This is a genomic window from Sphingomonas hylomeconis, assembly GCF_025370105.1.
Lineage (GTDB): Bacteria > Pseudomonadota > Alphaproteobacteria > Sphingomonadales > Sphingomonadaceae > Sphingomonas > Sphingomonas hylomeconis.
In genome coordinates this window covers 1-92,334 of the sequence record NZ_JANQBK010000019.1, presented here as the reverse complement: position 1 = coordinate 92,334, position 92,334 = coordinate 1, and the positions used below count along the sequence as shown (strand labels likewise).

At 66.8% G+C, this 92,334-nt stretch carries 101 protein-coding genes and 2 tRNA genes; 57 read left to right on the top strand and 46 right to left on the bottom strand.

Annotation, left to right across the window (positions count from 1 at the left end):
* Nucleotides 1-128 precede the first annotated feature (128 nt).
* Nucleotides 129-665 carry a 16S rRNA (guanine(966)-N(2))-methyltransferase RsmD gene (gene rsmD, locus NV401_RS17935; protein ID WP_261295825.1) on the top strand — a complete coding sequence of 179 codons (537 nt, stop codon included), beginning with the start codon at nucleotides 129-131 and terminating at the stop codon, nucleotides 663-665.
* A gap of 172 nt (nucleotides 666-837) precedes the next feature.
* Here rsmD and NV401_RS17930 read toward each other — a convergent pair whose 3' ends face one another.
* The 5 genes from NV401_RS17930 to NV401_RS17910 all read right to left on the bottom strand — a co-directional run bounded on the left by NV401_RS17930 (nucleotide 838) and on the right by NV401_RS17910 (nucleotide 6,422).
* Nucleotides 838-2,124: an MFS transporter gene (locus NV401_RS17930; protein ID WP_261295824.1), complete on the bottom strand. Its 1,287-nt coding sequence runs from the start codon at nucleotides 2,122-2,124 to the stop codon at nucleotides 838-840.
* 182 nt (nucleotides 2,125-2,306) lie between these two features.
* The gene (locus tag NV401_RS17925) at nucleotides 2,307-3,956 is read right to left on the bottom strand and encodes an inorganic phosphate transporter (protein ID WP_261295823.1); all 1,650 of its coding nucleotides are present in this window, start codon (nucleotides 3,954-3,956) and stop codon (nucleotides 2,307-2,309) included.
* 81 nt (nucleotides 3,957-4,037) lie between these two features.
* Entirely contained in the window at nucleotides 4,038-4,661 is a 624-nt protein-coding gene (locus NV401_RS17920) for a class I SAM-dependent methyltransferase (protein WP_261295830.1), read from the bottom strand.
* 25 nt (nucleotides 4,662-4,686) lie between these two features.
* Nucleotides 4,687-5,922 carry a DUF3419 family protein gene (locus tag NV401_RS17915; RefSeq protein WP_261295822.1) on the bottom strand — a complete coding sequence of 412 codons (1,236 nt, stop codon included), beginning with the start codon at nucleotides 5,920-5,922 and terminating at the stop codon, nucleotides 4,687-4,689.
* A gap of 101 nt (nucleotides 5,923-6,023) precedes the next feature.
* On the bottom strand, nucleotides 6,024-6,422 hold the full coding sequence (locus NV401_RS17910; protein ID WP_261295821.1) for a GFA family protein: 399 nt from the start codon (nucleotides 6,420-6,422) through the stop codon (nucleotides 6,024-6,026).
* Between the two features lie 182 nt (nucleotides 6,423-6,604).
* Between NV401_RS17910 and NV401_RS17905 the strand changes: the two genes are divergently transcribed.
* The 3 genes from NV401_RS17905 to NV401_RS17895 all read left to right on the top strand — a co-directional run bounded on the left by NV401_RS17905 (nucleotide 6,605) and on the right by NV401_RS17895 (nucleotide 9,837).
* On the top strand, nucleotides 6,605-8,932 hold the full coding sequence (locus tag NV401_RS17905; protein ID WP_261295820.1) for an ATP-dependent helicase: 2,328 nt from the start codon (nucleotides 6,605-6,607) through the stop codon (nucleotides 8,930-8,932).
* Nucleotides 8,933-9,081: 149 nt separating this feature from the next.
* The gene (locus NV401_RS17900; protein WP_261295819.1) at nucleotides 9,082-9,411 is read left to right on the top strand and encodes a hypothetical protein; all 330 of its coding nucleotides are present in this window, start codon (nucleotides 9,082-9,084) and stop codon (nucleotides 9,409-9,411) included.
* Nucleotides 9,412-9,486: 75 nt separating this feature from the next.
* A complete protein-coding gene (locus tag NV401_RS17895) occupies nucleotides 9,487-9,837 on the top strand; it encodes a DUF3147 family protein (RefSeq protein WP_261295818.1) in 351 nt (116 codons plus the stop codon).
* Nucleotides 9,838-9,902: 65 nt separating this feature from the next.
* Here NV401_RS17895 and NV401_RS17890 read toward each other — a convergent pair whose 3' ends face one another.
* Entirely contained in the window at nucleotides 9,903-10,250 is a 348-nt protein-coding gene (locus NV401_RS17890) for a hypothetical protein (RefSeq protein WP_261295817.1), read from the bottom strand.
* A gap of 91 nt (nucleotides 10,251-10,341) precedes the next feature.
* Between NV401_RS17890 and NV401_RS17885 the strand changes: the two genes are divergently transcribed.
* The 3 genes from NV401_RS17885 to NV401_RS17875 all read left to right on the top strand — a co-directional run bounded on the left by NV401_RS17885 (nucleotide 10,342) and on the right by NV401_RS17875 (nucleotide 13,122).
* Nucleotides 10,342-10,755 carry a cupin domain-containing protein gene (locus NV401_RS17885; RefSeq protein ID WP_380816512.1) on the top strand — a complete coding sequence of 138 codons (414 nt, stop codon included), beginning with the start codon at nucleotides 10,342-10,344 and terminating at the stop codon, nucleotides 10,753-10,755.
* A 36-nt stretch (nucleotides 10,756-10,791) separates the two neighbouring features.
* Entirely contained in the window at nucleotides 10,792-12,183 is a 1,392-nt protein-coding gene (locus NV401_RS17880; RefSeq protein ID WP_261295815.1) for an MFS transporter, read from the top strand.
* A gap of 69 nt (nucleotides 12,184-12,252) precedes the next feature.
* Nucleotides 12,253-13,122, top strand: a complete 870-nt coding sequence (locus NV401_RS17875; protein WP_261295814.1) for an alpha/beta fold hydrolase — start codon at nucleotides 12,253-12,255, stop codon at nucleotides 13,120-13,122.
* 206 nt (nucleotides 13,123-13,328) lie between these two features.
* Here the strand turns inward: NV401_RS17875 and NV401_RS17870 are convergent, their stop codons facing one another.
* Together NV401_RS17870 and eno are read right to left on the bottom strand one after the other, a co-directional pair.
* Nucleotides 13,329-13,640 (bottom strand): FtsB family cell division protein, encoded by a 312-nt coding sequence (locus NV401_RS17870; RefSeq protein WP_261295813.1) that lies wholly within the window; start codon nucleotides 13,638-13,640, stop codon nucleotides 13,329-13,331.
* Nucleotides 13,641-13,702: 62 nt separating this feature from the next.
* Nucleotides 13,703-14,977: a phosphopyruvate hydratase gene (gene eno, locus NV401_RS17865; protein ID WP_261295812.1), complete on the bottom strand. Its 1,275-nt coding sequence runs from the start codon at nucleotides 14,975-14,977 to the stop codon at nucleotides 13,703-13,705.
* A gap of 138 nt (nucleotides 14,978-15,115) precedes the next feature.
* Between eno and NV401_RS17860 the strand changes: the two genes are divergently transcribed.
* From NV401_RS17860 to NV401_RS17835, 6 genes are all read left to right on the top strand, one after another.
* A complete protein-coding gene (locus NV401_RS17860; protein WP_261295811.1) occupies nucleotides 15,116-15,661 on the top strand; it encodes a hypothetical protein in 546 nt (181 codons plus the stop codon).
* A gap of 25 nt (nucleotides 15,662-15,686) precedes the next feature.
* Nucleotides 15,687-16,022, top strand: coding sequence for a phage holin family protein (locus NV401_RS17855; protein WP_261295810.1), 336 nt, complete (start codon nucleotides 15,687-15,689; stop codon nucleotides 16,020-16,022).
* Nucleotides 16,019-16,354 (top strand): DUF3618 domain-containing protein, encoded by a 336-nt coding sequence (locus NV401_RS17850; RefSeq protein WP_261295809.1) that lies wholly within the window; start codon nucleotides 16,019-16,021, stop codon nucleotides 16,352-16,354. Before NV401_RS17855 ends, NV401_RS17850 begins: the two co-directional genes overlap by 4 nt.
* Nucleotides 16,351-16,821 (top strand): hypothetical protein, encoded by a 471-nt coding sequence (locus tag NV401_RS17845; RefSeq protein WP_261295808.1) that lies wholly within the window; start codon nucleotides 16,351-16,353, stop codon nucleotides 16,819-16,821. The genes NV401_RS17850 and NV401_RS17845 overlap by 4 nt, the downstream gene beginning before the upstream one ends.
* Before the next feature lie 58 nt (nucleotides 16,822-16,879).
* Nucleotides 16,880-17,110: a DUF4170 domain-containing protein gene (locus tag NV401_RS17840; RefSeq protein ID WP_261295807.1), complete on the top strand. Its 231-nt coding sequence runs from the start codon at nucleotides 16,880-16,882 to the stop codon at nucleotides 17,108-17,110.
* 197 nt (nucleotides 17,111-17,307) lie between these two features.
* Nucleotides 17,308-17,700 carry a DUF983 domain-containing protein gene (locus NV401_RS17835; RefSeq protein ID WP_261295829.1) on the top strand — a complete coding sequence of 131 codons (393 nt, stop codon included), beginning with the start codon at nucleotides 17,308-17,310 and terminating at the stop codon, nucleotides 17,698-17,700.
* A gap of 26 nt (nucleotides 17,701-17,726) precedes the next feature.
* On the opposite strand, the gene NV401_RS17830 is transcribed toward NV401_RS17835, so the two are convergent.
* The 7 genes from NV401_RS17830 to NV401_RS17800 all read right to left on the bottom strand — a co-directional run bounded on the left by NV401_RS17830 (nucleotide 17,727) and on the right by NV401_RS17800 (nucleotide 24,560).
* A complete protein-coding gene (locus NV401_RS17830) occupies nucleotides 17,727-19,130 on the bottom strand; it encodes an NAD(P)H-dependent flavin oxidoreductase (protein WP_261295806.1) in 1,404 nt (467 codons plus the stop codon).
* Between the two features lie 61 nt (nucleotides 19,131-19,191).
* Complete coding sequence (locus NV401_RS17825; RefSeq protein ID WP_261295805.1) at nucleotides 19,192-20,328, bottom strand: glycosyltransferase family 4 protein; 1,137 nt, start codon at nucleotides 20,326-20,328, stop codon at nucleotides 19,192-19,194.
* 75 nt (nucleotides 20,329-20,403) lie between these two features.
* Nucleotides 20,404-21,096 (bottom strand): class I SAM-dependent methyltransferase, encoded by a 693-nt coding sequence (locus NV401_RS17820; RefSeq protein ID WP_261295804.1) that lies wholly within the window; start codon nucleotides 21,094-21,096, stop codon nucleotides 20,404-20,406.
* 136 nt (nucleotides 21,097-21,232) lie between these two features.
* Nucleotides 21,233-21,412, bottom strand: coding sequence for a CsbD family protein (locus tag NV401_RS17815; RefSeq protein WP_261295803.1), 180 nt, complete (start codon nucleotides 21,410-21,412; stop codon nucleotides 21,233-21,235).
* Nucleotides 21,413-21,461: 49 nt separating this feature from the next.
* Nucleotides 21,462-22,601 (bottom strand): glycoside hydrolase family 130 protein, encoded by a 1,140-nt coding sequence (locus tag NV401_RS17810; RefSeq protein ID WP_261295802.1) that lies wholly within the window; start codon nucleotides 22,599-22,601, stop codon nucleotides 21,462-21,464.
* Between the two features lie 157 nt (nucleotides 22,602-22,758).
* Complete coding sequence (locus NV401_RS17805) at nucleotides 22,759-23,517, bottom strand: SDR family oxidoreductase (RefSeq protein WP_261295801.1); 759 nt, start codon at nucleotides 23,515-23,517, stop codon at nucleotides 22,759-22,761.
* Between the two features lie 179 nt (nucleotides 23,518-23,696).
* On the bottom strand, nucleotides 23,697-24,560 hold the full coding sequence (locus NV401_RS17800; protein ID WP_261295800.1) for an alpha/beta fold hydrolase: 864 nt from the start codon (nucleotides 24,558-24,560) through the stop codon (nucleotides 23,697-23,699).
* Between the two features lie 37 nt (nucleotides 24,561-24,597).
* Here NV401_RS17800 and NV401_RS17795 point away from each other — a divergent pair, with 37 nt between their 5' ends.
* From NV401_RS17795 to NV401_RS17785, 3 genes are all read left to right on the top strand, one after another.
* Nucleotides 24,598-25,962: a protein adenylyltransferase SelO gene (locus tag NV401_RS17795; RefSeq protein ID WP_261295799.1), complete on the top strand. Its 1,365-nt coding sequence runs from the start codon at nucleotides 24,598-24,600 to the stop codon at nucleotides 25,960-25,962.
* A gap of 72 nt (nucleotides 25,963-26,034) precedes the next feature.
* On the top strand, nucleotides 26,035-27,447 hold the full coding sequence (gene astD, locus NV401_RS17790; RefSeq protein ID WP_261295798.1) for a succinylglutamate-semialdehyde dehydrogenase: 1,413 nt from the start codon (nucleotides 26,035-26,037) through the stop codon (nucleotides 27,445-27,447).
* Between the two features lie 54 nt (nucleotides 27,448-27,501).
* On the top strand, nucleotides 27,502-28,134 hold the full coding sequence (locus NV401_RS17785; protein WP_261295797.1) for a peptidylprolyl isomerase: 633 nt from the start codon (nucleotides 27,502-27,504) through the stop codon (nucleotides 28,132-28,134).
* Here the strand turns inward: NV401_RS17785 and NV401_RS17780 are convergent.
* On the bottom strand, nucleotides 28,124-28,342 hold the full coding sequence (locus NV401_RS17780; protein WP_261295796.1) for a hypothetical protein: 219 nt from the start codon (nucleotides 28,340-28,342) through the stop codon (nucleotides 28,124-28,126). The genes NV401_RS17785 and NV401_RS17780 overlap by 11 nt on opposite strands.
* An 84-nt stretch (nucleotides 28,343-28,426) precedes the next feature.
* Between NV401_RS17780 and NV401_RS17775 the strand changes: the two genes are divergently transcribed.
* From NV401_RS17775 to NV401_RS17750, 6 genes are all read left to right on the top strand, one after another.
* Nucleotides 28,427-29,035, top strand: a complete 609-nt coding sequence (locus NV401_RS17775) for an opacity protein (protein ID WP_261295795.1) — start codon at nucleotides 28,427-28,429, stop codon at nucleotides 29,033-29,035.
* 162 nt (nucleotides 29,036-29,197) lie between these two features.
* Complete coding sequence (gene cobA / locus NV401_RS17770; RefSeq protein ID WP_261295794.1) at nucleotides 29,198-29,986, top strand: uroporphyrinogen-III C-methyltransferase; 789 nt, start codon at nucleotides 29,198-29,200, stop codon at nucleotides 29,984-29,986.
* Complete coding sequence (locus NV401_RS17765) at nucleotides 29,983-30,279, top strand: DUF2849 domain-containing protein (RefSeq protein WP_261295793.1); 297 nt, start codon at nucleotides 29,983-29,985, stop codon at nucleotides 30,277-30,279. Before cobA ends, NV401_RS17765 begins: the two co-directional genes overlap by 4 nt.
* Before the next feature lie 234 nt (nucleotides 30,280-30,513).
* Complete coding sequence (locus NV401_RS17760; RefSeq protein ID WP_261295792.1) at nucleotides 30,514-32,145, top strand: nitrite/sulfite reductase; 1,632 nt, start codon at nucleotides 30,514-30,516, stop codon at nucleotides 32,143-32,145.
* Between the two features lie 4 nt (nucleotides 32,146-32,149).
* A complete protein-coding gene (locus tag NV401_RS17755) occupies nucleotides 32,150-32,593 on the top strand; it encodes a DUF934 domain-containing protein (RefSeq protein ID WP_380816572.1) in 444 nt (147 codons plus the stop codon).
* Nucleotides 32,586-33,341, top strand: a complete 756-nt coding sequence (locus tag NV401_RS17750) for a phosphoadenylyl-sulfate reductase (RefSeq protein ID WP_261295790.1) — start codon at nucleotides 32,586-32,588, stop codon at nucleotides 33,339-33,341. The genes NV401_RS17755 and NV401_RS17750 overlap by 8 nt, the downstream gene beginning before the upstream one ends.
* 213 nt (nucleotides 33,342-33,554) lie before the next feature.
* Here NV401_RS17750 and NV401_RS17745 read toward each other — a convergent pair whose 3' ends face one another.
* Together NV401_RS17745 and NV401_RS17740 are read right to left on the bottom strand one after the other, a co-directional pair.
* On the bottom strand, nucleotides 33,555-35,048 hold the full coding sequence (locus NV401_RS17745; RefSeq protein ID WP_380816525.1) for a replicative DNA helicase: 1,494 nt from the start codon (nucleotides 35,046-35,048) through the stop codon (nucleotides 33,555-33,557).
* A gap of 132 nt (nucleotides 35,049-35,180) precedes the next feature.
* Nucleotides 35,181-36,410, bottom strand: coding sequence for a hypothetical protein (locus tag NV401_RS17740; RefSeq protein ID WP_261295789.1), 1,230 nt, complete (start codon nucleotides 36,408-36,410; stop codon nucleotides 35,181-35,183).
* A gap of 74 nt (nucleotides 36,411-36,484) precedes the next feature.
* Here NV401_RS17740 and NV401_RS17735 point away from each other — a divergent pair, with 74 nt between their 5' ends.
* The 7 genes from NV401_RS17735 to dcd all read left to right on the top strand — a co-directional run bounded on the left by NV401_RS17735 (nucleotide 36,485) and on the right by dcd (nucleotide 40,810).
* Entirely contained in the window at nucleotides 36,485-36,748 is a 264-nt protein-coding gene (locus tag NV401_RS17735) for a hypothetical protein (protein ID WP_261295788.1), read from the top strand.
* A 10-nt stretch (nucleotides 36,749-36,758) separates the two neighbouring features.
* Complete coding sequence (locus NV401_RS17730; RefSeq protein ID WP_261295787.1) at nucleotides 36,759-37,241, top strand: UPF0262 family protein; 483 nt, start codon at nucleotides 36,759-36,761, stop codon at nucleotides 37,239-37,241.
* Nucleotides 37,242-37,246: 5 nt separating this feature from the next.
* Nucleotides 37,247-37,939: a GH25 family lysozyme gene (locus tag NV401_RS17725; protein WP_261295786.1), complete on the top strand. Its 693-nt coding sequence runs from the start codon at nucleotides 37,247-37,249 to the stop codon at nucleotides 37,937-37,939.
* Nucleotides 37,936-38,394, top strand: coding sequence for a cytidine deaminase (locus tag NV401_RS17720; protein ID WP_261295785.1), 459 nt, complete (start codon nucleotides 37,936-37,938; stop codon nucleotides 38,392-38,394). Before NV401_RS17725 ends, NV401_RS17720 begins: the two co-directional genes overlap by 4 nt.
* A 121-nt stretch (nucleotides 38,395-38,515) precedes the next feature.
* Nucleotides 38,516-39,193, top strand: a complete 678-nt coding sequence (locus tag NV401_RS17715; RefSeq protein WP_261295784.1) for a hypothetical protein — start codon at nucleotides 38,516-38,518, stop codon at nucleotides 39,191-39,193.
* A gap of 98 nt (nucleotides 39,194-39,291) precedes the next feature.
* The gene (locus NV401_RS17710; RefSeq protein ID WP_261295783.1) at nucleotides 39,292-40,152 is read left to right on the top strand and encodes a hypothetical protein; all 861 of its coding nucleotides are present in this window, start codon (nucleotides 39,292-39,294) and stop codon (nucleotides 40,150-40,152) included.
* A 103-nt stretch (nucleotides 40,153-40,255) separates the two neighbouring features.
* The gene (gene dcd / locus NV401_RS17705; protein ID WP_261295782.1) at nucleotides 40,256-40,810 is read left to right on the top strand and encodes a dCTP deaminase; all 555 of its coding nucleotides are present in this window, start codon (nucleotides 40,256-40,258) and stop codon (nucleotides 40,808-40,810) included.
* A 151-nt stretch (nucleotides 40,811-40,961) separates the two neighbouring features.
* On the opposite strand, the gene NV401_RS17700 is transcribed toward dcd, so the two are convergent.
* The 5 genes from NV401_RS17700 to NV401_RS17680 all read right to left on the bottom strand — a co-directional run bounded on the left by NV401_RS17700 (nucleotide 40,962) and on the right by NV401_RS17680 (nucleotide 44,111).
* Entirely contained in the window at nucleotides 40,962-41,312 is a 351-nt protein-coding gene (locus tag NV401_RS17700) for a tetratricopeptide repeat protein (RefSeq protein ID WP_261295781.1), read from the bottom strand.
* Between the two features lie 237 nt (nucleotides 41,313-41,549).
* Nucleotides 41,550-41,978 carry an ExbD/TolR family protein gene (locus tag NV401_RS17695; protein ID WP_261295780.1) on the bottom strand — a complete coding sequence of 143 codons (429 nt, stop codon included), beginning with the start codon at nucleotides 41,976-41,978 and terminating at the stop codon, nucleotides 41,550-41,552.
* A 20-nt stretch (nucleotides 41,979-41,998) separates the two neighbouring features.
* The gene (locus NV401_RS17690) at nucleotides 41,999-42,478 is read right to left on the bottom strand and encodes an ExbD/TolR family protein (protein ID WP_261295779.1); all 480 of its coding nucleotides are present in this window, start codon (nucleotides 42,476-42,478) and stop codon (nucleotides 41,999-42,001) included.
* Nucleotides 42,479-42,570: 92 nt separating this feature from the next.
* Complete coding sequence (locus NV401_RS17685) at nucleotides 42,571-43,371, bottom strand: MotA/TolQ/ExbB proton channel family protein (protein WP_261295778.1); 801 nt, start codon at nucleotides 43,369-43,371, stop codon at nucleotides 42,571-42,573.
* Between the two features lie 68 nt (nucleotides 43,372-43,439).
* Nucleotides 43,440-44,111 carry an energy transducer TonB gene (locus tag NV401_RS17680; protein ID WP_261295777.1) on the bottom strand — a complete coding sequence of 224 codons (672 nt, stop codon included), beginning with the start codon at nucleotides 44,109-44,111 and terminating at the stop codon, nucleotides 43,440-43,442.
* A 215-nt stretch (nucleotides 44,112-44,326) separates the two neighbouring features.
* Between NV401_RS17680 and NV401_RS17675 the strand changes: the two genes are divergently transcribed.
* Entirely contained in the window at nucleotides 44,327-45,169 is an 843-nt protein-coding gene (locus NV401_RS17675; RefSeq protein ID WP_261295776.1) for a hypothetical protein, read from the top strand.
* A gap of 16 nt (nucleotides 45,170-45,185) precedes the next feature.
* Here NV401_RS17675 and NV401_RS17670 read toward each other — a convergent pair whose 3' ends face one another.
* Entirely contained in the window at nucleotides 45,186-45,500 is a 315-nt protein-coding gene (locus tag NV401_RS17670) for a Rossmann fold domain-containing protein (RefSeq protein WP_261295775.1), read from the bottom strand.
* A gap of 4 nt (nucleotides 45,501-45,504) precedes the next feature.
* Complete coding sequence (locus tag NV401_RS17665; RefSeq protein WP_261295774.1) at nucleotides 45,505-45,876, bottom strand: dihydroneopterin aldolase; 372 nt, start codon at nucleotides 45,874-45,876, stop codon at nucleotides 45,505-45,507.
* 336 nt (nucleotides 45,877-46,212) lie between these two features.
* Here NV401_RS17665 and NV401_RS17660 point away from each other — a divergent pair, with 336 nt between their 5' ends.
* The 4 genes from NV401_RS17660 to NV401_RS17645 are packed head-to-tail and all read left to right on the top strand — an operon-like array spanning nucleotide 46,213 to nucleotide 49,114.
* Nucleotides 46,213-46,722 carry a GNAT family N-acetyltransferase gene (locus tag NV401_RS17660; RefSeq protein WP_261295773.1) on the top strand — a complete coding sequence of 170 codons (510 nt, stop codon included), beginning with the start codon at nucleotides 46,213-46,215 and terminating at the stop codon, nucleotides 46,720-46,722.
* A gap of 36 nt (nucleotides 46,723-46,758) precedes the next feature.
* Nucleotides 46,759-47,322 carry a DUF1285 domain-containing protein gene (locus NV401_RS17655; RefSeq protein ID WP_261295772.1) on the top strand — a complete coding sequence of 188 codons (564 nt, stop codon included), beginning with the start codon at nucleotides 46,759-46,761 and terminating at the stop codon, nucleotides 47,320-47,322.
* Nucleotides 47,319-47,918 (top strand): CoA pyrophosphatase, encoded by a 600-nt coding sequence (locus tag NV401_RS17650; RefSeq protein WP_261295771.1) that lies wholly within the window; start codon nucleotides 47,319-47,321, stop codon nucleotides 47,916-47,918. The genes NV401_RS17655 and NV401_RS17650 overlap by 4 nt, the downstream gene beginning before the upstream one ends.
* Nucleotides 47,906-49,114 (top strand): CCA tRNA nucleotidyltransferase, encoded by a 1,209-nt coding sequence (locus NV401_RS17645; protein ID WP_261295770.1) that lies wholly within the window; start codon nucleotides 47,906-47,908, stop codon nucleotides 49,112-49,114. Before NV401_RS17650 ends, NV401_RS17645 begins: the two co-directional genes overlap by 13 nt.
* Here the strand turns inward: NV401_RS17645 and NV401_RS17640 are convergent.
* Nucleotides 49,087-50,718 (bottom strand): putative bifunctional diguanylate cyclase/phosphodiesterase, encoded by a 1,632-nt coding sequence (locus NV401_RS17640; protein WP_380816574.1) that lies wholly within the window; start codon nucleotides 50,716-50,718, stop codon nucleotides 49,087-49,089. The genes NV401_RS17645 and NV401_RS17640 overlap by 28 nt on opposite strands.
* A gap of 247 nt (nucleotides 50,719-50,965) precedes the next feature.
* Nucleotides 50,966-53,221: a DNA topoisomerase IV subunit A gene (parC, locus tag NV401_RS17635; RefSeq protein WP_261295769.1), complete on the bottom strand. Its 2,256-nt coding sequence runs from the start codon at nucleotides 53,219-53,221 to the stop codon at nucleotides 50,966-50,968.
* Nucleotides 53,222-53,424: 203 nt separating this feature from the next.
* Between parC and NV401_RS17630 the strand changes: the two genes are divergently transcribed.
* Nucleotides 53,425-53,898, top strand: coding sequence for a DUF5063 domain-containing protein (locus NV401_RS17630; RefSeq protein WP_261295768.1), 474 nt, complete (start codon nucleotides 53,425-53,427; stop codon nucleotides 53,896-53,898).
* Between the two features lie 353 nt (nucleotides 53,899-54,251).
* Here NV401_RS17630 and NV401_RS17625 read toward each other — a convergent pair whose 3' ends face one another.
* Entirely contained in the window at nucleotides 54,252-54,638 is a 387-nt protein-coding gene (locus tag NV401_RS17625; protein WP_261295767.1) for a VOC family protein, read from the bottom strand.
* A gap of 183 nt (nucleotides 54,639-54,821) precedes the next feature.
* Here NV401_RS17625 and NV401_RS17620 point away from each other — a divergent pair, with 183 nt between their 5' ends.
* The 6 genes from NV401_RS17620 to purQ all read left to right on the top strand — a co-directional run bounded on the left by NV401_RS17620 (nucleotide 54,822) and on the right by purQ (nucleotide 59,660).
* Nucleotides 54,822-55,265 carry a hypothetical protein gene (locus NV401_RS17620; protein ID WP_261295766.1) on the top strand — a complete coding sequence of 148 codons (444 nt, stop codon included), beginning with the start codon at nucleotides 54,822-54,824 and terminating at the stop codon, nucleotides 55,263-55,265.
* Nucleotides 55,266-55,762: 497 nt separating this feature from the next.
* Nucleotides 55,763-56,668, top strand: coding sequence for an alpha/beta hydrolase family protein (locus tag NV401_RS17615; RefSeq protein ID WP_261295765.1), 906 nt, complete (start codon nucleotides 55,763-55,765; stop codon nucleotides 56,666-56,668).
* A 287-nt stretch (nucleotides 56,669-56,955) separates the two neighbouring features.
* Nucleotides 56,956-57,867 carry an HlyD family secretion protein gene (locus NV401_RS17610; RefSeq protein WP_261295764.1) on the top strand — a complete coding sequence of 304 codons (912 nt, stop codon included), beginning with the start codon at nucleotides 56,956-56,958 and terminating at the stop codon, nucleotides 57,865-57,867.
* Between the two features lie 98 nt (nucleotides 57,868-57,965).
* Nucleotides 57,966-58,745, top strand: coding sequence for a phosphoribosylaminoimidazolesuccinocarboxamide synthase (gene purC / locus NV401_RS17605; RefSeq protein ID WP_261295763.1), 780 nt, complete (start codon nucleotides 57,966-57,968; stop codon nucleotides 58,743-58,745).
* Nucleotides 58,746-58,764: 19 nt separating this feature from the next.
* Nucleotides 58,765-58,995, top strand: coding sequence for a phosphoribosylformylglycinamidine synthase subunit PurS (gene purS / locus NV401_RS17600; protein ID WP_261295762.1), 231 nt, complete (start codon nucleotides 58,765-58,767; stop codon nucleotides 58,993-58,995).
* Nucleotides 58,992-59,660 carry a phosphoribosylformylglycinamidine synthase subunit PurQ gene (purQ, locus tag NV401_RS17595; RefSeq protein WP_261295761.1) on the top strand — a complete coding sequence of 223 codons (669 nt, stop codon included), beginning with the start codon at nucleotides 58,992-58,994 and terminating at the stop codon, nucleotides 59,658-59,660. The genes purS and purQ overlap by 4 nt, the downstream gene beginning before the upstream one ends.
* Here purQ and NV401_RS17590 read toward each other — a convergent pair.
* Complete coding sequence (locus NV401_RS17590; RefSeq protein WP_261295760.1) at nucleotides 59,657-59,971, bottom strand: hypothetical protein; 315 nt, start codon at nucleotides 59,969-59,971, stop codon at nucleotides 59,657-59,659. The genes purQ and NV401_RS17590 overlap by 4 nt on opposite strands.
* Complete coding sequence (locus NV401_RS17585) at nucleotides 59,968-60,726, bottom strand: queuosine precursor transporter (RefSeq protein WP_261295759.1); 759 nt, start codon at nucleotides 60,724-60,726, stop codon at nucleotides 59,968-59,970. Before NV401_RS17585 ends, NV401_RS17590 begins: the two co-directional genes overlap by 4 nt.
* A gap of 59 nt (nucleotides 60,727-60,785) precedes the next feature.
* On the opposite strand from NV401_RS17585, the gene NV401_RS17580 reads away from it, so the two are divergent.
* The 6 genes from NV401_RS17580 to NV401_RS17555 all read left to right on the top strand — a co-directional run bounded on the left by NV401_RS17580 (nucleotide 60,786) and on the right by NV401_RS17555 (nucleotide 66,478).
* Nucleotides 60,786-60,862: transfer RNA gene (locus NV401_RS17580), tRNA-Arg, on the top strand.
* A 20-nt stretch (nucleotides 60,863-60,882) separates the two neighbouring features.
* Nucleotides 60,883-62,181 (top strand): M20/M25/M40 family metallo-hydrolase, encoded by a 1,299-nt coding sequence (locus tag NV401_RS17575; RefSeq protein ID WP_261295758.1) that lies wholly within the window; start codon nucleotides 60,883-60,885, stop codon nucleotides 62,179-62,181.
* A gap of 60 nt (nucleotides 62,182-62,241) precedes the next feature.
* On the top strand, nucleotides 62,242-62,778 hold the full coding sequence (locus tag NV401_RS17570) for a hypothetical protein (protein ID WP_261295757.1): 537 nt from the start codon (nucleotides 62,242-62,244) through the stop codon (nucleotides 62,776-62,778).
* Nucleotides 62,778-63,263, top strand: a complete 486-nt coding sequence (locus tag NV401_RS17565; protein WP_261295756.1) for a DUF421 domain-containing protein — start codon at nucleotides 62,778-62,780, stop codon at nucleotides 63,261-63,263. Before NV401_RS17570 ends, NV401_RS17565 begins: the two co-directional genes overlap by 1 nt.
* Nucleotides 63,264-63,302: 39 nt before the next feature.
* Nucleotides 63,303-65,366, top strand: coding sequence for an NAD(+) synthase (locus NV401_RS17560; RefSeq protein ID WP_261295755.1), 2,064 nt, complete (start codon nucleotides 63,303-63,305; stop codon nucleotides 65,364-65,366).
* An 80-nt stretch (nucleotides 65,367-65,446) separates the two neighbouring features.
* A complete protein-coding gene (locus tag NV401_RS17555) occupies nucleotides 65,447-66,478 on the top strand; it encodes a hypothetical protein (RefSeq protein ID WP_261295754.1) in 1,032 nt (343 codons plus the stop codon).
* Nucleotides 66,479-66,508: 30 nt separating this feature from the next.
* Here the strand turns inward: NV401_RS17555 and NV401_RS17550 are convergent, their stop codons facing one another.
* Both NV401_RS17550 and epsC read right to left on the bottom strand, forming a co-directional pair.
* On the bottom strand, nucleotides 66,509-66,853 hold the full coding sequence (locus NV401_RS17550) for a DUF2794 domain-containing protein (protein WP_261295753.1): 345 nt from the start codon (nucleotides 66,851-66,853) through the stop codon (nucleotides 66,509-66,511).
* 1 nt (nucleotide 66,854) lies between these two features.
* The gene (gene epsC, locus NV401_RS17545; protein ID WP_261295826.1) at nucleotides 66,855-67,529 is read right to left on the bottom strand and encodes a serine O-acetyltransferase EpsC; all 675 of its coding nucleotides are present in this window, start codon (nucleotides 67,527-67,529) and stop codon (nucleotides 66,855-66,857) included.
* Nucleotides 67,530-67,690: 161 nt separating this feature from the next.
* Here epsC and NV401_RS17540 point away from each other — a divergent pair, with 161 nt between their 5' ends.
* Nucleotides 67,691-68,458, top strand: a complete 768-nt coding sequence (locus NV401_RS17540) for a sulfite exporter TauE/SafE family protein (protein ID WP_261295752.1) — start codon at nucleotides 67,691-67,693, stop codon at nucleotides 68,456-68,458.
* Between the two features lie 153 nt (nucleotides 68,459-68,611).
* Here the strand turns inward: NV401_RS17540 and NV401_RS17535 are convergent, their stop codons facing one another.
* Both NV401_RS17535 and NV401_RS17530 read right to left on the bottom strand, forming a co-directional pair.
* Nucleotides 68,612-69,133, bottom strand: coding sequence for a carboxymuconolactone decarboxylase family protein (locus tag NV401_RS17535; RefSeq protein ID WP_261295751.1), 522 nt, complete (start codon nucleotides 69,131-69,133; stop codon nucleotides 68,612-68,614).
* Nucleotides 69,134-69,318: 185 nt separating this feature from the next.
* On the bottom strand, nucleotides 69,319-69,861 hold the full coding sequence (locus tag NV401_RS17530; RefSeq protein ID WP_010164470.1) for a peroxiredoxin: 543 nt from the start codon (nucleotides 69,859-69,861) through the stop codon (nucleotides 69,319-69,321).
* Nucleotides 69,862-70,013: 152 nt separating this feature from the next.
* On the opposite strand from NV401_RS17530, the gene NV401_RS17525 reads away from it, so the two are divergent.
* Together NV401_RS17525 and NV401_RS17520 are read left to right on the top strand one after the other, a co-directional pair.
* A complete protein-coding gene (locus NV401_RS17525; RefSeq protein ID WP_261295750.1) occupies nucleotides 70,014-70,913 on the top strand; it encodes a hydrogen peroxide-inducible genes activator in 900 nt (299 codons plus the stop codon).
* An 86-nt stretch (nucleotides 70,914-70,999) separates the two neighbouring features.
* Entirely contained in the window at nucleotides 71,000-71,662 is a 663-nt protein-coding gene (locus tag NV401_RS17520) for a fasciclin domain-containing protein (protein WP_261295749.1), read from the top strand.
* On the opposite strand, the gene NV401_RS17515 is transcribed toward NV401_RS17520, so the two are convergent.
* The 3 genes from NV401_RS17515 to pgsA are packed head-to-tail and all read right to left on the bottom strand — an operon-like array spanning nucleotide 71,659 to nucleotide 72,922.
* Nucleotides 71,659-72,099: a molybdenum cofactor biosynthesis protein MoaE gene (locus NV401_RS17515; RefSeq protein WP_261295748.1), complete on the bottom strand. Its 441-nt coding sequence runs from the start codon at nucleotides 72,097-72,099 to the stop codon at nucleotides 71,659-71,661. The genes NV401_RS17520 and NV401_RS17515 overlap by 4 nt on opposite strands.
* Nucleotides 72,096-72,353, bottom strand: coding sequence for a molybdopterin converting factor subunit 1 (moaD, locus tag NV401_RS17510; RefSeq protein ID WP_261295747.1), 258 nt, complete (start codon nucleotides 72,351-72,353; stop codon nucleotides 72,096-72,098). Before moaD ends, NV401_RS17515 begins: the two co-directional genes overlap by 4 nt.
* 2 nt (nucleotides 72,354-72,355) lie before the next feature.
* Entirely contained in the window at nucleotides 72,356-72,922 is a 567-nt protein-coding gene (pgsA, locus tag NV401_RS17505) for a CDP-diacylglycerol--glycerol-3-phosphate 3-phosphatidyltransferase (protein WP_261295746.1), read from the bottom strand.
* A gap of 135 nt (nucleotides 72,923-73,057) precedes the next feature.
* Between pgsA and NV401_RS17500 the strand changes: the two genes are divergently transcribed.
* Nucleotides 73,058-74,347, top strand: coding sequence for an MFS transporter (locus tag NV401_RS17500; protein ID WP_261295745.1), 1,290 nt, complete (start codon nucleotides 73,058-73,060; stop codon nucleotides 74,345-74,347).
* Nucleotides 74,348-74,529: 182 nt separating this feature from the next.
* Here the strand turns inward: NV401_RS17500 and NV401_RS17495 are convergent, their stop codons facing one another.
* Nucleotides 74,530-74,694 carry a hypothetical protein gene (locus NV401_RS17495; protein WP_261295744.1) on the bottom strand — a complete coding sequence of 55 codons (165 nt, stop codon included), beginning with the start codon at nucleotides 74,692-74,694 and terminating at the stop codon, nucleotides 74,530-74,532.
* Nucleotides 74,695-74,859: 165 nt separating this feature from the next.
* On the opposite strand from NV401_RS17495, the gene NV401_RS17490 reads away from it, so the two are divergent.
* The 3 genes from NV401_RS17490 to NV401_RS17480 all read left to right on the top strand — a co-directional run bounded on the left by NV401_RS17490 (nucleotide 74,860) and on the right by NV401_RS17480 (nucleotide 79,991).
* Nucleotides 74,860-76,317, top strand: a complete 1,458-nt coding sequence (locus tag NV401_RS17490; RefSeq protein WP_261295743.1) for an ATP-binding protein — start codon at nucleotides 74,860-74,862, stop codon at nucleotides 76,315-76,317.
* Between the two features lie 159 nt (nucleotides 76,318-76,476).
* Nucleotides 76,477-79,008 (top strand): glycoside hydrolase family 9 protein, encoded by a 2,532-nt coding sequence (locus NV401_RS17485; RefSeq protein ID WP_261295742.1) that lies wholly within the window; start codon nucleotides 76,477-76,479, stop codon nucleotides 79,006-79,008.
* A 23-nt stretch (nucleotides 79,009-79,031) separates the two neighbouring features.
* On the top strand, nucleotides 79,032-79,991 hold the full coding sequence (locus NV401_RS17480; protein WP_261295741.1) for an alpha/beta hydrolase: 960 nt from the start codon (nucleotides 79,032-79,034) through the stop codon (nucleotides 79,989-79,991).
* Nucleotides 79,992-80,039: 48 nt separating this feature from the next.
* Here NV401_RS17480 and NV401_RS17475 read toward each other — a convergent pair whose 3' ends face one another.
* From NV401_RS17475 to NV401_RS17440, 8 genes are all read right to left on the bottom strand, one after another.
* The gene (locus NV401_RS17475) at nucleotides 80,040-81,014 is read right to left on the bottom strand and encodes a DUF2891 domain-containing protein (protein WP_261295740.1); all 975 of its coding nucleotides are present in this window, start codon (nucleotides 81,012-81,014) and stop codon (nucleotides 80,040-80,042) included.
* Nucleotides 81,014-81,955 (bottom strand): DUF979 domain-containing protein, encoded by a 942-nt coding sequence (locus NV401_RS17470; protein WP_261295739.1) that lies wholly within the window; start codon nucleotides 81,953-81,955, stop codon nucleotides 81,014-81,016. The genes NV401_RS17475 and NV401_RS17470 overlap by 1 nt, the downstream gene beginning before the upstream one ends.
* Complete coding sequence (locus tag NV401_RS17465; protein WP_261295738.1) at nucleotides 81,952-82,605, bottom strand: DUF969 domain-containing protein; 654 nt, start codon at nucleotides 82,603-82,605, stop codon at nucleotides 81,952-81,954. Before NV401_RS17465 ends, NV401_RS17470 begins: the two co-directional genes overlap by 4 nt.
* Nucleotides 82,605-86,144, bottom strand: a complete 3,540-nt coding sequence (locus NV401_RS17460; protein WP_261295737.1) for a hydantoinase B/oxoprolinase family protein — start codon at nucleotides 86,142-86,144, stop codon at nucleotides 82,605-82,607. Before NV401_RS17460 ends, NV401_RS17465 begins: the two co-directional genes overlap by 1 nt.
* 77 nt (nucleotides 86,145-86,221) lie before the next feature.
* On the bottom strand, nucleotides 86,222-88,051 hold the full coding sequence (locus NV401_RS17455; protein WP_261295736.1) for a DUF885 domain-containing protein: 1,830 nt from the start codon (nucleotides 88,049-88,051) through the stop codon (nucleotides 86,222-86,224).
* Between the two features lie 156 nt (nucleotides 88,052-88,207).
* Nucleotides 88,208-88,453: a hypothetical protein gene (locus tag NV401_RS17450; RefSeq protein WP_261295735.1), complete on the bottom strand. Its 246-nt coding sequence runs from the start codon at nucleotides 88,451-88,453 to the stop codon at nucleotides 88,208-88,210.
* 260 nt (nucleotides 88,454-88,713) lie between these two features.
* Nucleotides 88,714-88,789 (bottom strand) — tRNA-Ala (locus tag NV401_RS17445).
* A 92-nt stretch (nucleotides 88,790-88,881) separates the two neighbouring features.
* Nucleotides 88,882-89,199: an FYDLN acid domain-containing protein gene (locus tag NV401_RS17440; RefSeq protein WP_261295734.1), complete on the bottom strand. Its 318-nt coding sequence runs from the start codon at nucleotides 89,197-89,199 to the stop codon at nucleotides 88,882-88,884.
* A 103-nt stretch (nucleotides 89,200-89,302) separates the two neighbouring features.
* Between NV401_RS17440 and aroA the strand changes: the two genes are divergently transcribed.
* The 3 genes from aroA to NV401_RS17425 all read left to right on the top strand — a co-directional run bounded on the left by aroA (nucleotide 89,303) and on the right by NV401_RS17425 (nucleotide 92,221).
* A complete protein-coding gene (aroA, locus tag NV401_RS17435) occupies nucleotides 89,303-90,646 on the top strand; it encodes a 3-phosphoshikimate 1-carboxyvinyltransferase (RefSeq protein ID WP_261295733.1) in 1,344 nt (447 codons plus the stop codon).
* A complete protein-coding gene (gene cmk / locus NV401_RS17430; protein ID WP_261295732.1) occupies nucleotides 90,643-91,296 on the top strand; it encodes a (d)CMP kinase in 654 nt (217 codons plus the stop codon). Before aroA ends, cmk begins: the two co-directional genes overlap by 4 nt.
* Before the next feature lie 706 nt (nucleotides 91,297-92,002).
* Entirely contained in the window at nucleotides 92,003-92,221 is a 219-nt protein-coding gene (locus NV401_RS17425) for a hypothetical protein (RefSeq protein WP_261295731.1), read from the top strand.
* The last annotated feature ends 113 nt before the right edge of the window (nucleotides 92,222-92,334 follow it).

Below are 92,334 nucleotides of genomic sequence, written 5' to 3'. Positions count from 1 at the left end.
CGCCGCGCGCCGCGGGCGATGCCGCGCGCCCGGCGCGCACCTCCTCGCGCCCCACGCCGAAAAGCGGCCCCCGCCCGACCGGCGGTGGCGCGCCGCGTGGCGCCCCTCCTCGTAATCGGAAATAAGTCATGCGGATCATTTCAGGCCAGTGGCGCGGTCGCCAGATCGTCGCGCCCAAGGGCGACGCCACCCGCCCCACCGCCGATCGCACGCGCGAGACGCTGTTTTCGATGCTGACCAGCCGACTCGGCAGCTTCGAGGAGCTGGCGGTCGCCGATCTGTTCGCCGGCTCGGGCGCACTCGGGCTCGAGGCGCTGTCGCGCGGTGCGGCCTCCTGCGTGTTCGTCGAGCAGGACAAGCCGGCGCTGGATGCCTTGCGCGCCAATCTCGCCAAGCTCGGCGCCACCGCCGATGTCCGCGCGCAGTCCGTGCTGGCGCTGGCCCGCGTCACCCAGCCGCTCGACCTGATCCTGATGGACCCGCCTTACGGCACCGGCGCCGGCGCGGTCGCGCTCGACAAGCTGGCGCGACTGGGGTGGACCGCCCCGGCGACCTGGATCAGCATCGAAACCGCGAAGGACGAGAAGATCGCGGTCGACGGCTTCGAGATCGATGTCGAGCGCCAGTCGGGCAAGGCCAAGCTGACCATCCTGCGCGCGCTCTGAGTTCCCCGGCGCGACGGCGGGCCCTTCGAGATCCGTCACCCCTGCGAAGGCAGGGGCCGATCACTGCTTCCACAAGCGGCGGTTACGGGGGAGAGAGCGATAGGCCCCTGCCTTCGCAGGGGTGACGGCCGATTGCAAAGCGCCATTGCCACGCCCAGGATACCGATAAAGGCTATCGAGCGGTCGGGCGCCTGGGCCCTGACCGCAAGATCATCAACCCCATCAAACTCAGCACCCCCGCGACGACCAGATACGCCCCGACCAGCCCCAGCCCGCCGCGCTCGGCCAGCGCCTGCGCCGCGATCGGCGCCAGCGCGCCGCCGAAGATGCCGCCCAGGTTGAACGTGATCGACACGCCGGTATAGCGCACTCCGGCGTCGAACAGCGACGGCAGCCAGCCACCCAGCGGCCCGTAGCAGAAGCCCATCGCGAACAGCGATCCCGCCAGCCAGGCGAACACCACCCACAGGCTTGCCGCGCCCAGCATCGGCCCCATCAGCAGCCCGGAAAGCACGCAGCCGGCAAAGCCCCAGCGCAACATCGCCTGCGCGCCGGTGCGATCGGCCAGCGTGCAGGACACGATCACGCCCAGCGCGAGGAACAGGATCGCGGCGATCTCCAGCCCGAGAAACGCCTGTCGCCCATGCCCCAAGGTCGTCGTGCCATAGCTCAGCGCGAACGCCGTGGTCAGATAGAACAGGGCGAAACAGGCGATCACCCCCACCGTGCCCGCGATCGTCGGGCGCAGATGCGATCGGAACAAGGTCGCGATCGGCACCTTGGGCAGCGCGTCGTGCGCCGCCGCCTCGCGGAACGCCGGCGTTTCGGTCAGCTTCAGGCGCACCCACAGGCCCAGGCCGACGAGGATCGCGCTGGCCAGGAACGGCACGCGCCATCCCCAGTCGCGGAACTGCGCGTCGGTCAGCACGGCGCCGAGCAGCAGAAAGAAGCCGTTCGCGGCGATGAACCCGATCGGCGCGCCCAGCGGCGGGAACATGCCGTAGCGATTCTCGTACCCCGGCGGCGCATTCTCCACCGCGAGCAGGCTCGCCCCACCCCATTCGCCGCCCAGGCCGAAGCCTTGCGCGAAGCGCAGGAGGCACAGCAGCAGCGGCGCGATCCAGCCGACCTGCGCATAGCCCGGCAGGAACGCGATCGCGACGGTCGCCCCGCCCATCAGCATCAGCGACGCGACCAGCGTGGATTTACGCCCCAGCCGATCGCCGAAATGGCCGAACACCGCGGCGCCCAGCGGCCGCGCGAAGAACGCCAGCCCGAAGCTGGCATAAGACAGCATCAGCTGCGCCGACTGGCTTTCCGCCGGGAAGAATAGCGGCCCGAAGACGAGCGCGGCCGCCGTGGCATAGATATAGAAATCGTAGAATTCGACCGACGTGCCGATCAGGCTGGCGGTCAGGATGCGGCGATGCGCGCGCATCGGGCTGGCGGAAGCGGTCATGCCCCCTGCGTCGCGCTATCGCGCGGACGGGTCAAGCCGCTTCCCATTCCCATGACGACCACCCCGGCGGACGCCGGGGCCCAGTTGGGAAACAGAGGTTGGCGAGCGTTGCGCAAAGTTACTCCAGCCTTTGCGACTGGGCCCCGGCGTGCGCCGGGGTGGTGCATCGCGGGTGGTTACCCTCAACTCCCGCCGTTTGCCCGCACGAGGCTCAGCAGCAACCAATACAGCCCGCCCGACAGCAGCATCGCCGCCGGCAACGTCATCACCCAGGCCAGCGCCATGTTGCGGATCGTGCGCATCTGCAGCCCCTGCCCGTTCGCCACCGAAGCGCCGGCGACGCCGGAGGTCAGGATATGCGTGGTCGAGACCGGCAGCCCGAACCGCTCGGCGAGCAGGATCACCGTGGCGGCGACCAGCTCCGCCGAAGCGCCCATGCCGTAGGTCATGTGGCTCTTGCCGATCTTCTCGCCGACCGTGATCACGATCCGCTTCCAGCCGACCATCGTGCCGAGCCCGAGTGCGATCGCCACCGTGATCTTGACCCACAGCGGAATGAACCTTGTGCCTTGTTCGAGCATGCCCTGATAGGCGCCGATGCTCTCGAGTTCCTGCGCCGAGAAGCGCGTCTCGGCATCCTTGGCCTTGGTCATCAGCTTGGTCGTGTCGAGCAGCAGATACATGTCGTTGCGCACATTGTGCGTCGCCTCGGCCGGCACGTTGCTGAGCGCGCCGTACCCGCCGACGCGCACCGCGAGATCGCGCGAGACCGTCTCGACCGCGCCATAGACCTGCGGGCTGTCGACCTTCTTGGCCTGCAACGCATCGGTCAGCACGCCGCGCGCGGCGACCAGCGGAATCTCCAGCCCGCCCGATTTCGCATCGAATGTCGCGCCGGCGCCATTGGCGGCGGCGACGAACGCCGGCGTGGCACTGCTCGGCAGCGTGCGGTTGAGCGCATAGGCGGTCGGCGCGCAGCCGATCAGGATCAGCATGATCAGCCCCATGCCCTTCTGCCCGTCATTGCCGCCATGCGCGAAGCTGACCGCGGTGCAGGTGAAAATCAGCAGCGCGCGGATGCCCTTGGGCGGCGGCGCGCCTTCCACCGGTGGGGCGTACAAAGCGGGCTTGCGCACCACCAGCTTCATCACGAACAGCAGCGCCATCGCCGCGGCGAAGCCGATCAGCGGCGCCATCCACAGTCCGGTCAGCACCTTGGTCGCCTGGCTCCATTCGACCCCGGCAGTGCCGCCGGCGCTGCCGCCCGACAGCAATTGATTGGCCACGCCGACGCCCAGGATCGAGCCGATCAGCGTGTGGCTCGAACTGTTGGGCAGGCCGATATACCAGGTCGCCAGGTTCCACAGCACGGCCGCGAGCAGCAGCGAGAAGAGCATCGCGAAGCCGCCGCTGCTCCCGACATTGAGGATCAGATCGACCGGCAGCAGCGTGATGATCGAATAGGCAACCGCGCCGGTCGACAGCATCACGCCGAGGAAATTGAAGAAGCCCGACCAGACGACCGCGGCATAGGCGGGCATCGAATTGGTGTAGATCACCGTCGCGACGGCGTTTGCCGTGTCGTGGAAGCCGTTGACGAATTCGAAGCCCAAAGCGATCAGCAGCGCCAACGCGAGGAATGCGAACACGCCGAGCGCGAGGCTTTCGCCGACCTGCCGCGTGTCGACGAACACGCTCCATCCGGCATAGGCGAACCCGCCGATCAGCGCCGAAAGGAAGAGAGTCCGGGCGACTGCCGGGACCGGACGATCGAACCGCGATCCGGGCGCGTCGAGGGGCCGCTGTGCAGCGGCGATAGCGTGTGTGGCCATGATGGGATCGCCTTCGCGCGTGTTCGTGACAACTTGATGACGAATTGATGACAGCGCGGGTCGGCACCCGCGCCCTCGGCGCTACCCATCCCCCCGCTCGAGCCGTCCTGCCCAGGCATAGCCGCGATAGCGCGGCGTAAGGCTCGCCCGCCACGCCTGCCGCGCGGCGACCTCGTCCAGCGCCGCCGCCAGGTCCGCGCGCGGCGTCACGTCGAACCTGGCCAGCCACGCGAACAGTCCGCGCCGGAACGCCGCCGGCAAACGTTCCTGCTGCCCGAAATCGACGCAATCCACCCTGCCGCGCGCCACCATCGCCGCCTGCGTCAGCGCCGCGCGCCAATCGGGAATCATCGATAGCGTGTAGGACAGCATCACCCGATCGAACGCCGCTTCGCCGAACAGCGCGTCCGGATCGAAGCCGGTGGCATCGGCCTCCGCCAGTACGATCCGGTCGCCGAGCCCAGCCCGCGCGACGTTCGCCCGCGCCGTGATCAGCATCTCCGCCGACAGATCGAGCCCGAAACAGCGCGCACCGGGCCATGCTTTGGCCACGGCGATCAGATTACGCGCCGTGCCGCAGCCGATCTCGATCACGCTCTCCCCATCCGCCAGATCGAGCTCGGCGATCAGTCGATCACGCCCGAGCAGGTAATATTTGCGCGTCAGATCGTAGAAATGCCGCTGCCGTGCATAGATCGCGTCCATGCGCGCCGCTTGCGCTGCCACCGCGTCAGCCTTTCAGCACGTAGAGATGCACGCCGCCATAGATCGAGGATCGATCGCGCGCGGTGAAATCGAGCGATTCCGCGGCGCGATACTGCCAGCGATCGAGCAGCGCGTCGTCGACGCGGCCCGGCAGCAGCGTCGGCGCCGCGGCGGTGCGAAACAGCACGCGCGCGCCCGGCCTGGCGGTGCGCGTGATCTCGCGCCACAGCGCATTCAGCTGCGCGTCGGTCATCCAGTCCTGCGCGTCCAGCAGGATGTAGCGATCCCGCGTCGCTGCAGGCAGGCCGGCGAGATGCTCGGCAAGATTGGCATGCAGGAAATCGATCCGCCCGGCGCGGGCGGCGATATCGGCATGATGCGCCGGCTCGAGATAGGGCGGCACCGATCGCCCGGCGCCCGGCGCGTAGCGGCGCCCGAACGCCTGCTGCGCGAAATAATTGTCGCCCACCGGAAAATCGCAGGCGAGCTTTTCCAGCCGCCCGCGCAGCACCGCGCGGATCCCGCCGGGATCGTCATTGGACAAGGCGGCATATTGCGCCGGCGGAATCCCCAGCCCGAACAGCGACGCCGGCTGATCCATCAGCCAGCGCACGAAGCCCTTGTCGAACACCGGTGCCAGGCGCGTCTCGAACACGCGCCGCTGCTCCTTGATCGTCTCCGCGGCCAGGATCTCGCGCGGATCGATCCCGTACAGCCGGGCGACGAGATGCGCGCTGCCGATGAAGCTGCCGAGCAGGCCGCGCTTGTAGATGTTCGAGGCGAAGCCGCGGATCCGCCGCCGGCCGATCAGGTCGCGTCCTTCCCAATACCGCTGCGTCACCGCATCGAGATGCGGCCGCAGCAGGTCCTGATAGACGCGGACATTGCTCCGGCTGTCGGCCTCGCCGAAGAAGCGGTGAAACGCCGCGGCCGGCAGATGCTGTGCCGCCGCTACCTTCAGCCGGCCCAGCGCGACATGCGCGGTGTTGAGATCGACGGCGGTAATCCGCGCCGGATCGGCGGTGAGGTAGGACAGCACATTGCAACCGCCACTGGCGATCGTCACGACATGGCAGTCGGGCGTGATCGCCAGCGCTTCCATGTCGACCACCGGGTCTTCCCAGATCTGCGCATAGACCAGGCCGCGAAACGCGAACGTGAACGCGCGCTCCAGCATGCCCGCCTTGCTGCCGCCGTCATGCTGATGGACGGCCGCCCCGACCTTCTTCACCGTTGCCCGATGCAGCTTCAAGTTCGCCATGCCGCGTCCCCCCGTTGTTCGAGGTCGCCGCTACGGCCTTCGCGTGACGCGCCCAAGACGGCGGTGTGACGTGAGCATGACGCTCGCGTCACACCGCCCGGTCATTCGCCAGGATAGCGCTCGAATGCCGGCAGCCCGTTCAGGTCCCGGAGCCAATGCGGCGCATCCGCCATCTGGATGCGCGCCGTCGGCGGCATTGCCGCGGAATCGTCGAACGAGCCGCTCTGAATATCGATCTTGCCGGGGAAGACCGATTCGCTTTCGAAAAACAGGCCGGTGCCGCACGTTCCGCAGAAATGGCGCTGGACGTCGCCGGAGGAATTGTACCGGATCGGCGTCCCGGTGATCGTCACGGCATCGCGGGCGAACAGCGCCCAGCCGACCATCCATGCCCCGGCCGACCGGCGGCACGCGGTGCAATGGCACAGCGCGTGATGCTCCGGCATTCCCTCGGCCACATATCGTACCGCGCCGCAGCGGCATCCCCCGGTCACCGTCATCTTGACTCTCCCCCACTTTGTTCCTCGTTTGTTTCATATCGCGCGACATCTGGCAAGATGCCGACGTTGACGCGGCCGCTAAAAGTGTCCTCTCGCCGCCCGATCGCGCGCAACGATCGTCGGCGCCGCGAACATGCACGATGCGGTTGCCCTTGGCGGGCTCGTTCCCTACCTGTTCACGAATGTCCCTCCCCGCGCCCTCCCCGCAAGACCCGCCCTATCTCCGCGGCCTGAACACGCCCCAGCGCGAGGCCGTGCTGACCACCGAGGGCCCGGTGCTGGTCCTGGCCGGCGCCGGCACCGGCAAGACCGCCGCGCTCACCGCGCGGCTTGGCCATCTGCTGTTCACCAAAAAGGCCTGGCCGAGCGAGATCCTCAGCGTCACCTTCACCAACAAGGCGGCGCGCGAGATGAAGCACCGCGTCGGCAATCTCGTCGGCGACGTGGTCGAAGGCATGCCCTGGCTCGGCACGTTCCACGCGATCGGCGCCAAGATGCTGCGCCGCCATGCCGAGCTGGTCGGGCTGCAGAGCAATTTCACCATCCTCGATACCGACGATCAGTTGCGGCTCTTGAAGCAGCTGATTCTCGCCGCCGATCTCGACGAGAAACGCTGGCCGGCGCGTGCGCTCGCCGGGCTGATCGACGGCTGGAAGAACAAGGGCCTGGTCCCCGCCGATATCGATGCGGGCGAAAGCGAGCTCTACGCCAATGGCCGCGGCGGCGAAATGTATGCCGCGTACCAGGACCGGCTGAAGACGCTCAATGCGTGCGATTTCGGCGATCTGCTGCTGCACATGCTGGTCATCCTGAAGACCGATCGCGCGGTGCTCGCCGATTATCAGCAGCGCTTCAAATATATCATGGTGGACGAATATCAGGATACCAACAGCGTCCAGTATCTCTGGCTGCGGCTGCTCGCGCAGGAGCGCAAAAACATCTGCTGCGTCGGCGACGATGATCAGTCGATCTATTCCTGGCGCGGCGCGCAGGTCGAGAACATCCTCAAGTTCGAAAAGGATTTCCCCGGCGCGAAGGTGATCCGGCTGGAGCAGAATTACCGCTCCACGCCGCATATCCTGGGTGCCGCCTCGGGCGTGATCGCCAACAATAGCGGCCGCCTGGGCAAGCAATTGTGGACCGAGCTCGACGTCGGCGAGAAGGTCAAGGTGCTCGGCGTGTGGGACGGGCCTGAGGAAGCGCGGCGCGTCGGCGACGAGATCGAGACGTGCAAGCGCGCCGGCAAGTCACTCGACGAAATCGCCATCCTGGTCCGCGCGCAGCACCAGACGCGCGAGTTCGAGGACCGCTTCATCTCGATCGGCCTGCCCTACCGCATCGTCGGCGGTTTTCGCTTCTACGAACGCGCCGAAATCCGCGATGCGCTGGCGTATCTGCGCGTCGTCGCGCAGCCGGCCGACGATCTTGCGTTCGAACGCATCGTCAACGTGCCCAAGCGCGGCCTCGGCGACAAGGCGGTGCAGAAGGTCCACCAGCTCGCCCGCGCGCAGGCCATCCCGCTGACCACCGCCGCCGCGCGCATCCTCGATACCGACGAGCTGACCGGCGCCGCGCGGCGTACGCTCGGCAATCTCGTCGGCGACATGGCGCGCTGGCGCAGCATGGCCGGCGAGCTGCCGCATCCCGAGCTCGCCCGCATCGTTTTGGACGAAAGCGGCTATACCGCGATGTGGCAGGCGGAGAAGTCCGCCGAGGCCGCCGGCCGGCTGGAGAACCTCACCGAACTCGTCCGCGCGATGGAGGAGTATGAAAATCTCGGCGCGTTCCTCGAACATGTCAGCCTCGTCATGGATAACGAGAGCAATGCCGAGGATCCCAAGGTCACGATCATGACGATCCACGCTGCCAAGGGGCTGGAATACGACACCGTGTTCCTGGTCGGCTGGGAAGAGGGCCTGTTCCCGTCGCAGCGCTCCTTGGACGAAGGCGGCCTCGCCAGCCTCGAGGAGGAACGCCGCCTGGCCTATGTCGCGATCACCCGCGCCAGGCGGAAGGCGATCATCATCCACGCCGCCAACCGCCGCATTTACGGGCAGTGGACCAGTTCCATCCCGTCGCGCTTCGTCGGCGAGTTGCCCGACGTCCATATCGAATCCGAAAACACCATGTCCGGCGGCGAGAGCCTGTGGCGCGCCAACTGGTCCGAACGCGCCGATCCGTTCGCCGATGTCGCCCGCGGCAGCGGCCGTGGCCCCGGCTGGCAACGCGCCGCCGGCCTGTCGCCGGGCGTCGACCCCGCCAAACCCGGCGGCGCCTTCACCAGCCGCACCTTCTCGCGCGAACCCTCGCGCGTCGTCGAGGCGCGGGCCAGCGCGGTCAGCCTGGGCAACAAGGGCCGCGACGACGTGTCGGTGGGCATGCGCGTGTTCCACCAGAAGTTCGGCTATGGCGCGATCGCGCTGATCGAAGGCAACAAGCTGGAGATCGATTTCGAAAGCGCCGGCCGCAAGCGGGTGATGGATAGTTTCGTGACAGTGGGCGAGGGCTGAGGACGTCTGCAGCGCGTGAACCGGCGCCGCGCGCTCCGGGGCGCGGCTCGAACATGTACCTAGCCCTACACCCCCATTCAGGAACGATACGCGCGGCGGCGCGTACCCCATCCCCATGGCCCAGCCCGGGCCGCGAGAGGAATTCTCCAGTGAAGTTCACCCATCTGATCGCCGCCGCCTTGATGTTCGTCGGGATCGGCGTCTCGACCGAGGCATCGGCACAGCGCCACGACGGCTACAGCCAGATCGATCGCCGCGACGGCTTCCGCGATGATCGCCGCGGCGATCGCCGGGATTACCGTCGCGACGATCGCCGCTACGATCGCCACGACAACCGTCGCAACGATCGCCGCTGGCGCAACAATGGCCGTCATAACGGCTGGAACAACAACCGCCGCCACAATGGCTGGAACAACAACAATCGCCGGCCGTGCCGCGTGATCTATCGCAACCATCGCCGCGTCACCGTCTGCCGCTAAGCGGCCTTGGGGAGGGGCGCGCCCCCTCCCCGCTTTGCGGTTGCCCGCCTTGACGGTGCGGGCGATACCGGCGCCATGTTCTATCTCGCACTGAAAGCCGGCATTTCCGGCATCCTGATCGCCGCCGCCTCGGAAGTGGCCAAACGCTATCCCGGCTTTGGCGCGCTGATCGCCTCACTGCCACTGGTCTCGGTGCTCGGCATGATCTGGCTGTGGCGCGACAAGCCGGATCCCGTCACCACGGCCGCGCATGCGCAGGCGACCTTCTGGTACGTGCTGCCCTCGCTGCCGATGTTTCTCGCCATTCCCGCGCTGCTCCGCGCCGGCGCGCCGTTCTGGATGGCGCTCATGCTCCGCTGCGCACTCACCGTGACGCTGTATCTCGCCATGGTCGCGCTCGCGCCACGCCTCGGTATCGCGCTGTAGGCCGACCGGATAGCACAGCGTCCCCTGGGGTTTGCGCGATATGGCGCGTCCGCAGGGCGAACCGGTCAGTCCGGCTCGACCGCCATCAGCGTGGTGTCGGCATATTTGAAGCTGCCCTGGTCGAACAGGCTGCTGACCTTGAACGCGCGCGGCGTGATGCGGAGTGCGGTCAGGCCGATCAGCTTGAACGTGCCCATCTTGGGCTCCTTGGGCGGCTTGCCATCGCGCGCCAGCACCTCGGCATCGATGAACAGCTCGTCATGCTTGGTGTAGATGACATGCGGCGCAAGCGTCATCTCAACCTTGTTGTAGGTTGCCGACAGGCACATCTTGCGCACGATCGCCTCGAACACCGTCGGTGTCGTCGTGGGCGTCTGGACGGGCGGCCGCTCAGCGGTCATGGTATCGGTCATTCGGCGAACCTACCGTTTGCGCTGCACTGCAGCAAGAAGCTTTACGGTAAACGCTGTCTTTCGCAAAATGGACCCATCGGATGCCCGTGTCTTGAGCGACCCCAATGCGCTGATCGCGGCACTGCACCTCGCCCCGCATCCCGAAGGGGGCTGGTTCCGCGAGACGTTCCGCCAGCCCGCGCCGGACGGCGGCCGCGGCCTCGCCACCGCAATCCTGTTCCTGCTCGAGGCCGGGCAGCGCTCGCACTGGCACCGCGTCGATGCTGCCGAACTGTGGCTGTGGCACGCCGGCAGCCCGTTGGCCTTAATGATCCATGACAGCACGACGGCGACGCACCGGCTCGGGCCGGACATCCTGGCCGGGCACAGCGCGCAGGCGCTGGTCCCGCCGCACGCCTGGCAGGCGGCCGAGGCCGATCGCGGTTGGGCCCTGGTCAGCTGCGTCGTCACCCCGGCGTTCGATTTCGCCGGGTTCGAGCTTGCCCCGCCCGATTGGCGGCCATGACTTGCGATCGGGGGCGAGAAGCGTAAGCGGGCCGCCATGCTCGACGGTCTTCCCATGCCGCGTCGCCTGCTGGCGATCGGCGCCTTGTGCTGTGGCACCGCGCTCATCATCATCGACGGCGCGGTCGCCACCGTCGCGCTGCCGACGATCGCGCGCGACCTGAAGGTCGACAGCAGCGCCGTCGTCGCGGTGGTCACGATCTATCAGCTGACCCTCGTCATGCTGCTCCTGCCCTTTGCCGGGCTCGGCGACCGTATCGGGCTGAAGAAGATGTACCAGCTCGGCCAGCTGGTCTTCACCATCGCCACGATCCTGTGCTTCTTCGCCAAGAGCCTGCCATTCCTGCTCATCGTCCGCGCGTTCCAGGCAATCGGCGCGGCGGCGGCGCTCAGCGTGTCCTCGGCGCTGATCCGCCAGACCTACCCGGCCCGGCAACTCGGCCGCGGCCTCGGCATCAATTCGGTGATCGTGTCGAGCAGCGCCGCCGCCGCGCCGACGATCGGCGGGCTGATCCTGTCCTTCGCGCCCTGGCCCTGGGTGTTCGCCAGCGCGGTGCCGTTCGCGCTTGTCTCGCTGGCGCTCGGCCGTGCGCTGCCCGATCCCGAACCACGCGAAACCCGCTTCGACGTGATCGGCGCGGTGATGTGCGCGGCGATGTTCGGGCTGGTGATCGGCGGGCTCGAATCGAGCGTGCACGGCGATTCGCCCGTTATCTCCGCTGCGATCGTGCTGATCGGCGCGGCGATCGGCGTCTATTTCGTGCGGCGCGAACGCCACGAGCCCGATCCGATCCTGCCGATCGACCTGCTCTCCCGCCCGGTGCTCGCGCTGTCCGCGATCGGCGCCTATACTGCGTTCATCGCCTCGATGACGCTGCTGCTGTCGACGCCGTTCCGGCTCGGCGCGCTCGGCTTCAGCCCGGCGCTGATCGGCGCCGCGATCGCGCCCTGGCCGGCGACCAACATGATCGTCGCGCCGCTTGCCGGCTGGCTGTCGGACCGCGTCCCTGCCGGGCTGCTCGGCGGGATCGGCATGGTCATCTCGATCACCGCGCTGCTGCTGCTCGCCTTCCTGCCCCCCGACCCCAGCCTGTTCGACGTCGCCTGGCGCATGGCGCTGTGCGGCTCGGGCTTCGGCACGTTCCTGCCGCCCAACGCCCGGCTGATCATCGGCAGCGCCCCGCGCGAGCGCGCCGCCGCCGCCGGCGGCCTGGTGTCGACGGTGCGGCTGGTCGGCCAGACCACCGGCGCGACCTTGGTCGCCGCGCTGCTGGCACTCGGCATCGGCAGCGGCATCGTGCCGCCGCTGGTGGCCGCCGGGCTCGCCTTCGTGGCCGGCCTGTGCAGCCTTGCCCGCCTGCGCCCCTCGATCCGCAATCCCAAGGCCGACGAGGCCGACGACATGCAGCCGGCCAGTCCGGTCAGCTGACGCGTCGAGCGGCCGGAACCGCGCGCGCAAACGATCCGTTGGCACAGCGAGTTCAAGCGGAGACACTCCATGCCCTATATCAAGACACGCGACGGCACCGATCTCTACGTCAAGGATTGGGGCAGCGGCCGCCCGGTGGTGCTGATCCACGGCTGGCCCTTGTCGGCCGACAGCTGGGACGCGCAGGCCATGGCACTCGCCGAGGCGGGATTCCGCGCGATCGCCTATGACCGCCGCGGCTTCGGCCGCTCCGGCCAGCCCTGGACCGGCTATGACTATGACACGCTGTCGGACGATCTTGCCGACGTGCTCGAGCAGACCGGCGCGGACGACGCGACGATCGTCGGCTTCTCGATGGGTGGTGGCGAGGTCGCGCGCTATATGAGCCGGCACGAGGGCAAAGGCGTGATCGGCGCCGGGCTGATCTCCTCGGTCGTGCCCTATATGCTCAAGACCGAGGACAATCCGCACGGCGTGCCCGAGGATCAGCTCCAGGCGATCGGCGACGGCATCAAGAAGGATCGCCCCGGCTTCTTCCACAGCTTCCTGCAGGATTTCTTCGGCGTCGGGTTCATTTCCTCGCCGGTGAGCAGCCAGACGGTTGACTGGGCCTGGCGCCTGGCCATGCAGGGCGGGCTCAAGCCGATCCTCGGCTGCGCCGAATCCTTCGGCCATACCGACTTCCGCGGCGACCTTGCCGCGTTCCGCGTGCCGACGCTGGTGGTTCACGGCACCGCCGACAAGACCGTGCCGATCGACCCCACCGGCCGCGCGGCGGCAAAGGGCATCGCCCAGTCGCAGCTCGTCGAATATGACGGTGCGCCGCACGGCCTGACCGTGACGGAGAGCGACCGCTTCACCAACGACCTGCTGACCTTCCTGGGTCGCGGACGGACCGGCGCGGCGACGGACCACGAGGCGCAGTTGATCGCTGGCTAACTGCCTGACGAAGAAGGGGCGGCGCTTCCGATCGGAGGCGCCGCCGTTTTTATACGTTCCCCGGCGAAGGCCGGGGCCCAGTCGCACGACGATGGTAACGAAACGCAACGCTACTTCACTTCTGTCCCGCGACTGGGCCCCGGCCTTCGCCGGGGAAGTAAGAAGGAAAAAGGCGAAAAGTGAAGGCGAACGCCCCCCCGCCCGCGTCAATTCAGCGGAACGATGACCTCGTCGGGATGCACGACGTTCAACTTTTCGCGCGTCAGCTCGTCCACCATGTCGGGATCGGCGCGCTTGGGATCGAGCAGCGCCACCTTGTTCTGCCATTCCGCCCGCTTGGTCTTGAGCGCCGCCAGCTGCACGTCGCGCACGCTGAGCTGCCGCTTGACCTCGCCATAAGCGCGCGCGCCGTTCGGCCCGAGCACGGTATACGCGCCCAGGCCGACGATGACGATCACCACCACCGCCGGCACGGCCGCGCCGCGGAGCATCGTCGAAACAGTTGAACGCTTGGCCATAGCCGGGATTCTCGCAGGCCAAGCCTATACTATCAAGAGCTTTTTAACCAGATTCGGTTGTATCACCGGCGCAGCACGCCGCGCCCGGCATAGACCGCGGCATCGCCCAGCTCTTCCTCGATGCGGATCAGCTGGTTGTACTTGGCCAACCGGTCGCTGCGCGCGAGGCTGCCGGTCTTGATCTGCCCGCAATTGGTCGCCACCGCGAGGTCGGCGATCGTCGCATCCTCGGTCTCGCCCGAGCGGTGCGACATCACGGCGGTATAGCGTGCGCGATTGGCCATCGACACCGCCTCCAGCGTCTCGGTCAGCGTGCCAATCTGGTTAACCTTGACGAGGATCGAATTGGCGATCCGCTCGTCGATGCCGCGCTTCAGCCGCTTGGGGTTGGTGACGAACAGATCGTCGCCGACCAGCTGCACCTTGTCGCCGACCAGGTCGGTCAGCGCCTTCCAGCCGGCCCAATCGTCCTCCGCCATGCCGTCCTCGATCGAGAAGATCGGGTAGCGCCGCGTCAGATCGGCGAGATATTCCGCCATCTCGGCGCTCTCCAGGATGCGGTTCTCGCCGGAGATATTGTACTTGCCGTCCTTGAAGAATTCGGTCGCCGCGCAATCCAGCGCGATCATCACGTCGTCACCGGGCGTGTAGCCGGCCTTTTCGATCGACGACATGATGAAGTCGAGCGCGTCGCTGGTGCTGGCGATGTTCGGCGCGAAGCCGCCCTCGTCGCCGACCGAGGTCGCCAGGCCCTTGTCGTGCAGGCCCTTCTTCAGCGTATGGAAGATTTCCGAGCCGCAGCGCACCGCATCGAACAGCGTGTCCGCGCCGACCGGCACGATCATGAATTCCTGGAAATCGATCGGATTGTCGGCATGCTCGCCGCCGTTGATGATGTTCATCATCGGCACCGGCAGGACATGCGCCGAAACGCCGCCGACATAGCGGTACAGCGGCAGGCCGCGCGCATCCGCCGCCGCCTTGGCCACCGCCAGGCTGACGCCGAGGATCGCGTTCGCGCCCAGCCGCCCCTTATTCTCGGTGCCGTCCAGGTCGATCATCGCGCGATCGATATCCGACTGGTCCTCGGCGTCCATGTCGACCACTTCCTCGGCAATCTCGCCATTGACCGCATCGACCGCGCCCTGCACGCCCTTACCGAGCCACGCCGAACCGCCGTCGCGCCGCTCGACCGCCTCGTGCGCGCCGGTCGAGGCGCCCGAGGGCACCGCTGCGCGGCCGAAGCTGCCATCCTCCAGCATCACGTCGACCTCGACCGTCGGGTTGCCGCGGCTGTCGATGATCTGGCGGGCGTGCAGGTCGATGATTGCGGTCACGGAACGATCCTTCTACTCTGAAGCCTGTCGGCGTTGCGCTGCCTCTATCGGCTATCCCGGGCAGGGGCAATTCGGGTCCGCGATGGAACCCCGCCGCGCGCGACAGGTTGAGCGGTTAACAACGGAAAGGGCGTTATCATGGCCGACCAGAACGATAAACCAGTCGCAGAAGCGATCAATCACGGTGCGAACGACACGCCGCCGGCGGACACCAGCTTCCGCCCCGAAGCCAGTTTCGGCGGCGAGGACGTGACCTTCGAAAGCGCTGCCGACGCGCCGGCCGAGCCGGCAGCGACGGGCGCCCCGGGCACCGCGCACACGCTCAAGGACGGCGCTGCCAAGATCGCGCAGACAGTCGGCGATCGCGCCAAGACCTATGCAGAAGACGGCAAGAGCCGCGCCGGCAGCGCGCTCGACGAGCTGGCGCAGATGATGAACGACGCCGCCGGTACGGTCGATGAAAAGGTCGGCGCGCAATATGGGCAATATGCCCGCACCGCCGCCGAGGCCGTCACCGGCTTCTCCGAATCGCTCAAAGCCAAGAATGTCGACGATCTAATCGCCGATGCCACCGGCTTCGTGAAGAAGAGCCCGGCGATCGCCATCGGCACCGCCGCTGCGCTCGGCTTCGTGTTGATCCGCCTCGTCCAGTCCGGTCTCAATGCCGACAACGACAAGGCGTGATCTGCCGTCGGCGGGGCACCACATAGTGACGCAACCACCCCCCGAGCCCGGCATCGGCGCGCTGATCGGCCAGCTCACCACGGACGCGCGCGCCTATGCCGTCGCCGAACTGGCCATTTATCGTGCCAAGGCAATGGCATGGGTCGGCGAGGCGAAGTTCGTCGCGATGTTCGGTGTGTCGGCGCTGGTGCTGGCGAACGCAGCGATCATCGCCTTGTTCGTCGGGCTGTTGCTGACGCTAACGCCGCGCGTCGGGCCCGGCTGGGCGACGGTTATCGTCGTCGGCGGGACGCTGGCGCTGGCCGGGCTGCTGGGCTGGCTGGCGTTGCGCCACGTCCGCAAGATGAGTGGCGGCAAATGACCGATTCCGTTTCAATTGCCGAAATCGAGGCCGCTGCCGCGCGTGCGCGGCTCGGCGCCACGCTGTCCACGCTGCAGGCGCGACTCGCGCCCAAGGCGCTGGCGCAGGATGCGGCGCAGGGCCTGCTCGATAAGGGGCAGGCGCTTGCCGCTGACGGCGTCGAGGTGGCCCGCCGCAACCCGTTGACGGTCGCCGGTGCGGTCGCCGCGCTCGGCCTGTTTCTCGCCCGCAAGCCGATCGCCAAGCTGGTGACCGGCGGCGGCGATGCAACCTCGCCCGCACCCGTTAGTTCGACCCGAAAGCCTCGTGCTGTCAAAAGGAAGTCCAGATGACCGATCCCGTCTCCTCCACCCACGGCGCCAAAGCCCAAGGCAAGGCGCCTGCCCCGCAGAGCACGATCGAGAAGACCAAGCTCGCCGCGACGCATGCGCTGGATACGGCGCGTGACGGCGCCCGCGACGTCGCCGATCGTACCGCGCAAGTCATCGATTCCAATCCGCTGCCGGTGCTGATCGGCGGCGTGGTGATTGGGGCGATCGCCGGCGCGCTGGTACCGCGCAGCCGCCGCGAGGCCGAATTGCTCGCGCCGGTCGGCCGCCGGCTGCGCGCCACCACTACCGATGCGGTGCAGAGTGCCAAGACCACCGGCCTTGCCGAACTGGGCGCGCTCGGCCTTAGCAAGGGTGCGCTCAGCGAACAGGGCGGCAAGCTGGTCGGCGGCATCCTGACCGCGCTGGCCACGGCCGGCAGCGCGGCGATCACGGCATCGCGCGAGGCGAAAGCGAAGGCCGCGGAATAGACGTCGGCGGCAGCTGGGGCTAAGGCGCGCCTGAACCCTATCCCCAGGACACACGATTATGAGCAAGCTCCACCTCGTCTTCGGCGGCCGCGTCAGCGATCCGCAGACGCTCGATTTCGACGATCTCGATTCGATCGAGGTCGTCGGGATGTTCCCAGACTATAAGAGCGCCGAAAAAGCGTGGCGTGCCGCCGCACAGCGCACCGTCGATGATGCCGAGATGAAATATGTCGTCGTGCACCTGCATCGTCTGGTGCAGCCCGATCTGATCGCCAAGCCGGGCGCCTGATCCGCCCGTCCCCCATCCCGGCACGCCGGGATGGGGGACCGATCGCCCCTAGGACAATTCGTCTGATCGACAGCGCGCGATAACAGGCGCAGCATCGCATCATGTCCGATGATTCTGCCCCCGCCCCCGCCCCCGCCCCCGCAGCTATTCCCGCCCCCTACCCGGCGCCCGCGCCTGGCGACACGTTCCGCTGGATCATGCGCTGCGGCTGGAAGGGCCTGTGTCCGCGCTGCGGCAAGGGCCGGATGTTCAAATCCTGGCTCAAGATCGTCGATCGCTGCGAGCATTGCGGGCTCGACTACCGCTTCGCCGCGCCCGATGACGGCCCCGCGTTCTTCTCGCTGTGCATCATCGCGCTGCCGCTGATCTTCTTCGTCGTCTGGCTGCAGGTCGCGTTCGATCCGCCGGTCTGGGTCCATTTCGTGACCTCGGTGCCGGTCATGGCGCTCGGCACGCTGCTGCCCCTGCGCCCGATCAAGGGCTGGCTGGTCGCCTCGCAATTCGTCAACCGGGCGCAGGAAGCCGGCACCAAGGCGCTGTGGGCACAGCTGCACGGCACCGATCCCGACAAGAACGACTTCGATCAATAGGCCGGTGGCCGGGGCGTCGCCCCGGCTCAGTCGCCGGTCAGGATCCGATCGACCAGCTGTTTCACCGACGGCACGAACCCGTTCGAATAGAACGGGTCCTTCTTGAAATTGTACGCGCCGTGCCCGGCGAACATCAGATTGTCGTCGATCGGCCCGCCATGCGCGATGTCCTGCAGCGTCTTCTGGATGCAGAAGCTGCGCGGATCGGCCAGCCGCCCGGTCGAATTGGTCTCGCTGTCCGCCCAGGACGAGAAGGAGCATTGCGACAGGCAGCCCATGCAGTCCGCCTGATCCTTGCGGATCCAGCCCTTTTCCTCGGGCGTCACGAACACGAGCGTATTGTCCGGCGTCTTCAGCGCGTCGGTAAAGCCCTCGCCGAACCACTGCCGCGCGCGCAGCAGATCGTTGCGCGTCACCCAGAAATTCTTGCCCTTCACGCCGACGTCGAGCTGGAACGTATGGTCGCCCGCCTCCTGCGTCGAAAAGGCGATCTGGCGCTCGGAACGCGTCTCCAGGATGCGCAGGAACGGATTCTTGACCGCACTCGAATAGAAGCCGGTGGGTGAGAACTTGTGCAGCAGCACCTCGCCCGGCTCGATGTCCATCAGCTTGTTCTTCCAGCCCTCGGGGATCGGGCTTTCGCGCGTCAGCAGCGGCCGCGTGCCGAACTGGAAGGCGATCGTGCCGAGTTCGGGATTGTCGATCCAGTTGCTCCAGTCGCGCAGATACCACACGCCGCCGGCCATCACGATCGGCACCTCGTCGGAAATACCGCCCTCGCGCATCACGTCGCGCAATTCCTTGACGCGCGGATAGGGATCCTGCGGCTTCAGCGGGTCCTCCGCGTTGGACAGGCCGTTATGCCCGCCGGCGAGCCACGGATCCTCGTAGACCACCGCCGAGAGATAGTCGGCCGCCTTCGAATAGGCCCGCTTCCACAGCGCGCGAAACGCGCGGCCGGAGCTGACGATCGGCAGGTAGGTGACGTTGTAGGAAGCGGCGATCTCGGACAATTTGTACGGCATGCCCGCGCCGCAGGTCACGCCGGCGACGAGCCCGCGCGTCCGTTCGAGCACGCCGTGCAGGATGCGCTGCGCCCCGCCCATTTCCCACAGCACGTTGATGTTGATCGCGCCGCGGCCACCGGCGATGTCGTGCGCCTTCTGCACCTGCTGCACCGCGCCCTCGATCGCATAGTCGATCAGTTCCTCGTGCCGCTCGCGCCGGGTCAGCGACTTATAGACCTGCGGGATGATCTTGCCATCGGGATCGTAGCTGTCGGCATTGACCGCCGAGACGGTGCCGATCCCGCCCGCCGCCGCCCAGGCGCCGGCGCTGGCGTGATTGGTCGCAGCAACGCCCTTCCCGCCCTCGACGAGCGGCCAGACCTCGCGGCCGTTATAGACGATGGGCTTGAGACCTTTGAACACCACACTCTCCGAACTTAACATACGTTTGATACAACCAAAGGATGCCGCCACACGAACGAAATCAGAAAAGGCGCGCGTCGCGCCCCATCGCAGTTTCGTACAGCGCCGCATAGCGTGCGATCATGATGTTCTCATCATATTCCGCTACTGCCTTCGCCTGATTGGCCGCGCCGACGGTCTTGCGCAGCGCCGGATCGCGCGCCAGCGCCTCGATCGCGTCGCGCAGCGGCACCTCGCCGCTGCGCTGGGGGATGAACGGCGCATTCTCCGCGGCGACCATGTACGGCACGTCGCCGACCGGCGGGGCGACGATCGGCAGGCCGGCGGCCATCCCCTCGATCACCGCGATCGGGAATTGCTCGCTCTTAGACGATAGCGCCAGGATATCGAACAGGCCGACGAACCGGTGCGGCGCGCTGAGAAAGCCCGGCAGCACCAGTGCATCGTCGATCCCCATATTCTCCGCCGCGTCGAGGATCGTCTGTCGCTCGGGCCCCTCGCCGACGATCACCAGGCGGATGCGCGACGAACAGCCGCCGACCGCGCGGACCAGCAGCGGCAGGTCCTTCACCGCGCGCAGCCCCGCCAGCGTGCCGACGACGATCTCGCCCGGTTTGCGCTTGAATCCCGGGATCGCCTTGGGATCGGGCGCGCCGGCATAAGCGGCGGTGGCGATGCCGTTGACGATGCGGTGGACCCGCGCGGGCGGCTGCTTCCAGGTATCGAGCGCGATCCGGTGCAGCACCTCGGACGGCACGACCAGGGCATGCGCTGCGGGCAGCGCGAAGCGGCGATAATAATTGCGCTCGCGCTTCAGCCCGCCCGCCTCGTCCGAATTGAACCCGTCCTCGTGATGCACCAGCGGCGGCGTGTCCTTGCCGAACACGCGCTTGGCCATCACCCCGTCGATCGCGCCCCAATTGTAGGTCAGCACCAGATCGAACCGCCGCATGAAGCGCGCGATCGCCTCGAACCGCGCGACCGACGGCCGCCCGACGAGCGGCGGCGGGTTTTGCGCGATCTCGTACGACACGCCGGCGGCGATCGCGTCGCGCGCGCCGAGCTGATCGGGCATGCCCGAGACGATCGTGTGCCGGGCGCGATCGCCGAATGCGTTCATCAGGCGCACCGAGCGCGCTTCCTTGCCGCCCAGGCTGAAGGTCGAATGCAAATGGAGAATGGAAACGGGGCGAGCCATAACGTCCGCGATTAGCGAGGAATTACCGTCCGGTCATCTCCTGCCCGCGAAATCGCCCGTTAAGGCATCGTCCGCTCATGCGTCGCGCAGGAACGTCGCCACGCCGGGCATCGCCACGCCGGCGCGCCAGCCCGGGGCGTCGGCGAACACCTCGGCATGCTCGGGATTGGCGTAAATTACCGTCACCCGCGCGGCGCCGTCGCGCAGCGCCGCCTCGAGCCGCCCGCGCACCGCGGTCATGATCGTCGTGCCGAACGGATTGTAGAAATAGGCCAGGATCTGCCGCCCGGCGGGCGCGACCATGGTGGCATCGCCCGCAATCACTTGCGCCGGAATCGTCGTGCCGCTCAGCTCAGCGAAGCGCGCGATATTGGCGCGTGCGATCGCGCACAGCCGGTCCGACAGTTCGACGCCGGTCACGCTGGCGAAGCCCATCTCCATCGCCAGCATCATCGCCCGCCCCTTGCCCGCGCCGAAATCGATGAAATCCCACTCGGCCGGATGCAATTGCAGCGCCGCGACGGGATCGCGGACCATCGCCTCGCGGCTGGGATCGTAGCGCCGGCACTGGTCGATCTGCGCGGCATCGAACCCCAGCACGCGGGCGCTGACGCCGGCGCTGGTATCCGTGCCCCAGCGCCGGTCGAACGCGCGATCGGCCTCCCGGTCGGCGCGCGCCGTCGGTGTCAGCGATCGCACGGCATGCACCGCATTCTTCAGCGCCAGCCGGGCGACCTCGCCGGCGTCGCGATGACGGAGCCGGGCCAACACACCGTTGGCCAAAGCGCGCCCTTCATTCTTGCGTAAGTACTTCAATTTCCGCGTTCGTTGCTGATTGCCGTCAGACGATAGAAAGCCGCCCCGGCGCGAACCGGGACGGCCTCCAGAAACGTTTCAATGACGCTTACAGGTCGTTGATGGCGCCCTTGACGCTGCCCTTGACGTCCTGGCCGGTGCCCTTGAGCTGCTGGGCCTTGCCCTCGGCTTCCAGCGTCTCGTTGTCGGTCGCGTCGCCGTACAATTCCTTGGCCTTGCCTGCGATCTTGTTGCCTGCGGCGTCGAGCTTGTCGGTGAATTCGCCCATTTTAAATCTCCTTGGCGGCCGTCATGGCGCCTTGCAAGTTTAACCCAGATCAGCCCGGGACGGTTCCCTCGCGCTGAGCAAAAACCTGTTTGTCGATATGCGTGATACGGCAGGCGAGATCCGCCTCGCCACTCGCCACCACCCAATGATCGCCGGCATCGGCGATCCCGGTGGTGAACACGACATTGTCGAGATACATCAGCTCCTTGATCGGCTCCGTCAGCGTCGGCGCCGGCTCCAGCACGGCATCGTGGCAGGTCCGCACGACGACGCTCGGATCGTCGCGGTCGAGGATCGACCAATAGGTGCGATAGATGCCGACCACGCCGGACGGCTCCACGCCATGCCACAAGGTCAGCCAGCCGTCCTCGGTCATTACGGGCGGCGATCCCCCGCCCATCCGCGCCGTCGCGACGGTCGCGGCATGCGGGCGGATGCCGGGCCTGTCATAGGGCTTCCAGTGCAGCGCGTCGGGCGACGCGGACAGGTTGATCGACGGGCCCGAGCGCCATTCGCTGCCCGGCGGATAGGCAAAATACAGATCGCCCAATGGCCGCGTCTGGGCGAAGAACTTGCCCCCGACCTTGCCCTCGAAGATCAGCATGTCCTTGTTCTGGTGATCGAGCACGATCCCCTCCAGCGTCCAGTCAAGCGCATCGTCCGAGCTGTACAGCGTGGTGCAGTGCCGCTCCGGGCTGACCGAGCAGGTGGTCATCAGATAGCGATCGCCGACCTTGCTGATCCGCGCATCCTCGACGCCGTAACATTGGTAATCGGCGCGCGGCGCGATCGCCCGTTCGTAATGCACTTCGACCAGTTCGGTGCCATCGGCCGAAAGCTCCACCGGCAGGAGCCAGGAGAGCGAAGTCAGCGCCATCACCTTCCAGCCGCCGCCCGGGATGAGGAATTTACGCGGATCCCTGGTGTCGACCATCTCCAGCGGCCAGCCATCCATGACATAGCCGTCCGCGGTCCAGCGGATCGCATGGATCTGCTGATCCTTCACCGGATGGCGCAACGCCTCGGCGATGCGCACCATCAGCAGCAGATTGCCGTTCGCCAGCCGCGTCATGCCGGGATTGAAGGCGCCCAGCACATAGGTTTCGACGCCGAGCTGGCCGGCCAGCGGCGAGCGAGTGAGATCGACATCGGCGGGGGCAAAAACGAGTTGGTCGAACGCGAAGGTCATGATGCTGATCCCGTTATCGATCCCCAACCCCACAAACGTCACCCCGGACTTGTTCCGGGGTCCACCAGGCGGCTGGAGCAGAAAATATGCCGTGAACGCCGCCATGCCGACACAGTGGCCCCCGGAACAAGCCCGGGGTGACGATTAGGGTAGAGTTTTACTCTTCCCCCACCGCCCGGGGCGTGATCGTCAACTGCTGCACCACCGCGCGCCGCGGCTGGGTCAGCAGATAGTGTACCCCGACGGCGATGTCTTCCGCGCGGAGCATCTCGTCCTTGGCGATCCGCTCGCGCTGCTCTTCAGGCGTGATATCCGGCTCCTGCATGTCGGAGCCGGTCTTGCCCGGCTCGACATTGGCGACGCGGATCCCCTTCGGCCCGAGTTCGCGCCGCAGCGCCTCGCCGAAGCCCTGGATGCCGTATTTGATCCCGGCATAGACCGTCGAGCCCGGCCCCAGCACATGCGCGCTCATCGAGCCGATCAGCACGATATCGCCGCGGTCCCCGAGCGCCGTCGCCGCCGCATGCGCGGTAAGCAGATAGGCGGTGAAATCGGTCGCAATGGCATAGCGCAGATCCTGTTCGGACATGTCGCTCAGCCCCTCGGCCGCGATCGCGGCATTGACCACGGCGATGTCCAGCCCACCAAGCCACTGCGTCCCGGCATCGACGAAGGCCTTGACGTTGTCCGGCTCAGCCAGATCGGTGGCAATCCCGTCGCCCTCGCCGACCTCGCGGATCCGCGCCAGCGCATCGGCCAGATGCTGCTCGTCGCGCCCGCAGATGAACACCTTAGCGCCCTCGGCGGCGAGCAGCACGGCGATCGCGCGACCGATTCCGGTCGTGCCGCCGGTGATCACGGCGCGCTTGCCCTTCAGGCTGATCTGCTGGGTATGGGCGTCGGCGATGGTGGTCATGAGGCATCTCCTTGTTCGCAAGGGCAGACGCGTTGGAGGAGGAGAGGTTCCGATTTGTCAAAAGCCCCTCCCCTTCAGGGGAGGGGTTGGGGTGGGGCCGAGCGGCGAGTCCGACAGGCGGCTCTGCGAGATGGTACTGCCCCACCCCTTCCCCCTCCCCTGAAGGGGAGGGGCTTATTTTACGTCGCCACCCGCGCCAGCAACCGCTCGATCCCCTCGACCACCGCCGGCTCGCCGAGCGTCGGCGTATGACCCACGCCCTCCACGGTCACCAGCTCCACGGTCGCACCGAGCGTCTCCGCCATCCGCGCCGCCGTACGCGGCCCCAGAACGTCGGATCGCGCACCGCGCACGATCAGCGTCGGCACGCCCTGCAGCTGTTCCAGCGCGCGCCACATGTCCGGCCCGGCCTCGTTGCCCGGCACGCGGAACGGCTCGGCGATCTTCATGTCGTAATCGAGCACGATCCGCCCGGCGCTGTTCAGCCGGTACAGCCGCTTGGCCATGCCGAGCCAGTCGTGGATCGTGTAATCCGGATAGACGTCGCCATTGCCCTCCATCACCGCGCGCGCGGCGTGCATCCAGGTCGGCCAGGTGTTCGATTTGCCGACATAGGTGCGGATGCGGCTCAGGCCCGCCGTCTCGATCTCGGGCCCGACATCGTTGAGCAGCGCGCCGGCGATCTTCTCGCGCGCCGTGCCCGCCAGCAGCATCGTCACGATCCCGCCGAGCGAGGTGCCGAACGCGACATAGCGGTCGACCGCCAGTTCGCCGAGCAGCCCCTCGACATCCTGCACATAGGTCAGCGGCACATAGGACATCGGATCCTTGGCATAGCCGCTCTCGCCGCGCCCGCGCAGATCGATCGCGATCACCCGCCATTGCCCCGCCAGCCGTTCCGCGAGATCGGCAAAGTCGCGCGCGTTGCGCGTGAGGCCCGGCAGGCACAGGATCGGCGGCTTGTCCGCTGGGCCCGGATAATCGCGGTAATGCAGCCGCACGCCGTCGTTCGACCACCAATATTTGTTTTCGTAAGCGGCCATGGTTGCGTCCCGAGGTTGCGAGCCACCATATCGCCGCATGACCCTGACCCCGCAACCCTATCGCCCCGAAGCCAGGATCCTCGATCTGGGGGACGCCTTTTACGATCCGGTCGAGGCCGCCGATTTCCCGCAGACCATCCTGCGCTTCCGCAACGATCGCGCCGCCGCGCAAATCGGGCTCGACACGCTCGACGACGACGCCTGGCGCGCGCATTTCGGCCGCTTCGCAGGGCTGCCGGGCAGCCTCGAACAACCGCTGGCGCTGCGCTATCACGGTCACCAGTTCCGCCACTACAATCCCGATATCGGCGATGGCCGCGGCTTCCTGTTCGCGCAGTTGCGGGACGACCGCGACCGCCTGATGGATCTCGCCACCAAGGGCAGCGGCCAGACGCCGTGGAGCCGCTTCGGCGACGGCCGCCTGACGCTCAAAGGGGGCATGCGCGAGATCCTCGCCACCGAAATGCTCGAATCGCTCGGCGTGGAGACGTCGCGCACCTTCTCGCTGATCGAGACCGGCGAGGCGCTGACCCGCGGCGACGAACCCTCCCCCACCCGCTCGGCGGTGATGGTGCGGCTCAGCCACGGCCATATCCGCATCGGCACATTCCAGCGCCTCGCGCATCTGCGCGACGCGGAAAACATGCAGCGTCTGATCGGCTACGTCCTGCGCAATTTCTACGGCGAGGAACCGGGCGAAGACGCCCCCGCCCGCCTGCTCACGCTCGTCGTCCAGCGCACCGCGACGCTCGCCGCCAGCTATATGGCCGCCGGCTTCGTCCACGGCGTGCTCAACACCGACAATATCAACGTCACCGGCGAAAGCTTCGATTATGGCCCGTGGCGCTTCAACCCGACCTGGGATCCCGCCTTCACCGCGGCCTATTTCGATCACCAGGGCCTCTACGCCTTCGGCCGCCAGCCCGAGGCGATCCACTGGAACGCGATGCAGCTTGCCGTCGCGCTGCGCACGGTGAGCGAGGCGCAGCCGCTGATCGACGCGCTCGACACGTTCGGCGACCTGTACCAGCCCGCCGTCAGCAGCGCGCTGCTCTGGCGCCTCGGCTTCACGCCGCAAGACCCCGAGCAGGATCGCGCGCTGATCCAGGCGATCGAACCCGCGCTCCGGGAAGGCGCCGTCCCGCTCGACCGCTTCTTCTTCGACAGCTTCGCACGAGGCATTCCTGAGCAGTACGGCACCACCTTCGCCGAGGCGCGCACGCTGCTCGCCGCCTACGTGCCGCGCAAGGATCGCGCGCATCCCTATTGGCAGGGCGAACCGTGCAGCATGCTGATCGACGAGGTCGAGACGCTCTGGTCGGCGATCGACGAGCGCGACGATTGGGCGCCGCTCAACGCAAAGGTCGCAGCAATCCGCCAGATGGGCGAAGCGCTCGCTTAACTCCCACTCCCTGCGGGAGAGGGAATTAGCACCGCTAGACCCTCCAAAAAAAACAAGGCAAAGACCCGTTACATGTCCGCCGAACTCATCTCCCACGAACCCGCCACCGGCGCCTTGCTGTGGCGCGCACCGATCGGCGATGTCGACCAGGAAGTCGCCACCGCGCGCGCCAGCTGGGCCGCCTGGGCCGCGCAGCCGCTGACCAACCGGATCGAGGCGCTGCGCCGCTTCGGCAACGTCGTGCGCCAGCGTGCCGACGCGTTCACCGATCTGATCGCGCGCGAAACCGGCAAGCCGCTATGGGAAGCGCGCACCGAGGTCGATTCGGTCATCGCCAAGGTCGATATTTCGGTAAAGGCCTATGCCGAGCGCACCGCGCAGCGCCGCCTGGACGCGCCGATGGGCAGCCGCATGGCGCTCCGGCACAAGCCGCACGGCGTGCTCGCCGTGCTCGGCCCGTACAATTTCCCCGCGCATCTGCCCAACGGGCATATCGTCCCCGCCTTGCTCGCCGGCAACGCCGTGGTGTTCAAGCCTTCGGAAAAGACCCCGGCGACCGGCGCGTTCCTGGTCGATTGCTACCATGCCGCCGGCATTCCCGAAGGCTGCGTGCGCGTCGTCATCGGCGGGCCCGATGCCGGCAAGGCGCTGGCCGCGCATGACGACATCGATGGCCTGCTGTTCACCGGCTCGGCGCGTACCGGCATCGCGCTCAACCGGGCGTTCGCCACCAAGCCGGAAAAGATTCTCGCGCTGGAGATGGGCGGTAACAACCCGATCATCGTGTGGGAATCGCCTGATCTGCATTCGACCGCCGCGCTGATCGTGCAGAGCGCGTTCACGTCGGCCGGCCAGCGCTGCACCGCCGCGCGCCGCCTGATCATCGATACGCGCGTTTATGACCAGGTGATCGAACAGGTGCTCAAGGTCACCGCCAAGATCATCGTCGACGAGCCGCACGCCACGCCGGCGCCGTTCATGGGCTGCGTGATCGACAACGAGGCCGCCGATCTGCTGACCGAGAGCTTTCTCGAGCTGATGATGCGCGGCGGCCGCGCCCTGCGCCATCCCGAGCGCCCGATCGCCGGGCGTCCGTTCCTCACCCCGGGCCTGATCGACACGACCGAGCTGGCCGAGCGCCCCGATATCGAATTGTTCGGCCCGATCCTGCAGGTGATCCGCGCCGAGACGTTCGACGACGCGATCGCCGAGGCCAACAATACGCGCTACGGCCTGTCCGCCTCGCTGATCAGCCAGAACCCCGCGCTGTACGATCGCTTCTGGGCCAATGCCCGCGCCGGCATCGTCAACTGGAACAAGCCGACCAACGGGGCCAGTTCGGGCGCGCCGTTCGGCGGCATCGGCTGGTCGGGCAACCACCGCCCCAGCGCCTATTACGCTGCCGACTATTGCGCCTATCCGGTGGTCAGCAACGAGGCCGACCAGGCCCGCGCGAGCATCGGCATCGGGCTCAGGGACGGCTGACGAGGAAAGCTCGGCAGCTTGCGCGCTCTGCCGCCACCTTCTAGCGCCGTCCCCATGCGCATCCTTCTGGCTCTCGCAGCCCTGTTCCTCGCCGCTCCCGCCCCCACGCTCGCCGCTCCGGCGCGCAAACCGGGCATCGTCCGCGTGCAACTGAGCACCGCCGCCGGCCCCATCACGCTCGCCATCGACACGCGTCGCGCCCCCGAGACGAGCAAGAATTTCCTCGCCTATGTCGATGACGGTCGCTTCGACGGCGCGGTGATCTACCGCGCCGCGCGCAGCAAGAACGCGCCGCAATACGGCTTTATCCAGGGCGGCATCAGAACCGATGCCCGGCGCATCCTGCCGCCGTTCAAGCACGAGCGCACCGATCAGACCGGCATCACGCACACCGATGGCACGATCAGCATGGCCAGGCGGACCGAGCCCAATTCCGCCGGCGGCAATTTCTTCATCACGGTCGGCGCGCTGCCCAGCTTCGATGCCAAGGGCACCTTTCCCGGCTATGCCGCGTTCGGCCACGTCACTGCCGGCATGCCCACCGTGAAACGCATCCTGGCCGGCAAGACCGGCGGCGCGATGCGTGGCCAGATGCTGCTGAACGGCATCCGAGTGATCAGCGCCAGGCGGCTCGATGGCCCCGCCAGACCCACCGGCCTCGTCAAACCGTGGCTGATCAAAAAGTGACCGCGCGCGCCGGCTGATTGGTCACGTAAAGGGTCGGCACCGGGTGCATCACAGCGGCGCGCCCCAACGTCGGCTCATTCGTCGGGCTTGCCTCCCGCAGTGTATCGCCGCCGAAATCCCGGTTTTCGTTCATCTCACAGACAGAAAGTGTTGCTGCAATGCAACAAAATCGCCCGTCACATTTCTTTCTCAAAACACGTGCAACCATGCGCGTCACCCTCAGTTCTCAGCACCTCGGAGAGCCGCCCTTGAAGGGTCCGGCTTCCGACTGACACAAAATGAGGTTTCCCTAATGCGCATGTTTTCCATCGCTGCCGCCGCTGCGGTCGCGGCTTTCGCCGTCCCTGCTTTCGCTCAGGACACCACTGACACGACCTATGAGGCCGCACCGACCGCACCGGACGGCACGCGCGCCTTCGGTATCGAGCCGTATGTCGGCGTGATGGGCACGTGGCAGTCGTTCGACAACGAGCGCAACAAGGCTGGCATCCCGCAGCTCGCCAATGGTGAGCGTCTCAAGGGCTGGGAAGTCACCGGCGTTGCCGGCGTGAACGTCCCGCTTGGTCCGGTGTTCGTCGGCGCCGAAGGTAACGTCGCCAAGGGCGTGTCGGGCGATATCGATTGGGAATATGGCGCAGCAGGCCGTTTCGGTTTCCGCGCTGGCGATAGCGGCATGATCTACGGCAAGGTCGGCTATCAGTGGGTCAATTTCGACCGCTTCGGCAAGAACAGCCCCGATTATGACGGCATGACCTACGGCATCGGCTTCGAAGTCGGTCCGAAGGACATCGGCCTAGGCGGCGTGACCGGCAATTCCGGCGTGCGTCTGCGCGGCGAAATGAGCACGTTCGGCACGGCACACTCGCTGCGCCCGTCGCTCGGCATCGTCACGCACTTCTAAGCGTTTGACAGAGGGCGGGCCGGTCATCCGGTCCGCCCTTTTTCTTGCCACGCAGCCAGCGACCGGGCGTCGCGAGCCACCAGGCGCGGTACAAAGTTTCCCTACCCCCACGCAAAGCAAGCTTCGGTTGCGCTCCGCCCCCCGCGCCGCCATCTGACAGCGATGGCCAGTCTTCTCGATCCCACCGCCCGCGGGCGTGTCATCCTTGTCGGCGCCGGCCCCGGCGACCCCGGCCTCCTCACCGTTCGCGCGGTCGAGGCGCTCAAGCAGGCGGACGTCGTGGTACATGACGGCCTGATCGATCCCCGCGTACTCGATATTGCCCCTGCCACCGCGCAGCGCATCTCGGTCGCCAAGCAGCGCGCCCGCCACACCTTGCCGCAGGAAGCGATTAATGCGTTGATCGTCGCGCATGTGAAGACCGGCGGGATTGTCATCCGCTTGAAGGGCGGCGATCCGTTCATCTTCGGGCGCGGCGGCGAGGAAGTCGAAGCGGTGCGCGCCGCCGGCCTCCCCGTCGAGGTCATCCCCGGCGTTTCCGCTGCGCTCGGCTGCGCCGCCGAGGCGATGCTGCCGCTCACGCACCGCGATCATTCGAGCGCGGTCAGCTTCGTCGCCGGCCAGTGCAAGGGGCTGGCCGATCAGGACTGGTCCGGCCTTGCTGGCCAGGGCCGCACGCTCGTCATCTATATGGGCGTTGCCACCGCCAGCGACATTGCCGACAAGTTGATGGCGGATGGCGTCGCGCCCGACATGCCCGTCGCGGTGCTGGAAAAGGGCACGCTCGCCGGCCACCGCGCGATTAAGACGCTGCTTGCGGATCTCGGCCAGATGGTCGAGCGCGAAAAGGTTGCCAGCCCCGCGATCATCGTCGTCGGCGAAGTGGTGGAGCTGAGCGACGCCGAGGACAAATTGGCGCGCTGGGCGCGCATTGCGGAAAGTGCAGCATGAAGCTTCTGACCGGTAATGATCTGCCGAGCGGCGATGTGGTGTGGTGGACCGGCCAGGGCTGGTCGCGCCATGTCGAGGACGCCGTCGATGTCGGCGACCAGGGCGAAGCGATCCTGCGCGCCGAGGAAGGCGCACGCCGCGTCAACGTCCCCTATGTCATCGACGCGACCCTGACGCCCGAAGGCCCCCGCCCCGCCCATATCAAGGACCGCATCCGCGCGCTCGGCCCGACGGTGCGCCCGGACCTGACGCTCAAGCCCGCCGATCCCAATGCCGGGAGCTGGGTGATATGATGGTTCACGCGGAGACGCGGAGACGCGGAGAAGAAGGTTTGGTCGCGCAAAGGCGCAGAGAGCGCAGAGATGCAGTTCCTGCCGCGAAGCGGCTGTCCGATCAAAGCCGTGGAGCAGGTTTTCTCGCTGACGCGGAAGCGTGCCGCGAGTGCCTTGTCTCTGCGTCCTCCGCGTCTCCGCGCCTCCGCGTGAACCAAACCTCCTTTGCGCCATCGCGCCCTCGCGAGAACGAAAATGTATAAATACGACACATACGACCAGCAGATGGTCGACAACCGGGTCGAGGAATTCCGCGACCAGGTGAAGCGCCGCCTCGCGGGCCAGATCACCGAAGATCAGTTCAAGCCGCTCCGGCTGATGAACGGCCTGTATCTGCAGCTCCACGCCTACATGCTGCGCGTCGCCATTCCTTACGGCACGCTCGACAGTCGCCAGATGCGCATGCTCGCGCATATCGCGCGCAAATATGACCGCGACTACGGCCATTTCACCACGCGCCAGAACATCCAGTTCAACTGGATCAAGCTGGAGGATACGCCGGACATCCTCGCCGAACTCGCCACGGTCGAGATGCACGCGATCCAGACAAGCGGCAATTGCATCCGCAACATCAGCGCCGACCAGTACGCCGGCGCCGCGGCGGACGAGGTCGCCGATCCGCGCATCTGGGCCGAACTGCTGCGCCAGTGGAGCAGCTTCCACCCCGAATTCACCTATCTGCCGCGCAAGTTCAAGATCTGCGTGATAGGCGCGGATGAGGATCGCGCGGCGATGCGGCTGCACGATATCGGCATCCAGATGGTGATGCGTGACGGCGTGCTCGGCGGCCGCATCCATGTCGGCGGCGGCATGGGCCGTACGCCGATGATCGCCCCCGAGATCCGCGATTTCGTCCCCGCCGACGATCTGCTCAGCTATCTCGAGGCGTGCCTGCGCGTCTACAATCGCTACGGCCGCCGCGACAATATCTACAAGGCACGGATCAAGATCCTCGTTCATGAGATCGGTGCCGACGAGTATCGCCGCCAGGTCGAGGAAGAGTTCATCGCCGTCAAGGCGCTCGGGCTCGATCCGCCCCAGGCCGAATTCGAGCGCATCACGCAGATGTTCGCCGATCCCGCCTTCGTCGCGGACGACGGCACCGCCGTCGATCGCAGCGATCCGGATTTCGCGCTGTGGCTTGATCAGAACGTCAAGCCGCACAAGCAGCCGGGCTATGCGATCGTCAACATCAGCCTCAAGCCGCAGGGCGGCATCCCTGGCGATGCGACCTCCGCCCAGATCGACCTGATGGCCGATCTTGGCGAGCGCTACAGCTTCGACGAGCTGCGCGTCACGCATGCGCAGAACATCGTCCTGCCGCACGTCCGTCAGGCCGATCTCTATACCGTCTGGCAGCAGCTCGACGCGGCCGGGCTGGCGCCGGCCAATCTCGACCTGATCAGCGATATCATCGCCTGCCCCGGCCTCGATTATTGCAGTCTCGCCAACGCCCGCTCGATCCCGCTCGCGCAGAAGATCACCGAGCGCTTCGCGGACCCTGCCCGCCAGCGCGACATCGGCGAACTGAAGCTCAAGATCAGCGGCTGCATCAATGCCTGCGGCCATCATCACGCCGGCCACATCGGCATTCTCGGCGTCGACAAGAAGGGCACCGAGAACTTTCAGCTCTCGCTCGGCGGCTCGGGGGCGGAGGATGTCAGCCTCGGCAAGATCACCGGCCCCGGCTTCGACGAGGATGGCGTGGTCGACGCGGTCGAGCGTGTCACCGAGACGTATCTCGGCCTGCGCGAAGAGGGCGAACGCTTCCTCGATACCTATCGCCGCGTCGGCATGGCCCCGTTCAAGGAGGCAATTTATGGATAAGCCCATGTCGTTGTCGGCGAATGCCGACGGGCTGCTGCGCTATCGCGACGACGCCCCGCACGAGGAACCCGCCGTCACGCTCGACGCGTTCCTCGGGCAGACCAACGCCACTGCGGTCCGCATCGAGGCCGGCGACGATGCGCGCGCGCTGATCCCCCATCTGGGGCAGATCGCGCTTGTCGAGATCAGCTTCCCGAGCTTCCGTGACGGCCGCGGCTACAGCGCCGCGCGGATCCTGCGCGAGGCCGGCTATGACGGCGAACTGCGGGCGCAGGGCGACGTGCTGGTCGATCAGCTCCTGCCGATGCGGCGCTGCGGGTTCGACAGCTTCGCGCCCGAATCCGAGATCGACGCGGCCACCGCCGAAGCCAGCCTCAGCCGCTACGAGAATTTCTATCAGAAGGCTGCCGACGGCGTCGTGCCGATCTGGAAGAAGCGGCATGGCTGAGCCGGCGCGCGTTCTCGACTATGTCGACGTGACCCCGTTCACCAAGGTGGACGCGGCCGAAATGAACGCGCGCTTTGAAGGCGTCGCCACGCAGGACATGTTGGCCGAACTGCTCGCCGGCGAGCTCAAGGGCCGCGTCGCCGCCGTCTCCTCCTTCGGAGCGGAAAGCGCGGTGCTGCTGCATATGGTGGCGGAGATCGATCGCGATGTGCCGGTGATCTTCGTCAACACACAGAAGATCTTCGGCGAAACGCTGCAATATCGCGACGAGCTCGCCGAGCGCCTCGCGCTCACCGATCTCCGCGTGTTTCGGCCTGATCCCCGCCTGCTCGCCAATAAGGACGCGACCGGCCTGCGCTGGAATTATGATCCCGACGGTTGCTGCGATCTGCGCAAGGTCGAGCCGTTGCGGCGCGCGCTCGGCCCGTTCGATGCGTGGATTTCCGGCCGCAAGGGCTTTCAGGCCGGCACGCGCCTGGCCATGCCGCGGTTCGAGGAGGACGAAGGCCGCCTTAAACTCAACCCGCTCGCCGACTGGGACAAATCGCGGCTCGAGGCCTATTTCGCCGCGCACCAATTGCCCCGCCACCCGATGGAAGCGCAAGGCTATCCCTCGATCGGCTGCGCGCCGTGCACCAGCAAGGTGCAGCCTGGCGAAGACCCGCGCGCGGGCCGCTGGCGCGGCTGGGACAAGGTCGAATGCGGCATCCACGTGGCGGAAAAGCCGGGCGAAGAACCGGTTTTCTAGGGCACCCGGCCAGCCAAAATACTGCCGTCATGCTGAACTCGTTTCAGCATCCATCGTGCCGCAGCCTCGTCCATACGGGAGCCGCACCGGCCAAGCCCACGCCCGCCCCGCACGCGGGATGACCGGCCCAATGGATCCTGAATCGAGTTCAGGATGACGCCAGCTTGGTGTGGCAACGCTAGACTAAGTCCCTCTCCCATCGGGAGAGGGAAATCAGTACCCGCTGCCGACGAAGTCCGAGAAGCGCGTGATGCTCGGCTCGAACTTCAGCACCACCTTGCCGGTCGAGCCGTGACGCTGCTTGGCCACGATAAACTCGGCGAGGCCGAACACGCGCTCCATGTCCGTCGCCCAGGCCGCGTGATCCTCGAAGATCTTGGCGTTGTCGCCTTCGGTCGGCCGCTTGGGCTCCTTCGCCGCGACGTAATAATCCTCACGGAACACGAACATCACGATATCCGCGTCCTGCTCGATCGAGCCGGATTCGCGCAGATCGGACAGCTGCGGGCGCTTGTCCTCGCGCTGCTCGACCTGGCGGCTGAGCTGCGACAGCGCCAGCACCGGCAGGTTCATGTCCTTGGCCAGCGTCTTGAGCCCGCGCGAAATCTCGGAGATTTCCTGCACGCGCCCGTCGCCGGACGATTTGGCGGAGCCCGTCAGCAGCTGCAGGTAATCGACCACCACCAGACCGATCTCGTTGTTGTGCCGCCGTTGCAGCCGCCGCATGCGCGTGTGCAGCGCGCCGATCGTCAGGCCCGCCGTATCGTCGATGAACAGCGGCAGGTTCTCCAGATCGGCGGCGGCGGCGGCGAGCTGGTTGAACTCGGCGCGGCTGATCTTGCCCATGCGCAGTGCCTCGCCGCTGATCCGCGCCTGCTCGGCCAGGATACGCGTGGCGAGCTGATCGGCGGACATTTCCAGGCTGAAAAACGCGACTTTGGCGCCCATTGAGGCGGCATGCTCAATCCCGTCCTGGCGATCGCGCATATAGCGCTGTGCGGCGTTGAACGCGATGTTCGTGGCGAGCGCCGTCTTGCCCATGCCCGGGCGCCCGGCGAGGATCATGAGATCCGAATGATGCATGCCGCCGATCTTGGCGTTGATGCTGTCGAGCCCCGTCGTGATGCCCGACAGATGCCCGCCCGAGTTGAGCGCCTTCTGCGCCATTTTGACGGCCAGCGTGGTCGCCTGCGCGAAAGTCTTGATCGCGCTCTCGGTGCCGCCGTCCGCCGCGACCTTGAACAATTCCTCTTCCGCCAGCTCGATCTGCCCGCGTGGATTGACCTCTTCGGACGTATCCATCGCGCGCTCGACGAGGCCGCGCCCCACCGTCACCAGCGTGCGCAGCATGGCGAGATCATAGATCTGCTTGGCGAACTGCCGCGCGCCGATCAGGCCGGCGCCGCTGCCGGTCAGCTGCGCGAGATAGGCCGGCCCGCCCAGCTCCTTCATCCCGGCATCGCCTTCGAACATCGGCCGCAGCGTGACCGGCGAGGCGAGCATGTCGTTGGCGCGCGCGGTCTTGATCGCGGCGAAGATGCGCCCGTGCAGCGGCTCGAAGAAATGCTCGGGCTCGAGCTTGTCGACCAGATCGTCCGCCAGCCGGTTGTCGATCATCATCGCGCCCAGCATCGCCGCTTCCGCCTCGACATTCTGCGGCAGCTCGGTGGTTTCGGGAACGGGTTGAATCGGAATGATGGAGGCCATTACCGCGTCATAGCCCCCCACGCCCATCGCTCAAGCCGCTTGCGCCGAACCGCTTGTGGATAACGGGGATCAGCCGCCCCGCTGACCCCGCTCCCCCGCTCCCGGCTGCTCACGGTTTCGGTGATACGGCGCTCAGTTGCGCCTAGCCTTGGCGCTGCTCCCCGACGGGGCGAACAATATGCCCCACAGGAAGTCCGCGCTCTTGTATCCGGTCATCAGCTTGGGATCGACATTGCCGATCGGGCTCTGGCCCAGCGCATTGAAATTTGGCTGCCCGTTCTTGTCGAACGAGGCCACCGCGTGACAGGTCTGGCAGGACGATTGCGCGATCGGCACATCGGCGGCGATCGCCTCGATCATGCTGTTGCCGAGCAGCACCGGGGTCTTCCCGTCGGGTTGGGTAAAAGTGACCTGTGAGCCCTTGAGGCAATAATGGTTCCATACCCGATCGAGCTGGGCGGCGCCGAGCAAGGCGGCGACCTGCGGTGTCTTGGCGCAGGCGCCATATTGTTGCCATGGCTTGGCGTTGGGCTGCACGTTGGCGGTCGCCGCACCATAGCTGTCGTGGCAGCCGATCGTGTCGCACCGCCCCGGATTGCGCTCATGCTCGAAATCCGACCAGACCCAATTGCCCTGCTGCTTGGTCGAGAAATGGAACGACACGAGCGCGTAGCTGGTCGTCACGCCGCCCGCGGTCGCGCTGTTGACGTAATACTCCTGCGCCACCTGCGCGTCGGTGAGCCCCAGCCAGGTCTTGAGCGTCGCCACGGGCACCCAATCGCCCTTGAATTCGACTGCGTCGCTGGGCAGCGAGACGGTAAGACCGGCATTGGCGAAAGCCTTGGCCATGCCCGCCTGGGTATAGAGGTTGTTGCGCACGATATATTGATAGCTCGCCCAATTACGGCGCACCTCTTCGCCGACGCAGGCCCCCGCCGGGTAGCCCGAGCCGATCCCGGCGGTGCCCTGCGGCGGCATGCCGCCCGGCGGGGAACAGCCATTGGGCGAAACGATCAAGGCGCCGCGGGTACGCGGTGCGCCATGCGTCAGCCCGGCGCGGCCGAGCGCGCTCATCTGGAGCTTCTTGGCGGTGCCCAGCGCGGGCCAGACCGGATTCGTCCGATAGATGTCCTGATCGGATGCCCAGGTTTCGAACTCCGCCGCTTTGACGTTCGGCGCGCCGGACGGGGCGACGATCTGCGCGAAGGTGAGCCAGGCGATCTGATCCGACGTCTGCCCCCAGGGCATCGTCTGCCCCTGCGGATAGGTCGGCGTCGTCGCGGCCTCCTGTGCAGCGATTTCGACTCCGACCAGGCCGGCAGCCCCCAGGGCCGCCACGACGCCAACGAGTTTCCAAGTCATATCCAATCCCCCATCATCGCATGAATACTCATCCGCACCGCCAAATAGGATTGGCGCCACGACACGACTCGGTATTGAACGTCGACCTCCCGCTCACGCCCGGCTTCACTATTATTCATCGTCAGATCATTGTCTATCCGCCAGCTTTATTGGGTTCATTACAGATCGACTTCGAATACGATGCAACGCAATTGCGGATCTGGCCAACTCGATTTCCTGGTTGCCACGCAAGACTATTGTCCATAACCGGGCCGATGGAAGCTCCGCGCGGCGCACCGCTCGGCGCCGCGCCCCTGCGGCCCGCCTGCACGATTGTCCCCCGCCCGCATCCCTTATAGGGCTGGCTTCATGGCCGACCCGCGGATCATCAATGTCGAGTTGGACGAACGCACCATCCTGTGGCGTTCGGCGGATATCGAGCAGGAACGGCGCATCGCGATCTTCGATCTGATCGAAGGCAATCATTTCGCGCCGCAACGCGTCCATCCCGATGGCTATGCCGGCCCGTACAAAATCGCGCTCAGCGTCGAGGACGGCCGCCTCGGCATCGCCATCCACCGTGCGGACGACACGCATCTCGAAACCTATGTCCTCGGGCTCGGCCGCTTCCGCCGCCCGATCAAGGATTATTTCGCGATCTGCGACAGCTATTACGCGGCGATCCGCAACGCCACGCCGGCCCAGATCGAAACCGTCGACATGGCCCGGCGCGGCATCCACAACGAAGCCGCCGAGCTGCTGAAGGAACGACTGGCGGGCAAGATCGAGATCGACTTCGATACCGCCCGCCGCCTCTTCACGCTGATCTGCGTGCTGCACATCAAGGGTTGATTCGCATGGCGCTGCGTCCGGGACGTCTGCGTATCGGCCGCGCCGGCGCAATCGTAATCGTGCTCGGCGCGATCGCGCTTGCCCTGTGGGTCGTGGCGCGCAGCTGGCACCCGTCCGATCGCAAATACGCCTTCCAGGGCGTCGATGTCGGTGCCGATCAGGGCACGATCGAATGGCCGACGATCGCTGCCGGCGGAGCCGACTTCGCCTATCTGCGCGCGACGATCGGTGCGCGCGGCCGCGACACGCAGTTTTCGGTCAACTGGACAGACGTCGATGCCGCCGGGATGCGTCGCGGCGCCCTGCACGTCTGGTCCTTCTGCAATGCCGCTGCCGACCAGGCGAACAATTTCAACACCACCGTTCCGCGCGCCGACGATGCCCTGCCCGCCGCGGTGCTGGTCGATTTTGCCGACGACTGCGCCGCCCGCCCGCCCCGCGATAGCGTCGTCGAGGAGCTGAAACGCTTCGTCACGATGGTCGAAGCGCATACCGGCAAGCCGATGCTGCTCAAGATCGCCGGCCCGGTCGAAACCACCTACCAATTGTCGAGTGGGATCGAACGCCCACTGTGGAGCGTGCAGAACTTCCTGCCGGCCAGCTACGCCGCACGCCCCTGGCGCATGTGGCAGGCGAGCGACATGCGCCATATAGACGGCGTGAACGGCCCCATTCACTGGAACGTAGTTGCCCCATGACCTTCGATAACGCTGCCACGCGCGACCGCCTGATCACCGCCGCGCGCGACGCCGCCACACGCGCGCACGCGCCCTATTCAAACTTCGGCGTCGGTGCCGCCGTGCTGCTTACCGACGACAGCGTGGTGACGGGCGCAAATTTCGAGAATGCCAGTTACGGCCTGTCGCTGTGCGCCGAAACGGTCGCGCTCGCCACCGCGAGCAGCGCCGGTCGCCTTGCCGATGTCGTCGCGATCGCGGTGATCGGCGGCGCGATCGTCGGCGGCAAGGTCACCGGAGACACGCCGGTCAGCCCGTGCGGCCGCTGCCGCCAGGTAATCAACGAGGCCGCGCAGATCGGCCACCGCGAGATCGTCGTGTGGTGCGGCAGTGCGCAAGGCGATGCGGTGCAGCGGCACCTGCTGTCCGATCTGCTGCCGCATGCCTTCGGCCCGGCGGATCTCGGCATCGGCTGAACGGCGCCCAAATACCGATCCGACGCTAGAGGCCACCGCCCCGCCCCCGGCGGCATGATGCGAGCGATGCGCCACGCTATCAGGCGTTGCAGCAGGGCGGGCGTTGACCCAAGATATCGCCATGGATTTCATGAAGTGGCTCAACTCGTTCGGCGACCTGCTCTACGAAGTGATGAGCTGGTTGATATTCTATCCGATCACGCTGTGGCGCACGGTGACGCGGCCGCTGGACGCGATGCGCTATTCGGATCTGGAGTTGCGCGACAGCGCGGACGAGCAGTTCACCGATACGCTCAACCCGCCGCTGTTTCTTGTCCTGTCGTTATTGCTGACCCAGGCGATCGACGTCGCGCTCGGCGGCGGCACCAACCCGATCGTCGCGCAGAAGACCGGGCTTGCCGGCTTCGTCAGCGACGACACGACGTTGCTCGTGCTCAGGCTCGTCCTGTTCTCGCTATTCCCCCTGATGATGGCGACGCGATTCGTGCGCGCCAAGCGGGTCAAGCTGACCCGCCAGTCGCTCAAGGGCCCGTTCTACGCGCAATGCTATGCCTGCGGGCCCTTTGCCCTGTGTCTCGGTATCGGCGTGTCGCTCGCCCATACGAGGCTGCCCGGCGCGCCCGTGATCAGCGCGCTGCTCGTGACCGGCGCCATACTCGCCTACCTGACCGCGGAGACCTTGTGGTTCGCGCACCACCTTCCCCAGCGGCACTGGCGCGCCCTGTTCAACGTGATCCGTGCCTTCGTCGAGGGCGCGGTGACCGCCATTGCCCTGGCACTGTTGTTCGTGGCGCACTGAGCGTCAACCATCGCGTTTTGATCGGCGATGGATCCCAGGGGCAATCCAAGCATTGAACGATCAGGCCGTACCGGCCGGATCGGTTGATGGAGGTGTTGATGCGCTTCGGGAAGATCGGACTTATCGCCGGGGCGCTTGGCTCCATCGTGCTTGCCAATCAGGCCGCTGCGCAATCTACCGGGCTCGAGGACATGGTCGGCGCCCGCGCCGGCCAGGCCGAGAACGAACTGCAGCGCCGCGGCTATCGCAATGTCCGCGCCGAACAGGGCGACGATCGCAGCTACACCTATTGGTGGAGCGCGGATCGCCGGCAGTGCGTGACCATCGCGACGATGGACGGTCGCTACGATTCGATCCAGCCGACAACGCCGCCCGATTGCCGACAATCGGCGAGCTTACGCCCCAACCCCGGTTATCAGGCAGCGCCGGCCAATCGGCCGCGCACCGGCTACGAGCCCGACCCAGGTTTTTCGCGCCCCGCTTATCGGCCCGAGGGCAACGCACCGGGCTATCCCGGCGGCGGGCCGGTCGTCGCCGGGCGGCCGGTCGATCTCGGCCTCGTCTGCTTCGGCGACGGAACGAAGAGCGGCATCGCCAGCGGCACGACCTGGACCTGGAACCGCGAGCGCGATCGGTACGAATATGGGCGCTACAACCAGTCTACCACCGAGGTGTTCGACGCCTCCTTGATGGTGCAGACGTGGGACGGTGGCGGGCGCATTCGGCTGCCGCGCTCGCTGATCCCGCCGATCAATTCCCGCGGCGATAACGGCTGGTGGGATCTGTACGACGTGTCGGTCGGCCCCGACCAGATTCGCGCCACCTATCGGCTCAACGGGCTCAACAAGCCGCGCGTCGTGATCGACCGGCGCAGCGGGCAGATCACCGTCAAGGGGACGGCCAGCTATGGCTTTCGCGGCAGCTGCGACGTGATCGGTCACGAGACGCGTCGTTTCTGATCGCGAGCCGCCGGGCCCGGCGGGCACTATCGGCCGATAACCGCCCCCTTGTCTTACCGCTCCATTCCCGCAAGAGCAGGCTGACAAACAGGGAGCTCTTCGAATGGCCGTCATGTCCGATCGCTGGATTCGCGAACAGGCGCTTACCACGGGCATGATCGAGCCGTTCGTCGACGGGCAGAAGCGCGAAGGCGTGATCAGTTACGGCCTGTCCTCCTACGGCTATGACGCGCGCGTGTCGGACGAGTTCAAGGTGTTCACCAATATCGACAGCGTGATCGTCGATCCGAAGGATTTCGCCGCCAACAGCTTCGTCGATCGCAAGACCGATTGCTGCATCATCCCGCCGAACAGCTTCGCGCTCGCCCGCACCGTCGAATATTTCCGCGTGCCGCGCGACGTGCTGGTGATCTGCCTCGGCAAATCGACCTATGCGCGCTGCGGGATCATCGTCAACGTGACGCCGCTCGAGCCCGGCTGGGAAGGCCATGTGACGCTCGAATTCTCGAACACCACGCCGCTGCCGGCCAAGATCTATGCCAATGAAGGCGCCTGCCAGTTCCTGTTCCTGCAGGGCAACGAGCCGTGCGAGGTCAGCTATGCCGATCGCGCCGGCAAATATATGGGCCAGACGGGCGTCACGCTGCCGAAGATCTGATGCGGCGCGCGGTTTCTGCGCGTCGAGCAATCCGTACCACCGTCATCCCGAACGCGGTTCAAGGATCAGGTGTGCCGGCAGGGTGGCCCCCAAACGAAAGACGGCGCAGGCTCTCGCCCACGCCGCCTTTACCGATCCCGGACCGAAGGCGTCAGCGCGACGACATCTGCACGCCGGGCAGCCGCCGCAGGCCATTGCGGGCGACCGCATGCGAGCCCGCGGTGCGATCGGCCGATACGTCCATCATGACTTCCGGCTCGGCCAGCACCCTGTCGTACAGCGCGCGCGCCTGATCGGCACGGCCGGTCTGCTGATACACCGCCGCCAGGTTGAGCATCAGTTCGGGGCGCTGCGGGAAGATGCGGCGCTCGGCGATCAGCGTCTGCTCGGCCTTGCTGAAATCGCCCGCGGCGATCTGCTGATAGGCGGTGCGCTGCTGCGCGCCGGCGGCGAACGGCGTGGCCAACGCCACAAGCGACACGGTGAAAAGCGACAGACGCATCATCGATCTCCTGGCTGACCCTCCGCTCTTCGGCGAAAGGTTTCATATTTGTGACAGGAGAATGTCACTTTTGTGAAACATTGGCAAGGATCGTTGTAGCGCACCATCGCACGTCCAAAAAGCACGCACCTGTGCGTGTTTGCAGTCGTCGAAGCGCAGCATTTGCCCACGATGGACGAAGGCCAAAAAAAAGGCGGCCCCGAAGGACCGCCATTCTCGTCATCGGACTTCTGCGGATCAGAAGTCGTTGCGATACTGCTCGTTGCCGATGAAGCCGAGCTTGCTCACGCCGGAGCGCTTGATCACTGCCAGCACTTCGTCGACCTTGGCATAACGCGCCGCCGGATCGGGCTGGAAGTGCAGCTCCGGCTCGGGGCTGATCTGCGTCGTCTGCTCGAGATACTGCTGCAGCGTCACCGTATCCACCGCACCGCCGTTCCACGAAACCGTGCCGGCCGGATCGATCGACACCTTGTTCTTCTGCGGGTCGATCGGCGGCGACACGCTGTTCGGGTCGTTGACCGGAAGGTCGACCTTCACGGCATGCGTCTGGATCGGAATGGTGATGATGAACATGATGATGAGCACGAGCAGGACGTCGATCAACGGCGTCATGTTCATTTCCATCATCGGTTCACCGTCGTCGGAACCTCCGCTCATTGCCATATCAAATTACTCCTTCTGGCTCAGAGCCGGCTGGTCGGTGCGCCCGCCGGTGGTTCGGAAATGAACCCGACCCGCGCGAAGCCCGCCATCTGCATGGTATAGATCGTGCCGCCGATGCAGCGGTACGGCGTGTTCACGTCACCGCGGATATGCGCTTCGGGAAGCTCCAGATCCGGATTGCCGACGCCACCCTGGCGTTCGATCTCGACCTTGAGCTTGTCGACTGCCCGCTTGAGCAATTCGTCACTCTTGACCTTCGTGGTGTTCCAGTAAACGCCACACGTGCCATCCGCTTCGTTCTTGACGGAGAGATTGACGTTCTCCGGCTTGGTCGTCGTCGGATCGTACTTAACCTTCGGCAGTTCGAGCTTGATCGCCTGGATCGCGACCGGAACCGCGATCAGGAAGATGATCAAGAGCACGAGCATCACGTCCACCAGTGGCGTGGCGTTGATGTCCGACATTGGTTTTTCGGGGTCGCCCCCACTACTCATTGCCATTGAGGCTTATCCCTATCCATTCAATCGCGCTGGCGGACCGTTCCGGCAACGATGATCGGGGCCGCCCAAGTCGGCGGCCCCGATCCGTCAGCTCAGACGCGCGGCACGGCGTTCGCGCCGGTCTGACCGGTCGTGGTCGTCGCAGCAACCGGCTTGGCTGCAGCAGCCGTCGTCTTGGCGCCGGCAACCGTCGGACGGACGCTGCCGTTCGAGGCCAGGAAGCCGAGCACGTCGTTCGAGAAGGCCGCGAGGTCCTCTGCGATCGACTTGTTGCGGCGCTGCAGCCAGTTGTAGGCAAGCACGGCCGGAACCGCGACGGCCAGGCCGAGTGCGGTCATGATCAGTGCTTCGCCGACCGGGCCGGCAACGGCGTCGATCGATGCCTGACCGGCAGCGCCGATCTTGATCAGGGCGCGGTAGATGCCGATAACCGTACCGAACAGACCGATGAACGGCGACACCGAACCGACCGTTGCGAGGAAGGCGAGACCGCCGCCCAGCTTCGAGTTGATCGTGGCTTCCGAACGCGCCAGCGAACCGTGCAGCCAGTCATGCGCTTCGACCGGATCGGTCAGGCGGCCATGCTGTTCCTGTGCCTGCAGGCCGTCGTCGACGATCTGGCGATAGGCCGAGTTCTTCTCCAGCTTCGCAGCGCCTTCGCGCAGCGACGTCGAGTTCCAGAAATTCTGGCGCACGCGCTTGGCCTGGTTCATCACCTTCTGCTGTTCGAACAGCTTGGTGAACAGGATGTAGAACGACACGATCGACATGAACGCCAGGATGGCGAACACGGACCAGGCGATGACGCCGCCCTGCTCGAGTGCTTCCCAGAAGCCGTACGGGTTGGCGCCTGCGGCAGGAGCCGCGCCGGCGGCGAGAATGGTGGTCAACATGTGCGAATAGTCCCTCTTGAAGTGCATCGACGATCGGCCGGGGCGCGTCTGGCGCCCCGGCCATGGCGTTAATCTCTAGGCAAAACCCATTTCACCGGCAGATTCGCCGTCGAAGCGATGTTCTGGCCGTTGGCATCCCGCGCCGGGGTATAACGAACCCTGCTCTTGGCGATTCGGCACGTGGTCGAATCCAGGTCGTTATTGCCGCTCGACGTGGTGATCGAACAATCGGTCACCCGTCCATCGGGACCCACGGTCAACCGCGCGACGACGCGGCCTTCCGCTTCGGCACGGATCGCTGCGGGAGGATAATTGTCCGCACCGAAGAACTGGCCCGGGTTACCCTTCAGACCGGCAGCCTGCGACACGCGTGGTGGTGCAGGCGGCGCCGGCGGCGCTGGTGGCGCTGGCGGTGCGGCGATCGGCGTATATTGGATCGACGGCGGTGGCGTCTGCACGGTCTGAATCTGGACCGGCGGACGGGGCACGTTGACGATCGGCGGCGGCGACACCACCGGGGGTGGGGTCAGCGGCGTGTCGGGCGGCGGCGGTGGCGGCTCGTCCGGCGGCGGGGGAGGTGGCTCCTCCACGTCGAACACGTCCATCTTCTCCGTCGCCTTCTTCACGTACTTGTACGCAAGCCCGGTAACGAAGGCATATCCGATCACGGCATGGATGAGCGCGACGATAACGATCGCGACCACCTTCCCTCCGCTCATTTTTTGGTCAGCATAGGCCATTCAGAAACGACACTCCTCTATCACGGCCAATTCGGCTCCGACCCTTTCGGTCGCAAATCCGCCTGCCATGGGCTAGTGTATCCTCAGACAGAGCCGAACCTCTATCGTGACGTAAACTACGACGCAAACGCTTTGTCGGACGCAACAAACGTACAATCGCAACGCTGCAGAATTATTTCTGTTTAATGCGGGTCCTATCGCCTAACCCTGTCGTCATGATTTCGGTTCCGAAGATGTTCGTCGCGGCGCTGCTCGCCGCCGCGCTGGTTTCGCCGCTTGCGGCGCAGCAGCGCCCCACCCCCCCGGCCGTTCTTGCGCCCGCGCCGCCCTATCCCGTGTTCGCCGATCTCGTGCTCGCCGCGCCGGTCATCGTCGATGCGGCGATCCGCAGCACGACGCGGATCAAGGGCGCGGAAGCGGCAACTGTCCCACTGGGTTTTGTCCGACTTTATATAGAGGCCGATGTTCTGGCGCTGGTCCGCGGGGCCCAGGCACTGCCGCCGCGAATCGGCTACCTGCTTGATGTACAACCCGATTCGCGCGGCCGATTGCCCGCGCTCAAGCGGCTCCGCGTGCTGCTGTTCGCGCGCACCGTCGCAGGCAGCGCGAATCAGCTCCAGCTCGTCCGCCCCGATGCGCAGCGCGCCTGGACCCCGGCCGCCGCCGAGCTCACGCGCCGCATCACCACCGAGGCAGTGGCGGAGACGGCGCCGCCCGAAATCACCGGCATCGGCAATGCCTTCCACGTCCCGGGGGCGCTGCCCGGCCAGGGCGAGACGCAGATCTTCCTGATCACGGCCGACGGGCGGCCGGTCTCGCTGGGGATCGCGCGCACGCCCGATGCGCCGCCGCGCTGGGGCGTGTCGCTGTCCGACGTGGTCGACCAGCGCGGCGCCCCCCCGCCGCGCGACACCTTATTATGGTATCGCCTCGCCTGCGCACTGCCGCCCACCCTGCCGGACAGCGCGCTGCATAATACCGAGCCGGCCAATGCCGACATCGCACGCGAGGACTATCGCTTCGTGATCGAATCGCTGGGCGCGTGCGAACGGGAATGACGGCCGCGCGGGGCGGTTAACCGACCGCCAGCACCTGGCCGGTCGTCGACCCCGCTTCTGCGAGAAACCGCGCCGCCGCCACGCCATCCGTAGCGCTTGCCCCGGCCGCGACGTCCAGCGCGCAGATGCGCCGGGGCGCCCGCGCCACCGCCAGCGGCCCGATCGCCGCGAGCAGCATTGCACGCTCCACCGCCGGCAGGTCGGGCCCGGCGATCACCAGCACGAACGATTCGTCCGCCGCCGCGATCGCGGCAACGGTCGCGGCAATCGGCGCGGCGGCGCCGATCACTGCCCCCTGTCCTGCCAGCGCTGCGCGCACCGCCGCCAGCATGGCCTCAGCGCCGATGCCGAATCAGCGTCATGCCGATCGCTTCGCCTGCTTCCGAAATGGCCAGCTTGACGATCTTCACCTGAACACGCCGTACCCGCGCATCCTGGAGGAACAGCGTTTCGGCGATATGATCCGCCACGCCCTCGATCAGCGTGAAATGCACGCCCGTCGGCAGCGCGGTGGTCGCGGCATGTTTGAGGTCGAGGTAATTCTTCGAGGCATTGAGCGGCGTGTCCGGCGCGAACCGCGCCGGGCAATCGATCTCGACATCGATCGAGATGCGCAGCGGCTGCGGCAGATGCGTTTCTTCGGAATAGATTCCGGTCAGCACCTGCACCTCGAGATCATGCACTGCCAGCGTGAGACGATCGTCCAAACTTCACCCTTTCGGCGCCATCGCGGCGCGCGGCTGCGCCATAGCAGAACACCGCACAAGCGAAAGCCGTGGCAATCGCGAGACGCCTTCCCCCAAACGCCCGCCATCCTGAACGCGATTCAGGATCCATCGTGCAACAATGGCGAAGCGGGCGGCTCGATAGCGCCTCGCAGCCACGGCATTCCCTATCTTCGACGCCTCAGCACGCGGCGCGATGGATGCCGAATCGAGTTCGGCATGACGGTTGGCCGAGAACGGCCCGCGCCATTCCGCTTGCGTTCACCCGCCCCCGGTCTAAAGCGCGCGGCCCGCACGATACGGGCCGAGGAGTTGCCCGTGGTGCAGATCGTGCCGATTGCCGAGATCCCCGCCGCCGCGGTCGAGCGCCTGCTCGATGCGGCGTTCGGCGCCGATCGCCACGGCCGCACCGCCTATCGCATTCGCGAAGGCATGGCGGCGCTGCCCGCGCTGAGCTTCGCCGCGCTCGAGGATGGCACGCTGGTCGGCACGATCCAGTGCTGGCCGATCGCCTTCGATGCCGATGACGGGCACGATTCGCCGCTGGTCATGGTCGGGCCGGTCGCCGTATCGCCCGAGCGCCAGGATATCGGCATCGGCCGCCTCTTGATCCATCACGCGCTCGACGCCGCCGATTCGAGCGGCCAGGACGCGCTGATGCTGATCGGCGATCCGGACTATTACGGCCGCTTCTTCGGCTTCACCGCCGATCGCACCGCCGGCTGGCGCGTGCCCGGCCCGGTCGAACGTCACCGCCTGCTCGCACGCGGCGCAGCGGTACCGACGGGCAGCGGCCTGCTCGCACCACGGACGACGATCGACGCCTGACTTGCCCGGCGCGGGCCGGCGGCCTACCGACAGCCCATGCCCATGCCGCCTCTGCCCGACCTTGCCGCCCTCTCGCTCGCCGACATCGCGCGCCTCGCCGAAGAGAATAAGCTGCCCCCGGTGGACAAATGGAACCCGACGCATTGCGGCGATAGCGAGATGCGCATCGCCCGCGACGGCACCTGGTTTCACCAAGGCTCCCCGATCGGCCGCCCCGCCATGGTCCGACTGTTTTCCACCATCCTGCGCCGCGAGCCCGATGGCGGCTATGTCCTCGTCACCCCGGTCGAGAAGCTCGATATCCAGGTCGAGGACGCGCCGTTCCAGGCAGTCGAGATGAAGGCCGAGGGGCAGGGCGCGAGCGCCAAGCTCGCCTTTCGGCTCAATACCGGCGATCTGGTGACGGCCGGGGCCGATCATCCGCTGCGTTTCGCCGCGGGTGAGGACGGCCCCCGCCCCTATCTGCATGTGCGCGGCGGGCTCGAAGCGCTGGTCGCTCGCCCGGTCTATTACGAACTCGCCACGCTGGCGCTCGCCGGCGACGATCAGCCGCCCGGCGTGTGGAGCAATGGCACGTTCTTCGCGCTGGAAAGCGCGTGATGCTCAACGATCGCCTCGCGGCGGCGCTCGCTGCCGGCCATCAGATGGACACCGCGCTGCTCACCGGCGATCATCATGACGGTGATGTGGACCTGTCCACGCCGGCGCAGGCCGCGGTGCTGATCGCGGTCACCGACCGCGCCGAGCCCGGCGTGCTGCTGACCCGGCGCACCGATACGATGCGCCGGCACGCCGGGCAGGTCGCCTTTCCCGGCGGCCGCATCGATCCCGGCGATGCCGACGCCACCGCCGCCGCGCTGCGCGAGGCGGAAGAAGAGATCGCGCTGCCGCCTGGGCTGGTGCAGGTCATCGGCACTGCCGATCGCTACCGCACGATCACCGGCTTCGAGGTCACCCCGGTGATCGGCGTGGTGCCGCCCGATCTCGTGCTGGTGCCCAACGCCGCCGAAGTCGCCCAGGTATTCGAGGTACCGCTCGGCTTCATGCTCGATTCGGCCAACCATCTCGAGGCGACGGTCGAATGGCAGGGCCGCAACCGGCATTACTACGAGATCCTGTGGGACGGCCACCGCATCTGGGGCGCGACCGCGGCGATGATCGTCAACCTGTCGCGGCGGCTGCGATGGACCGCGTGATCCACGCCGACGCGCCGTTTCTGGCGCGCGAGGATATCCGGCACCTGACCGAGACGCTCGGCGCCGCGCAGGGCCAGGTGCGCTTCGTCGGCGGCATCGTGCGCGACACGTTGCTCGGCATCGACGCGGCGGATGTCGATCTTGCCACCAGCCACCAGCCCGAGGACGTGATCCACGCGCTCCAGCGCGCCGGCATCAAGGTCGTGCCGACCGGCCTGGCGCATGGCACGGTCACGGCCGTGCTGCCGTCCGGCCCGGTCGAGGTGACGACGCTGCGCCGCGACGTCTCGACCGACGGCCGGCACGCGATCGTCGCCTTTACCGACGATTGGCGCGAGGATGCGGCGCGGCGCGATTTCACGATCAACGCGCTCTACGCCGATCCGCTGACCGGCGAAGTAATCGACTATTTCGGCGGGCTCGACGATCTCGCGGCGGCGCGCGTGCGCTTCATCGGCGATCCCCTCCAGCGCATCGCCGAGGATCACCTACGCATCCTGCGCTTCTTCCGCTTCCACGCGCGCTTCGGCGACACGCCGGACGCCGCCGGCCTCGCCGCCTGTATCGACCGCGCCAATGATCTGATGGCACTGTCGCGCGAGCGGATCGCCGCCGAACTGCTCAAGCTGCTGCTCGCCCAGCACGAGGTGCGCGTGGTCACGCTGATGGTCGACAACGCCGTGCTTGCGCCGGTGCTGCCGGAGATCGATGCCGCCGGCGTCGCCCGACTGGTGCGCCTCGCCGCGCGCGAAGCCGCCAGCGGCACGCCGGCCGATTCGATTCGTCGCCTCGCCGCCTTGCTGCCCGCCGACACGGCGATCGCCGAAAATGTCGGTGCGCGGCTGCGCCTGTCCAAGCTCGACCGCCGCCGCCTGATCAGCGGCGCCAGCCCGGTCGGCGGCGAATCACCGCAGGCGATCGGCTACCGGCTCGGCATCGACCTCGCCGCCGATCGCCTGCTGCTGTCGGATCGCCCGCTCGAACAGCTCGATCAGCTCAGCGGCTGGGCGCCCCCCACGCTGCCGATCGCCGGCGGCCAGCTCGTCGCGCGCGGGCTCGACAAGGGGCCGGACGTCGCGCGGATGCTCAAGGCGATCGAGGAAACGTGGATCGCCGAAGGCTTTCCGGACGCCGCACGCGTGGCGGCACTGGCCGACCAGGCCGCCGCTCAGTGGCTCGCCGAGAGGAAGGAGTAGGCCGCTTCGGCCTCTAGCGGGCGGGCATAGACATAGCCCTGCCCATAGGTGCAGCCGAGCGCCGCCAGCGTCTGGGACAGTTCGCGCGTTTCGATCCCCTCCGCCGTCGTCATCATGCCCAGGGCCTGCGACAGGCTGAGGATCGCGCGCACGATCGCCACCTTGTCGCGATCGGCGAGCATGCCGGTGATGAAGCTGCGATCGATCTTGAGCACGTCGATCGGCAGCTTCTGCAGATAGGCAAGGTTCGAATAGCCGGTGCCGAAATCGTCCATCGCGATCGTCGTGCCGAGTGCCTTCAGCGCATGCATGATCCCGGCGATGCGATCCGGATCGGTGACGAGAGCGCTTTCGGTCAGTTCCAGCGAGAGGCGCGCGCCTGCCAGCCCGTTGGTCGCCAGCGCATGTTCCACGAGTTGCGGGATCGCATCGCGCTGCAGCTGGATCGCCGACAGATTGACCGCGAACTTCACGCCGCAATCGCCGCCGGCGCGGGCATCCCACGCCGCCAGCGTGCGCGCCGCCTCGTCGATCGCCCAGCGCCCGAGCGGCACGATCAACCCCGATTCCTCCGCCACCGGGATGAACGTGTCGGGCGAATGCGGCCGGCCGTCCTCGTCGGTCCAGCGCGCCAGCGATTCGAACGCGACGATGCGGCCGGTCGAAAGATCGCAGATCGGCTGGTAGGTCAGCCGCATGTCGCCGTTTTCGATCGCGCGGCGCAGCGCGGTTTCCATCGAGAATTGCTCGCGGGCGATGTCGAACGCCTGCATCTGATAGGATTCGGCCTTGCCGCTGACCTTCGAGCGCCGCACCGTGAACTGCGCGTGGCGGATCAGTTCCTCGGCATCGTCGACATCGGACGAGCCGAACGCGATGCCGATCGAGCAGGAGATCATGATCTCGAAATCGGACAGGCGGAACGGCGTGGCCAACGCGCCCTCGATCCGCTTGGCGACATGTTCGGCGTCGCCCGGCCCTTCCTCCAGCGTCAGCAGGATGCCGAATTCGTCGCCACCGGTGCGCGCCAGGATATCGTGCCCGCGAATCGCCCCCTTCAGCCGCCGCGCGACGGTGATCAGCAGCTCGTCCCCCGCCATCGAGCCGAGACAGGCGTTGATGCGGCTGAAGCGGTCGAGATCGAGCACCATGATCGCATAGCCGCCGCGCTCCTGCGGGTTGGCCAGCATCGTCTCCAGCCGATCGGAAAAGCCCGCGCGATTGGGCAGGCCGGTCAGGCTGTCGGTGAGCATCTCGCGGCGCAGATTGTGTTCGGTGCGCAGTTCCGCGGTATGATCGACCAGCGTCACCAGGCAGCGCCGCAGCGTACCGAGCGCGATCCGGGCGAGCGTCACGCGGTAATGCCGGCAGTCCACGGCGTCGCCGAACTGCCAGGGAAATTCGTCCTTCAGCGCATCGCCGTCTAGGAACGCCTCGATCTGCGCCCGCGCGTAGTGGAGGAACGGCGACGGCCCCGCCGCCACCCCGAGCCCAGCCTGCTGGAAAGGTCCGTTACAGGTGGCCAGCGACAGCGCGCCGCCGGTATCGACCACCAACGCGGCCGGGATCGGCAGCAGGTTGATCGCCGATGTGGCCAGCGCCACGTCCGGGACGTGAGTCCCCGCCCGGTCGGTGCTCGCCGCCGGCTTGGTTCTGAACAGGGTCAAAGGCTTTGTCGCGGCCATATTGTTCGGCGCTACGGCAAGATCGTTAAGGTACGCTGAAAGCGCGTGTTATTTCACCAATCGACCCAATATTAGCACTAAATCTGATAGTTGTTACTAACCTGCATCAGATTAATACTGGGGCGGTGCCGCGGCTGCGGCGTTGGCAATGCCCAGAACGGTTGCGCTAGAACTTATTGTCGCGCGGGAAGCCGGTTGGCGGCATCCGCCCGGCCGCGCCGCGCGCCGCGCGCCACTGCGACAGATCCGTCTCGGTCCGCGTGCGCCCGGTATCGCCGCCCATCGCCCAACTCAGCCCTTGCGCGAACACGAACGTCACCGCGTCGGACAACCCGCCATCGCCATAACGCTGCAGCTGCACCCCCTGCCCCTTGGACAGTTCGGCCAGTTCGGTGATCGGGAAGACCAGCAACCGGCGATTGTCGCCGATCGCCGCGACATAGTCCGCCGCCGGATCGACCGCCTTGACCAGCTTGAGCTTCGCGCCGATCCGCGGCGTCACCACCGTCTTGCCCTTGCGCGTCTCGGCGATCGTGTCGCTCGTCTGCACGATGAACCCGCGCCCGTCGGTTGCCGCGACCAGCAGCTTCTTCGCGCGGCTCGCCGGCAGCAGCGCGACGATGCCGACATCGCCGTCGAGATCGATCATCAGCCGCACCGGCTCGCCGAACCCGCGCCCGCCGGGCAGTTTGTCCGCGCCCAGCGTGAAGAAGCGTCCATTCTCCGCCGCGAGCAGCAATTTGTCGGTGGTCTGCGCGGGGAAGGCGAACATCGGCCCGTCGCCTTCCTTGAACTTGAGCGCGGCCAGCGCGGCATCGTCGGCATGCCCTTTCATCGCACGGATCCAGCCGCGTTCGGACAGGATCACCGTGATCGGCTCGCGCTCGATCATCAGCTCCATCGGGATTTCGCGCGCCGGCGCCGCCTCGGCCACCGTCGTGCGGCGCTTGCCCAGCACCGTCTCCGGCCCATAGCGTTCGCGCAGCTTGCCCATGTCGCGCTTCAGCCGCGTGCGCTGCCGTGCCTCGCTGCCGAGCAGCAGTTCCAGCCCGCTCTTCTCGGTCTCCAGCCCGTCGCGCTCCTTGCGGATCTGCATCTCCTCCAGCTTGCGCAACCGGCGCAGCCGCATGTCGAGGATCGCCTCGGCCTGGCGGTCAGTCAGGCCGAACTCGGCGATCATGATCGGCTTGGGCTCGTCCTCGGTGCGGATGATCTCGATCACCCGATCGAGATTGAGATAGGCGATGAGATAGCCGTCGAGCAGCTCGACGCGGTCGGCGATCTTGTCGAGCCGATGCTGCGAGCGCCGCTGGAGCACGACGAACTGATGCTCGACCCAGCCGTGCAGCGCTTCGCGCAAGCTCATCACGCGCGGCGTGCGCGTCTTGTCGAGCACGTTGAGGTTGAGGCTGACGCGATTCTCCAGGTCGGACAGCCGGAACAGGCTTTCCATCAGCATGTCGGGATCGACCGTGCGGCTGCGCGGCTCGATCACGATGCGGATCACCGCATCGGATTCGTCGCGCACATCGGCCAGGATCGGCAGCTTCTTGTCGTTGATCAGGCCGGCAATCTGCTCGATCAGCTTGCCCTTCTGGATGCCGTACGGAATCTCGGTGATCACCGCATTCCAGCCGCCGCCTTTTTCCTTCTCGACCGACCAGCGCGCGCGCACGCGGAAGCCGCCACGCCCGGTGGCATAAGCCTCGGCGATCGCCGCGGGCGAATCGACCACCAGCCCGCCGGTCGGGAAATCCGGGCCTTGGACATGCTCCAGCACCTGCGCGTCGGTGGCATCGGGCTGGTCGATCAGCAGGATCGCCGCGTCGAACAGTTCCGCGGCATTGTGCGGCGGGATGCTCGTCGCCATGCCGACCGCGATCCCCGCCGCGCCATTGGCGAGCAGGTTGGGGAACAGGCCCGGCAGCAGTTCGGGCTCTTCGTCTTCGTTATTGTAGGTTGGGCGGTAATCGACGGCGTTCTCGTCGAGCCCTTCCATCATGTCGATCGCGACCTGCGTCAGCCGCGCCTCGGTGTAGCGATAGGCCGCCGCGTTATCGCCGTCGATATTGCCGAAATTGCCCTGCCCGTCGACCAGCGGATAGCGCATCGCGAAATCCTGCGCGAGCCGCACCATCGCGTCATAGACCGACTGATCGCCATGCGGGTGATATTTGCCGATCACGTCGCCGACGACGCGTGCGCATTTCTTGTAGCCCTGCGCAGGATCGAGCTTGAGCAGCCGCATCGCCCAGAGCAGGCGGCGGTGCACCGGCTTCAGTCCGTCGCGCACATCCGGCAGCGACCGCGCGGTGATCGTGGACAGCGCATAGACGAGATAGCGATCGCTGAGCGCGCTATCGAACGGCGCGTCGACGATGGCGTTGAACGGGTCGGTGGGGTCTTTCACGTCGGTTGGCATGAAGATCGGTTAGCAGGGCGGTTCGGTCCGCGCCATGGTGTCGGCGACATCATGCCGGATTACGGTTCGGCGCTTCCGGCACGAGAGCCGGTGTTGAACTGAGGTACCCTGCAAGGTGGCAGGTCCGTGCATGCTGACGACCGTATGTGGTGGAAAGCGGACATTCGCCTCGACAGCAAGCGATGCTCTTTGCAATGTCGCGCATGGCCATCACCGATCAGATAGCAATCATCAAAGGTGCCTGCCGAAGCTATCTCGACCTGCTTGGCTCTGCGTCCGGCGAGCCACACGAACGTCAAGCGCGATTAGCTGAAGCGCTGGATCGGCTCTGCGCTGCCTACAATCAGGCCGACGACGTCGAGCCGGACACAGTGGGAGTGGACTCCCCCAGTGCTGATATGCAGCAATTTGGGAAGCAGGCGGCCGCCTCATTTCCGGAGCTTGGCTTCTATCCCGAGGTCGACCCCTTAGACGGCTTTGAGCAGAAGATCGGCCAAGGCTGGGGCTTGGATGACCTGACCGACATAGCTGTCGATCTCACCGAGGTTCTATGGCTATTCGACCATGACAGGACCAACGACGCGATCTGGACCTTTCGGTGGGGCTACCAAAGTCATTGGGGGCACCATCTTCATGATCTCAGGCGGTATCTTCACAAATTACTCTACTGGGGCTGAATGTCCGCTAATGGGCGTTAGCGGACCGTCCGCTTTTGATGCCTAGGCCAGCCGCGGCTAACATCCGATTGTGGTGGTTAGAGGACGTTGCCGTTCCGTGCTTTGGACCATCCCCAGATGCCGATTGGAAGAGCCGCAAAAGCAAAGATCAGGCCACGCTGTAACCAAGACTCACCGACTGCCGCGGCAATCGCAGCGTTTCCAGCAATGAAGATTATCCAACTATAGCTATACCGCCAGCGCATTCGGAGACAATGCCGACATCATCCGATGTATGCAATCGGGCGTTTTGTGCCGGTCGGCTTTCGGGCATCTTGATCGCCCGAGCACGTCCTGAACGGCAAAATTGGTGGTTAGCTGCCGTTAAATGCGAGCTGGATCAAGTCCCAACGATTGCCATAAACGTCTTCGAACACCGCTACGGTACCGTAGGATTCGCAGCGAGGTGCCTCAATGAAGCGGACGCCCCGCTGCGTGTAGGCCAAGTGGTCTCGATCGAAGTCGTCTGTCTCAAGGAACAGGAACACTCGGCCTCCGCTCTGATCGCCAACTGCTTCGCGCTGCCGATCGTTCGCCGCCTTTGCCAGCAGGAGACCCGCCCCCGCACCTTGCGGCGCTACAACAACCCATCGCTTTTCGTCTGTCAGTCGCGTGTCCTCACGCAAATCGAAACCGAGCTGATCAACATAGAACGATATTGCCTTGTCATAGTCGTGAACAAGGAGGGTGGTGAGACTCAATCTTCGCGACATCGTCTTCTCTTGGCAGAACGTGAGCGAGTCGCCAACGACTGCAACTGGGCGATTTCCGCCCGTCTGCTGAGGGGGCGCTATTCCAGGCGACAGGGGCACGGTCGGGTGGAAACTGTATGTCAAGAGATATAGGTTGCCGTGGGGCAGGACGACGATGGGGGGGGAAGTGCCATGAACGAGCGAGAGATAAAGGCCTTCGCACTGGCCCCGCTGCCTGTAGCGGTTCCGCTGCTCTTCGCGACCGGAGCCAATGCAGTGCTCGGGGACGTGGGCGACGCTGATATCGCAGACATTTTGATCGCCATGTTGGTATTTGTCGTGCTCAGCTACGGCGTTACTTTAGTGATAGGGATTCCCATCCACGTAGGCTTGCGACGTTTCAAAAAAACTGGTTTGATTCACTACCTGAGCGCCACCGTCCTGCCCTTCGTGCTGCTAGCTGGTGCGATTGCTGTCTGGCTGCGGCTGGCCTCGGCGCCGGCGCCACCCGTCAATCCGTTCGGCTTGTTCATGCAGGGCGCCGTCGCCATAAAATGGACGCTGGCGTTTGGGGCTATCGCAGCGCTGTCGGCCACTACCTTTTGGTACGCCGGTGTAAGGCAACCAAAACCCTGAACGTCGGCTTCTGGGCGTTACCTGCACGTCCGCTTTCCATCCTTCAGCCGCCGGCCTGCCTTCGGGCGGTTGATTACCTCGAAGCGTCGTGACGGCGAAAATGGGGGGAAGCCGACCATTCACTCCTACCTGTCACCCCGGGCCGGAGCCGGGGTCCCGCTGCTCACCTTATCTCGGGACGGGGCATCGCGGCAGGTGGATCCATATCATGGCCGATCGTTATCGCGGGCCGCGCATGTCGGCGTTACCGCCGAGCTACCAGCACGCATCCGACAGCATCGGAGCGGCGACGGGTCCGGCTTCTGCCAGCGCACGGCCTGCACCCAATGCACCACCCCGGCAAAGGCCAGGGTCCAGTAGCAAGACAGGGCCTATCACGCGCTATGCCCAGTTCCCGCCGCGATCGCGACTGACCCCCGGCGTTCGCCGGGCAAGTGCCGGAGAAGTTTACGCAGTCCCCCTCGCCTCTTCCAAACGCGCCCGCTAAGCCCCGCCCCATGTTCCGTCTTGCCATCCTCGCGCTGATCGCGCTCACTCCGGCGGTGACCGCCGCCGACACCCCCAAACTGCTCACCTGGGACGATCTCACCAGCCGCGCGAAGCCCGTGCCGGACGCGACCATCGCCTATGGCGACGATCATTTGCAGAAGGTCGATCTGTGGCTCCCCGCCGGCCCACGGCCCAGGGGCAAGCCCTACCCCACCGTCCTGGTGGTGCATGGCGGCTGCTGGACCACCAGTATCGCCGATCGCAGCCTGATGAACTGGGTCGCGGACGATCTGCGCAAGGCCGGCTATGCGGTATGGAATATCGATTATCGCGGCGTCGATCGTACCGGCGGCGGCTATCCCGGCACCTTCCAGGACGCGGCAAAGGCGACCGACGCGCTGCGCGACGCCGCGGCGCAGTACGGCTTGGACGCCAAGCATGTCGTCGCGATCGGCCATAGCGCCGGTGGCCATTTGGCGCTGTGGCTGGCGGCCCGCGCGCGACTGCCCAAGGACAGCCCGCTGCACAGCGCGCACCCGCTGAAGATCGCGCATGTCATCAGCCTGGGCGGCCTGCCCGATCTCGAAGCCACCGCCGCCAGCCCCGACAATGGCTGCGGCACCGAAGTCGTCGGCGACCTGCTCGGCAAGCCCACGCCCGCCCGTCCCGACATCTACCGCGACACCTCGGTGCCCCGCCTCCTGCCGCTTCGCGTTCCGCAGGACCTGGTCAACGGCCGGGAAGACCGCATCATCCCGATGCGCCTGGCGACCGGCTATACGGCGCAGGCACGGAAAGCCGGCGACCAAGCAGTGCTGCACATCGTGCCCGACACCGGGCACGTCGAACTGGTCGCGCCCGACACTGAAGCATGGCGCAAGACGAAAGCGCTTCTTGCCGCCGCGCAGCGCTGAATGCGCCGAGCGAGCCCCCCCGAAACAAGTCGGTGCTTTCCCCTTCAAGCATGTACCCGCCTGTTCCCCCGCGAAAGCGGGGGCCCAGGGCCACGAGCGGCATCCTTCGAAATCCTGGGCTCCCGCCTTCGCGGGAGAACAGAAGTACATGTTGGAGCGGTACGAACACGAACCAGTCCGGGGTGGACGAATTGGGGTCCGGCAAAGCCGTTCGAAACTCGATTGACCGCACGCGGATAACGCTCCATCCTACTCCTACTTAAGTGATAGTATATAGGAGACGGACGATGCGGATCGGACTGATTTCTGCGGCAACGATCACTTTACTCGCCCTCTCCGCCTGCGGCCGCGCGCCGGAATCGTCCCAGAGCGAATCGGTACAGACCAGCGACATGGCCGAGGGCCCCGGGATCAACATCACCGCCGCGCCCGGTGTTGCCTTCGCCTATCACTATGCCTTCCGCCTGCCGCCCAAGAACATCGCCACCGCGCAGGAAGCCCATGCCGGCGCATGCGAGAAACTGGGCGTCGCGCGCTGCCGCATCACCGGCATGCGCTATCAGCTGATCGGCGAAAACGACATCCGCGCGATGCTCGCCTTCAAGCTCGATCCGACGCTCGCCCGCGCCTTTGGCAAGGAGGGCATCGCCGCGATCGAGAAGGCCGACGGCAAGCTGATCGACGCCGAGATCACCGGCACCGATGCCGGCGCGGAAATCGCCCAGCTCGGTACCGGCAGGGCGCGCGCCGCCGACGAACTGGCGCGGATCGACAAGCAGCTCGCTCGCGGCGATCTGCCCGCCAGCGAACGCGCCGAACTGCAGCGCCAGCGCGCCGAGCTCGTCGCCACGATCGGCGCGGCGCAGGCGACCATCGCCGATCAGCGCGCCAGCCTCGCCACCACGCCGATGGTGTTCGATTACGAATCCGGCGCGGGCATTCGCGGCTTCGACGCCAGCGCGCCGCTGACCAGCGCGCTCGACACGTTCCTGTCCTCCGCCCAGACGACGCTCGCCTTCGTGCTCGGCTTCATCGCGATCTTCGGCCCGCCGGCGATTGCCGCGTTGCTGCTATGGCTGCTCTGGCGCCAGCTGCGGCCCTTCCTGCCCACGCGCCTGCGCCGCGCCGATAGCGCGCCGCTCGCCCAACGCCCCGCCGCGGCGATGGCACCGCCCCCGGCAGATCGCAGCGACGCGTAATTGCGCCTCCCGCGCGCAGTCTATATAGGCGCGCTCATTCCCGCCCCGGCCCGCGACTCCCGTGGGTGCGGGGCGCTCTTGTCGAAGGGTAATGCCATATGGCCCGCCGCCGCCAGATCTACGAAGGCAAGGCCAAGATCCTGTACGAGGGTCCCGAACCCGGCACGCTGATCCAGTATTTCAAGGATGATGCGACCGCGTTCAACGCCCAGAAGAAGGGCACGATCAGCGGCAAGGGCGTGCTCAACAACCGCATCAGCGAGCATGTCTTCACCCTGCTCGGCCTGATCGGCGTGCCGACGCACTTCATCCGCCGCCTCAACATGCGCGAGCAGCTGATCCGACAGGTCGAGATCATCCCGATCGAGGTCGTGATCCGCAACGTGGCGGCAGGCTCGCTGACCAAGCGACTGGGGATCGAGGAAGGCACGCAGCTGCCGCGCACGATCATCGAATATTATTACAAGGACGATGCGCTTGGCGATCCGATGATCACCGACGAGCATATCGCCGCGTTCGGCTGGGCCAGCCAGGAAGAGATGCACGACATCGCCGATCTGGCGATCCGCGTGAACGATTTCCTGTGCGGCATGTTCGCCGCGGTCGGCATCCGCCTGGTCGATTTCAAGCTCGAATTCGGCCGGCTGTGGGACAATGACTATGCCCGCGTGATCCTCGCCGACGAGATCAGCCCGGACGGCTGCCGCCTGTGGGACATGCAGAGCAACGAGAAGCTCGACAAGGATCGCTTCCGCCAGGATCTCGGCGGCGAAGTCGAAGCCTATCAGGAAGTCGCCCGCCGCCTTGGCCTGTTGCCCGAAGGCGTCGACAGCGCGGTGCTCGATCTCGAAAAGCACCGGAAGAACAAGGCCAAATAGGCCTGGTGAAGGAACAGCAATGAAACTCCGCATCATCGTGACGCTGAAGCCAGGCGTGCTCGACCCGCAGGGCAAGGCGATCCACAAGGCGCTCGACGGCCTGGGCTTTGCCGGCGTCGAGGACGTGCGCCAGGGCAAGCTGATCGAACTCGACGTCGCCGACGACACCGACGACGCGACGATCGACGCGATGTGCCGCAAGCTCCTCGCCAACACGGTCATCGAAAACTACCGGGTCGAGCGCGCATGAAGGCGGCGGTCATCGTGTTTCCCGGCTCGAACTGCGACCGGGATCTCGCCGTGGCGATCCGCGAGATCGGCGGCACCGCGCCGACCATGGTATGGCACGGCGACAGCGATCTGCCGGACGATCTCGGGCTAATCGCCGTCCCCGGCGGCTTTTCCTATGGCGATTACCTGCGCTCCGGCGCGATGGCCGCGCGGTCGCCGATCATGCGCGCGGTGAGCGATGCCGCGGCGCGCGGCGTGCCGGTGCTCGGCGTGTGCAACGGCTTTCAGGTGCTCACCGAGGCGGGCCTGCTGCCCGGCGCGCTGATGCGCAATGCCGGGATCGACTTCGTCTGCCGCGATGTCGCGCTCACGGTCGACAACACGCAGAGCCTGTTCACCAGCGGCTATGACGCCGGCGAGACGATCACCGTCCCCGTCGCGCATCACGACGGCAATTACTTCGCCGACGATGCCACGCTCGATCGGCTCGAAGGCGAAGGCCGCGTCGCCTTCCGCTACGCCGAAGGCGTCAACGGCTCCGCGCGCAACATTGCCGGGTTGCTCAACGCAGACGGCAACGTGCTCGGCATGATGCCGCATCCCGAACGCCGCATCGAAGCGGCGCATGGCGGCAGCGACGGCCGCCGGCTGTTCGAGGGCCTGCTGGCCAAGGTTCTTGCCTAACGCCCGAACAATCTGGTCCGCCGCGCTAGCACCAGGATGACGGTCGGCCAGAACATCGTGTTCCACAAATCGTGCCAGTTCGCGCCGAACTCTTGCGGCACATGATCGACAAATCGGTCGCGCACGTCCCAGATCTCGCCACCCGCGGCGGCCACCCAGACCACCAGCCATGGCCGCCAGGACGACAGGCGCCAGCCGAACAGCAGCGCCGAGCCGAACAGCAGCAGCAACGCGACATAGATATGCAGCGCATCCTTGGCGAGATGCACGTTATCCACCAGCCACCCCTTGACCGCCTGGAGCGCGCTCATACGCGGGCGCGGAACGGCGTGAAGTCGGTGCCTTCGTCGAACACGTCGAGCCCCTCGCGACGCTTGAGGAAGCCGACCACCAGATAGGTGACGGGCGTCAGCAGCACTTCCCAGCCGACCTTCAGCGCCCATTGCGTGACCAATACGGTCAGCACCAGATCGTTGGTCCAGCCGGCCGCGCCCCAGAAGGCCAGCGGGTAGAAGATCAGGCTATCCACCCCCTGCCCGCCGATCGTCGAGCCGATCGTGCGCATCCACAGATGCCGGCCGCCGCTCCACAGCTTCATCCGCGCCAGGATGTATGAATTGACGAACTCGCCCGCCCAGAAGGCGATCATCGAGGCGAGCACGATGCGCGGCACCTGCCCGAACACCGTTTCGTACGCCGCCTGGTTGGTCCAGGTCGGCGCCGGCGGCAGCGCGACGACCACCCAGGACATGAACGCCATGAACGCCACGGCGACGAACCCCGCCCAGATCACCCGGCGTGCCCGCGCATAGCCATAGACCTCGGTCAGCACGTCGCCGATCACATAGGAGAGCGGAAAGAACAGGATCCCCGCCCCGAACGGCCAGTCGCCGATCCACGGCAGATGGATCACCGCGACCTTGCCCGCGCCGATCACGTTGGACAGCAACAGGATCGCGACGAACGCGGCCATCACGAAATCGAAATAGCGCAACTGCCGCGCGGCGATCGCGCTGGCCGCGACCGGCGCCGGGCCTGCGTCGCGCTGAAATTCCCCCTGGCTCATGCGCACGGTTATGATGCCGGTTTCACACCTGTGCAATCCGCGCTATTCGGGTGGCGTGCGCGCCCGTAGCTCAGTTGGATAGAGCAAGGAGCTTCTACCTCCTCGGTCGGGGGTTCGACTCCCTCCGGGCGCGCCAATCCTTTGAGGGGCGCACCAATGAAAATCCCGCTGTTTTTTGCCGCGACCGCGTTGCTCGCCGCACCGCTCCACGCCAAGCTGACGCCGCCCGAGGCGCGCATGGCGGCGACGGTCGATGCCGAATATGAGCGTTCGGTCGCGCTGCTGCAGAAACTGGTCGATCAGAATTCCGGATCGATGAACCTCGCCGGCGTCGAAGCCGTGGGCAAGATGGTGCGCGCCGAACTCGAGCCGCTTGGCTTCACGGTGGCGTGGAAGCCGATGACCGCGATCAAGCGCGCCGGCCACCTGATCGCCACGCGCCCCGGCAAGGCAGGTGCCCGGCGGCTGTTGCTGATCGGCCATCTTGATACGGTGTTCGAACAGGATTCGCCGTTCCAGAAGTTCGTGCGCACCGGCGACAAGGCCGAAGGGCCCGGCGCCGGCGACGACAAGGGCGGCATGGTGGTGATGATCGCGGCGCTGCGCGCGATGCGCGCGGCGGGCACGCTGGACGCTGCCAATATCGAGATCGTGCTGACCGGCGACGAGGAGGATTCGGGCGATCCGATCGCGCTCGGCCGCGCCGATCTGATCGCGGCGGGCAAGCGCGCCGATGTCGCGCTCGATTTCGAAGGCCTGTTCGTCGAGAACGGGCAGGACATGGGCTCGATCGCGCGGCGCTCGTCAAACAGCTGGACGCTCAAGACCAGTGGCAAGACCGGCCATTCCTCGCTGATCTTCAACGATACGTACGGCGACGGGGCGATCAACGAACTGACGCGGATCCTGGCGGCATTCCGCACCGAATTGCCCGAGCCCAACCTGACCTTCAACACCGGCATCGTCGCCGGCGGCGCCAGCGCGGTGCTGGATGCAGACGGCGTGCGCGCGACCGCCACCGGCAAGTCGAACGTCATCCCATCGATCGCCATCGCGCGCGGCGATTTCCGCACCCTGTCCGAAGCGCAGACCGCCCGCGTCAAGACGCGGATGAGCGCGATCGTCGCGCGCCACGCCCCCGGCACCGGCGCCGAACTGATGTTCGAACCGGGCGGCTATCCGGCCATGGCACCGACCCCGGGCAACCGCGCGCTGCTCGACCGGCTGAACGGCGTGAACAAGGATCTCGGCCTCGCCGCGATGCCCCCGCTCGATCCGCTGCGCCGCGGGGCTGGCGACATCTCCTTCGTGGCCAGCGATGTCGATGGGCTGATCGGGCTCGGCCCCGCGAGCAGCGGCGATCACGCCCCCGGCGAAACCGTTGATCTGGCCAGCATGCGCCGCCAGGCCAAGCGCGCCGCGATCCTCATGACGCGGCTCGGCACCGCCCGGTAGCCCCGGGAACCCAATGTCAGGCCCCAACGTTTCGCCCCTATAACGATCATGGGGGCAGTGATGGTGGACAGTGCCGAAAGTCGCATCCCAGATGGCATCGGTGATCGGCACGCGCAGGATCAGGGCGGCTTCGCCCGCCATGCCAATCCGCTGTCGATCCTGATCCTTGGCGGGATGGTCGTCGCGGCATTCCTCGGTGCGTTCGGCGGCGGGCAGGCCCGGCCGCTGTCGATCTCGACGCCCGCTGCGATTGTCGAAGTCATCACGCCGCGCACGCTGCGCAATGGCGAGTTCTTCGAGACGCGGATCGGCGTCACCGCGAAGAACGATATCGCCGACCTCGTCATCGCCGTGCCGCCCAAATTGTGGCGCGACATGACGATCAACACGATGATCCCTGCGCCGTCCGAAGAATCGTTCAAGCAGGGCAGCTATCGCTTCAGCTACGGTCCGCTGAAGAAGGGCGATAGGCTGCAGATGAAGGTCGACGGTCAGATCAACCCGCCCCTGTTCGCCGGCACCGAGGGCGAGATCGCCGTGCTCGATGGCGAACGCCGGATCGGCGTGATCCCGTTCTCCATCCGGGTCCTGCCGTAATGGATATCGTGCTCCGCGCCACCGCGATGTTCTTCATCGTCTTCGCCCTGCTCCGCCTGCTCGGCAAGCGCGAGCTGGGCCAGATGACGCCGTTCGAGGTGGTCAGCCTGGTGGTGATGGGCGACCTGATCCAGCAGGGCATCACGCACAACGATTTCAGCCTGACCGGCGCGACGCTCGCGATCGGCACCTTCGCGTTCTGGACGGTGACGCTCGGTTGGCTGGTCTATCTGTTCCCCCGCCTCAAGCGCAGCCTGGAAGGCGAGCCCCGCGTCATCGTGCGCGACGGCAAACTACTCGCCGACAATCTGCGCCGCGATCGCATGACGCTCAGCGAAGTGGAATCGGAGATGCGCCTCGCCGGGATCGGGTCGATGCAGGAGGTCGCCTGGGGCATTCTCGAGCCGCAAGGCAAGATCAGCTTCATCAAGAAGGAACGATCGGACGAGCCGGCCGCCCAGCAGGATACGGGCGCCACCGCCTGATCGTTTGCCGCTGCCGTAACGCGCCGCTACATCCAGCTCATGGCCCAATCGCATCCGTTCCATTCGATCCACAGCCACGGGCTGATCCGCGTCGGCGCCTGCACGCCCGCGGCCAGCGTCGGCGATTGCGCCGCCAATGCCGCCGCGACGATCCTGCTCGCCGAACGTGGCCACAAAGCCGGCGCCGACCTGCTGGTCTTCCCCGAGCTCAACCTGACCTCCTACGCGATCGACGATCTGCACCTGCAGACCGCGCAGCAACAGGCGACCGAGGCGGCGATCGCTGCGGTGGTGGCAGCGAGCGCGACGCTCCGCCCGGTATTGCTGGTCGGCGCGGCGATCCCGCGCAACGGGCGGCTGTACAATTGCTGCGTGGTCATCGCGCGCGGGCGGATCCTCGGCGTCGTGCCCAAGACCTTCCTGCCCAATTACCGCGAATATTACGAGAAACGCTGGTTCGCGAGCGGCGCCGGGCTCGGCGGCCATATCACGCTCGCCGGGCAGGACGCGCCGTTCGGCCCGGATCTGATCTTCGCCGCCAGCGATCTTGCGCCCTTCATCTTCCACGCCGAAATCTGCGAGGATTATTGGGCACCGATCCCGCCCTCGACCTATGGCGCGCTGGCCGGGGCGCTGATCTGCTGCAACCTGTCCGCCTCCAACGTGACGATCGGCAAATCGCGCGAACGCATGATGCTGTCCGCCGCGCAGAGCGCACGCAGTATCTGCGCCTACGTCTACAGCGCCGCCGGCCCGGGCGAGAGCACGACCGATCTCGCCTGGGACGGCCAGGGCACGATCCACGAACTTGGCGAGCTGATCGCCGAATCCAAGCGGTTCGATCCCGATCCCGAGATTCTGCTGGGCGACGTCGATGCCGGGCGGATCGCGCAGGAGCGGATGCGCAACGGCACGTTCAACGACGCGGCACGGCTGACGGGCGATCCCGAGACGCGGTTTCGCCGCATCGCCTTCGAGCACAAGCCCGATTTCGCCGACCTCGGCCTGCTGCGCACGATCCGCCGCTACCCCTTCGTCCCCAACACGCCTGAAAAGCTCGATGCCGACTGCTACGAGGCGTTCAACATCCAGGTCGAGGGGCTGCTCAAGCGCTTCGTCGCGGCGCGCGCCGAACGGCTGGTAATCGGTGTGTCGGGCGGGCTCGATTCGACCCATGCGCTGATCGTCGCGGCGAAGGTGATGGATCGCCTCGGTCGCCCGCGCGAGCATATCCTGGGCTTTACCATGCCCGGTTTCGCGACCGGCGAGGACACCAAGGCCAATGCGTGGACGCTGATGCGCGTGCTCGGCGTCACCGGCGCGGAGATCGACATCCGGCCCGCCGCGCGCCAGATGCTGACCGATATGGGCCACCCCTTCGGCCAGGGTTTGGAGGGGGGCGGCGAACCGGTCTATGACGTGACGTTCGAGAACGTGCAGGCCGGGCTGCGCACCGATTATCTGTTCCGCCTCGCCAACCAGCGTGGCGGTCTGGTGATCGGCACCGGCGACCTGTCCGAACTGGCGCTCGGCTGGTGCACCTACGGTGTCGGCGATCAGATGAGCCATTACGCCGTCAACTCGGGCGTGCCCAAGACGCTGATCCAGTTCCTGATCCGCTGGTGTATCAAGACCGACCAGTTCGACCGCGACACCGATCGCGTGCTGGCCGCGATTCTCGGCACCGAGATATCGCCCGAACTGGTACCGGCCGGCGCGGATGGCGCGCTGCAGAGCACCGAGGCGCGGATCGGGCCCTATGCGCTGAACGACTTCTTCCTGCACTATACGATCCGCCACGGGCTCGCGCCGTCGAAGATCGCGTTTCTCGCCTGGCATGCGTGGAAGGATGCCGAGGCCGGGCGCTGGCCGGTGGACTTCCCGCCCGAGGCGCGCGCGGCCTATGATCTGCCGACGATCAAAAGCTGGCTGGAGAAGTTCCTGGTGCGGTTCTTCATCACCAGCCAGTTCAAGCGCTCCGCGATCCCCAACGGCCCGAAGGTTTCGGCGGGCGGCGCGCTCAGCCCGCGTGGCGACTGGCGGGCGCCGTCCGACGGCACGGCGACGCTGTTTCTCGAGGAGTTGGCGAACGGGGTGCCGTAAGCCGGCTGGAGCGCCCCAGCAACATAGTGTATTGCAGCACTAATGCACTTATGTCATTCTTCGCCGACAGGAGGATGACCATGTATAGCGAAAGCGATATCGAAGGTGCCGTCACCGCCGGGGCGATCACGCCCGACGCCGCCGCAGCGCTGCGCCGGCATATCGCCGCGACGCGCGATGCGCCGGCGGTCGACGAGGAAAGCTTCCGGCTGCTCACCGGGTTCAACGACATCTTCGTCTCGATCGCGATCGCGCTGCTGCTCGTCGCTTTGGGGCAGATCGGCGCGAGCCGCTCGGTCGCCCTGGCCGGTGCGGCGGTCGCCGCCGCCTCCTGGTTGCTGGCGGAATATTTCACCAAGCGGCGGCGCATGGCCCTGCCCAGCATCCTGCTGCTGTTCGGATTCGTCGGCGGGGTCGCCTGGGCGCTGGTCGGCGTGATGATCGATCTCGGCGGCGATCCGTCCGAGCGTGCGCAGGCGATGATCGGCGCCGGCATCGGGCTGGTTACCGCTGGCGCCGCCTGGCTGCACTGGCGCCGGTTCATGGTGCCGGTCACCGTCGCGGCAGGCGCGCTCGCGCTCGTCGCGATGGTCGTGTCGCTGGTCATCGCCGCGATTCCCGCGGCCCACGAGGCGGTCTATGCGATCACGCTGGCCGGTGGCGTCGCGGTGTTCGCGCTGGCGATGTGGTGGGACATGTCCGATCCCGTGCGGGTCACCCGCCGTGCCGATGTCGCGTTCTGGCTGCACCTCGCCGCCGCCCCGCTGATCGCGCATCCGGTGTTCCAGATGCTCGGCGTGCTCGACAATGACGGCAGTGCGGGCACCGGCATGATCGTGCTCGCATTGTACCTGCTGTTCGGCTTCGTCGCGCTGGCGATCGATCGCCGCGCGCTGCTCGTCTCGAGCCTGGTCTATGTGCTGTACGCGATGTACGCGATCATCCGCTCGGCCGGCGGGGTCGAATTGAGCGCGGCGATCACCGGGCTGATCATCGGCTCGGCGCTGCTGATCCTGTCGGCCTTCTGGCACCCGATGCGCCGGCTGGTGATCGGCACGCTGGGCGATGTCGGGCGGCGGTTGCCGCCGGTATCGGCCCTGGCTGTCGCGTGATCCCGCGCCTTTCCGGCAGGAAAGGCGCGGCTACTCCGCCACCAGCTTCATCAGCCGGCGTTCGACCGGCGCCAGCACGGCGGCCAGTTCCGGCCCCCGCTTCAGCACCACGCCGGCCTCGCCGATCAGCGCCCACATGCCCTGCCGGTTGCGCAGCGCCGGGCGCTTCTCGATCCTGAACTCGGGGCGCTCGGCGGCGCGGCGGAAGGCGGAAAAGATCGCGGCGTCGCGCCCGAGATCCATCGCATAATCCTTCCAATGCCCGGCCGCGACCATCCGGCCGTACAGATCGAGGATGCGGTTCAGCTCGACCCGCTCGAAGCCGACCTGCGTCGGCAAGCGCTGCGGCACCGGAAAAGGCGTGACGACTCCCACGTCAGGCGCGGTCTTTCATGTCTTCATTTTCGCTGAGCAGCGCATCGAGCCGCTTGCGCATCGTCTCCAGCTCGCAGCGCAGCAGTTCGACCTTCTGCGAGGCGGGATCGAACATGTCGCTGCACGGCGTGCCGTAGGCGAGGAACCCAGGCTCCCTTCGCCCGCCCTCGACCATCGTCGCGCGCGCCGGGATGCCGACCATCACCGCGCCTTCCGGCACGTCCTTGGTCACCACCGCATTGGCGCCGACGCGCCCGCCCTTGCCGACCGTGATCGGACCGAGCACCTGCGCGCCCGAGCCGATGATCACGCCGTCGGACAGAGTCGGATGCCGCTTGCCGGCGACGCCATTGTCCGGGCTCGTCCCGCCCAGCGTCACGCACTGGTAGATCGTCACATTGTCGCCGATCTCGGCCGTCTCGCCGATCACGACAAAGCCGTGATCGATGAAGAAGTTGCGCCCGATCGTGGCGCCGGGATGGATGTCGATCGCGGTGAACATGCGCGACCAGTGATTGACCAGCCGGGCGAGAAAGAACAGGTTCGCCTTGAACAGGCGGTGTGCGATGCGATGATAGCCGAGCGCCCAGACGCCCGGATAGGTCAGGATTTCGAGCCGCGACCGCGGCGCGGGATCGCGCGCCTTGATCGAATCGAGATAGGCCATCAGCCCCATGTGCGTCGTCAGCCCTTGTTGCGTTGCGCGCAATCTAGGCGTTCCGATGATCGATTTAAAGCACCGCCCCACCGGAAGTTTCTCCCGGCAAACCCTATCTTGGTTGTAGGATTTGAACGGTTACGCGATCCAGAGACGATAGACGTCGTGTGGGGATTGCCTTGAGCTCATATCTTTCGATCGCCACGCTGGAGGCGATCCTGCCCTTCATCGCCGTTGGTTTCGCCGCGCAGATGGTCGATGGGGCGCTCGGCATGGCGTTCGGCGTGATCTCCAATTCGCTATTGCTGTTCATGGGCGTGCCGCCCGCCGCCGCCTCGGCCGGCGTGCACACGGTGGAGACGTTCACCACCGCCGTTTCCGGGATCAGCCATGCGATCCATCGCAACGTCAACTGGACCTTGTTCTTCCGCCTGATGATCCCCGGCGTGATCGGCGGCGTGCTCGGCGCCTATGTCCTGTCGAACATCGATGCCGGCACCGCCAAGCCGTACATCCTCGCCTATCTGACCTGTATCGGCCTGTATCTGCTGTTCCGCGCGGTGCGCTATCCGCCGCGCGAGCGGGAGCCCCGGATCGTCGAACCGCTGGGGCTGGTCGGCGGGTTTCTCGATGCGGCGGGCGGCGGCGGCTGGGGCCCGGTGGTGACCAGCAACCTGCTGGTCCAGGGCGCGTCCCCGCGCATGACGGTCGGCACCGTCAACACCGCGGAATTCTTCCTCACCGCAACGATCTCCGCCACCTTCATCACGCAATTGGGGCTGGCCGCGTTCACGCTGGCGACGGTCGGTCTGCTGATCGGCGGCGTGATCGCGGCGCCGTTCGGCGCGATCCTGGCCAAGCGCGTACCGGCGAAAAAGCTCATGTTCCTGGTCGGCGGCATCCTCACGCTGACCAGCCTGTTCAACCTGTATCAGGCGATGAAGTGACGCGCCGGTCCGCGCTGACCGCAATAAAAATCGCCGTCATCCTGACGAAAGTCAGGATCCATCGTGCCTCATTCTCGATCGAATGTGCGGCGCGATGGATCCTGAATCGAGTTCAGGATGACGGCGCGTTTGGGGGAAGCGGCGCCCCTGAACTCAGTTCACCGCGGCATGGACGGTGGCGACCGCCTTCATCACCGCGCCGATGCGCACTGACGTCTGGATCGCCTCGGCGGTGACTCCGGCCTTTTTCAGGATCTGTTCGTGGCTGTCGATGCACATGCCGCAGCCGTTCATTGCCGAAACGGCCAGGCTGAACAGTTCGAAATCGACCTTGTCGATGCCCGGCTGGCCGATCACGTTCATGCGCAGCTTGGCCGGCATGCGCTGATATTCGTCGTTCCCGGCGAGATGCGTGAAGCGATAATAGACGTTGTTCATCGCCATCACCGCTGCCGCCGCGCGCGCCGCGGTGGCGGCCTCGGGAGTCAGTTTCGGCGCGCATTCGGCCTCCGCTGCGTCGACCAGCGGCTTGTAGCCCGAGCCATGCGCGCAGGTCAGCAGCAGGCCGTATTTCTGCTGATCGGGCAGATGCGCCTCGTTGAGCAGCGAGCCGACATTGAGCCGGATATCCTTGGCATAATCGGGAAGAGTCCCGGCGAAATCCTTGAGGGACATGATATTCCTTTCTGCTCCCCTCCCGCTTGCGGGAGGGGTTGGGGGAGGGCCTGTAGGCAAAAAGAAAGGGCGCGCCCGTGGACACGCCCTCCCAGTCTCGGGTGAAACGCACGCCGGGCGTTTCGGATCGTCCGGGGGACGATCAGCCCGAAACTCCCTCCCGCAAAGCGGGAGGGGAATTTCGATTAGGCCGCCAGCTGGAGGACGTCGTCGCCCTTGTTCCAGTTGCACGGGCACAGTTCGTCGGTCTGCAGCGCGTCGAGCACGCGCAGCGTCTCGGCCGGGTTGCGGCCGACGTTCAGGCCGTTGACCTGGACTGCCTGGATCACGTTGTCCGGATCGATGATGAACGTCGCACGGAACGCGACATGCTCGTTCTTGTCGAGAATGCCGAGCTGCGCTGCCAGCACGCCGCCATTGTCCGCCAGCCACGGGAAGTCGGCGGCGGCCAGATCGGGATCGGACTTGCGCCAGGCGAGGTGGACGTGCGCGGTATCGGTGGAGGCGCCGATCAGCACGGCATCACGATCCTCGAAATCGCCCTTCAGGCCGGCATAGCCGACGATCTCGGTCGGGCAGACGAAGGTGAAATCCTTCGGCCAGTAGAACAGCACCTTCCACTTGCCGGGGAACGCATCCTGGCTGAGCGTTTCGCCGGCGGGAAGCGCGGACGTGCCCTGCTGGACGGGAACGGTGAAGTCGGGGAGCTTGTCGCCGATGGTAAGCATTGGATGGGCCTTCCTGGAAAAAAAGTCGGGCCTTCCGGATGCATCCTCAAAAAGCGGCGCTTTGGCGCGCCGTCTTGTCGAGACGTACATATAGGGTAGCTTTTGATCGATCCAACAGGTTATTTGGCGTCCGTTGATCGACTGGAGCGATGATGGCAACTTACCTGCCGACCCTGAAACAACTGCAATATCTCGTCGCGCTCAAGGATGCCGGCCATTTCGGGCGTGCGGCCGAGGCGTGCTTCGTCACGCAATCCACGCTCTCGGCCGGGATCCGCGAACTCGAGACGCTGATCGGCGTGGTGCTGGTCGAGCGCACGCGCCGCGTGGTGCGCTTCACGCCGCTGGGCGACCGGATCGCCGACAAGGCGCGGATCGTGCTGCGCGAGGCCGACGAGCTGGGCGACATGGCGCGCGCTGCGGGGCGCCCGCTGTCCGGCGACATGCGGATGAGCGTCATCCCGACGATCGCGCCGTTCATGCTGCCGCGTATCCTGCCCCGGCTGCGCACCAATTATCCCGAGCTCAAGCTGTTCCTGCGCGAGGAACCCAGCGGCGCGGCATGCGAAGGGCTGCACAACGGGCGCACCGATTGCGTGCTGCTCGCGCTGCCTTATGCCTGCGGCGACGTGGCCAGCGCCTTGCTGTTCGAGGACGCGCTGTTCGTCGCGGGCACCGCCGCGGAACTGGGCGAAGACGCGCCGGCGATCCGCGCACGCGATATCGACGAGACGCGGCTGCTACTGCTCGAGGACGGGCATTGCCTCAAGGATCACGCGCTGGCCGCCTGTAACCGGCCGGAAATGCGCGCCGAAGCGACGATGCTCGGCACGTCGCTGCACACGATCGTGCAGATGGTGGATAACGGCCTGGGCGTCACGCTGCTGCCGGAAATGGCGCTGAAGGCGGGCATTCTCGATCATACCGGGCTGACCGCGCGGCCGCTCGACGCGGACAGTCCGTCGCGTCAGATCGCGCTCGTCTGGCGCCGCGCCAGCCCGCGCGAAAAGGATTTTCAGCTGCTCGCGCAGGTGCTGGCCGAGGCGCGGTGATGCGCCGAAAGTGAAACAAATCTTGGCTTGGATCGTATCTTTGGGGTGCGCTGCCTGATGGCGCGCGTGACAATCCGGAGATATCCATGACGTCCTACACCAAACTTCCCCTCGTCGCGCTGGCTGCAGCGCTCTCGATCGGCACCGTTTCGGCTCAGACGAAGACGACCGCGCCGACCACCGCCGCGCCGGCTGCACCCGCAGCACAGGCTGCACCGGCAGCACCTGCGGCGGCACCCGGAGTGCCCTCCGCGGCGATCCCCAACCCCGATGTCGGCGGCGCCAAGATGGACATGAGCAAGACGATCGTCGCCAATGCCGCGCTCGCGCCCAACTTGACCACCCTGGTCAAGGCCGTGCAGGCCGCCGGGCTCGATACGACGCTGTCCGGCCCCGGCCCGTTCACCGTCTTCGCGCCGACCAACGACGCGTTCGGTCGCCTCGCTCCGGGCACGGTCGACACGTTGCTCAAGCCCGAGAACAAGGCGTTGCTGACCAAGGCACTGACCTATCACGTCGTGCCCGGCACGATCTCGGCCGAGCAGCTCAAGGCGCAGATCACGGCCGGCGGCGGCAAGGCCACGCTGACCACGGTCGAGGGTGAGCCACTGGTCGCCGAGTTCATCAACAACGCGCTCAGCCTGTCCGACATTCACGGCAACAAGAGCTATGTCGAAGTGCCGGACGTGCGCCAGTCGAACGGCATCGTCCATGTCGTCAACGGCGTGCTGCTGCCGAAACTGAACTAAGCCTGCCACCGCGCGGCAGCGGCGTCGTCGCTGCCGCGCGGCTCTACCCAGCGGGCATCGCTACCGCGCGTCTCGCGCTTCCAGAACGGCGCATCGGTCTTCAGCCGGTCGATCAGGAACGCGCACGCCTCCAGCGCCGCCGCGCGGTGCGGCGCGCTGACCCCGACGAACACGATCCGCTCGCCCGGCCGCATCACGCCGACCCGGTGGACGATGGTCGCGGCAAGAAGCGACCAGCGCGCCACTGCCGTCTCCGCCAGGGTCACCAGCGCCGCCTCGGTCGCGCCGGGATAATGTTCGAGCTCCAGCATGCCGACGCCGTCATCGGCGCGCACCAGCCCGCTGAACGTCGCCACCGCGCCCGCGCCACCGGTCTCGATCGCCGCCATCTCGGTCGCGATATCGATCGGTTCGGCATTCACCAAGACGCGAATCATCCGCCGGTCACCGGCGGGAAGATCGCCACTTCGCGCGCGCCGAGGATCGAGGCGTCGGCGCCGACGAACACTTGATCCACCGCCGCCCGCAACCGCGCCCGATCCGCCAGCGCCTGCGCATGGCCGGGGCTGCGCGTGGCCAGCCAGTCGATCAGCGCCGCCACCGTATCGGTGCCGGCGGGCGGATCGACCCGCTCCTGCCCGGTGCCCACGCCTTCGCGCACCCAGGCGAAATACAGCACGTCGATCGCCATGCTCAGTCCATATGCTTCAGGCCGACGCGGAGATAATCCCAGCCGGTGATCAGCGTCAGCACCGCCGCGCCCCACAAGGCGGCGAGCGAAATCATCTGCAGCACCGGCCAACCGGGCAGCGCGCCGGCGAGGATCAGCCCGCCGAGCGACACCAGCTGCAACGTCGTCTTCCATTTTGCCAGCTTCGACACCGGCACCGACACCTGCAGCTGCGCCAGGAATTCGCGCAAGCCCGACACTGCGATCTCGCGCAGCAGGATGACCAGCGCGGCGATCTGGTGGATGCCGGGGATCAGCGCGGGCTGCGCGTCGCGCGTGCCGACCAGCAGCAGGATGACCGCGGCGACCATGATCTTGTCGGCGATCGGATCGAGGAACACGCCCAGCTTGGATACGGCACCCTGCGCCCGCGCGAGATAGCCGTCGAAATAGTCGGTGACGCCCATCAGGCAGTAGAGCACGAATCCGGCGAGATAGCCGTCCGCCCAACCCGGCCACCACAACAACGCCGCCAGCAGGGGGATCGCGACGATTCGCGACAGGGTGAGGAGATTGGGCAGCGTCCACATGCCCCTGCCCTAGCCTTGCCGACGCGCCGGCGAAAGCCCATCCGCCCGCCGCCCGTTCGATAGCGGTTGCCGCCCACAATGCCGCTCGGCTATGTCGCGGCCACGGGTTCGCCATAAAAAAGGCCGTTTTCGACCATGCTCAATGCGCTCGGCCTTCTCAAAGAGCGCCGTTTCCTGCCGTTGTTCACCACCCAGTTCCTGGGCGCTTTCAACGACAATCTGTTCAAACAGGCGATGGTGCTGTTCGCCACCTACAGCATCTTCAACGATGCCAAGGCGGAGCAAGGGTTCAACGCGCTGGCCACCGGCCTGTCGACGCTGCCGTTCATCCTGTTCTCGGCGCTCGCCGGGCAGTTGGCCGATACCAACGACAAGGCGAAGATCATCCGCATCGTCAAGACGGCGGAGATCCTCATCATGCTGGTCGGTGCCGCCGGACTGCTGCTCGCCAAGGCGGGCCACACCCAGGCCGGCATCGTCTTCATGCTCGGCGCGATCTTCCTGCTCGGCGTCCACTCCACTTTTCTCGGGCCGATCAAATACGCCATCCTGCCGCAGCATCTCGGTAAGGACGACGTGCTCGGCGGCACCGGCCTGGTCGAGGCCGGCACCTATATCGCGATCCTGATGGGCACGATCCTGGCCGGCTACATCTCGATCGAGACGGCGGCGATCGCCGTGCTGGTCGTCGCGGGAATCGGCTGGTTCGCCGGCCGCGAAGTGCCGCCGGCGCCGCGCGAAGGCGCGAATCTCGAAATCAACTACAACCCGTTCACCGCCTCCTGGCGGCTGATCAGCGCGACGATGCACATCCCGCGGCTGTTCCTCGCGATCTGCGCGATCAGCTTCTTCTGGACGATCGGCGCGGTGCTGATCATCATCTTCCCGCCGCTGGTGAAGAACCTGCTCACCACCACGCAGGAGGTCGCCAGCCTGTTCACCGCGACCCTCTCGGTCGGCATCGCGATCGGCTCGGTGGTGATCAACAGCCTGTTGAAGGGCAAGATCTCGGCCAAATACGGCCCCGCCTCGGTTATCGCGATGGGCGTCTGCGTGGTGCTGTTCTCGACGCTGGTCCGGATGTGGACGCCGGCGGCGGCGGGCCAATATTACGACTGGCGCGAATTCATCGCCCAGCCGACCGCGATCCCGGTGATGCTCTCGCTGCTCGCCATCGCGATCACCGGCGGCATGTTCGTCGTGCCGCTCTACGCCTTCCTGACCACCACCGTGACCAAGGACCAGACCGCGCGCACGGTCGCGGCAAACAACGTCGTCAACTGCACCGCGATGACGATCGGTGCCGCGGCGGTGATCTTCATCTCCTCGCTCGGCGTTACGCCGGAGAACATGCTGATGCTGGTCGCGGGCATGTGCCTGATCGCCGCCTGGCTGGCGCACAAGCTGCACCAGGCGTGCGACTGACCACCGTCGACGCCGGCAAATCCCCCCCCGTACGTCATCCTGAACTCGATTCAGGATCCATTTTGCCGGTAGTGCTACCCGCGCACCCGAAGTCCGGAACTCAGCCGCACGATGGATCCCCAGTCGGGTCCCGAATGACAATATTCAGGTAGTTCGGATCTCGTCGCGCCGGGTATGCCGCGTCAAAAGATCAGCGTGTAGATGCAGATGAAGAAGGCGGTGAAGCTCAGCGCGAACAGCTTGAGATCGCTGTCGTCGGGATTGGCCGTCTTGACGCGCGGCGCGCGGACCAGCCGGGCACGGATCGGATGGCGGGGCGGGATAAGCGGGAGACTCGGGCTGGGCATACGCCAGAGTTAACAACCTGTTTACGAATTCGCCAAGGCCGAGGGTGGTTAAGGCTGTACTGCGATGGGACGCCGTACGGTTAATCGCCGCGTCCGGCGCAAAGCGTGCTGGCGATGCGCCTTGCCTCTTGCCCCCGCCTGCCCGCATCGGCCACAGCAGCGCGAATGACGGTACAGGTGGATATGGGGATGGATTCGGGGGGCAATCCCGTGTCCATGGACCTCGAGGAACTCCTCGCCACCCGTCTGCTGGTGCAGGGCAATTCCGGCTCGGGTAAATCGCATCTGCTGCGCCGGCTGCTCGAAAAGAGCGCCGGCCATGTCCAGCAGATCATCATTGACCCCGAAGGCGATTTCGTCACGCTCGCCGGGCCGTACGGCCATGTCGTGGTCGAGGCGGTGAATTATTCGGTGGTCGAGATCGTGCGCTTCGCCGTGCGCTGCCGCGAGGCGCGCGCCTCGGTCGTGCTCGATCTGGAAGGGCTGGATGCCGAGGGGCAGATGCGCTGTGCCGCGGCCTTCCTGGGCGCGCTGTTCGATGCGCCGCGCGAACATTGGTATCCCGCATTGGTGATCGTCGACGAGGCGCAGGTGTTCGCGCCGTCGGTCGGCGGCGACGTCGCGGAGGACGTCCGCAAGGCCTCGCTCGCGGCGATGACCAATCTCATGTGCCGTGGGCGCAAGCGCGGCCTGGCCGGCGTCATCGCCACGCAGCGGCTGGCCAAACTGGCCAAGAACGTCGCCGCCGAAGCCTCGAACTTCCTGATGGGCCGCACCTTCCTCGATATCGACATGGCGCGCGCGGCCGACCTGCTCGGCATGGAGCGGCGCCAGGCCGAGGCGATCCGCGATCTCGCGCGCGGCACCTTCCTGGCGCTCGGCCCGGCCGTGTCGCGCCGCCCGGTCGCGATCCGCATCGGCGCGGTCGAAACTTCCGCACGCAGCGGCAGCCCGATCCTCACCCCGCTGCCCAACTCGGCCGGCCGCGATATGCAGAACATGCTGGCGGCCGAGGCGGAGCAGCCGCAGTTCGTCATGCCTGCACGCGCGCCGAAGCCGGCCCCGGTCGAACAGGTGCTGGGCGACATGGCCGAGGACACGCCCCCTGCCCCCACCCCCTCCACGCTGCCCGACCAGCCCGAGATCGATGCCGAGCAGGTCGTGGCCGATGTGCTGCGCGCGATCGTCGCCGACGACGAGGCGGCGACGCGCTCGGCCGCGGTGCTGTTCCAGGATTTCCAGGTGCGCTGCCGCATGGTCGGCGTGGCCCGCGCACCGCTCGATCTTTCCGCCTTCGCGCGGCGGCTGGCGGCGGCGCGCGCCGGCATCTTCGACGGGCTCGACGACGAATGGGCGCCGGTGATCGAGATCGCGCAGGATCTGCCGGACGACATGCTCGGCGCCTTCCTGCTGATCGCCCGCGCCGCGCGCGACGGCGAACTGTGCCCGACCGATCAGGACGTGGCGCGGATCTACGGCACCAGCTCGCTCGGACGCGCGCGCCGCGTGATGAGCTATATCGAGGGCCGCAACATGTTCGTCACGCGGATCGATCTCGCCGGCAAGCGCTCGATCACCATCCCGCGGCTCGGCTGGACGACGCAGGCGGCCGACGCGGCCTGAGCACCACGCGGGGCCATGTTAGCGGCCATCATCGACCGCCACACGCAAGCGCTCCGGCGGCCTCGCCTCCCATAAGGTCACGCGGCAGGGTCATATTGCCAAGCATCGCCGATTCTTTATGGTAGCGCTCTCAATAAGAGAAAAATGAGAGGATTGCCGATGCCCATACCTCGCCAGGCCCTGCTCGCGGCCATGCTCATGGCATCGGCGATGCCGGCCACGGCGCAGACCACGCTGCGTCTCGATCGCGCCGACTATTTCGAGGCGCCGGGCGTCAACTGGCTGGTCTTTTCGAACATCAACGAAGGCCTCTTCGCCGATGCCAAGATCAGCGGCGTCGAGCTCATCCAGCAGGGCGTGCGCACGGCCACCAACGGCGATGTCCGCCTGGCCGCCACCCCAGGGCAATGGGATCCCGCCGCCGCCTTTGTCCGCCGCCATGTCGACAAGGCTACCGGCGTGATCGAAGCGGTGATGCAATATCCCGACTTCCAATACACGGTGCGCGCGGAGCGGCGCGGCGGATCGGTCGTGCTGTCGGTATTGCTGGATCGGCCGCTCCCCGCCGCGCAGGTCGGCAAGGCAGGGCTGAACCTGGAATTCGTGCCCTCGGCCTATTTCCACCACAGCTATGTGGCGGACGGCCGCCCCGCGCTGTTTCCCCGCTATCCGGCCGATGCGATGCAGCGCACGGCCGCGCGCAATGCGGCGAGCGGGCGCAGCGACGGCCCGGGCGCCGAGCCGCTGCCGTTCGCCACCGGGCGCCGCCTGTTGCTGGCACCCGAGGATCCCGCGCGCCGCGTCGGCATCGCCACGCGGGACGGCAGCCTCGCGCTGTTCGACGGGCGCAATCAGGCGCAGAATGGCTGGTTCGTGGTCCGCCAGCTGTTGCCCGCCGGGCGCACCGGCCGCGTGCTCGAATGGACGCTCGACGCGCACAGCATGCCCGGCTGGCTCCGGCCGCCGGTGATCGGCCATTCCCAGATCGGCTACACGCCGACCGGCGCGAAGGTCGCGACGATCGAGCTCGATCGCGACGACCGCCGCGCGCTGCAGCCGCGCCTGCTCAAGCTGGACGATGCGGGCCGGTTCGCGCCGGTCGCCACCGCCCTGGCGCGCGCCTGGGGCAATTACCTGCGCTACCGCTACGTGCAGCTCGATTTCAGCACGGTGACCGCGCCCGGCACCTACGCGATCGACTATGGCGGCATCAGAACCGCGCCCTTCCCGATTGCGCCCGGCGTGCTGCAGACCGTCTGGAACCTGACCAACGACGTCTATTTCCCGATCGCCATGGATCATGTCGCGGTGAACGAGGCGTACCGCGTGTGGCATGGCGATTCGCACCGCGACGATGCCCGCCAGGCGCCGCTCAACCACGAGCATATCGATCTGTACCGCCAGGGCCCCACCACCGACACGCCGTTCAAGCCCGGCGACCATATTCCCGGGCTGGCGGTCGGCGGCTGGCTCGACGCGGGCGATTTCGACATCCGTACCCAGACCCAGTACCAGGTCGTGCGACAGCTCGTCGACACATGGGAAACGTTCGGGATCGATCGCGATACCGTGTCGGTCGACTGGCCGGCGCGGCGGGTCGAGATGCATCTGCCCGACGGCACGCCCGACATCCTGCAGCAGATCCGCCACGGCAGCCTGCAGCTGCTCGCGCAGCACGATGCGGTCGGCCATGCCATTCACGGCATCGTCGAGCCCGATGTCGGCCAGTACACGCATCTCGGCGACGCGGCGAGCAAGACCGACGGGCTGGTCTACGATCCCCGTCTGAAGCCGTATGAGCGCGCCGACGACAGCAGGGGCAGCCGCAGCGGCACGCCGGACGATCGCTGGGCCTTCACCAGCAAGGCCTCCGCGCTCGATTACGGATCGGCCGCCGCGCTTGCCGCCACCTTTCGCGCCTGGAAGGACCGTGACCCCGTCTTCGCCAGGCGCTGCCTGGATCTCGCCGTGAAGATCTGGGCCGACGAACACGGCCATGCGCCCGACCTGTTCAACCACGGCAACACGACCGGCGGTCCGCTCGAAATGGAGGAGTTCACCGCCGCCGTCGAACTGCTCGCCGCGACCGGCGACCAACGCTATGCCGATCGGGTCCAGGCGCTCACCCCGGCGATGCTCGGCAGCTTCGCGTCCATGGCGACGGTCATGGCGAAAGCCATTCCCTACATGCCGCCAAGCTACCGCAGCCAGCTCGAGCCGAGTGCGCGGGCATGGGCGGCCACCGCGCGCGCGGCAATGCGCGCCAATCCGTTCGGCGTGCCGATCACCAGCGGCGGCTGGGCAGGCAGCGGCGCGGTGCTGAACTTCGGCCTCACCGCCTTCGCGCTCAACCGGGCCTTTCCCGATCTGGTCGATGCGGCGCCCGTCTTCCGCGCGCTCGACTTTCTGCACGGGCATCATCCGGCCTCGGATCGCTCCTTCGTCTCCGGCGTCGGCGCCGTGTCCAAGGAAGTCGCCTATGGCAGCAACCGCGCGGACTTCTCCTTCATCCCCGGCGGCGTCGTGCCCGGCGTGCTGCTGCTCAAGCCCGATTATCCCGAAGCCCGCGACGACTGGCCGTTCTTCTGGGGCGAGAACGAATATGTCGTCCCGGAGGGCGCCATGTACATCGCGCTGGCCAATGCCGGCACCCGGCTCGCGCGCGACGCCGCAAAAGTGACCATCCGCTGAAAACACGAGAGGGAGTGACGATGATGGAACGGCGCACGAAAATCCCGACCCACAGGCTGTTGTCCGCCTTCATCGCCAGAAGCGGTCTGGCCGTGGCGTTCGCTTTGTCTGTGCCGGCACAGGCGCGGGACGATGCCATGACCCCGATTGCGACCCCGGCGCAACCGACCGCGATCGCGCTCGGCACCGGCACGCTGGCCGGTGCGGCGGCGCCCGAATCCTGGCACCGCCAATATGGCAGCCTGTTCGCGCGCAACGTCGTCGTCGCCACGGTGACGCCCTTCCTGCCCGATCCGGCCAGGGCCAGCGGGACGGCGGTGATCGTCGCCCCCGGCGGCGGCTTCCGCACGCTGTCGATGGAGAATGAAGGCTGGGACGTGGCCAGGGCGCTGGCGGCCAAGGGGGTCGCCGCGTTCGTGCTGAAATACCGTCTGAAGCAGACCCCGCGCGACATGCCGGGCTTCGAGCGCTCGATGGCGGAAATGTTCTCGACGACCGCCGCGCGCCCGCCGCGGCCCGTTATGGACGCGATTATGGCGGACCTCGCGCGGCAGATCACCGATTCGCGCGCTGCGTTCGCGCTCATCCGCCGCCGCGCGGCCGAATGGCACGTCGATCCGAACCGCATCGGCATGATCGGGTTTTCCGCCGGCGCGATGCTGACCATGGCGACCACCCTGGCGGGCCAGGATGCCAGACCGGCCTTCATCGCAGATATCTACGGTCCGCTCGACCGCGTCACGGTCCCGGCAAACGCCCCGCCGCTGTTCGTCGCCCTGGCAGCCGACGATCCCTTTTTCGCGCATAGCGGCTTTGGCCTCATCGACGCCTGGAAAGCCGCCGGGCGCCCGGTGGAGTTCCACCTCTACGAACAGGGCGGGCACGGCTTCGGCATGTATCGCAAGGATACCACCAGCACCGGCTGGTTCGACGCCTTCGTCCGCTGGCTCGACATGCACGGCATGTTGCAGCCGGCCAGATAGGCCGTCCGGACGGGCCAGAAGGTCCGCGCCTGACGCCCCCGCCTTTCCTCAGGCGGTGATCGCGAGCAGCGCGAACGTCGCCAGCCAGTGCTCGCCCATATAATCGTCGGCGAGATGCGGCAGCGCGGCGGCAAGATGCGCGTCGGCGGTGGCGCGGGCAGCGGCGGGATCGGGCAGGTCGCCCGCGAGGCTGCGCCAGCACCAGGCGCGCGCCAGGTTCAGCCCGTCGAGATGCGCGAGCCGTCCGTCGCTGCGATCCGAAACCGTGGCGGGGGTGCGCAGGCAGGCGATCGACGGGCCGCTGGGATCCGGCATGAACGCGGCAAGCCAGGGCGCGAATGCCGTCCCCAGCACGTCCTGCATCAACACCGCCTCGCACAGGGTGGCGGAGAGGAAATCCTCGCCGCTCGGCTCCCACGGGCGCGCATCGCGGTCCGCGCCGAACCAGCCCTGCGATCGCGCCTCGATCAGCCCCGCCAGCACCGCATCGTGCGTGCGCGCCCAGCGCAGCGCATGGATCAGCGCGAACGCGGTGCTGTCGTGCTTGCCGCTGCGCACCGGATAGGCAAGCTTGGGCAGATAGGCGGCGAAGCGCTGGGCAAAGGCCCGCGCGAGCGGCTCCAGCGCCGTCGCCCAGGGCCGATCGGGGCGCAGCGCCAGTTCATCGTGCAGCGCCAGCAGCCAGCCCCAGCCGTACGGCCGCTCGAACCCGCCGGTCATCGGCCGGTCGAGATAGGCCAGTTCCCCCGCCACCCGGTCCGCCACCAGCATGCGATCCGCCAGCGCCTCGATCGCCGGCGTCGCGGCCATTTCCGGGAACAGCCGCGCCAGCCGCATCACCTGCCACCAGCCATGCACGCAACTGTGCCAGTCGAAACTGCCGTGGAAGATTGGATGCAGCGTGCTGGGGCGCGCGAGATCGTCCGGGCCGGTGAGGATCTGATCGAGCTTGTATGGCCATTCGCGCGTCAAATGCCCGAGCGTGAGTTGCGCGAAGCGCGCGGCGGTATCGGCATCGAGCATCAGCGGAATCCCAGCCAGTAGAGCAAGACGATATTGACGGCGAGCAGCGGCAAGGCGGTCGGCACCTGCGCGCGGATCACCGCGCTCTTGTCCTTGAGATCGAGCAAGGCGGCGGGCACGAGATTGAAGTTCGCCGCCATCGGCGTCATCAGCGTGCCGCAGAATCCGGCGAGCATGCCGATCGCCGCGATCACCGCCGGATCGCCGCCATAGCGCCCGATCAGCAGCGGCATCGCGACCGCGGCGAACATCACCGGGAAGGCGGCGAAGGCGTTGCCCATCACCATCGTGAACGCCGCCATGCCCAGCGCATAGACCAGGACCGCGCCGATCAGGCTGCCGTCGGGGATCGCCGCGCCGGCAATGCCGCCCACCACCTGCCCGACGCCGGCGAGCGCGAACACCGCGCCGAGGCTGGCCAGCATCTGCGGCAGCACCGCCGCCCACCCCACGCTGTCCATCAGCCGCAGCCCCTCGGCAAACGGCGTGGCGGGGCGCGGCCGGAACCAGGCATAGCCGATCCCCAGCGCGAGGATCACGCCGCAGGTCAGCGCGACGAGCGTGATCTGCTTGGGATCGACCAGCGCCGGCACCGCCGTGAACGCCAGCGTGCCGAGCAAGGCCGTCGCCGGGATGACCAGGGCGGGCAGGAACAACCGGTTGCCGCGCGCAGTCGCCTCGGCCTGGCGCTCGACCGGCCCGGTGGTGCCCCGCGCGCCGCGACCCATCGCGCCGGTCCCGGCAATCGCGACCAGGCCCAGCACGAGCACGCCGTTGCCGATATCGCCGATCCGGTCGCCGAACAGGAAACTGACGCCGAGCAACGCGTAGAAGCCGGCATTGCCGAAGCGTTTGGGATTGTCGCGATCGATTGCGCTGAGCACAGCGAAGCCTGCGAACATCAGCCCGGCGACGGCGTAGATGAAGTTGGTGCCGATCATGCGCTGCGCGCCAGCCGGCGATCGAGCCACCACAGCCGCCCGCCATGGATCAGCAACGCGGCGATCGCGGTCGGGATCGCCCAGAGCGACAAATGCAGCGGCTGGATCGTGATGCCATAGCCTTCCAGCACGCCCTTCATCAGCAGGATCGATCCGATCGCGATGAAGATGTCCTCGCCGAAGAACAGCCCGATATTGTCGGTCGCCGCCGCCATCGCCGGGATCGCATCGCCGCCGGGCGGCACGCCCTGCCGCTCCGCCGCCGCCTGCGCCATCGGCGCGACCAGCGGGCGCACGCTCTGCGCCGGCCCGGCGATCGAGGTCAGGCCGAGCGCGGCGGTGATCTGGCGGAACAGCAGATAGCCGATCAGCAGCCGCCCGACCGTGGCCCCCTTCAGCGCGGCGATCGTGCCGCGCGCGCGTTCCTGCAGCCCGTGCCGTTCGAGCAGACCGATCACCGGCAGCACGATGTAGATCGCGCTGACATAGCGGTTGGCGTTGAACGCCTTGCCGAACGCGGCGAGGATGGCGAGCGGATCCAGCCCGGCCGCCAGCCCGGTGACCAGCGCCGAGACGGCGACCACCAGCAGCGGGTTGAAGCGCAGCAGGAAGCCCGCGACGATGACGGCGATACCGGCAAGAACGAGCATCAGGCCTCTCCGAATCCGCCGCCGCCGGGCGTGTCGATGACGAACACGTCGCCGGCCTGCATGTCCACCTTGGCGGTCGAGCCGAGCCGTTCGATCGCGCCGTCGGCGCGTTCGACGCGCGTCGCGCCGGCCTCGCCGTCCGCTCCGCCGTCGAGCCCGAACGGCGGCACGCGGCGCCGATTGGCGAGAATACAGGCGGTCATCTCAGCCAGGAAACGCACCCGCCGCGTGCCGCCGGCGCCGCCCCGGTGCGCGCCCGTCCCGCCCGAACCGCGCCGAATCGAGAATTCCTCGAGCAGCACCGGAAAGCACGTCTCGAAGATCTCGGGATCGGTCAGCCGGCTGTTGGTCATGTGCGTCTGGATCACCGGCGTCCCGTCATACATCGGCCCGGCGCCCGATCCGCCGGCGATCGTCTCGTAATATTGATAGGTATCGTCGCCGAAGGTGAAGTTGTTCATCGTGCCCTGGCTCGCCGCCATCGCGCCGAGCGCGCCGAACAAAGCGTCGGTGACGACCTGGCTGGTCTCGACATTGCCCGCCACCACCGCCGCCGGGAAGCGCGGGTTGAGCATCGAGCCTTCGGGTACGCGGATCGTCACGCCGCGCAGGCACCCGTCGTTGAGCGGCACTTCCTCGTCCACCAGCACGCGCATCACGTACAGTACCGCCGCGCGGACGATCGACACCGGGGCGTTGAAATTGTTCGGGCGCTGCGCGCTGGTACCGGCGAAATCGATCGTCATCGTGCCCGCCGCGCGGTCGACGCGGACGGCGACGCGCACCACCGCGCCGTCATCCATCTCATAGGCGAAGGCACCATCATCGAGCCGCGCGATCAGCCGGCGCACGGCGGCGTCGGCATTGGCCTGGACATGCTCCATATAGGCGCTGACCACGTCCGCGCCGTACTCGCCGACAATCCGCGCCAGCCCGGCAGCCCCCCTGGTGCAGGCGGCAAGCTGCGCGGCGAGGTCGGTGATATTCTGGTCGATGTTGCGCGCGGGATAGGCGCCGCCGGCGAACAGCGCGCGCAGTTCGGCGTCCAGGAACCGCCCTTCGTCGACCACCAGCACATCGTCGAGCAACACGCCTTCCTGCTCGACCGAGACGCTGTCGGGCGGCATCGATCCCGGCGTGATCCCGCCAACATCGGCATGGTGGCCGCGCGCCGCGACGAACCAATCGGGCGTGTCGCTGTCTTCCGCGAAGACCGGCATGATCACGGTGATGTCGGGCAGGTGCGTGCCGCCGCGATAGGGCGCGTTGAGCGCATAGGCATCGCCGCGACGGATGCCGCGCCCATCCGCATTGCCCCCGCGCGCGGTAATGATCGTGCGGATGCTCTCGCCCATCGAGCCGAGATGCACCGGGATATGCGGCGCGTTGGCGACGAGGTTGCCCGACGCATCGAACAGCGCGCAGGAGAAATCGAGCCGCTCGCGGATGTTGACCGAGGCGGCCGAGCGCTGCAGCGCCGCGCCCATTTCCTCGGCGATGCTCATGAACAGGCCGGCGAAGATCGCCAGCCGGGTGGGATCGCTGGCGGTGCCGATGCTTGCGGCGCGGCGGGCCGATCGGCGCTCGAGGATGAGGTTGCCGATCGTGTCGACCCGCGCGCCCCAATCCGGTTCGACGACCGTGGTGGAGACGGGATCGATGATCAGCGCCGGCCCGTCGAGCCGATGCCCGGCGGGCAGGCCGTCGCGGGCCCAGACGGGCGTATCGTGCCACGCCCCGGCCATGTGGACCGGGACCACCGCCATCGCCGCGGCGGCCGCTCCCGCCCGGTCGATCAGCTTCGTCTGCGCCGACGCGCTCGCCGCGATCGCTTCCGCCACGAGCCGATCGACGATCAGCGGCTGCGTGCTGGCAAAGCCGAATTGCGCGACATGCGCGGCGTCGAACGCCGCGACCATCGCGGGCGTATCGGCCCAGTCCAGCTCGATCGTATGCTCGGTCTGACCCCGCCGCAGATGCACGCGCCGCTCGACCACGATACTCCCGCGATCGATGCCCTGCGCGGCCAGATCGTCGCCCGCGGCGCGCGCCAGCGCCTCGATCGCGGCGCTGACCGTCTCGCGCGCGTCGATCCCGACGCCCAGCGTCTTCTCGCGCAGCACGCGCCGGTCGGCCAGCCCCATGCCATAAGCGGAGAGGACCCCGGCGAGCGGGTGGATCATCACCCGGTCCATCCCGAGCGCATCGGCGACGAGACAGGCGTGCTGCCCGCCCGCGCCGCCGAAGCAGGCGAGCGTGTAACGCGTCACGTCATGGCCGCGCGCCACGGAGATCTTGCGGATCGCATTGGCCATATTGGCGACCGCCACGGCAACGAACCCCTCGGCGGCATCCTGCGCGTCGAGCGGCAGGTCGGCGAAGCGCGCCGTCACCGCGGCGCGGTCGAGCGGCTGGTCACCCCCGGCCCCGAACAGCGCGGGAAAGAAGTCGGGGCGCAGCTTGCCGAGCATGACGTTGCAGTCGGTCACGGTCAGCGGGCCGCCGCGGCGATAACAGGCCGGGCCCGGCACCGCGCCGGCGCTCTCCGGCCCGACCAGCAAGCGCTGCCCGTCGAACCGGCAGATCGATCCGCCGCCCGCCGCGACGGTATGGATGCGCAGCATCGGCGCCCGGATGCGCGCGCCGGCGATCAGCGTCTCGGTGTCGCGTTCATAGCTACCGGCATAATGCGACACGTCGGTCGAGGTCCCGCCCATGTCGAAGCCGATCACCCGATCGAATCCGGCCTCGCGCGCGGTCGCCGCCATGCCGACGATGCCACCCGCCGGCCCGGACAATATGGCATCCTTGCCGCGGAAATGCGCGCCATCGACGAGCCCGCCCGACGATTGCATGAACAGCGCGCTCTGCCCCAGCGCCGCGCTCAGCCCTTCGACATAGCGATCGAGCACCGGCGACAGATAGGCGTCGACCAAGGTCGTATCGCCGCGCCCGATCAGCTTGATCAGCGGCGCGACCCGGTGGCTGACCGAGATCTGCTCGAACCCGATCTGCGCCGCGAGCTCCGCCAGCGCCGTCTCGTGATCCGCGAAGCGATAGCCGTGCATCAGCACGATGGCGATCGATCGCAACCCGCGATCATAGGCGTCCTGCAGACCGGCATAAGCCGCACCGCGATCGAGCGGCGCCATCACCCGGCCGTCCGCCGCGGTCCGCTCGTCGATCTCCACGACGCGCGCGAACAACGGGGCCGGGCGCGTCAGGTCGCGCGCGAAAATATCCGCGCGCTCCTGATGCCCGATGACCAGCGCATCGCCGAAGCCGCGCGTGATCGCCAGCAGCGTCGGCTCGCCCTTGCGTTCGAGCAGGGCGTTGGTGGCGATGGTCGTGCCGATGCGGAGTTCCAGCGGCACGTCTCGGCCCCCGGTCAGCCGCCGGATCGCCTCGACCGCCGCATCGGCATAGCGTTCGGGGTCTTCCGACAGCAATTTGACCGTCACGGTTTCGCCATCGGGCGTCCGCGCCACCACGTCGGTAAACGTGCCGCCGCGATCGATCCAGAACTGCCAGGGTGCCATGCAAGCCTTTTCCGTGTCCGAGCGCTGGCCGGCGCGGGTGCCCTGGCCTGGCGTTACCGCCATCGGTTCATTCTGCATCAGCTCGCGCGACGGGCGGCGATCCAGCGATCGACCTGCCGTTCGAGCACCGGCAGCGGCAGGGAGCCCGAGCCGATCAGCAGATCGTGAAAGCCGCGCAGGTCGAACTTCGCGCCGAGGTCGCGCTCGGCCTTGCGGCGCAGCTCGACGATCTTGAGCATGCCGATCTTGTAGCCGGTCGCCTGCCCCGGCAGGGTGATGTAGCGGCGGACTTCGGACTGGCCCTGGTCCGGCGAGGCGCGGCCAATGTTGACGATATAGTCGATCGCCTGCTGCTCGGTCCAACCCTTGGCATGGATGCCGGTATCGACCACCAGCCGCGCGGCGCGGAACAGCTCCGCGTCCAATCGCATGAAATCGTCGGATGCCTCAGGGAACGCGCCCATTTCCTTGCACAGCGCCTCGGCATAGAGGCCCCACCCTTCGCCGAACGCGACATAGCGCGCGCTCTGGCGGAATTTCGGCCCACCGCTTTGGCCGACCTGGATATCGCCCTGCATGACATGGCCCGGCACGCCTTCGTGGCACATCAGGTCGCGCAATGCCGAGGGCGGCGTCGTATCGGTGGTGCCGAGCAGGTGGACATAGACGCGGCCGGGCCGGGCCCCGTCGCGGCTCGGGCCCGCGGCATGCGCTGCGCCACCGGCGACTTCGCTGAACGACGGCTCGCGGATCACCTCCATCGCATGGACCGGCACCTTGCCGAAATAGCGCGGCAGCAACGTGCGGTTGAAGGCGAGCGCGGCATTGGCGTCCTTCAGATATTTCGCGCGCAGCGTGTCGTTCCACGGCACCACCGGAAAACGGCGGGCGATGTCCGCGTAAAAGGCCTCACGATCCTTCAACCCGGCGGTCCGGGCGAGCGCATCCTGCTCACCCTCGATCCGCTTCACTTCGGCCAGGCCGATCTGGTGGATCTGATCGGCGCTCAGGTCGGTGGTGGTGTTGAGCTTCAGTGCGGCCGCATACCAGGCGGCGCCGTCGGGCAGCGTCAGCGCGCCGACGCGTCCGCTCGGCGCGCGCGCCAGGTCCGCCTGTGCCCAGGCGATCACCCGGTCATAGGCCGGCTTGATCGTCAGCAATGCCGCGCGCGTGTCGGCGAGCAGCGTCGCCGCCGCGGCCGCGTCGAGCTTGCCCCCCGTCTGCAGCTTGGCGACCTTGGCTTGGGCGTCGGCCCAGAGCGGCGAGGCCGCGCCATCGTCGAACGGCGCACCGGTGACGATCGCGTGGCTGCCGGTGATGACGCGCTCGATCTGGAATTTCGGCGCCCGCACGCCGGCGGCGTCGGCTGCGCGGCTTTGCTGGATCGCGGTGTCGAGCACCGCCGTTATCGCCCGCAGGCGCGCGGCATAGGCGCGCATATCGCCAGCATCCTGCACGGTATGCGTGTTGATCAGGAAGTTCGGCAGTTGCGCATGCGCCGAATACAGGAAGGAATAGAAAGGCGGCGCCTGCAGGCGGAACCGATAGCCCAGCTCGGCGCGGTCGAGCTCCAGCGCCCAGATGTCGTAATTCACCTGCGCATCGGGCGAGAGCTTGGCCCGATCGAACCCGGCCTTCATCCGCGCCACGCTGGCACGGCGCCAATCCAGCCGCCGCAGTGCCGCGGCGTCGCTATTGTCGTCGAGCCGGTCCTGCCCGTCCTTCAGCCCCAGCTGCGTGGCAAGCTGCGGCCGGTTCTGCAGTTCCTCGGCAAACTCCTTGTCGAGAAACGCGTACAGCCGGGCATCCTCCGCCGGGGCCGGCGCGACGATCGGCATTTGCGCGGCCAGGCCGGCCGGTATTGCGAACGCCAGGGCGGCGGCTTGGAGCCAGGGGAGTTTGCGCATGATGGTCCCTCGATGATTGTCGGGGGGACCGTATCGCCGCCATACGCCGCGGTGAAGCGCTAACCGTCAGCCGGGCGGTGTGGCATGTCCGCACCGCCGGCAAGGCGACGACCGTCGCGCGCGTCGTCACGACGTCCGGCCGCCATGACGCCGCAGCTAGTCTTCGTCGGTCACCGCATTGACGTTGTCGTCCCCGGCGACCGCATCCCCGCCCCCGTGATATTCCTTCTTGCTCTGGCCGCCCTGATACGAGCCGGGCTTGGTCTCGACCAGATCCTGATCCTTGTACGCACCGCCGCCGCTTTCGCCGCCGCCGGTGCGGCCGACATTCTCGGCATCGTCGGCGGGGCTGCCTTTGGCATCGGGCTCGGGCATGGCTTGCATCGGTGTCTTCGACATCATTCGGGCATCCTGCTTTGGGTCCATGTCATGGACGATCGGTCGGCCCATCCGTTCCAGCAACGCGCACGATAGCGTACGAGGTCGGGCGCAGCGCATCGCGAACGCCTGCCCGCCCGATCATGTCGCACGCACGTGCATCGGCCGCGCCGACGCGGACGACGACAGGTGCGATCAAGTCGATAGTTGGTGGTGCGATGACCGGCGGGACGATCCCCATCCTGCGGCAATCCCGAGCGATCCTAGTCGCGCAATCCGAAGATTGGTGGAGCCGAGGGGGATCGAACCCCTGACCTTTCGCATGCCATGCGAACGCTCTCCCAGCTGAGCTACGGCCCCATCTCCCGGGTGGGTTGGCCCCGGGAAGGCGCTGCCCCTAAACGGGCCTCGCCGCTTTGGCAAGCGGTGTCGAACACCGCTTGCCGATTAACTTAATGCTCGTCCTGCTCGACCGGCGTTTCCACGCCGAGATCGTCGTCGCCGCCGAGATCGACCTCGTCGTCGGGCGAGGGCTCTTCGTCTTCACCGGTGTCGATATCCTCGTCGTCGCCGGCGAGATCGTCATCCTTCTTGACCAGCTCGGGCTTGGCCTGCTCGAACGGCAGCGGCTGCTTGGATTTCAGGATCGGCTCGGGCGTCCAGGTCGAGCTGCACTCGATGCAGGTGACCGGATCTTCGTTGCCCAGATCATAGAAGCGCGTTGCGCATTTCGGGCACGTTCTCTTCGTGCCCCATTCGGCCTTGACCATGGCGTGGTAGAACCTTTCGAAATTCGGGAGTTTGCTAAGCGATGCCCAGCAAAGTGGGGCGCGCCTTGCCATAGCACAAGCGCACTGTCAAAGCGCAGGCCCCATGGCACACCCCGTCCCCGCCCCCCGCGAGATCCATCGCTCCGGCCCGCTCCGCGGCCGCGTGCACGTCCCCGGCGACAAGTCGATCAGCCACCGCGCGCTGATGCTGTGCGCGCTCGCCGTCGGCGAAAGCCGGATCGAGGGATTGCTGGAAGGCGAGGACGTGCTCGCCACCGCCGCCGCGATGCGCCAGATGGGCGCCGAGATCACGCGCGACGATGACGGCGTGTGGCACGTCCACGGCGTCGGCGTCGGCGGGCTGATGCAGCCGGCGCAAGCGCTGGAAATGGGCAATTCCGGCACCTCGACCCGCCTGCTGATGGGCCTGATCGCAGCCCACGGCATCACCGCCACCTTCACCGGCGACGCTTCGCTCTCGGCGCGACCGATGGCGCGCGTGATCGAGCCGCTGTCGCAAATGGGCGCAGACATCACGTCGAGCCCGGGCGGCCGCCTGCCGCTGATGGTGCGCGGGATGAACCCCGCCGTGCCGATCACGTACACGCTCCCCGTCGCCTCGGCACAGGTCAAGTCCGCGATCCTGCTCGCCGGGCTCAACACGCCGGGCATTACGCGCGTGATCGAGCCGGTGGCGACGCGCGACCATAGCGAGCGCATGCTCGCCGGCTTCGGCGCCGATCTCACCGTAGAACAGACGGCGGAGGGCCGGATCATCTCGCTGGTCGGCGAGGCGGAGCTCAAGCCACAGCACATCGTCGTGCCCGGCGATCCCTCGTCCGCCGCCTTCCTGGTGGTCGCGGCGACGATCGTGCCGGGCTCCGACATCGTCGTCACCAATGTCGGGCTCAACCCGACCCGCGCCGGCATCTTCACCGCGCTCAGGATGATGGGCGCCGACATTACCGAACAGGACGCCCGTACCGTCGGCGGCGAGCCGGTTGCCGATCTGCGCGTGCGCCATGCCCCGCTCACCGCGATCGACGTGCCGGCCGCGCTCGCGCCGAGCATGATCGACGAATATCCCGTGCTGTTCGTCGCCGCTGCCTGCGCCACCGGCCGCACCGTCGCGCGCGGCGCGCATGAGCTGCGCGTCAAGGAATCGGACCGCATCGCGGCGATGGTCGCGGCACTCGGTTCGATCGGCGTCGCGACGGAAGAATTTGACGATGGCCTGGCGATCACCGGCAGCGGTGGCGCGGCCCTGCCCGGCGGCGGCACGATCGCCTCGCTGCTCGATCACCGCATCGCGATGAGCCTGGCGGTCGCCGGCATGGTCTGCGCCGCGCCGGTGACGATCGACGACGTCGCGCCGGTCGCCACCAGCTATCCGATCTTCTTCGCGACGCTAGACACGCTTCAGGGAACGAACGAGGTACCATCGTGATCATCGCCGTCGACGGCCCCGCTGCCTCGGGCAAGGGCACGATCGCCCGCGCGCTGGCGCGGCACTACAAGCTGCCGCAGCTCGACACCGGGCTGCTCTACCGCGCCGTCGCCGAAAAGGTTTCGCGCATTGGCCTGGATCACACGATCGAGGCCGATGCCGTCGCCGCCTGCGATTTCGACGATGCCTTGCTCGACGATCCCGTGCTGCGCAGCGACGAGGTCGGCAAGCTCGCCTCGATCGTCTCGGCGCATCCGCTGGTCCGCGCGGCCTTGTTCCACCGCCAGAAGCGCTTCGCCGCGCAGCCCGGCGGCGCGGTGCTCGACGGGCGCGACATCGGCACGGTGATCGCGCCCGACGCCGACGCCAAATTGTTCATCCGCGCTACCCCCTCGATCCGCGCCAAGCGCCGCCACGCCGAACTGCGCGACAACGGCTCGACCGTCAGCCTCGACAAGGTGCTGGCCGACATCCGGGCGCGCGATTTGCGCGATTCCACGCGCAGCGCGGCGCCGTTGGTGGCGGCGCCGGATGCGGCGCTGCTGGATACCAGCTTCCTGTCGATCGAGGCCTCGGTGCAGCGCGCAATCGAGCTGGTCGAACGGCAACTGGCGCTGAAGGCCGAGCGGGACGCCTACAAGCGCTCCTGATTGGCCCTACCCTGCGAACGTTACCCGGCATCTTTGATCAGCGATGATGCGTGGCATACCCGTCAAATGATGATGGTGAATTTCGGGACGAACCAGCCGTTCTTCCTCTCGTCACCCCGGACGGTCCGGGGTCCACCTGGCGGCGCGCAACGCCGTGGGTGTCGAACGCACCCTGCGCCTGCGATCCACCCCCCCGTCACCCCGGGCTTGACCCGGGGTCCCGCTTCCCGGCCTAAGCTATCGTATCAAACCGATCCCGCTCCGCGGGATGCCGCGTTCGTTCAGCGCGTACTTCCATGCACGCCGCCGCAATTTAAGTCGCTTCTTGGGCGCGATGGCATCGGAAGTAGACTGTGTTTGGCCGGCCTACACTAGACGGTGCAGACTGTAGCGCTGGCAGAAGTCGGATCCGTCGCCAGCCGGTGCTGCCGGACGCGTGCCGGCAGGTCGGCGGCAACGCCGACATACAGGCGCCGCCATAGCGATCGGCCATCATATAGATCCACCCGCCCCGATGCCCATCGCGGCACAAGATGAGAAGCGGGACCTAGGGTCAAGCCCGGGGCAACGATCAAGGCGCAATGGCCGCTTCCCACAATAACCGGACGTCGGCGCCGCTAGCGGCGGCACCAAAGGGAACTGCCCCCTTACGCCCAATTGCGGACATCACTGCAAGGTGCGAAACCGGCTTCGTTCGGAGGTAGCCATGATACTCCTGCCCTCGCTGCGCTTGCCTATCGCAGCCCTGCTCGCCGCCACCCTAATGGCCTGGCGTGCTTACGAGATCGCTCCGATTTACTCGGTCGTGCAGGCCGAAATGGCGGGTTGGATCATGCTGGGGTCGCTCTTGCTCGCGGTGAGTTTCTTTTGGGAGTTGATACGCTGGTATCAGCGAATGGATCGGCGACACTTACCGAAAAGCTGATGTCCGCGTTCCCCTATAATCGGACGTCCGGCATGCTCGGTCGCCATCCCGAAAGCGGATCTTCCGCTCACGCCCACACCCGGACGTTCAGGCTGGCAATCCGGGCGCCCAAC

What these genes read in the sequence shown, in the direction of transcription:
- rsmD (WP_261295825.1), top strand. Translation starts at nt 129, where the DNA reads ATGCGGATCATTTCAGGCCAGTGGCGCGGTCGCCAGATCGTCGCGCCC.
- NV401_RS17930 (WP_261295824.1), bottom strand. Translation starts at nt 2,124, where the DNA reads ATGACCGCTTCCGCCAGCCCGATGCGCGCGCATCGCCGCATCCTGACC.
- NV401_RS17925 (WP_261295823.1), bottom strand. Translation starts at nt 3,956, where the DNA reads ATGGCCACACACGCTATCGCCGCTGCACAGCGGCCCCTCGACGCGCCC.
- NV401_RS17920 (WP_261295830.1), bottom strand. Translation starts at nt 4,661, where the DNA reads ATGGACGCGATCTATGCACGGCAGCGGCATTTCTACGATCTGACGCGC.
- NV401_RS17915 (WP_261295822.1), bottom strand. Translation starts at nt 5,922, where the DNA reads ATGGCGAACTTGAAGCTGCATCGGGCAACGGTGAAGAAGGTCGGGGCG.
- NV401_RS17910 (WP_261295821.1), bottom strand. Translation starts at nt 6,422, where the DNA reads ATGACGGTGACCGGGGGATGCCGCTGCGGCGCGGTACGATATGTGGCC.
- NV401_RS17905 (WP_261295820.1), top strand. Translation starts at nt 6,605, where the DNA reads ATGTCCCTCCCCGCGCCCTCCCCGCAAGACCCGCCCTATCTCCGCGGC.
- NV401_RS17895 (WP_261295818.1), top strand. Translation starts at nt 9,487, where the DNA reads ATGTTCTATCTCGCACTGAAAGCCGGCATTTCCGGCATCCTGATCGCC.
- NV401_RS17890 (WP_261295817.1), bottom strand. Translation starts at nt 10,250, where the DNA reads ATGACCGATACCATGACCGCTGAGCGGCCGCCCGTCCAGACGCCCACG.
- NV401_RS17880 (WP_261295815.1), top strand. Translation starts at nt 10,792, where the DNA reads ATGCTCGACGGTCTTCCCATGCCGCGTCGCCTGCTGGCGATCGGCGCC.
- NV401_RS17875 (WP_261295814.1), top strand. Translation starts at nt 12,253, where the DNA reads ATGCCCTATATCAAGACACGCGACGGCACCGATCTCTACGTCAAGGAT.
- NV401_RS17870 (WP_261295813.1), bottom strand. Translation starts at nt 13,640, where the DNA reads ATGGCCAAGCGTTCAACTGTTTCGACGATGCTCCGCGGCGCGGCCGTG.
- NV401_RS17860 (WP_261295811.1), top strand. Translation starts at nt 15,116, where the DNA reads ATGGCCGACCAGAACGATAAACCAGTCGCAGAAGCGATCAATCACGGT.
- NV401_RS17850 (WP_261295809.1), top strand. Translation starts at nt 16,019, where the DNA reads ATGACCGATTCCGTTTCAATTGCCGAAATCGAGGCCGCTGCCGCGCGT.
- NV401_RS17845 (WP_261295808.1), top strand. Translation starts at nt 16,351, where the DNA reads ATGACCGATCCCGTCTCCTCCACCCACGGCGCCAAAGCCCAAGGCAAG.
- NV401_RS17840 (WP_261295807.1), top strand. Translation starts at nt 16,880, where the DNA reads ATGAGCAAGCTCCACCTCGTCTTCGGCGGCCGCGTCAGCGATCCGCAG.
- NV401_RS17835 (WP_261295829.1), top strand. Translation starts at nt 17,308, where the DNA reads ATGCGCTGCGGCTGGAAGGGCCTGTGTCCGCGCTGCGGCAAGGGCCGG.
- NV401_RS17825 (WP_261295805.1), bottom strand. Translation starts at nt 20,328, where the DNA reads ATGGCTCGCCCCGTTTCCATTCTCCATTTGCATTCGACCTTCAGCCTG.
- NV401_RS17815 (WP_261295803.1), bottom strand. Translation starts at nt 21,412, where the DNA reads ATGGGCGAATTCACCGACAAGCTCGACGCCGCAGGCAACAAGATCGCA.
- NV401_RS17810 (WP_261295802.1), bottom strand. Translation starts at nt 22,601, where the DNA reads ATGACCTTCGCGTTCGACCAACTCGTTTTTGCCCCCGCCGATGTCGAT.
- NV401_RS17805 (WP_261295801.1), bottom strand. Translation starts at nt 23,517, where the DNA reads ATGACCACCATCGCCGACGCCCATACCCAGCAGATCAGCCTGAAGGGC.
- NV401_RS17800 (WP_261295800.1), bottom strand. Translation starts at nt 24,560, where the DNA reads ATGGCCGCTTACGAAAACAAATATTGGTGGTCGAACGACGGCGTGCGG.
- NV401_RS17795 (WP_261295799.1), top strand. Translation starts at nt 24,598, where the DNA reads ATGACCCTGACCCCGCAACCCTATCGCCCCGAAGCCAGGATCCTCGAT.
- astD (WP_261295798.1), top strand. Translation starts at nt 26,035, where the DNA reads ATGTCCGCCGAACTCATCTCCCACGAACCCGCCACCGGCGCCTTGCTG.
- NV401_RS17785 (WP_261295797.1), top strand. Translation starts at nt 27,502, where the DNA reads ATGCGCATCCTTCTGGCTCTCGCAGCCCTGTTCCTCGCCGCTCCCGCC.
- NV401_RS17780 (WP_261295796.1), bottom strand. Translation starts at nt 28,342, where the DNA reads ATGGTTGCACGTGTTTTGAGAAAGAAATGTGACGGGCGATTTTGTTGC.
- NV401_RS17775 (WP_261295795.1), top strand. Translation starts at nt 28,427, where the DNA reads ATGCGCATGTTTTCCATCGCTGCCGCCGCTGCGGTCGCGGCTTTCGCC.
- cobA (WP_261295794.1), top strand. Translation starts at nt 29,198, where the DNA reads ATGGCCAGTCTTCTCGATCCCACCGCCCGCGGGCGTGTCATCCTTGTC.
- NV401_RS17765 (WP_261295793.1), top strand. Translation starts at nt 29,983, where the DNA reads ATGAAGCTTCTGACCGGTAATGATCTGCCGAGCGGCGATGTGGTGTGG.
- NV401_RS17760 (WP_261295792.1), top strand. Translation starts at nt 30,514, where the DNA reads ATGTATAAATACGACACATACGACCAGCAGATGGTCGACAACCGGGTC.
- NV401_RS17755 (WP_380816572.1), top strand. Translation starts at nt 32,150, where the DNA reads ATGTCGTTGTCGGCGAATGCCGACGGGCTGCTGCGCTATCGCGACGAC.
- NV401_RS17750 (WP_261295790.1), top strand. Translation starts at nt 32,586, where the DNA reads ATGGCTGAGCCGGCGCGCGTTCTCGACTATGTCGACGTGACCCCGTTC.
- NV401_RS17745 (WP_380816525.1), bottom strand. Translation starts at nt 35,048, where the DNA reads ATGGCCTCCATCATTCCGATTCAACCCGTTCCCGAAACCACCGAGCTG.
- NV401_RS17740 (WP_261295789.1), bottom strand. Translation starts at nt 36,410, where the DNA reads ATGACTTGGAAACTCGTTGGCGTCGTGGCGGCCCTGGGGGCTGCCGGC.
- NV401_RS17730 (WP_261295787.1), top strand. Translation starts at nt 36,759, where the DNA reads ATGGCCGACCCGCGGATCATCAATGTCGAGTTGGACGAACGCACCATC.
- NV401_RS17725 (WP_261295786.1), top strand. Translation starts at nt 37,247, where the DNA reads ATGGCGCTGCGTCCGGGACGTCTGCGTATCGGCCGCGCCGGCGCAATC.
- NV401_RS17720 (WP_261295785.1), top strand. Translation starts at nt 37,936, where the DNA reads ATGACCTTCGATAACGCTGCCACGCGCGACCGCCTGATCACCGCCGCG.
- NV401_RS17715 (WP_261295784.1), top strand. Translation starts at nt 38,516, where the DNA reads ATGGATTTCATGAAGTGGCTCAACTCGTTCGGCGACCTGCTCTACGAA.
- NV401_RS17710 (WP_261295783.1), top strand. Translation starts at nt 39,292, where the DNA reads ATGCGCTTCGGGAAGATCGGACTTATCGCCGGGGCGCTTGGCTCCATC.
- dcd (WP_261295782.1), top strand. Translation starts at nt 40,256, where the DNA reads ATGGCCGTCATGTCCGATCGCTGGATTCGCGAACAGGCGCTTACCACG.
- NV401_RS17700 (WP_261295781.1), bottom strand. Translation starts at nt 41,312, where the DNA reads ATGCGTCTGTCGCTTTTCACCGTGTCGCTTGTGGCGTTGGCCACGCCG.
- NV401_RS17695 (WP_261295780.1), bottom strand. Translation starts at nt 41,978, where the DNA reads ATGGCAATGAGCGGAGGTTCCGACGACGGTGAACCGATGATGGAAATG.
- NV401_RS17690 (WP_261295779.1), bottom strand. Translation starts at nt 42,478, where the DNA reads ATGGCAATGAGTAGTGGGGGCGACCCCGAAAAACCAATGTCGGACATC.
- NV401_RS17685 (WP_261295778.1), bottom strand. Translation starts at nt 43,371, where the DNA reads ATGTTGACCACCATTCTCGCCGCCGGCGCGGCTCCTGCCGCAGGCGCC.
- NV401_RS17680 (WP_261295777.1), bottom strand. Translation starts at nt 44,111, where the DNA reads ATGGCCTATGCTGACCAAAAAATGAGCGGAGGGAAGGTGGTCGCGATC.
- NV401_RS17675 (WP_261295776.1), top strand. Translation starts at nt 44,327, where the DNA reads ATGATTTCGGTTCCGAAGATGTTCGTCGCGGCGCTGCTCGCCGCCGCG.
- NV401_RS17670 (WP_261295775.1), bottom strand. Translation starts at nt 45,500, where the DNA reads ATGCTGGCGGCGGTGCGCGCAGCGCTGGCAGGACAGGGGGCAGTGATC.
- NV401_RS17655 (WP_261295772.1), top strand. Translation starts at nt 46,759, where the DNA reads ATGCCCATGCCGCCTCTGCCCGACCTTGCCGCCCTCTCGCTCGCCGAC.
- NV401_RS17645 (WP_261295770.1), top strand. Translation starts at nt 47,906, where the DNA reads ATGGACCGCGTGATCCACGCCGACGCGCCGTTTCTGGCGCGCGAGGAT.
- parC (WP_261295769.1), bottom strand. Translation starts at nt 53,221, where the DNA reads ATGCCAACCGACGTGAAAGACCCCACCGACCCGTTCAACGCCATCGTC.
- NV401_RS17630 (WP_261295768.1), top strand. Translation starts at nt 53,425, where the DNA reads ATGGCCATCACCGATCAGATAGCAATCATCAAAGGTGCCTGCCGAAGC.
- NV401_RS17620 (WP_261295766.1), top strand. Translation starts at nt 54,822, where the DNA reads ATGAACGAGCGAGAGATAAAGGCCTTCGCACTGGCCCCGCTGCCTGTA.
- NV401_RS17615 (WP_261295765.1), top strand. Translation starts at nt 55,763, where the DNA reads ATGTTCCGTCTTGCCATCCTCGCGCTGATCGCGCTCACTCCGGCGGTG.
- NV401_RS17610 (WP_261295764.1), top strand. Translation starts at nt 56,956, where the DNA reads ATGCGGATCGGACTGATTTCTGCGGCAACGATCACTTTACTCGCCCTC.
- purC (WP_261295763.1), top strand. Translation starts at nt 57,966, where the DNA reads ATGGCCCGCCGCCGCCAGATCTACGAAGGCAAGGCCAAGATCCTGTAC.
- purS (WP_261295762.1), top strand. Translation starts at nt 58,765, where the DNA reads ATGAAACTCCGCATCATCGTGACGCTGAAGCCAGGCGTGCTCGACCCG.
- purQ (WP_261295761.1), top strand. Translation starts at nt 58,992, where the DNA reads ATGAAGGCGGCGGTCATCGTGTTTCCCGGCTCGAACTGCGACCGGGAT.
- NV401_RS17590 (WP_261295760.1), bottom strand. Translation starts at nt 59,971, where the DNA reads ATGAGCGCGCTCCAGGCGGTCAAGGGGTGGCTGGTGGATAACGTGCAT.
- NV401_RS17585 (WP_261295759.1), bottom strand. Translation starts at nt 60,726, where the DNA reads ATGAGCCAGGGGGAATTTCAGCGCGACGCAGGCCCGGCGCCGGTCGCG.
- NV401_RS17575 (WP_261295758.1), top strand. Translation starts at nt 60,883, where the DNA reads ATGAAAATCCCGCTGTTTTTTGCCGCGACCGCGTTGCTCGCCGCACCG.
- NV401_RS17570 (WP_261295757.1), top strand. Translation starts at nt 62,242, where the DNA reads ATGGTGGACAGTGCCGAAAGTCGCATCCCAGATGGCATCGGTGATCGG.
- NV401_RS17565 (WP_261295756.1), top strand. Translation starts at nt 62,778, where the DNA reads ATGGATATCGTGCTCCGCGCCACCGCGATGTTCTTCATCGTCTTCGCC.
- NV401_RS17560 (WP_261295755.1), top strand. Translation starts at nt 63,303, where the DNA reads ATGGCCCAATCGCATCCGTTCCATTCGATCCACAGCCACGGGCTGATC.
- NV401_RS17555 (WP_261295754.1), top strand. Translation starts at nt 65,447, where the DNA reads ATGTATAGCGAAAGCGATATCGAAGGTGCCGTCACCGCCGGGGCGATC.
- epsC (WP_261295826.1), bottom strand. Translation starts at nt 67,529, where the DNA reads ATGGGGCTGATGGCCTATCTCGATTCGATCAAGGCGCGCGATCCCGCG.
- NV401_RS17535 (WP_261295751.1), bottom strand. Translation starts at nt 69,133, where the DNA reads ATGTCCCTCAAGGATTTCGCCGGGACTCTTCCCGATTATGCCAAGGAT.
- NV401_RS17530 (WP_010164470.1), bottom strand. Translation starts at nt 69,861, where the DNA reads ATGCTTACCATCGGCGACAAGCTCCCCGACTTCACCGTTCCCGTCCAG.
- NV401_RS17525 (WP_261295750.1), top strand. Translation starts at nt 70,014, where the DNA reads ATGGCAACTTACCTGCCGACCCTGAAACAACTGCAATATCTCGTCGCG.
- NV401_RS17520 (WP_261295749.1), top strand. Translation starts at nt 71,000, where the DNA reads ATGACGTCCTACACCAAACTTCCCCTCGTCGCGCTGGCTGCAGCGCTC.
- NV401_RS17515 (WP_261295748.1), bottom strand. Translation starts at nt 72,099, where the DNA reads ATGATTCGCGTCTTGGTGAATGCCGAACCGATCGATATCGCGACCGAG.
- moaD (WP_261295747.1), bottom strand. Translation starts at nt 72,353, where the DNA reads ATGGCGATCGACGTGCTGTATTTCGCCTGGGTGCGCGAAGGCGTGGGC.
- pgsA (WP_261295746.1), bottom strand. Translation starts at nt 72,922, where the DNA reads ATGTGGACGCTGCCCAATCTCCTCACCCTGTCGCGAATCGTCGCGATC.
- NV401_RS17500 (WP_261295745.1), top strand. Translation starts at nt 73,058, where the DNA reads ATGCTCAATGCGCTCGGCCTTCTCAAAGAGCGCCGTTTCCTGCCGTTG.
- NV401_RS17495 (WP_261295744.1), bottom strand. Translation starts at nt 74,694, where the DNA reads ATGCCCAGCCCGAGTCTCCCGCTTATCCCGCCCCGCCATCCGATCCGT.
- NV401_RS17490 (WP_261295743.1), top strand. Translation starts at nt 74,860, where the DNA reads ATGACGGTACAGGTGGATATGGGGATGGATTCGGGGGGCAATCCCGTG.
- NV401_RS17485 (WP_261295742.1), top strand. Translation starts at nt 76,477, where the DNA reads ATGCCCATACCTCGCCAGGCCCTGCTCGCGGCCATGCTCATGGCATCG.
- NV401_RS17480 (WP_261295741.1), top strand. Translation starts at nt 79,032, where the DNA reads ATGGAACGGCGCACGAAAATCCCGACCCACAGGCTGTTGTCCGCCTTC.
- NV401_RS17475 (WP_261295740.1), bottom strand. Translation starts at nt 81,014, where the DNA reads ATGCTCGATGCCGATACCGCCGCGCGCTTCGCGCAACTCACGCTCGGG.
- NV401_RS17470 (WP_261295739.1), bottom strand. Translation starts at nt 81,955, where the DNA reads ATGATCGGCACCAACTTCATCTACGCCGTCGCCGGGCTGATGTTCGCA.
- NV401_RS17465 (WP_261295738.1), bottom strand. Translation starts at nt 82,605, where the DNA reads ATGCTCGTTCTTGCCGGTATCGCCGTCATCGTCGCGGGCTTCCTGCTG.
- NV401_RS17460 (WP_261295737.1), bottom strand. Translation starts at nt 86,144, where the DNA reads ATGGCACCCTGGCAGTTCTGGATCGATCGCGGCGGCACGTTTACCGAC.
- NV401_RS17455 (WP_261295736.1), bottom strand. Translation starts at nt 88,051, where the DNA reads ATGCGCAAACTCCCCTGGCTCCAAGCCGCCGCCCTGGCGTTCGCAATA.
- NV401_RS17450 (WP_261295735.1), bottom strand. Translation starts at nt 88,453, where the DNA reads ATGATGTCGAAGACACCGATGCAAGCCATGCCCGAGCCCGATGCCAAA.
- NV401_RS17440 (WP_261295734.1), bottom strand. Translation starts at nt 89,199, where the DNA reads ATGGTCAAGGCCGAATGGGGCACGAAGAGAACGTGCCCGAAATGCGCA.
- aroA (WP_261295733.1), top strand. Translation starts at nt 89,303, where the DNA reads ATGGCACACCCCGTCCCCGCCCCCCGCGAGATCCATCGCTCCGGCCCG.
- NV401_RS17425 (WP_261295731.1), top strand. Translation starts at nt 92,003, where the DNA reads ATGATACTCCTGCCCTCGCTGCGCTTGCCTATCGCAGCCCTGCTCGCC.